The sequence below is a fragment of the Agrobacterium vaccinii genome, assembly GCF_021310995.1.
GTDB lineage: Bacteria > Pseudomonadota > Alphaproteobacteria > Rhizobiales > Rhizobiaceae > Agrobacterium > Agrobacterium vaccinii.
The window spans coordinates 1,185,001-1,300,343 of the sequence record NZ_CP054151.1; the positions used below are offsets into that span (position 1 = coordinate 1,185,001).

Consider the following 115,343-nt stretch of genomic DNA (forward strand, 5'->3'; position numbering starts at 1 on the left):
AGCCCCGTAGACGTAGAACAGGCATTGTCCTTGAGTAGGGCGGGACACGTGAAATCCTGTCTGAACATGGGGAGACCACTCTCCAAGCCTAAGTACTCGTGCATGACCGATAGCGAACAAGTACCGTGAGGGAAAGGTGAAAAGCACCCCGACGAGGGGAGTGAAATAGAACCTGAAACCGGATGCCTACAAGCAGTCGGAGCTCGAAAGAGTGACGGCGTACCTTTTGTATAATGGGTCAACGACTTAGTGTAGCAAGCAAGCTTAAGCCGGTAGGTGTAGGCGTAGCGAAAGCGAGTCTGAATAGGGCGTTTAGTTTGTTGCATTAGACCCGAAACCGAGTGATCTAGCCATGAGCAGGCTGAAGGTTGGGTAACACCAACTGGAGGGCCGAACCCATATCTGTTGCAATAGATTGGGATGACTTGTGGCTAGGGGTGAAAGGCCAATCAAACTCGGAAATAGCTGGTTCTCCGCGAAAACTATTTAGGTAGTGCGTCGATCGAATACCCTCGGGGGTAGAGCACTGGATGGGCTATGGGGACTCACCGTCTTACTGATCCTAACCAAACTCCGAATACCGAGGAGTACTAATCGGCAGACACACGGCGGGTGCTAACGTCCGTCGTGAAGAGGGCAACAACCCTGACCTCCAGCTAAGGTCCCCAAGTCATGGCTAAGTGGGAAAGGATGTGAGGATCCCAAAACAACCAGGATGTTGGCTTAGAAGCAGCCATCATTTAAAGAAAGCGTAACAGCTCACTGGTCTAAATAAGGGTCTTTGCGCCGAAAATGTAACGGGGCTAAAGCCATGCACCGAAGCTGAGGATAAGACAGTCGTAGTGGCTGTTTTGTGGTAGCGGAGCGTTCCGTAAGTCTGTGAAGGCGGACCCGTGAGGGCTGCTGGAGATATCGGAAGTGCGAATGTTGACATGAGTAACGATAAAGGGAGTGAGAGACTCCCTCGCCGAAAGACCAAGGGTTCCTGCTTAAAGTTAATCTGAGCAGGGTTAGCCGGCCCCTAAGACGAGGCGGACACGCGTAGTCGATGGGAACCACGTTAATATTCGTGGGCCTGGTGGTAGTGACGGATCTCGTGTGTTGTACATTCTTATTGGATTGAATGTGCGGCGAAGAGGTTCCAGGAAATAGCTCCACCGTATAGACCGTACCCGAAACCGACACAGGTGGTCAGGTAGAGTATACCAAGGCGCTTGAGAGAACTATGTTGAAGGAACTCGGCAAATTGCACGCGTAACTTCGGAAGAAGCGTGACCCCATGGTACGCAAGTATGATGGGGTGGCACAGACCAGGGGGTAGCGACTGTTTATCAAAAACACAGGGCTCTGCGAAGTAGCAATACGACGTATAGGGTCTGACGCCTGCCCGGTGCTGGAAGGTTAAAGGGAGGGGTGCAAGCTCTGAACTGAAGCCCCAGTAAACGGCGGCCGTAACTATAACGGTCCTAAGGTAGCGAAATTCCTTGTCGGGTAAGTTCCGACCTGCACGAATGGCGTAACGACTTCCCCGCTGTCTCCAACATAGACTCAGTGAAATTGAATTCCCCGTGAAGATGCGGGGTTCCTGCGGTCAGACGGAAAGACCCCGTGCACCTTTACTATAGCTTTACACTGGCATTCGCCAAGGCATGTGTAGGATAGGTGGTAGGCTTTGAAGCGGGGACGCCAGTTCTCGTGGAGCCATCCTTGAAATACCACCCTTATCTTCGTGGATGTCTAACCGCGGTCCGTTATCCGGATCCGGGACAGTGTATGGTGGGTAGTTTGACTGGGGCGGTCGCCTCCGAAAGAGTAACGGAGGCGCGCGATGGTTAGCTCAGACCGGTCGGAAATCGGTCGTCGAGTGCAATGGCATAAGCTAGCCTGACTGCGAGACTGACAAGTCGAGCAGAGACGAAAGTCGGTCATAGTGATCCGGTGGTCCCGTGTGGAAGGGCCATCGCTCAACGGATAAAAGGTACGCCGGGGATAACAGGCTGATGACCCCCAAGAGTCCATATCGACGGGGTTGTTTGGCACCTCGATGTCGACTCATCGCATCCTGGGGCTGGAGCAGGTCCCAAGGGTATGGCTGTTCGCCATTTAAAGCGGTACGTGAGTTGGGTTCAGAACGTCGTGAGACAGTTCGGTCCCTATCTGCCGTGGGTGTAGGAATATTGACAGGATCTGTCCCTAGTACGAGAGGACCGGGATGGACGTATCTCTGGTGGATCTGTTGTCCTGCCAAGGGCATAGCAGAGTAGCTATATACGGAATGGATAACCGCTGAAGGCATCTAAGCGGGAAACCAACCTGAAAACGAGTGTTCCCTATCAGAGCCGTGGAAGACGACCACGTTGATAGGACGGGTGTGGAAGTGCAGCAATGCATGAAGCTTACCGTTACTAATAGCTCGAGCGACTTCTTCGTTCCCATTGATTATGTTCATCTTCATCGAAGATGAAGATGATACTTCTGTCCTCACGCGCCAAAGGCGCTGCGGACGGACAAGTCACAGAAAGACGTGTAAATTAAATAGAGCCTTCAGCTCTCCAGCTTCTCGAAACAACAGTTTCCATGTGAAATCATGGATCTGTGATTGTTTTGGCCCAACACATCCTCATCTCGAGGGTGCCGTATGGCCAATTGGTGTCCCCTGTGAGCGTCAAGCGAACAGGACAAGGTACACCAATCAACAAGCAATCATATGATCCATGCAAAGCATGGATCATATGTTGCGTTTTGCCGACCTGGTGGTTATTGCGGGGCGGCTGCACCCGTTCCCATTCCGAACACGGCCGTGAAACGCCCCAGCGCCAATGGTACTCCGTCTTAAGACGCGGGAGAGTAGGTCGCTGCCAGGTCTGCAAAACGCAACACAAAACATCTTCTCAACGCAAAAACAAACGGCCAAAAGGCCAGTCAAAGGCCGCTCACTACGCGGCCTTTTGTGTTATAAAACGCAAAGACAATATCGGCGTACCACACTATGGTGCGCCCCTTACAGGAGACAAATCCTAACGGATTTGCTCCGGCAGTATGCATCACAGCCAAGCTGTGACGCAGTCGCGATAAATCCAATAGGGATTTACGCTTGGCGCGGGGTGGAGCAGCCCGGTAGCTCGTCAGGCTCATAACCTGAAGGCCGCAGGTTCAAATCCTGCCCCCGCAACCACTGAAATTTGTAAATTCTCCCATTCCAAATATTTGCGCTCAAGCTCCTCACCATACTGGTCGAGGAGCTTTTTGCGTTTGGCCTCAGTGTCAATCTCGCCAGACCCGATTCGCGCCATCAAATCGTTGCCTGCTGCGGCAAGGAACTGTTGCTCCATCAGATCGAGAACCTCCATGGATGCCATGATGGTGGCGATGTCGCCATGCACCTGCAGGCTCGCTCGCTGGTGGCCCGGTGTCTTGCCGATTACGACAGTCTGAATGAGATCCCGCACGATCGGCATGAGGCGCTGTTTGGCGTCTTCGTCGGCATTGGTACGGGCAAGGAACAGCAGCTTGCGGATTGCGACCTCGACATTATCAGGATTAAACTGCTGCTTCAGCTTGCTGATCTTCCCCTGAAAATCCTCCGTCGGCGCTTCGGTAGCGGCAAGCTCCAAGGCAAGTTGCTCACGCGTGACTTCCAGTCCATCCAGTTGGTCGTCGAGGATGGCAAGGCGCGGTCGGCCCTCGGCATGCCGGTCCTGGATCTGTTGCATCAGACCTGCCTGTGTCGATTTGATTTTTGCAAGTTCTGTAGCAATCTGATCTTTGCGGGAGGGGAAGCTCTTCAGCTTAGTGACCTCATGAGCGATCATCTTCTGCGAAATCCGGTCGAAGATATCGATGGAATAGAATGCGACCGGAATGCAATTGAGGACGCGCTCTTCGAGTTCTTGGCGCGTGATGGTTTTGCTGTTCCTACAGCATTCGCCGCCAAGCTCGTCGATCGGTAGACGCTTCTTGCGGTTGGTACAGCTATAGCGGTCCTTTCCGCTGATCGCATAGGGTCCGCCGCATTCCGCACATTCCAGCATGCGGCTCAGGAGATACTCTGGACGATGCGTCGCGTTCAGCCGGTTGGAGGAAGACGTATCGTAGTCTTCACGCGCCTTGGCCTGGAGCTTTTTGACCCTGTCCCACAGCTCGTCCGAAATGATCCGTAGATCAGGGCGTTCATGATACACCCACTGTTCCCTATCATTTGCGCGTGAGGTGCGCCGTTCAGTTGTCGGGTTCTTGCGGTAGTTCTGCTTGTTCCAGATCATCCTGCTGACGTAAAGAACATTGTTCAGGATTCCGGTCCCATCGGTGACGCTGCCACGGATTGTGGTATCACGCCAATATTTGGTGCGTGCCCCTGGAACTCCCTGGTCATTGAGTTTCTGTGCGATGTCGGCCGGCGACACGCCATCGGCATATTGCTTGAAGATTCAGCGCAAAATCTCTGCCTTGGCCGGGTCAATGACGTGCGGGTAACCTGGATCGATGGATCGCGATCTGATCAGACTTGCGAGTTAGTGATGGAAATCACGCCGCATCGATGTTGTCTGCGATGGGGCCACTGTTCAGCATTGCTCCGACCATAACCGTAAGATGATCTTCCAAACGTTCGTCGCGATTGGTCGTTTGCGTTTCTTGCTCCAGATTGGGTGCTCAGAGGAGGTGGATTGCGGTGCCTCAAAAGAGAAGAGGACGTTACTTCAATAAGGCTGACAGCTTCCGGACTATACGTAGGAGCGGCCTAAAATGCTCCGATGTTTGAATGTTTGAGGATTGTGCACCAAGTTTATATTGGATTTACACAGGGAAAGATATATTAAAATCCTGAAAATAATTTTGAATTGTAGCAAGAAAATAATTATATTGAATTAAATTCAAATATATAAACAATTATTAATGCATTAATTCCGTTATAATCATTTATTAAATTCATTTAATACATTGATTCGGAAATACTTGCGTTTTGTTGTTTCCAATTTCTGCAGTAAAATATGTGTATCCGGTCATTTAGACTGATCGGATGCCCGTAGCAACAACTGGAGACATAAAATGACCTCAACTCAGGAAATCAAGACTGCCGCCGCTTCTTCTGCCGCTTTTTATGCGGATATGGACATCCCGGCCACGGTATATGCAAAGCTGGAGGACACGGCGTCCCGCATCCATGAGCTTGGCCGCCGCACGACGGAACAGACCTTCCAGCTTGGCGATCACCTGGCGCAGGTGGCCGCGATCCTGCCTGAGGGTACGTTCAACAGGTGGGTCGACATCCGCTGTAACCTGAAAGCACGCAGCGCCCGCAATTACATGGCGGTGTTCCGCAACCTCGGGTTCTGCCGTGATGAACTGGTTGATCTTTCGGTTGGATCGACCGTGCTGTTCCACCTGTCATCAGCGACTGAGGATCAGATCGTCGAGGCGATCGCTTTCGCAAATGAGGCCGGCCGCCTAAAGGTTGCCGATGTGAAGACGATCATGGCCGGTACCCACGAGGACGAAGACGACGGGAAACGGAATGATCTGTTCTCGGTTGGCGGCTTGACCGGGCTGAAGGCTCTGATCGCGCTCAAGAGCCGCGAGGGTCTGAAAGTGTTCATCGACGATATCATGGCAATCTGCCGGGCAATCGAAGAGGCCCTGTCGCAAAAACGCGTCATCAAGGAGGCGCTTGCCAAGGAGGTTCAGGACCTTTCCCGTGTTGCCCGGCTCGAACTGACTAACCTGGCGCTGTTTGTCGAGACGGAAACTGAGTTGCGTTGCAACGCACGCGCCATGACGTTTCCGAAGTCGAGCGAATGGGCGCAGGTCCATGACATCCTCTATAAACTGGGAGGTGTTGAGCAGTGGCCGAAGTCGGGCGGTATGCGGGACTGGTTGCAGCTTGAAGTCGTGCCGGTCTTGCTCTGGGTGGTCTCCAAGGAACGCAAACCGAAGTGGCCGCTGGAAAGACCGACGGCTGCAGTTGCGACCGAACGTGCGGAGATCTCTGATCTTAGCGAGGGCGCTCCGGACGGGGTGGCCGAGGGTACCGAACCAACGGCGACCCGTGCGCAGGTCAATGTCGTGCCGCCACTCGCCGTCGAGATCGAGATCGATGCAAGCGAGGTCATTGATGTGAACGTATCAGAAGACGTGGATCCGCCAACTGCTGTGATGGCATGAACTCCACCATTGATGGCGGCGGCTTCCGGCTTCCAGACGACATTCGAGAGGGCCGCTTGTCGGCCCTTTCTTTTTGCCCGCATCTAGCGGCTGAATTGATTTGGCGCGGCGACCGCGAAACTCCTCACAGGCGGATTTGCAGATCGACGTGGCGAAGGCGCGATTGTCAATCGTGAGCCCGCTGTTAACCTTGTACCGGCTTTGTTCTTTTTTGTTGTTTTGGGACCTTGAGCCCGAGCGCCGGTCCTGCCAGGTTAAGGGCGTTCCAGATGACTGGGACAAAACGACCCAAGCCGATGCGCTAACATCGACAAGGGCCTGACCGTCAACCTTGGTTAGAAGGAATCGGGCTATGAGCACGAATACCGTTTCTGTCCCCTTTGGGGAAGTTCTTCGTTCTATGATCAACAACAGCGAGACTGCCCCATCCACCGGATCGCGTCAGCGGCCCCACGGCTATGGCCGGGACTCTATTGCCACCATGCATGCCGCTCCCGAACCTGCCGTGCTGCGCCGCCATCCGCACCTGGTTCGCTTTGCCGATGTCGCTGATGACCTCGATCTGCTGATTGATCGCGCCATCGCGGCGATCGCTGATGGCGAACCTGTCGAGGACGAGATCCTCGGCCACTACGTTCACATCGCCTCGCTCGTTCGCGCCGTATCGTTCCGGGAGGGCAAGCTTCTGGAACAGGCCGTCGAGCGCCTGGCCAAGACCAATCCCAACATCACCGTTCTGACCCAGTCCCTGAAACTGCCGCTCGTCAAGGCCGCCATGGAAGCTGTGTCCGGCAATGACTTGTCTTCACTCGACGGCATCAAGCTTGATTGCGAGGCACCGGCCAAGGGAACATACATGCCGGACCTTATCATTGTGAACCGCATCCGGCACACCGCCTACATTCTCGACCTCAAGAGATCGCTCGCCTCTTACGGCGACACTAGCCGTCTCGAAGAGTTGAAGATGAAGATGATGGCGTCGGCAATGGTTCTACCCGACTGGCTCTACAAGCATCACAAGCGTCTGATGGTCGACACCGTCGAAGTGGCGATCGTCGATGGTGCCAGCCGCCCAAGCAACCATGCCAATGGGGTATGGGCTTTGTCCGAGATCGACGACCTGCTGGAAATCGACGGTGTCGCCGCCTGCATGGCACAGTTGCATCTACGCTTCGGTCGCAAGGTCCAGCAACTTCTTTAGGCGGAGGCACGCAAGGCGATTGGTCTTCACGACCAGCCCGTATCTGTCATGCCAACCAGGGTGGCCTCTTCGTTTCCGGCCATCCGTTCTCGCATCGATCGCAGCGGTTCGACTGGGTCCCAAAGAGAAGATCAGGCTGTGCTCTTGCAGAATGAGGATCACGGTTCTGACGATGATGGCCACGATACCATCGACCCGCTCCATGGCGATCAGGATGATGATCACGAAGGCGGATCGAAACCGACCTACATCCGGATTGGCTTTGCGCACCGTCCTGTGGCGCACTGATCCCCTGACATCGTCAGCCGCTCCCTGACGGTTGTCGTCGGGCAGCGGGCAAGGTCGTCACGGCCGGGAAGCCGTGAGTTCCTACCATTCCTTCACCTGTCACTGGCGCCGGACCGATTGCTGTCTGGCCAAGGAGCCGTCATGCCTACCGCATCATCCTTAGTCATCCCGAACCCGCTCGTGCCGAGATGCTTGCAGATGATCCGGCTCTGCTCATCGGACTGGCACTGTGCCATCTGCGGCAGCAGGGCGGGATGGCTGGCACCCTGCCGGATACGATCATGAGCCGATTGCATGAACATGCCGCGCACGGTGATCCTACCTGCTGCCTGCTGGTGGACTGGCTCGTGCGACGCAACGGCGATGTTGCAGACTCGCACGGGCGAAATGCCGACAACGCGAATTCTAGCGAGGTCTGGCCTGAGCGCCATCTGATGAGTGAGCGCCGCCATGCAGGGCCAGGTAGGCCGAAACGCCGTAAGCCGTCGAGGGACGGGTCATTGGTTCCCCAAACGGCAATTATTGCCGCACTGAGGGAAGGTGGATCCGATGAATAAGCTGTCACGTCTGTTCGTTCGTCGCCTTGAACGCATTGCCCGGCGTGAGGCTCGCCGCAATGCGCATATCAATGGACTGCTTAATGTGAAGATCATTGAAATCGGCGGGCATGTGCTGCGTCGCTACGCACCGGCCTTTGATACCACGCGCCTTTCCGGTGATCCGGAAAGAGACCTTGCATGGCTGCGCCGGAATTTTGGCGGCTATCTCATGCCGCCTCCGCCCGCGTCCGACATTGTCGTCACCGAAACCAAGCCGCTGGCATCGATCCTGCCGTTTCTGCTGCCACGAAAGCAGGCGGCCAGCTACCAGCCAGCGTTGGATATGCACGCCGTGCCTATGCGGTCGGTCTCGTCGGACGTGCGGGCAGGCCACCGCTGGTCAGTAATATCGTTGCAGCCCTCGTGCTGTCACGTGCGATCAAAAACAGTCGCGTGCCGTTTTCCAGGATTGCGCGTGCTGCCTTCATGACAGCCCCGGTCGTATGGCTGCAAGCGCCGATCGCAGGCTTTGAACAGGCGATGCGGCGCCTGATCGAGACACAGGGCTTTATTCAAGGTGGTGCGCTCAACGGCATCGACGGAGACTATGTTTTGGATGACAGCGTATTCGACGGGAACGCGCAACCGGGCCGGGCTTATATCCAGTTCATTGGTAAAAGCGTCCATCGCCTCACCGGAGCGATGTTGCAGCGACGCCTGAATAACGCGTTGACACGGGATTATCCGGTTGTCGCAATTGCAGAACGTGCCGACCAGATCCCGACCGACATCAATATTGCCGCCGACATCGATCTTGTCGCAGGCTGGCTCGACTACCCCTTCATCAGCGCCATGATCGAAACGGTACATGGTGCCAGTGGGCTTGAGGCACTGCAGCAGTGGGTGAAGGCATCTGACGCGCATTATCTGACGATCGATGATGTCGTGCTTGCCTTCCGGCCGGGGCGCAGCGCAGGTGAGGCGATTGCTGTACTGGTTTCACTGACAGAACGCAATCGCATCGCTGCCCGGGACGGCGATGACGACGATGATGAGACGTCTTCAGAGGATGCAAAGAAGGCGTCGAAGTCGAAGGACTCCACCGGTTCGGACAAGGCCAATGAAAACGGTGGCAAGTGGAAGCGTGACAAGCCGTCGGGTGCTAAGGTTATCCAGCCGCAGCCACGGGGGTCATGCGAAGGCGATCGACCGGCGCTCGCTGTCGAGACGCTGTCCGGATACGGCAAGGCCAGTACCTGGGCGCTGGATCTCAAGGCCGATCTTGCCGACTATCTGGCAAGCACGCTCGCCTGGTCTGATATGAGTGCCAAGCTGCTGCTGTCAGGACCGCCCGGCACCGGCAAAACGACCTTTGCAAAGGCTCTGTGTAATTCCCTGCAGGTCCCGTTGGTCGTCACGTCCGTTTCCACATGGCTGCAGGGCACTGCTGTCCGGTTTAAATTTGTAGACACGGCGCACGGTGTTGATTCTATTCGTATTCAAGCGTTTGGCGACGATTTGGACACGAAAGAGGGGCAACACCGTGCGGCATCACAATAGCGTTTTTCATGATCTTTTGAAGCGCATTTCCTGGTCGACCTTCGAGCGGCTTGTGGATGAGCATGGCACCGACAAGCATACCCGGCGATTGTCCACCAAGAGCCAGTTGATCGCCCTGCTGTATGGGCAACTCGCCGGTGCTGTCAGCTTGCGCGAGATCGAAGGTGGTCTGGAAAGCCATTCGACACGCCTTTATCATCTCGGCGCACGCCCGGCCTCACGTTCGACACTGGCTGATGCCAATGCCAAACGCTCAAGTGCGGTCTTTACCGGTCTGTTTGCCGAGCTGGTCGCACGAGCCGGGCGCGGGTTGCGACGGTCCGTCGGCGAGGCGACCTATCTGATTGATGCCACGAGCCTTCGCCTTTCCGGTGCAGGATCGCAATGGGCGCGGTTCTCCCATCAGGCTTGCGGAGCCAAGGTCCACATCGTCTATGATGCGGGCGCAGAGCGACCGATCTATGCCGCCGTCACACCCGCCAATGTCAATGACATCACCGCCGCCAAGGCCATGCCGATCGAACCGGGCGCGACCTACGTCTTTGATCTGGGCTATTATGATTTCTCATGGTGGGCCAGAATGGATCAGGCCGGATGCCGCATCGTCACCCGCTTCAAGTCCCATACACCCTGACGGTGTTGCATGAGCAGCCGCTGGGGGACGCGGATGCAAACGGTGGTCGCATCCTGTCGGATCGCATTGGTCTGCTGCCTGCCCGTCAGGCCGGCAACCGCAAGAACCCGTTCAGCGACCCGGTTCGCGAGATCACGGTGCAAAGCGATACCGGCAAGGTCCTGCGGATCCTGTCGAACGATCTCGATGCCACTGCGCAAGAGATCGCCGATCTCTACAAGCGCCGCTGGGCTATCGAACTGTTCTTCAAATGGGTCAAGCAGACCTTGAAGATCAAGCATTTCCTGGGTGTCTCAGAAAACGCCGTGCGCATTCAGATCACCGTGGCCCTCATCGCTTTCCTGCTTCTGCGCATGGCGCAGGCAGACCAGAAGACCATCAAAAGCCCCTGGATCTTCGCCCGCCTCGTGCGGGCCAACCCCATGCATCGAAAAAGAACAGACAGTCTTCTCAAACCACCCAACAGCAGCAGATGCCACAATGACCAGTTGATGCTCCAATGGACGGAGGTTTAAACCGGACAGCAGTGGCTGCAGGGCGGGCATCTCAATGACGTCATCGACAAGATGGCAAAGACCTTTGCCGAGGCCCGTGCGTTAGCGCCGTCCATCCTGTTCATTGATGAGATTGACGGCATCGGGAAACGTCAACCAGCCGAACGGGAGTATGCTGACTACTGGAATGCGGTCGTCAACAAGGCGTTGGAATTGCTGGATGGTGCTGTGAAAAGCGAGGGTCTGATCATCGTCGGTGCCACCAACCGGCCTGAACAGATCGACTATGCAGATCCAGACCAGCTAGCCGAGGGAGTTTGACCAATATGGAAACGAACACCAACAGTGCCAGCAATCCCATACTGAAACGTCTGGCTACTCGGGCGATGGGGCTGACGGGCGCCGACATCGAGCGCATCGTTTGCCAGGCACGCCTCAAAGCCCGCCGTGAAAAGCGCCCGCTGCGGTTCGCGGATCTGGAGGCTTGGGATCCGGATGGATCGCCCTGCCGTCCCATACGATCTGCGCTGGCGTTTTGCTGTTCACGAGGCAGGCCATGCCATCATTCATCATATTCTGAAGCTTGGACCGATCCATGGCATTAACATCGATACGGCAAACGGGGGTTACAGCCAGCTTGGCTTCACTGCTTCCGGCAGCGATACGCTCGGTTATCTTGAAGATATGCTTACTATGTTGATGGCCGGGCTGCCGCCGAGCAGATCGTCGTCGGGGTCGGGTGGCAGTGATGACAGCGATCTCGCTGGGGCTACCAAACTCGCGCTTGCCTTGGAGCGGACGCCGGTTTTGCTACATTTCAACCGTCGTTGTATCATCATGACAGCGACCAGGCATCCGTTCTCGACGGGCATCCGGATCTTGCGGCGCGGGTCCATGCAAGGTTGGAGACGGCGCTCGCCAAAGCGCAAGAAATCCTGCAGCAGAACAAAGGCCGCCTTGATGCGCTGATTGAAAAACTGTTCCAAGCGCAATCGATCAGTGGAGAGGATTTTATCAAAATGATCAGAAATTATCCGATTATTAATATCATATTTTAGGCGGATTATACCAACCTTCAGTGACCATGACTCTCCTGGGAAGCCCCCGGGAGAGTCATGGTCACTGAAGGTTGGTATAACGGCCGCGTGCGCGATGAACGCTCAATGGAAGTTTGTTTTTTGGTCTCGATCATGCCCGAAGCGCCATTGCGGAATGAGCCGACGACTACAACAATTTTCGGCCGCACTCATCGCTCGGATACTAGACGCTGGCGACTATGCCGGGATCTTCGCCGCAACTGGCTCCAACGCTGCGCAATGTGGAAGCTTCGCGTTTCCCCCGGTTGCTCCCATCGCGCCATTTGGCGTATCAAAGACCGCCGAGGCTCCAATCGCAACCGGATGAAACTTCAGTGGCAGGTCAGTTCTGCCCAATGGTCTCTATAATCATTGAAATAGCCTAACCGGGTATAATAGCCAAGATTTGATCTTGTGTTTCAATTTTTTGGGTTTTGGCTTGATTGCAGCCACACTGGAGTGCACCCCATTTCACCGGACAAGTCGGCTAGATTGATTTAGCCCTGATGAACTGCCGAGGGGAAGCCCTCTTGAGCGCGGAATGGGGATGGATTTCGTTGTAGTCCTCGATCCATCCGTCGATGAGCCGGAGCGCTGTTTGGGCGTCCGGTAGAGCTGATATCCGAATATAGTCCCGCTTCAACGTTTTGACGAAGGCTTCCGACATGCCGTTCGACTGCGGGCTGGCGACCGGCGTGAAGCAGGGCGTCAGATTGAGTGCTTGCGCAAACAGCCTCGTGTCCCGCGCGGTATAAGCCGAGCCATTGTCAGAGAGATGCTCGATAGCATGCGGGGCTCGGGTTGCATGGAAGCGTTTCTCGACCGCCTCCAACATCATGTCGCGTACGTCTGAGCCGGAGATGCCTGCATTGGCAACCGCCGTCCAGGCGATGATCTCGCGGTCGAAGGCGTCGATAATGAAGGCGAGACGAATAACCTCGCCATTCCAGCAGGCGAACTCCAGACCGTCTGAGCACCAGCGCAGATTGGAGCGCATGACCATGACCTTGCCGTCATGGATGCGGCCCTTGCGAACAGCCGTATGCTTCTCCCGCAGCATGGCGTGGTTGCCCATGATGCGATGAACCCGTTTGGCGTTGAAGACAGGCTTATCGGCGGCTCGCCTTTCGCGATTGAGGAGCGCAGCGATCCGCCGATAGCCATAGGTTGGCCTTTGATCCACCAGCCTGCGAATGGCGGGCAGAAGGTCTGCATCCTCGACCTTGTGGTATGGCCCACGCGGCTTTGATTTGCCTTTCAGCCGCTCGATGAGGTTGGAACGGGAGACGCCCAGCGTGTCTGCGACGGCCTTCATCGCGAACCGTCCTTCGGCAACAAAATCGGCCGCGATATCCGTTTTTTTGAGTCCGCTTTGGAAAGGGCTTCGCGGAGGATTTCGACCTCCATTGTCTTACGGCCGAGCATGCGCTCCAGCTCCCGGACGCGATCCTCCAGTTTCTTCACTTCCGAATTCCCGACAACCGGCTCGTCAGAATCCACGGCTGCAGCACCCCCCTCGCTCAAAAGCCTGCGCCACCGATAAAGCAAATTGGGCGCGACGCCATGATGGCGAGCGGTCGAAGATACCGTCTCGCCGGGTTCAAAACTCTGCTCAATGATTGTCAGCTTTTGCTCGGTTGTCCACCGCCTGCGGCGAACATCACCCGTCAGCAATTCAACGTGTCGATAGTCGTTAGACATAAGCCTATACCCAAGCCTGTGCTTGAGCCTTTCTGCTTATGCCGACTGTCCGGTCAAAATGGGGGGCAGTTCAGGAACCAATTAGAACCCACTGCACATCCAGCAGCATTATTCTGCTGAATATGGTTTTGTCAGGAAATATCCTGCCGAGCTTCTAGAACCTCCAAAATTAAAGCCTCAACGGATTCTCTTTACAGAAGTTCGAAGGTCCTATCCCGAACCGACATCTGAGTGACCGGTAACGGCCACGAGACACTAATCGCGGGATCTAGTGGATGGATACCTGCCTCCGCGTTGGGCGCATGAGGTTTATCGTGCAGATAAATCAACTCGCAGTTTTCGGTCAATGTCTGAAAGCCATGGGCAAAGCCTGACGGAATTAAAAGCGAGCGCGCATTTTCTTTCGAGAGAATTTCTCCGTGCCATTTGAGATAGGTGGGAGAGGCAGGCCGAAGATCAATGGCGACGTCAAATATTTTCCCTTGTAGGCACGAAACGAACTTCGCTTCATCATGCGGAGCGCGCTGAAAATGCATGCCTCGGATCGTCGCCTTTGCCTGCGTCATCGTGTGGTTTATTTGCGCGATACTGCCGACCCCGAAATCAGAGATTTCCTCCATACAGAAGAAACGCGAGAAAAATCCACGTTCGTCGCCAAGGTGCTGGCGCTCTATGACGACAAGCTCGGTGAGCGGCGTGGGGATGCGTGTGAAGCGGGACATGGGTTCTCGTGCTCCAGAATGGAGCTCGTTTCTGCCGTACGGTGTTGTCAAAGGCAAGACGTAATTCGACTTGACCTGATGGCGAAATTGAGTTCAGGACATATCGCAACTGTCATGAGGCCGGTTATGAAGCAGCGCATTCTTTACACCAAACCATCCATCACCGAACGCGAGGTTGCCTATGCAACGGACGCTGCGGCAAACGGCTGGGGCGAACGCTGCTATGACTATATCGAAAAATTCGAGGCAGCCTTTGCTGCGCATGTCAACGTCAGACACGCCATATCGACATCTAGCTGCACGGGTGCACTCCACATGGGGCTGGCAGCTCTCGGTGTTGGTCCGGGCGATGACGTGATACTGGCAGATACAAACTGGATCGCATCAGCCGCCCCTATCATGCATCTAGGCGCAAAGCCTGTTTTTGTGGATGTTCTTTCGGAAAGCTGGTGTCTGGACCCGGCTAAAGTTGAAGCCGCCCTAACACCGAAGACAAAAGCCATTCTTGCCGTCCATATCTATGGCAATCTTTGCGACATGGGCACACTCATGGACATTGGACGCCGCCACGGAATTCCCGTTGTGGAGGATTCCGCCGAGGCACTTGGATCTGTCTTTCATGGCACGCCCGCAGGCTCCATCGGCGCATTCGGTGCGTTTTCGTTTCACGGCACAAAGACGATGACCACCGGCGAAGGCGGCATGTTCGTTACCAACGACACGGCACTCTACGACAGGGTCCTCACCCTCTCCAATCACGGGCGTGCACGCGGACAGCAGAAACAGTTCTGGCCCGACGAAGTCGGCTTCAAATACAAGATGTCCAATCTTCAGGCAGCGATCGGCTTAGCCCAAATAGAGCGGATTGATGAGCTGGTGGAGCGCAAGCGGGCAATCTTTTACGCTTACCGCGATGCCCTGTGCGGCCTGAACGCCATATCCATGAACCCTGAGCCTGAAGGCACCCGCAACGGCTTCTGGATGCCAACAGTCGTATTCGCAGAAGGCTCTGGCATTACCCGCGAAAGCCTGCAGGCCGCTTTCGCGGCCGAGAACATCGACGCCCGCGTGTTCTTCTGGCCCCTGAGTTCAACGCCATCTTTCTCGGAAGCGCCCTACAATACGATGGCCTATGATTTGCCGGGAAGGGCGATCAATCTGCCCAGTTACCATGACATGACGGATGAGGATATCAGCCGCGTTGTAGGTGTCATTCGTGGCGTACATGAAGGTGCTGCCGAGCAGAAGATGGTGGGAAGATGAAACTAGGGATTATCGGAAGCAGCGGCGGCGCGGCTCTCACTGTCGCAACCAAATGTGTTCAAGATGCAGGCCTTCCATTGGAACTGTTTGTTTTGACGGATCGCGAATGCGGACTTGAGACATGGGCTCACTCCAACCGACACGTTTCCAAAAGGATCGACTACCGCGATATAGACACCTTTTCTCAAGAGGCGAAATCGTTCTTTGAAGAACATGACTGCTCAAAGGTTCTGCTGTTTTACACGCGCAAAGTTGGATACCCCCTGATTTCTGATCTTGGCGTCTGGAATATACATCCAGCACTACTGCCATCATTTCGAGGACTGCATGGCGTAAAGGACGCCATATCCGGCGGTGTCACAATCTTCGGCGGAACGCTCCATGAAGTTGATGACCAACTTGATACGGGCAAGATTATCGCGCAAATCGCCAGCGCACGCTCACCAGATTTATCGATCAAAACGATAAACCGACTAAGCTACCTCCACAAAGTCCTGCTCTTTCTGATCTGGTATGAAATGTTGGCTGGCAAAGCAAATGCAACTGCCCAAACATGTATTTGGCAGGGCCAATTCATGTTGAGCAGCCCCGGACTAACAAATCCCGACCTGATTGCGGCCTACCAAGGGCTTTTGAACCTAACTCCATTGCCGGATGATCGCTGATGCGCGTGGTGATTTCCCAATCAATGTACTTTCCCTGGGTGGGTCTGCTCGAGCAAATTCGGCTTGCCGACGTTTTCGTGCACTATGACGATGTACAATATTCAAAGGGTTCATTCGTCAATAGAGTCCAAGTGAAGAGACCGAATGGTACGGCATGGATGTCTGTACCCACCGAAAATCTTCGCTTGGGACAGAAGATTGAAGAGGTGAAAATACTCCCTGCTGCTGCTTGGGTACCAAAACACAAATATGTTGTTCAAGAAAGTTTCAAGGGCTGCCCGCATGCTGAGGATGCAATCGAGTTGGCGTGCCGCGTCTGGGACCAATCTGCGGACAATATAAGCACGGTATCACGCCTCTCGATTATAGAGCTCGCGAGATATTTTGGCTTGGATAAGCAATGCGCCTTTTTGGATGCCCGTGATTTCGGCATAGGTGGTGAAAGCTCCAAGCGTGTCTTCGATATTGTCAAACACCTGAACGGGACAGAATATATTACCGGCCATGGCGCCCGAAACTACCTAGACCATGATCTCTTTGAACGTAATGGCATTTCTGTGCGCTACATGGATTACAAGAAAACACCCTACCCTCAACATCACGGAGAGTTCACTCCCTTCGTTACCGCTCTGGATCTGGTCGCCAATTGCGGAACGGATGGCAGTCACTTTATCTCTTCTCAGGCTATTCACTGGAGGGAGTTTCTAGGTGAGTGACAATGATCCGGGCGAACTAGAATATGCGCCTGACGACGTTAATGTTGTCTCGAAATTCGATGACTGGCTTGCCTCGAAGAAACGTAAAGGTCGGACATTAAAATGGCTTCGTAGAAGATCGATCAAGAAACATGGCTTTCGCGATGACCTCTATCGACTTTATCTTTATCGCCAATTTGGAATAACAGTGGGGAAATATACATATGGCTATGAACCATTGTGCAACGGCAAATCAACGGTCGCACAAATAGGGTCCTTCTGTTCAATCGCTCCGAATGTCGGCATTTCGGCTGGCAATCATCCTATCGGTTTGCCTTCTACCAGCCCCGCCTTTTACCAGCCGCGGTTTGGCATTGTTGAGACTGAGTGGCTCGATTCAAGCCAGTACCAGCAAAGGATCATTATCGAGCACGACGTCTGGATTGGACGTGACGTCACAATTCTGACTGGCGTGACTATCGGCATCGGAGCGGTCGTTGCCGCAGGTGCTGTCGTCACCAAAAATGTTCCGGCATTTGCAATCGTCGCAGGCGTTCCTGCCAAGATTATTCGCTATCGCCTGGATGAAACGGCTCAAGAGAAAATCTTGGCCAGTCAGTGGTGGCTGTGGCCCGATTCCGAGTTATCGAAGCGAGCGTACCTTTTCAAAGACCCAGATGCGTTCACATACAGCGAGTCGCTGTTGAAAACCATCGGTGGCGAAGTCTAGCCAGCGTCTTTTTTCAATACCTCGATCATCGTTCTCGCACTGTGACGACGTGAATACTGGAAACAAGCGAGAAATTTCTCGTAAAGAAGCCGTGTGTTACCTATGGTGGAAGCGACCCACGCTCCACCCAACTCACCGCGAATGAATCTCCTCCATAAAAGAAACAGAGTTGACCTTTTGGCTGGTAAGATTATCCGTTCAAAACCATGCGCAATCCTATATTGCTCCAGCGCAGCCATTGCTCTCTCGCTGACAAGGCCGTCTTTGGAGAGACCCGAGTAATATTTCATGGCATTGATATAAAATTCTCTTTTATCGATAGGCGGAAGTTTGCCGGTGTCTGACTGAGAGAGGACAAAAGCATATTCTCTCAATATGACGTTGGGCATAACGAACATATCACCCGATATCGGCCCAAATTTAAAAAACTCTCGTTGAGTATCATCTATATTTTTTAGAAAATTGGTGCTCTCGGAATTCATTTTTCCAAGTTTAAAAGCGCGGCCGTTGCTGCGGGATTCCCCTTGAACGATTAGCAGCGGATAATCCAACACGAAGTAGCTATCCAGCTCATCCATAAGGCGAAAGCTGAAAACATAGTCCGGCGATATGCTGGAAAACACCGTTCCGAACCGCTGTCGTATTTTTTCGATAACCAGTAAAGAAACGAAAGAATTCAACATTCTCGGAGAGTCTTTTTGCAGCATTCCCTTGGAAAATTGGGTCGCCTTATCAAGCGACATCACTTTCCTTACTGTCGGTTTCCGGCGTTGTTTCCGAATACTTCTATAGTTTGGAAACTCCATCGCTCCTTCATTCAAGAAGCAGACCGCATCAGCATTTTTCTCTGTTATAGCGTTGAACGTCAGCTCAAGAGCGTAAAGCCGCAAGGCCATGCGATCTGTGACAAATCCGATGAATTTTCCTTGGGCCTGAGCCAGCGCCCACTCCCAGTGATCCACCATAGGAAGTTCTTTGTTCGGCCTGACATAACGGCAGCGCGGATCCTTGAGATAGTTTTCAAGAACACTTTGATTGATTGCGGCATTAGCATCATCCGAGTTGTCCGAAATGATTAGCTCAAAATTCTCGAATGTTTGAGCAAGAATGCTTTCAACCGTGTCAACAACGTAATCAGGACGATTTCGCGTCGGGATGATTACCGAAAAGAACGGCTGTGCTTCCGGCGTGGCAATAGCCTTTGAAACTGCCTCGAGGTTAACCATTTGGGTACTCCTTCCCAAGTTTAAGCCTTCACCTGAATTCGTTTCCACGCGGAGAGACCGCAAGCGTCATCACCGAAAATGCGATGACGTGTCAACTGTTTTACCCCTGGAACCATAAGCCGAAATCGAGTGCCAATTCTGACTCATCTTGCATTCTCGGACGAAATGCTTGAAGAACCTGACATCGATAACACGCCTGATGGATTAGGCTTCTACGGTAGAACCGCACGATTATGAAAATTGTTATCCTCGCCGGAGGCTATGGAACTCGTATTTCTGAAGAAAGCCATCTGCGGCCAAAGCCGATGATCGAGATCGGCGGACGACCCATCCTGTGGCATATTATGAAGGTATATAGCCATTTCGGCTTTAATGACTTTGTTATATGCCTCGGATATCGCGGATACATGATTAAGGAATATTTCGCCAACTACATTCTCCACTCGGCGGATGTAACATTTGATATGCAAAAGGGTGAGACGACATATCATGCTCGCAAAGCTGAGCCCTGGCGCGTAACACTTGTAGAAACCGGGGAAGGGTCAATGACAGGCGGGCGTCTCAAGCGTGTGGCTGACCACCTTGGAAACACGTTTTGTCTTACTTATGGCGATGGTGTTGCTGACATTGATATTCAAGCGCTCACAGACTTTCATGCCAAGCATGGGCGCGATGCTACGGTGACTAGTGTTGTGCCGCCTGGCAGGTATGGGGCATTGCTAACCAACAACGGTCAGGTCGAAAGCTTTACTGAAAAACCAGCAGGTGATAATGCGCGGATCAACGGTGGCTTCTTTGTCTTGAATCGATCTGTTTTGGATAGAATCGTTGATGATTACACATCATTTGAGGGCGCACCACTCGAAGGGCTGGCAAGAGATGGTCAACTTATGGCTTTCAACCATGATGGCTTCTGGCGGCCAATGGATACTCTCCGTGATAAAAATCAACTCGAAGAGTTATGGCAAAGTGGTAAAGCCCCGTGGAAAGTTTGGTCATGAATCGACTGCCAGACACACACTTTTGGCAGGGAAAACGCGTTTTCTTGACGGGACATTCTGGGTTTAAGGGAAGCTGGGCTAGGATTTGGCTTACCCAACTTGGGGCTCAGGTTTTTGGATATGCATTAGCGCCCTCCACCTCTCCGTCTCTCCACGCGCTTCTTGGGGGGGCAGGGCTTGCCCACGAAACAATCGCAGACTTGCGTGATACGGATCGCATGAGTGCAGCGCTTCAAAATAGTAAGCCGGATATTATTTTGCATATGGCGGCTCAGCCGCTCGTTCGCATTAGCTATGTCGAGCCAATTGAGACATTTGACGTCAATTTCATGGGCACCGCTCGTTTATTAGAAGCCGCGCGTGCTCTTGAGGAACTTAAAGCAATCCTCGTTGTCACGACAGACAAAGTCTATAGTAACGACGAAAGCGGCCGTCACTTCGTTGAAACTGATCGTTTAGGTGGGCATGATCCTTATTCGGGATCTAAAGCTGCAGCCGAAATCCTCACCGCCACTTACCGCGATTCATTCTATCTATCGAAAGGTGTAGCCGTTGCAACTGCAAGGGGCGGAAACGTCTTGGGAGGTGGTGATTTTTCTGACGACAGGCTGGTGCCGGATATCGTTCGAGCGATTCTGACTGGCAAGCCTATGGACATCCGCAGTCCCCTTGCTACTCGTCCCTGGCAGCACGTTCTTGATTGTCTAAACGGCTACTTTCTATTCTGCGAAGATCTTTTTGACGCCAAACAGCTTCCAAATTCTTTGAATTTTGGTCCTTCACCTCAAGAAGCACAAATCTCAGTAGGACGAGTCGCCTCTGCTGTTCAGAAGGCGATGGGAGCGGAGCAAAACTGGCGTGACGCGTCTGCTAGTGGTAAGCCACGAGAGATGCAAACTCTCGGACTGGATCCAGGAGAGGCGCTGAAACACCTTTCGTGGCAATCAAGGCTCAGCCAGACTGCGGCAATCGAATGGACTTCGTTTTGGTATGATCAATGGCGTAAAGGCGGCGATGCACCTGCTCTGATCAAAGGCCAAATTTATGATTTTACGAAAGACGAATGATATCATGATTAATACCTGCCGCTTTTGCTCGACACCATTGACAACAATTGTTGCCGATCTAGGCGCAACGCCTTGGTCAAATTCTTTTTTATGCGATGAAATTGATATTTCGTCCGAACGCTCGTTTCCGCTCAAAGTTATGGTGTGCTCCGAATGTTTCCTTGTGCAGACAACCGAGACCGTTTCGCCGAGTAATATTTTTAACGCTGACTATGCCTATCTCTCTTCGTTTTCGACCAGTTGGCTTGAGCACGCGAAACGTTTTGCCCAAATGATGACGGACCGTTTTAATTTAGATAGTCAATCGACGGTTATTGAGGTGGCTTCCAACGATGGATATCTGCTGCAGTATTTTCGTGACCTCGGCATCAAGGTACTCGGCGTGGAACCAGCCGCAAATGCAGCCCGGATCGCTGAGAGCCGGGGGATCCGAACAAAAGTCGCTTTTTTTGGTAAAGAGACGGCCGACGCACTTCTTGAAAGCGGTATAGCTGCGGACGTCACTGCGGCCAACAACGTCCTCGCGCATGTTCCTGATATTGCCGACTTCGTGCATGGTTTCCAAACCATCCTCAAGCCAGAAGGTGTCGCAACCTTTGAATTTCCACATCTTTTGCGGATGATAGAAGGTGTGCAGTTTGATACCATTTATCACGAGCACTACTCGTATATCTCGCTACTCGCTGCAGAGCAGATTTTTAAGGCTTGCGGCATAAAGGTTTTCGATGTCGAGGAGCTTCCAACACATGGTGGCTCGTTACGTGTGTTTGCTGAACGAGAAGATGGTAAGCGCGATCCGACCGCCCGCCTATTTGAGATGCGTGACAAGGAAAAGCATTTCGGTTTGATGGAAATGAAAACCTACAGTGAATTCGGGAAGAAAGTGGCGTCAGTTTGCGATCAATTCCGGGATTTCCTTCATAAAGCTCGGAAAGACGGGAAAGTCGTCGCTGCCTATGGCGCAGCAGCGAAAGGTAATACTTTTTTGAACGTGTGTGACGTGACTCGCGATGACATCGCGTTTGTAGTGGACCGAAGTGACTTGAAGCAAGGCAAGTTTTTGCCGGGTACTCACATACCTGTCTATCCGGTCAGTGAACTGCGGATTGCCAGACCTGATTTCGTTGTGATACTGCCGTGGAACCTGACAACGGAGATCGTTGAATCCTGTAAATATATAAGTGACTGGGGTGGGCGCTTCGTTACTGCGATTCCTTACTTAAAAATACTAGAAAGTGGCGACAGGGTCTCCGACCGGTCAACCCTTTAGAGCGTTTCCCACGCACGTGATGATAGGCCATTTGGGCCGCCCATGGTCGCCTATAAATTTGAGGACGGTCGCGGGACACGCAGTGTTGCCTGCTACCTGAGCGGCTTTAACCGCATTCTTCAGGTCGACGGACAGGCGGCCTACACAAGCCTGATGAAGGAGCAGGTCAAGGCTGGCAGCCACGAGACCATCACACCAGCTGGATACTGGGCGCATGTCCAACGCAAATTTTACGAATTGCATGACGGTGGTATCAATCAGACCGCGACCGCGTCAGTAAAAGCAATGGCCAAGCTATGGCAAGTCGAGGACGAGATCCGCGGGGAAAATGCTGAAACCCGTGCGCTGGTGCGACAGCAAAAATCGATAGCCGTTGTCGCCGACCTTTTTAACTCTGCGAGAGGGGACTGGCGAAGGTGTCCGGCAAGTCCAAGACCGCAGAAGCAATCCGCTACGCAATAAACCGCCGCCAATCTCTTGAGCGCTTTTTGGACGAAGGTTGCATCGAGATCGGCTCCAACATCGTTGAGCGCGCAATCCGCCCCAAGACAACGTAAGCGGCAAGCTGAGGCCGTTCAAGCCCTGTAGCTCCACGGCATAAGGGTATGGATTTCGCTGCTATAGCGTTTCACCTTTTGACGGAACCATATCCTGCATTTCTGATGTAGTTTGCGCATTCGTCGGGTAGGATCGTTTCGACCAGCCCGCCAATATGCCGCCAGGTATTTTCGATGCTGCGCTTCTGTGCGTGGCGCATCCAGTGCTTTATCTTCGAGAAGGCCTGTTCGATTGGATTGAGGTCCGGCGAGTAGGGTGGCAGGAACCATAGCCGAGCACCGGCAGCCGTGATCGCCTGACGGACTGCCGCGGATTTGTGGCTGCCAAGATTGTCCATGACGACGATGTCGCCTGGCTTGAGAACCGGAACCAACTGCTGTTCGACATAGGCACGAAAGCACTGACCGTTGATCGGTCCGTCGAAGACACAAGGTGCTGCCAACCGATCCTTTCTCAATGCACCGAGGAATGTCAGCGTACGCCAGTGCCCATGCGGCGCAAACGCACGCAGTCGCTTGCCTTTGGGTCCCCAGCCCCTGATGGGTGTCATGTTGGTCTTGATCCAGGTCTCATCAATGAAGACCAGCCGTTCAGGATCGAGGTGATGCTGTAAGGTCTTCCATCGCTCTCTTCTACGGGCGACATCGGCACGCGCCTGTTCAAGGGCGAACAGCGTTTTTTTTAAAGCGCAGCCCCTCGCTGCGGATGAATTTCCAAATCGTATTGTGGGAGACGGCGATGCCTCGCAAGGCAAGTTCGGCCTTCAGTCCATGCAGTGTCAGGTGTGGATTCTGAGCGAGCCGTTCGGCAATGAAGCTGCGATGTGGCTCCAGGATGCGCTTGCGGTAACCACCCATCTTGCCTGGACGAACCGATCCGGTCGCACGATGGCGCTGAGACCATTTCACCACCGAAGACGCGGCCACATCAAAGCGCGCTGCAACGGCACGGACGCTTTCGCCGCTCGACACGGCTGCGACAACACGTTCACGAAGATCATTTGATATCGGTGCGGTCATCAGATGCTGGCCTCCATCCAGCCAACATCAGTGAATCACATCAGAACTGATTTGGGAATCAAACCCGATTTAGAAAGACGTGGAAACGCTCTAGATGCACCAACCCAATCGCGAAACAACGGAATCAAAAAAGGCCCCGAACTGAGTTCGGAGCCCTTTTTATGATCGAGGCCATTATGCCCGATCAATCACGTCTTTGACTTTTTCCTTCGCGTCGCCCTTGGCCTGCTGTGCATGACCCTTGGCTTCTTGGGCTGCGCCCTTAGCTTCCATCTCGTGGTTGTCGGTTGCGTCGCCTACTGCCTGGCGAGCTTCGCCGGCGATTTCGTTGGCCTTGCCTTTAACCTTGTCCATGGTGCTACCCATCGTCGTTCTCCTTATATGAGCTGTATTGCCCGATTGGTAAAACAACGGGTTAGGGCATGTTATGGTTCCTTGGAAAATTTGTTGGCCGCTTCCATTTTGCCAATCCCGATCTGGTTGAAGGTGGCACAGTCGAACGCCATCGCCCCATTGGCAAGCGCTTGATCGAAGCTTCAGGACGTTCTTGGTTTGGCCTTTCGTTTACCTGCAGATAATGGCGCGGCTTCCTCAAACGGCATATCGCGCTGCATTGCCTCGACCCGCCGTATTTTGGCGCTGCCGATGTGGCGGCGCATCATGATTTCGGCGAGGTCGGCGTCGCGGTCGGTGATGGCGTCGTAGATGCGCTTGTGTTCGACCACGGCACGTTGACGCAGAACGAGACTGTCGTTGCGGCTGCGGTAGAGGCGCAGCAGCGGGTAAAGCTCTTCGCAGAGCAGCTTTATCAGCAGATCATTCTGGCTGGATTGCGCTATCTGAAAATGAAAGTCCCTATCGACCGTGCCCAGCGCGTTGTGCTGGCCGGGCTCCAATCCAGCAAGGCCTGCTTCGTGATGCTCGATGGTTTCGCGCAGCTTGAGGAAATCCTCTGATGTCATCTTGAAGGCTGCTTCCCGCGCGGCAAGGCCTTCCAGCATTTCTCGAACGGAAAACAGCGAAGATAATCTTTCCGGTGTCGCTTCCGTGACGCGCGCGCCCTGGTTGGCGGTGCGTGTAATTAGGCGGCGCTCCTGCAGGCGGTGCATTGCTTCGCGAAGAGGGCCACGGCTGACGCCGAAACGTTGGGCCAGTGCGGGCTCGCTGATTTTCGAACCGAGTGGAATTTCGCCCATAAGAATGGCCTCGGTCAATTGATGGAAAAGCCGTTCCGCCAGTGTTCCTTCCACTTCCATAGCGCGGTCCTGAATGCCTGCGCCCAGCGTGTTGATGCGATCCATGCTCAATGCCAACCTCGTTTATCTCGCGCGATACTAGCGCATCGGCCCGAAGACCGGAATGGATTTTCGAAGGCGGATGCGTCGATTCAATGACTTAGAGTGTCATGACCGATCATTTTTCCCTGCAAGAAGTCGATGAATGGAAGGCCCCGCGAGAACGACGTAAATGGTGCGGAAGACGTGGCAGGTCACGACGAAGGCCACCTCGATGTTGGCTGCAAAGGCGATGATGCTCATCTCGGCAAAGCCACCGGGCGCAAACGCCAGGAACAGCGCGGCAAAGGGTTGGTCGATGAGGATGCTGGTGATCTCTGCTGCCCCAAGCGCCAGAGCGATGAGGATCGAGGTCCAGAAAACGCCCTGCATCAGTGCAAGTCGTGCCTCGTGGAACTTGATGCCGGCAAACCGCGCGCCGGTGATGCAGCCGATGACGACCTGCATGCCCGCCACCAGCCACGCGGGCGGTGCAATGGCGGTGAGGCCGGTGCCGTGGGCGATGGCGCTGAATAGAAGCGGCATGATCATGATGCCGCCGAATGATCGCAGCGGTCTTCCGGCCAGATATCCGAGGCACGCGCATAACAGCAAAATCAGCCAGTCGATCGCGCCGGCAATGGCGTGATCACCGATAGGTGCAGCACCTTTTACCAGATTGACATCGGTCATCAGCGTCAAAAGAAACGGCACGGCTGAGACGACGATGATGATGCGCACGGAATGCACAAGCACCAGCTTGCGGATGTCGGCGCCGAACTGCGCGCCCAGCAATGTCATTTCTCCCAGCCCACCGGGCATCGAAGCGAATATGGCTGTCGAGCGGTCGTAGCCGAGCAAGCGAAAGAAGTAGAAGCCGCAGGTCGTAACCAGCAGAAAAAACAGGATCAGTATCGGCACCAGCATCCACCAGCCGGTGATGGTCTGGACGACCAGCGGCGTAAAGGCGCTTCCGGCCATAACGCCGATCACCGGGCGCGCGCCATCGCGAAAGATGGAGGGCAGAACCCGGCTGCGGTCGTAAAAAGACAGAAGGGCCGCACCGAACATCGCCCCCAGCGTCCACGGCAGGGGAAGATGGAGCAGGCGGAACAGAATTCCGCCTGCTACCCCAGCTGCCAGCACCAGCCCGACAGTGAGGATTTTTACCCTGGGAGGCATCAGTTCGCAGCAAGCCCCAGTTCGCCGAGGATTTCCTTGGCGCTGTCGGTCTCTTTCTTTATGAAGGCCTGATAATCGGCCTCATTCATATACATATCCAGCCAGCCGCGATCTTTTAGGATTTGCTTCCAGCGTGGTGTATCCTTCATTTTTTCTACGAAAGCGGCAAGCGTCTTGGCCTGGGTATCATCAAGGCTCTTGTGCACAGAAATGCCGCGCCAGTTGGCGAACACGACGTCAACGCCCAGTTCCCGCAGGGTCGGCGCATCGACGCCCGGCAGGCGCTCCGGCGCGGCAACGGCCAGAATTTTCATCTTCCCGGCCTGCACCTGTGTGAGGAAGTCCTGCAAGCCGCCGCCGACAACGGTCGCCTGACCGTTCAGCGCCGAAACGACGACCTCACCGGTGTTTGGGTGCGGAATGAAGTTCACCTGTTTCGGCTGAAGACCGGCCTGCTTCGCCAAGCGTGCGAAGAAGATGTTTTCGGTCGATCCCGGCGATCCGCCGCCCCAGGCAACGCTGCCCGGATTGGCCGTGAACTTGTCCATCAGGTCCTTGAAGGAGGTGAGCTCGGAATCGGCGCGGGTTGCGATGACCTCGTATTCACCCGCCAAACGCGCCAGCGGACGCACATCCGCCAATGTCACCGGGGTCTTGTTGGTCAGCGGGAAGAACACCGTGCCTGCCCCCTGCACGACAACGGCGTTGCCATTGCCTTCCTTGCTGGTCACGAATTGCGAGATGGCGACAAAGCCGCCGCCGCCGGGAATGTTGGTGACCTTGACGGATGGCGCCAGCTTTTCATGGCGCACCGTATCTTCGATGGCGCGTGCCACCTGGTCCAGCCCGCTGCCCGGTCCGCCCGGCACGGTGACGTCCAGGGTTCGGATGTTTTGTGCCGCGACGGGTAGTGCCGGTAGGGCAAGCGTGGTGGCAAAAGCTGCCAGTAACAGTCTGCGTGATATCATCGAACGTTTCCTCCCATGTCGATGGTTTCTGAAGATTGTGTGGTGGAGCGCGCATTTTGGCGCTGGACGAGGCGTGTTGCCTCCTCCCGAAACTCGATTTCATTGGCCATCATGCCATTGAGATTGACGAGTTCATTGTAGTCATCAAGCCGCATCAGCCCCGTTTCGACTGAAGACAGCGAGCCTGCCGTGGCAAGCGATCGCAAGGTTGCATCGACCGCGTGGGCGGCGGCAAACAGAGAAATGGATGGCATGCTGATGGTGGCCACGCCCTGTGCCTTCAACTCCGTGATATCGGTAAAACGCTGCTTGGCGGCCTGAGACAGGGTCGCCGCAAATTCGCAGGGGATTTCTTCCATGCAGCGGGCAATTTCCTCCGGCCTGTCGACACCTTGCGGCTTAGCGAGGTCTGCACCCGCTTCAAGATAGAGCTTACAGCGCATGATCGCTTCATCCAGCCCGAAATCGCTGCGGCTGTCAGTGCGCGCAATGATGACCAGATCGGGATCGCGGCGGGCGGCGACGGCGGCGCGTATCTTGGCGATCATTTCCTCCACGGAGATCACGTCCTTGCCCGGCAGATATCCACAGCGGTTGGGAAAGCTCTGGTCGCCGATCATGATACCGGACACGCCCGCCGTTTCGAAACTGCGAACCATCTGTGTCACATTGTGCACATCGCCGAACCCTGTGTCGGCATCCACTGATACGGGCACATTGACCGCCGCGCAGATGCGACCGTAGTGGTCGGCATAATCGCGCATGTTGGATTGCCCCATATCGGCGCCGCCCAGCATGGTGCCGATGGCGGCAAAGCCACCGCCACCGATCAGCTTGAAGCCTGCACGTTCTGCAATTCTGGCAGACAGGGCATCGTAAACGCCGGGCATGACGTGGCCTGCGCGCTCAAGGATGAGTTTTCGATATTCGGCTCTCAGCGACATGGTCATTTCCGTTCTTTCAGGGCGCTTCGGCATTGCCGGGAGCCGGGTCGTTGGACCGGCGAAGACGCATAAGGGCTGGAATAAAGATGATGGAGGCCGCCAGTGCCAGCATGAGTGCCGAGGCCGGGTGGGTCAGAAACACCGTCCAGTCACCCTGGCTGATGGCCAGCGAACGGCGCATCTGCTGTTCGATCATCGGGCCCAGAATGAGACCGAGAATGCAGGGCACGATGGGCACATCCAGAACCCGGCAGAAGAAGCCGATGATGCCGATGATCCAAAGCAGGAAGATATCGATTGCATTGCCGTTGATGCTATAGGTGCCGAGTGATGCCAGCACCAGAATGCCGCCATAGAGCCAGGGCTTGGGGATCGACAGCAGCTTCACCCAGATGCCGACCATGGGCAGGTTGAGGATGAGCAGCAGCACATTGCCGATGTAAAGGCTGGCAATTAGACCCCAGACCAGATCGCTGTTGCTTTCAAACAGCAACGGGCCGGGACGCAGGCCATATTGCTGGAAGGCGGCGAGCAGAACTGCGGCTGTCGTGGAGGTCGGAAGCCCGAGCGCCAGCAACGGAGACAAGGCACCAGCCGCCGAGGCATTGTTGGCAGCTTCCGGCCCGGCAACACCTTCGATGGCACCCTTACCGAATTCTTCGGGGTTGCGGGACAGCTTCTTTTCCAGCGTGTAAGAGAGAATTGTCGGCAATTCGCTTCCGCCTGCGGGAATGGCACCGATCGGGAAACCGATGAGCGTGCCGCGCAGCCATGGTTTCCAGGACCGAGACCAGTCCTCGCGGCTCATCCAGATAGAGCCTTTCAGCGCATGGATCTTGTCGGCCACGCCGCCTTCACGCGCCGCCACGAACAGCGTTTCGCCGACAGCGAACAGACCGACTGCCACCACCACGGTGTCGATGCCATCGAGGAGTTCGATGATGCCGAAGGTAAAGCGTTCCTGTCCGGTCTGCGGATCGAGGCCGATACAGCCGAGGAACAGGCCGAAGCAGAGTGCCGCGATACCTTTGCCGATGGACCGCCCGATGACGGTCGTCACCGTCGCCAGCGACAGGATCATCAGTGCGAAATAATCGGGCGCCGTCAAAAGCAGGGCGACATTGACCAGCAGTGGCGCTGCGAATGTCAGGCCGATGGTCGCAATCGTTCCGGCAATGAACGAGCCGATGGCAGCGGTGGCCAGCGCTTGCGCACCGCGCCCCTTTCGGGCCATGGCGTTACCATCGAGCGCCGTCATCATCGCGCCTGCTTCACCGGGCGTGTTGAGCAGAATGGAGGCTGTCGAGCCGCCGTACTGAGCGCCGTAATAGATGCCCGCAAACATGATGAAGGCCGAGATGGGATCAAGCCCAAGTGTCAGCGGCATCAGAAGCGCCACTGTGGTCGCAGGGCCGATGCCGGGCAGCACGCCGATGGCGGTTCCCAGTGTGACGCCCAGAAGCGACCAACCGATATTGGCGGGTGTGAGAGCAACGGCAAAGCCGTTCATGAGATCAAAAAAAGTATCCATTTGAGCCGGACCTACTGGTTGGCAGGAAGGATCGGCGCGAGAATGCCGAGCGGAAGATCGAGGCCGAGCCCCCAGTTGAAGGCGAAGAGAATGATGCCGGACAGCACGAGGCCGAAAACAGCATTCAGAAGCAGCCTGCGATCACCGAAAGCCCAGGCGCCAGCCATGAAGACAAGCGTTGCCATGGGCACCCAACCGGCCTTTTTGATCAGCAGCGCCTCGATCAGCACGGCTGCCGAAATGACGATGACCGGCCAGACGTTTGTTTTCTCTTCGCTATTAGTCGCGTCGGCATCGACGCTGAGGCTTTCGAGGCACATCAAAATGGCAGAGACCATGAAGCCTCCACCGATGATCATCGGGAAGACAGCGGGGCCGACGGCGTCATAGCCAAACCCGCCCTGAATGCCGCGGGCATTAAGAAACACCGCAATCCCTATTGCGAATATGGTGATGCCGAATGTGGCCAGTGGCCAGTTTCTGACAGTCATAGCTCCTCCCATGCCGTCATATTAATGTCATCTCACTTAAGCCCAAGACTTATAAATCTGTCAACACTATTTGCAATAAAATCCGATTAACGATGAATAAATGCGCTAATACCGATAGAATGTTGACATAAAATCCATGCTGTGGAAAACATGCGGCAGTGTTTCAGGGAGGTTTCACATGCATCTTCGCCCAACCGTCATATCCGGTCGTATGAGTTCGGAGCTGCGACGTCAGCTGCGGGAAGACCGCAAGCCGCTGGTCGGCATCTCAGGCGCAACGCCGCATCATGCACAACTGACGGAAGCGGCAGGCTTTCGCCTGTTCTTCCAGTCCGGCTCACAGGCAGCGGCCCACATCATGGGCATGCCGGATGCGGGCCTGATGACGTTGACAGAAGCGGTCGATAATATCCGCCGTATCTGCCAGTCCATTACCATTCCTGTCATAACCGATTGCGAAACGGGCTTTGGTAATGCGGTCAACACAACACGCGCCGTGCACGAATTCATCACTGCTGGTGTGGCGGGTTTTTTCCTTGAGGATCAGACTTTTCCCAAGCGTTGCGGCTTCACCAAGGGTGTCGAGGTTGTGTCGATCTCGGAGGCCAGCGCCAAATATCGCGCCGCTTGTGCCAAGCGCGATGAACTGGACCCTGACGTTGTCGTCATCGCCAGAACCGATTCGCGCGCAGCCGTTGGCGGCAGCGTCGATGAGGTCCTGCGTCGCTGCGAGGCCTATCTGACTTGTGGCGTCGATATGCTGATGGTGATGGCGCTTCAGAGCCGCGAAGAAATGCAGCGCGTGCTGGAAGCCTTCCCAGAGGCGGACCTTTACATCAATGCAAGCTCCATCAAGCCTGCGCTGTCGGCAGCCGAGTATGAGGCAAGCGGTGCCGCTGTCTACAATATTTCCATCTCGAAAGTTTCCCAATTGATGATGGAAGCATTTTTGCGCGATTGCAAAGAGAGAAGCGCCGACGCTTTCAACGACTTCATGGAAACCCAAAAATCTTCGAAACTCGGCACCTTCTCCTATCTCGACCTCACCGGCTTCCCGGCGGTTCTGGACATCGAAAAGCGATTTTTGCCTGAAGAAAGTCTAGCCAAATATGCGGGGTCACTGGGGGAGTATGACCCGAGGGGATAAGCTGGTCGCTCTTGTGCCGCGCCGGTGGCCGTTCGTCTAGAACGGGCCGACCAGGCGTCGGTATTCTGCTTCGGCAGGGCCATAGGTGCCGCTCGCAAAGCTCTCCAGACCCTGTCGCTCCAGTATCTTGATCTGATTTCGTTCCGCCGAAATCAGATGTTGACCCTCCAGAACATGGAGTGCGGTGGTGACGCTTTGGCGCCGCACGGCCAGCACTTCTGAAATGAACGCGTGTGTGAGGCCGATGGCCTCGCCATTCGATCTGTCATGGCACATCAGCAGCCAGCGAGCGAGGCGCTGCTCGATGTTGTCAGTGGCGTTGGAAAGCGCTGTAAACGCCGTCTGAACGGACATCACCTGAGCAAATCTTAACAGCAGGGATCGAAGATTGAAGCTCTGCTCCATGGCATGGGACACATGGATGCTCTGGATTCTGTAGCCGTATCCGGCAACCTGCATGAATGTCGAATAGGGCGCGGTCGGATCGTGCATGATGAGCGAGGTCGGAAACATGCCTTCCGAACCAAAAATGCCGATCTCTGCCTTCCGACCTCCGCTGACTTGCGCAACGACGGACGCTATTCCTCGGTCGAGAAAATAACAGTAGTTGGCAATCTTGCCGGATGACGAGAGCTCATACAGCCTCGGCAGTTCCAGCGCTTCCAGATGGGGGGCAAGACGGGAGAAATCGACCGGGTCCAACGCCGAGAGGAGTTTATTATGAACCGTCGATTGTTGAAGATTGCTCATATTCTTAACCTCAGTGAGGGCAAGAGCAATGATCATCTCCTAGCCGTTCGCGCCATGAAGTTGCGAACGATGAGTCGCTTTAAGCCATTGGCGTGGCGGATGTATGGCGGCCTTGGAGATCACTATGCAAGGCCTCCAGACTCCATGTCCGAAATGGGACAATTCGGCATGACTTTTAATAGAAATCGCTTGATATCACAGATTACAACTTCGATCTGTGAAGTTATAGCCACGGCAATTTTTAGTAACCTTAAGTCTCAAAAACTGTGTTGTGGATATACTGTTTCCGGCTCGTTCCCGTTGTATTCTCTTATCGGCCGCAAAACATTAGAAATAACTAATTAAATACTTGCGCCTGCTACGTTGCAATGAAAACCGCACCTTACGCAACGGCAGACGCTGATACTCAGTCCGAAATCGGACGAACACAAAAGGCTGGGTGTTTGAAACCCATGCGAGCATTGCTCAACTGTGGTACGTGAACACCGTTACGTCAGGCAGACGACTCAGTTGCCAACGGATGCTGCGGTATCCCGAAAATATCGTAGAGCGTCGCGAGGAGATGAATAGCTGCCGAGGAATTGCAGGAGTAATAAATCGTCTGCGCATCTCGCCGTGTACTGACGAGATTGGCATCACGAAGTTTTCCCAGATGCTGTGACAAGGCAGACTGGCTGAGGTTCACCATCTCGGCCAGCTGACCGACGGGCACCTCCCGCTGGCTTATAATATCGAGAATATGCAGGCGCTTTGCATTGGCCATCGCTGCCAAAATGCCCGCAGAATCCAGTACCGCACGGTCATCGGAGAACGTAGTTTTCATAGGCAATTCCCGTCACGGGAGGACGTCGTTCAAATTGAAAAGAAGCGATACGAGAACCAGTGCGCATGCGAATCACTTCGCTTTCGCATGTGACCGCTTATCCAGCGGTGAAACGAAGAGTGTCACCTTCCGAGCTCGTATGCAATACAAGTAATCACATATATGTCCGATATCGGACATTGTGCGAGCCATAAGCGACATGCCCTTGGCGCGGTCGTCAGTCTAGCGACACAAGCTTACGCAGCGAAGCAATGACATGGTCTGGCTGATACGGTTTAGGGATGAAATGTTCTCCGATACCGAGCGTCTGGTCGCGCAAATGGTGATGACGGGATGTCATGATGATCTTGATCGGTGGCCATCGATCCCTCACAAACGCTGCAAGTTTCAGGCCGTCTACATCACCGGGAATATCGATGTCGGTAAACAGGACGCTAATGGCAGGGTTGATTGCCAACACGACGATCGCTTCCGTTGCGTTTGCAGCCTCAAAGACCTCGAAGCCCTCTGCTTCCAAATCCGCAACGATAGCAGATCGAATGAGTGCCTCGTTCTCAACGACGAGTACGGCAATCCGGTCCTGGGGCACGAAGGTCTCGCTTCGGTAGGAGGCAATTCACGAATGGTGGTGTACACCACTTTAATGTCCTTTATCGGACATTAAAGATCCGACCTCGAATAGGTTCCACCTTATCTTTCCGCCAGGCCTATGGTTTTCGCCAATGAGACGCAATCCGTGCCACGACGGCACAACGCCGGTATGGTGCTGAATGGCGCGCGATGCAGTTATTTGGAGGGGCATTTGTGAGAAGGTGTGTGCACAGACGACCAACGTCTGCCGCGCTAGGGCACTTGAGCACAATAGCGCAATCGATCACCAGCCCTATATGGCGATCATTCAGAACCCCGTGACTCGCCTCTGGCAGACGCGATTCTGCAATGAGACCGGAGCTGGCCCGTTCACCTAGTCTGTCACCGTAGGATGAGTCGCGCTGACGTTGATGAAACAACACGCGGCGCGGGTTCTGACGGAGTTGGTATCTCCAACACCACAACGCAAACGCCATCGGCTCGGCACTCATTGCGAGGCCAAGGCCGACGGAATTAATGACGCACAATTACAAGCAGGATTCAAATCTGAATCCCACTTGTGATTCGACGGTCTTCTCGCACTTGCCAAGGGGCGCGTGCGGTCATGACGAAGTGCTGATCGAGTGCTTAGGTCGTAGAAGCAGGCTTGGCCTGTGGAGCAGGCCGCTGCTTCTTCGGTGCTACGATGCCCAGCTCGCGGTTCAGCTTCTTCTGAGCGAGTTTACGGACTCTGCGGATGCCTTCAGCCTTTTCGCGGGCGCGCTTGACTGATGGCTTCTCATAGCTTTCACGGAGACGCATTTCACGGAACACGCCTTCCTGTTGAAGGCGCTTCTTCAGTACGCGTAGCGCCTGATCGACATTGTTATCACGGACGAGGACTTGCAAGCTTTAGCTCCTGGGTAACATTCTGGCAATTATGCACAGTCCATACCCTGCGATTGGGGCTTTTGGCAAGTGTATCGTCACATACTGAGCATAACATTGCGTAATGAACGTGCGATTGGAGGGTAAATAGGGTGAGAGCGGAGGCCACACTAGGGTGCTGGTGGCTTCGGGGGCTCCGGAACCAGCTTGAAAACCAGGGGCGCACTGATACGCCTCGGCGTTTGCGGCATGTCCTTGGTGAAGGGAAGAAAGGGTACGGCCTTGGCGGGAATCTCCAATGCAGCCGCGTCAAGGGCGTCATCCCCGGACCCCTCCATAAGACGCACATCGGAGACCGACCCGTTGGACTTGATGGTAAAGTCAATTTTTAAGGCGTAGTCCCCCACAATTCCGCGCTTGCGAGCTGCATTCGCGATTGGAATCGAAGCGCGTCTCAGTCGCGTACTCACATATCTGTTCCACTCAGTCGCGTTTTGCGGCAGCGGTGCGGACGGCGCTTCCGCGGAAGTCGCTGAAATATCTGCAGTAAATGGTAAGGCGAGCGCCAGCATCATAACTAAACCGACTCTAGACAGCTTCATCTCGATCCTATCAGCAGTTGTATACGATCCCACCACACTACATCGCATAGCCCGCTCGGCACAACATTTGTCGAGCCCTGATTGCGGTTCAAAGATCAGCCGGCTGCCATCGTCTTTGCCTCCACACCAATCGTAATTGCCAGCATCAGCGCGACGACACTTGCGGTGATGAACGCCAGAATGAAAGCGCCCGTCGCCCTGACCGCGCCCATGTGCATATCCCTGATAAACCATCGTATCTGCGCCTGCGCGTACCACGCTATGGCAATCGTCAGCGTCATCGCACCAATCATCATCCCCTGTGCGTGGGGCATGAACATGAAGTCAAATCCCAGGCCCACGACAAATGCAAAGGGTGCCGCGACATAACACTGACTGAAAAAGGGTGGCCGCAGTGAATTCCGGGTGATTCTCGCCGACCGCTGTCGCAGCGCGGTAACAGACATGCAAAGCGGAAAAATCCCGAACACCACGCCGCGGGCGATGAGCAGGTTGGAACCAGACCCCAGTTCCTTGGCGGCAGCGGCTGTATCATAGGCAGAGGGAAAAGCGGATGAGATGCCCTGTGACAGGAGCAGTGTGATCAGCAGAAACAGGGGAGGGCTCAAGGTATCGTCGTACTGATCTTCAAGCCGGTCGGCGAGCTCCGTATCAGCATAGCGCATCATGCTCAGCGGCCTGACGACAGATCGCCACATGGTGAGCGGGTAAAACAGCAGCCATGTGACCAGCTCGTAAAGCAGCTCTTCAAGCGACTTCAGAAGTTTCATAAAATCCAAATCCGCCTCCTGTCACCGCTGCCGGTCTTTTAAGTAGCTCGTCTGTTAGAGATTGCGAATACGGAAATGCGGTCCATGATTCAAATATCCATCGGAGCGTGCGGTAATGCATCTACTCGATGCTCGGCATCGTAATGGACTGCATACGCTACCTGTGCCGTCCGCCGATTTCTCCAACACAGTTTGAATATCGTCTTAATATCCGGAGTTGACGGGATATCGATGAAGCATGCAAGGCTGTAATATTCTTTGCTACTAATTTTCTGATGTGTCACTTGACGCGAGCACCCTCAATGGTTACAGAAAATAAAACAACAACCTTTGAGGGTATTGATATGGATCCCATGCTCGGAATGATTTACTTGCTCCCGTTTTCATGGGCCCCGAACGGTTATAGCGTCTGCCAGGGGCAGACTGTCCAGGTCATGCAGTATCAGGGGCTCTATTCGCTTATTGGGGAAACTTATGGTGGTAGTCTTGTCAACAGTAATTTCATGCTGCCGGATTTGCGCGGCAGAGTGCCGCTGGGGGCGGGCGTGAGCCCTACTCTTGGAACTTTCCCCTTCGCAAGTTCCCAGGGCGAAACCGCGCATACGCTTACTCAGGCCCAAATGCCTGTTCACAGCCATCAAGCCAGCTTCGCTCCTGTCTTAACAGAGCAGAATGTAACAATTCCAGACGTTCCAAGTACTCTCAATGTTGCCGTTGATGTGGATGTTTACGGTGCTGTCGGCGATGCAAATTTACCAAGCAGCACGAACAATATGTTGTCCGGCGTTGCCAGTACAAACAACAGAATGTACGCCTCCCCCAAGACTGCCGATCTCGTGAAGTTGAGCAACGTCAACACGAAGGTCACCGGCGATGCAGGTTCACCCGGCGCTACGGTAAAAATCAACGCTCTCACAGGCGGTGCCGTGACCATAGCTGCGGCGGGCCAGAGCGAGTCGGTTTCCCTGATGCAACCGTATCTCGCCATGAACTTCGTCATCGCTATGGTCGGCATTTATCCGGATCGACCATGACGCTGGACATTGCAACGATAAGGGCTTCATTGCTTCAACCCTATGTCGGGGAACTGTTCCAGATGGTGCATTCCACCGATCTCGCCATCCCCGTGCAGTTGAAACGATGCAGTGAATTTCCCGAAGGAAAGATGCAGGGTACACCTCGAACGCCATTTTCACTGGAGTTCGAGGCTAAAGATGAAACTGTGCCGCCATTTCAATGGGGGGACTTCTCGTTTTTTCATCCCGATGTTCCCGCCATTGGACCGGTTTACGTTTCGCGTATCCTGAACCCTACAGCCCCGACCAGGGCTCTGTTTCAAGTTGTATTTGGCTAAAACAATGGAGCAGCCAACATGGCAGCACTGAACGGCTCATTTCCGTTGCCCGGCAATCTGGCTTTGCGGTTTGTCCAGGCTCAGGATCAGCCATTTCTGTTGCAATTGCTTATCGAGGCCAGGCCGTGGCTGTCCTGGGTTGATGGCAAGCCGGATTTTTTACGCATGTTGCACAAGCAACAATTCGATACTCTGCGCGAAGGGCTGGGCAACGCCTACCCTGAGCATATGGACATGGTTATTGAAGATAATTGCAACCGCGTTGGAAGACTTGTCGTTTCGCTGGGCTACAGCAACTGGCGCCTGTCGGAGTTGCAAGTCATGACCGCAGCCCGAGGTAAAGGCATTGGGACCAAAGTGGTGCGAGGGCTTCAGGCCGCCGCTGAAAATATGGACATTCCGATCACTCTTTCCACGCCCATGTTTGGCACAAGCGCCAGACACATCTACGAACGCCTTGGCTTTCAGCTAACAGGCACTGAACCTCCACACTACCACATGCGATGGTTACCCCGCCCACAGGTTGTATCGAAGATGCAACAGTAGAAAAAACTAATGCAATTTTTTCGAAACCAAAATACCACCTGTACTAGAAATCAGCAAATTACGTGATAGTAATTTTTGAGATATGGGGCAGTGGGATAACGACTCGTGGTTGCGGTTCCGCGTGTATTTTGGGGAAGTTTCTTGCAGAAGAAAACGTCTAACGATGCGTTTCATAAGGTCGCGTCTGCTCTTTCGTTTCCGACGCGAAAATCGGCTAAATTTCTTCTGTCTTTGGCCATTGTCTTTGGTGTCGCGGGCCAGGCGAAAGCTCTGAGTTGTCAGGATGTGAACTCGGACTGGAGCAGTGGCGTAACAGTAGCGAATGGCTCTACTAGTATATATACAGAATATGAATTTAACGCTGGTGACAAATTAAGCTGGACGGTCACGTTTACAGGGACTGGTTCGGAAAATAACTATGCAGCCGCTGCAATTGATGTGTATGATTACGGCATCGTTCTAAATGCTAGTAATGCATCTGGAAATGATACTGTCTCTTCAAGCTTCGTATTACCATCTGATTCGGGGGCCGAAGTCAGTCTGACTGGACCGGTCAATACTGGCGCTACCCTCATACTGACGTGTGCAACGGCTTCATCCGACGCAACACTGTCAGCACTTGCGCTCGACAACGGCAGCTTAGATCCTGGCTTTTCGTCTGCGACAACCAGCTACACGGTCTCAGTCGCCAATTCAGTAAGCTCTATCGCCATCACCCCAACGGCCAATGATGGGAACTCAACCATAACAGTAAAGGGCGTAGCGGTCACATCCGGTGCCGCATCATCCTCCATCCCCCTCAACGTGGGTACCAACGCAATCCCTGTTGTGGTGACGCCGGAATATGGCAGTTCAAAAACCTACACAGTCACGGTTACGCGCGAAGCGGGCCCCGTTATGTCATCCATATCTCCCGACAGCGGTTCCACCAATGGTGCAACATCCGTCTCGATCACTGGCACCAATCTCGCCACCATCAATAGCGTCAAATTCGGAACGGAAGCTGCCACAAATTTCACCGTCAACAGCGCAACATCCATCAGCGCAACCACGCCAGCTCATGTGTCTGGTGCTGTCGATGTCGTTCTGTCGGATGGAATGAACACGGCGACGCTCTCAAGCGGATTCACGTATAATGCCGCAACTTTCACCTTCTCGCCACCCGCAGGAGCCCTGACAGCAGGTACTGTGGGAACAGCCTATAACGCGACCATCGCGGCCTCGGGCGGTACGGCGTCCTACACATACGAGGTCACATCAGGTGAACTTCCCGTAGGCCTCGACCTCAACTCCTCGACCGGCGTCATTTCCGGCACCCCGACAGCAGCTGAAAGCGCGACCTTCACCATTACCGCAAAGGATGCAAACGCCGCGACAAGCCCGGCGGTCTACACGCTGGTGATTGGGGTTCAAGCTCCTGTGGCTAACGCCGTTTCAGAGACGGTGGCTGCCAACTCGTCGGCCAATGCCATCACCCTCAACATAACAGGTGGCGCAGCCGCTTTGGTCGCCGTCGATACGCAAGCCAGCCACGGCACGGCAACGGCATCCGGCACTACCATCACCTACACGCCGACGGCAGGCTATTCCGGCACTGACAGCTTCACCTACACGGCGACGAATGCGACGGGCACGTCGTCACCGGCGACCGTCTCCATCACCGTGTCCGCCCCGACCTCGTTCACCTTCTCGCCACCGGCAGGAGCTCTGACCGGAGGCACGGTAGGCACAGCCTATAACGTGACCATCGCGGCATCGGGCGGTACAGCGTCTTACACATACGAGGTCACATCAGGTGAACTTCCCGCAGGCCTCGACCTCAACTCCTCAACTGGCGTCATTTCCGGCACCCCGACCACAGCTGAAAACGCGAGCTTCACCATCACCGCAAAGGATGCAAACACTGCACAAGACTTGGCGGCCTATACGCTGGTGATTGGGGTTCAAGCTCCTGTGGCGAACGCCGTCTCGAAAACAGTGGCTGCCAACTCGTCGGCCAATGCCATCACTCTCAACATAACAGGTGGCGCAGCCGCTTCGGTCGCCGTTGATACGCAAGCCAGCCATGGCACGGCAACGGCATCCGGCACCGCCATCACCTACACGCCGACGGCAGGCTATTCCGGCACTGACAGCTTTACCTACACGGCGACGAATGCGACGGGCACGTCGTCACCGGCGACCGTCTCCATCACCGTGTCGGCCCCGACCTCGTTCACCTTCTCTCCACCCCGGGGCGCCCTGACAGCAGGCACTGTGGGCACAGCCTATAACGTGACCATCGCGGCATCTGGCGGTACAGCGTCCTACACATACGAGGTCACATTAGGTGAGCTACCAGCAGGCCTCGACCTCAACTCCTCGACCGGCGTCATTTCCGGCACCCCGATAGCGGCTGAAAACGCGAGCTTCACCATCACCGCAAAGGATGCAAACACTGCACAAGACTCGGCGGCCTATACGCTGGTGATTGGGGTTCAAGCTCCTGTGGCTAACGCCGTTTCAGAGACGGTGGCTGCCAACTCATCGGCCAACGCCATCACCCTCAACATAACAGGTGGCGCAGCCGCATCGGTTACCGTCGATACGCAAGCCAGCCACGGCACGGCAACGGCATCCGGCACCGCCATCACCTACACGCCGACGGCAGGCTATTCCGGCACTGACAGCTTTGCCTACACGGCGACGAATGCGACGGGCACGTCGTCACCGGCGACCGTCTCGATCACAGTATCTCCTCCGACCTCCTTTACCTTCTCTCCACCCCGGGGCGCCCTGACAGCAGGCACTGTGGGCACGGCCTATAACGTGACCATCGCGGCCTCGGGCGGTACGGCGTCCTACACATACGAGGTCACATTAGGTGAGCTACCAGCAGGCCTCGATCTCAACTCCTCGACCGGCGTCATTTCCGGCACCCCGACAGCAGCTGAAAACGCGAGCTTCACCATCACCGCAAAGGATGCAAACGCCGCGACAAGCCCGGCGGTCTACACGCTGGTGATTGGGGTTCAAGCTCCTATGGCAAACGCCGTTTCAGAGACGGTGGCGGCCAACTCGTCCGCCAATACCATCACCCTCGACATAACAGGTGGTGCTGCCGCTTTGGTCGCCGTTGATACGCAAGCCAGCCACGGCACGGCAACGGCATCCGGCACTACCATCACCTACACGCCGACGGCAGGCTATTCCGGTACTGACAGCTTCACCTACACAGCGACGAATGCGACGGGCACGTCGTCACCGGCGACCGTCTCCATCACCGTGTCGGCCCCGACCTCGTTCACCTTCTCTCCACCCCGGGGCGCCCTGACAGCAGGCACTGTGGGCACGGCCTATAACGAGACAATCGCGGCATCTGGCGGTACAGCGTCCTACACATACGAGGTCACATCAGGTGAACTTCCCGCAGGCCTCGACCTCAACTCCTCAACCGGCGTCATATCCGGCACCCCGACAGTGGCTGAAAGCGCGACCTTCACCATTACCGCAAAGGATGCAAACACTGCACAAGACTCTGCGGCCTATACGCTGAGCGTCGTCATCGCTACGGCAGAAGATCTCGTTCTGTCTCCCTCTGAAGGTAATCTGACGGATGCGATGGCTGGAGAAACATACAATCAACAGATCACGGTCTCAGGCGGAACCGCCCCTTTCGCCTTCAATGTCATTTCGGGCACCTTGCCGGATGGGCTCACATTGAGCACATCCGGCTTATTGTCCGGTACATTGGCTGACAACACGCAGAACGACTATGTTTTCGAGGTCCAGGTCAGGGACGCGCAAAACATGATCGGAAAAGCTCGATACAATCTGACGGTAAAGGAGCAATCCGTTCAGGTTGTAAGCCAGACGATCACTGTCGAGGCGGGTTCCTCTCCCCCAGATACGCGTCTCGACAAGAATGCGACCGGCGGTCCCTTCGATAGTGGAGAGCTTGTTTCCGTCGTGCCGTCGAATGCGGGCAGGGCTGTTCTCACCATGGGTGACTATGCACAATCCGGTCCGGTTTCTCCGGTTGGCTGGTATCTGAAGTTTACTCCGACGCCGGGCTTTTCCGGGCCTGTCGTGATCACCTTCAGCCTCACGAGCGGCCTTGGCAGCAGCACGGGAACCGTGACCTATAACCTTGGTTACAATCCAGCCGAGGTCGCAACCGAGATCGATGGCCTCGTCAGGGATTTTGTGAGATCGCGACAAAGCATGATCTCATCAGCCATCAACGTGCCGGGTCTTCTGGAAAGACGGAACGCAGAGAACGCGAACGAGCCGGTGACGACGAGGATATCTCCCTCTTCCAATGGTATGACAATCGGCTTTTCAACCAGCTTTGCCCAAATTGAGGCCTATCGAAACGGTGCTGGCGATGCTTCCGGGCAATCCCTCGGCGGAATATCGTCGTCGCCATTCAATGTCTGGCTGAGCGGTGCATTTCTGATGCACAATCGCGATGATGACGACGATCGCAGGTGGGGTAGTTTTGGCATGCTCTCGGCGGGCGCTGATTACCTGATCACCGACAAGGCACTCGTCGGTCTATCGTTCCACCTGGATAGAATGACCGATCCGACCGATGCGGATGCAAAACTTACGGGCAATGGCTGGCTGGTAGGGCCCTATAGCTCACTGGAGATTGGCAAGGGCGTGTATTGGGATACCAGTATTCTCTACGGCGGTTCGGCCAACGACATCGACACCGCCTTCTGGGACGGGACCTTCGACACCAAGCGCTGGATGGCTGATACGGCGATCAAGGGGCAATGGCGTTTGGATGAGGTAACTGTGCTGACGCCCAAGTTACGCGCTGTCTATCTCTCCGAACAAGTCGACGATTACACTGTGTCCAATGCCGCAGGCGATGAGTTGACCCTCGATGGCTTCACTTCCGAGCAACTGCGAGTGAGCCTTGGCGCCGAAGTGGCGCGAAAGTTCACGCTGAGCAATGATACCACGCTGACCCCGAAGATTGGCCTCACAGGCGGGTTCGCTGGCCTTGACGGGTCCGGTGCTTTTGGCACGGTGTCGACGGGAATATCATTGGCAACTCCCGACGATTGGAACCTCGATTTTAGCCTGCTTTTCAATGTGGAAGGCGATGGCGACAGATATGGAGGGGCACGCGCAAGGATGAGTAAGCGATTCTGATCTGAGGTTCTCACCGGGAAAAAGGGTTTCGGCGGTTGCCGGTGCCTGTCCTGCTTTCCAAGCGTTGAGCACACCGAAGCATTCACGCGGCGCGTAGCGTCCGTGATGTGCAGTCGTTCAGACCCGGAGGACACACGCAAATGCGGTGATGTCTCTGGTATGGTGGTCTTCGTGTCCGCATTTGCGTGGCCACTGGTTGTTCCGTTCGTCCGTTTCCTCAGCATAAGCCGAGGGGAGGGTTTGCTGAGGCGTTATGGCTCCCATACAAACCCTCCATCCGTCTCGCCACGCAACCAGACATCTTGGCTTGCCGGAGCTCTCGATGGGTCCGGGGCCGTCGGCTGGGGTCGTGGCACCGATGTCTCGGTTTCGACCGCACGTTCCGGCCAAACCCCAAACACCACTTCCAGCCGCCACGATGTCTCGCGATACACCCTGACGATGGAAGCGAGGCAATTGTAGGCACAGCTTCGGGGACCATTGAGAAAGCTTTTGTCGATTTTTTGCGTTTTTTTGATAAATCTTTGATTTTGAATGGATTTTTTTCAAGTAACAGTCAGAGACGGCATCGCCTGATCTATCGGCTTCTAACGCGGGAAGGCTCGAAGATTCTTCAATGCGTTGATTTTATTTATTTTTTTGATTTTCGAGTGAAACTCATGGATGACGTGGAGAAGGAGCCGCGGTTTACCAAAAGCTCACGCAGGTTCTGCAAGCCGACGACCGGGGCGCACCGCACCCCGGTCGTATCAAAGAATTACAGCTTCACCCAGCCGCCATTCTGCTTTGACGAGGCGATGCAGGCCTCTACGAAGGCGACGCCTTTGACGCCGTCGTCGATGGTGGGGTAGGTGACCGCCTTGTCCAGCGCCGTGCCGTTACGCCGTGCATCGATGGCGTTTGCGGCTTCGGTGTAGATTGTCGCAAAGGCTTCGAGGTAGCCTTCCGGGTGGCCGGAGGGGATGCGGCTGACGCGGGCGGCAGATGCACCGGCACCTGCTCCACCGCGGGTGATCAGCTGCTTGGGCTCGCCAAGTTTGGTGAACCACAGGTAGTTCGGATCGGCCTGCGTCCATTCGATGCCAGCCTTGCTGCCATAGATGCGGACCTTTAGACCGTTTTCATTGCCTACGGCAACCTGGCTGCACCACAACAAGCCCTTGGCAGGCGCTTTGCCATCGCTGGCCTTGAAGCGCAGCATGACGTGGGCGTTATCATCAAGACGACGCCCTTCCACGAAGGTGTGGACGTCTGCGGCGAGTTCTTCGGTTTCGAGGCCGGAGATGAAGCAGCCGAGATTGTAAGCGTGGGTGCCGATATCGCCGGTGGAGCCGCCTGCGCCGGATTGCGCCGGGTCGGTGCGCCACACCGCCTGCTTGGCACCCGTCTGTTCAACGGGTTCCGCCAGCCAGTCCTGCGGATATTCCATCTGCACCAGCCTGATGTCACCCAGCGCGCCGCTTTCCACCAGTTCCCGCGCATGGCGCACCATCGGATAGCCTGTGTAATTATGCGTCAGCACGAACAGCGCATCGGACGTGTCCGCCACCGCTTTCAGCTTTTTCGCATCGTCCAGATTGGAGGTCAGCGGCTTGTCGCAGATGACATGGATGCCGCGTTCCAGAAACGCCTTTGCTGCCGGGTAGTGCACATGGTTTGGCGTGACGATGGCGACGGCCTCGATGCCATCTTCGCGGCCTGCTTCCTTTTCGGCCATCTCCTCGAAGGAGCCGTAGCAGCGGTCCTCGTCCAGTCCCAGTTCCAGACCGGATGCCTTGGATTTTTCAGGGGTGGATGACAAAGCGCCTGCCACCAACTCAAAGCGGTTGTCCAGCCGTGCCGCCATGCGGTGCACGCCGCCGATGAAGGCGCCTGCGCCGCCACCCACCATGCCAAGGCGAATGCGTTTGCTCGCCTTGTCGGTCGTCTTTCCTTCAATAGCCATGAAATGTCCTCGAAATGATTTATAGGCCCAGCATGCGGCGGTTGGCGGCATCGTCCGTGCCGCTTGAAGCGAAGTCGTCGAAGGCCTTTTCGGTCACGCGAATGATATGCGCCTTGACGAATTCAGAGCCCTCAGCCGCGCCGTCCTCCGGGTGCTTCAGCGCGCATTCCCACTCCACCACGGCCCAGCCATCAAAATCATTGGCGGCCATTTTCGAGAACACGGCGCCGAAATCCACCTGCCCGTCGCCCAGAGACCGGAAGCGACCAGCGCGGTTGACCCAGCCCTGATAGCCGCCATAAACACCCTGACGACCGGTGGGGTTGAACTCCGCATCCTTGACGTGGAACATCTTGATACGGTCTTTGTAGATGTCGATATTGTCGAGATAATCAAGGCATTGCAGCACGTAATGCGAGGGATCGTAGAGCATATTGGCGCGTTTGTGGTTCTTCACCCGCTCCAGGAACATCTCGAAGGTCACGCCGTCATGCAGGTCTTCGCCGGGGTGAATTTCGTAGCAGACGTCGACACCCTGCTCATCGGCATAATCGAGGATCGGCGTCCAGCGCTTGGCCAGTTCATCGAAAGCGGCTTCCACCAGACCGGCAGGGCGCTGCGGCCATGGGTAGATAAAGGGCCATGCCAGCGCACCTGAGAAGGTGGCATGGGCATCGATGCCGAGATTGCGCGATGCCTTCAGCGCCAGCTTGACCTGCTCGACGGCCCATTCCTGACGCGCCTTGGGGTTGCCGCGCACTTCGGGTGCTGCAAAACCATCAAAGGCTTCATCGTAAGCAGGATGCACGGCCACTAGCTGGCCTTGCAAGTGAGTGGAAAGCTCCGTCACCTCGACGCCGTTACTCCGGGCCACACCGGCGAACTCGTCGCAGTAGTCCTTGGATTCGGCTGCTTTTTTCAGGTCGATCAACTGTCCGGCCCATGTGGGCACCTGCACACCGAGATACCCTTTATCAGCCGCCCATTTGGTGATGCCGTCCCACGTGTTGAACGGCGCAGCATCGCCCGCAAACTGACCGAGGAAAAGCCCCGGCCCCTTGATCGTCTTCATGAATTGATCCTCCTGCATCGATACAGATAAGTGGTTTGAGCCTCCACTCACCACCGCCGCTCAAGCTAACCGCTGAATATTTTCGTGCAACCCTCAATCAACCGCCAGGCATGATAATTTGCATCTTCACTTCGCCCGCGGGAGCAGATGCGGCGAGATCGAAGGCCTTGATGCTGTCTTCGAAATCGAAGGTGCGGGTGATGAGTGCGGAGACGTCGATGGCACCGGATGCGAGCATATCGACGCAGCGGCCAAAGACGTTGGCGTAACGGAAAACATGCTCGACCCGCGCTTCACGAATTTGCGCTGCCACCACGTCATAGGCCACAAGCTTGGTCGGCATGCCGACGAACACCACCATCCCGGCAGGTCGCAGCGGCTCGAACACGCGGGTAATGGCCGCTTCCGCACCGGAGCATTCGAAAATGACATCCGCACCCCAGCCGCCGGTGGATTTCAGCACCTGTTCGGCAAGATCATGCTCGCGGACATTGACGGTTTCGACCGGGCCTAGACCACGGGCCATATCCAGCTTCACCGGATCGACATCCGACACGATCACGCGTGCACAACCGGCAGCAAGGGCGGCCAACACGGTAACGAGACCGATGGGACCGGTACCGATGACGACGGCGATATCACCCGGCTTGACCTTGGCCTGAGTAGCCGCCTGTACGCCGACTGCCAGCGGCTCCACCATCGCGCCCGCTGCAAAGGAGACATTGTCGGGCAGTTTGAACGTATAGGCAGCCGGGTGAACGACCGATGCGCGCAACACGCCGTGGATGGGCGGCGTTGCCCAGAAGCGCACCGCAGGATCGAGATTGTAATGGCCGATGCGGCTTGCGCGGCTGATCGGGTCGGGAATGCCCGGCTCCATGCACACGCGGTCCCCCACCGACAGGTTGGTTACGGCGGAGCCAATCTCGGTTACGGTACCAGAGGCCTCATGTCCCAGAATCATCGGCTCGCGCACCACGAAATTGCCGATGGCACCGTGGGTATAATAGTGCACGTCGCTGCCGCAGATACCGACGGTATGGATGGCAATGCGCACATCATGCGGCCCAACCTGCTCTTCCAGCGGAAACGGACGCAGCGAAAGCTTGCCGATTTCCTCCAGAACGAGTGCGCGTTCTTCGCCGGGTTTCACCTGTGATTGCATTGCATTCTCCTCGACTCTCAACAGCATCTGCTTAGATAACAAAATCGCGAAGACGGCGAAGAAGCAAGGTTTAAAAGCAACTTTTAGAGAGTGAGCATGTTTGCGTTCCAGACACCCACCGGAGGAGACCGACACATGTTACTGACCAGACGCGCCATCATGGCGGCCACAGCAGCCACTGCCGCAGCATCCGCCCTTTCCGCGCCGTCCATCGCACGCGCCGCCCTGCCATTGAAACAACCGGCCTTGCCATTTGCGGAAGATGCCCTTGCTCCGCACATTTCGGCCAAAACCGTTGGTCTGCACTACGGCAAGCACCACAAGGCCTATTTCGACAAGCTCAACACGCTGGCCAAGGGCACACCATACGCCGATATGGAGCTGGAAGAGATCGTCAAGGCTTCCGCTGGCAAGACTGCCGACAAGAAGATTTTCAACAACGCCGCCCAAGCGTGGAACCATGTGGTCTATTGGGATCAATTCGTGCCCGGGGGCCCGAAAAGACCGGATGGCAAGGCCGCAGAGGAGCTCAGCGCGGCATTCGGTGATTACGACGCCTTCATCGCCAAGGCCGTCGCCACGTCAGACGAAGTCTTCGGCACAGGCTGGGTGTGGCTGACGCGCGATGATCAGGGCAAGCTGGCACTTGTGGGCTATGAGGATGCCAACAACCCGGTTGCCGTCGGTCGCGCGGCTTATCTCGGCATCGATATCTGGGAACACGCCTATTACGTGGATTATGAAAACCGCAAGCCAGAACACATCAAGGTCGTGCTGGAAAACCTCGTAAACTGGCGGGTCGTGGGCGACAAGATCGCTAAGGCGTAACACCCTCGAAAAACGTCTATAGCGCACAGCGCCCCGGTTTCGCTGGGGCGCTGACGTAAACTTGAGGCGTCAGCCGCTTTTTCCTTTCTGCCGATTTCGCGCCCGCGCCGACCGGGAAAACACAGTGTTTTCGACCAAAAAGCAGTGGTTAAATACTGTTGCAGGAAACATATGATTCTAATCCCTGCGCCTAAATTAGTATCAAAATCGCCTGAAGTTGAACATTTGGTCAAAAAACCACCTGAATCGTTTCGGTTGGCCGCTTGAGTATGTGCAAAGTTTCTTATAACCAAGTTGCATCGGTAGTCGCAGAATAAGCGAGCCGGATACAAAAATTGGGAGCTCTTTGATGAGATACAAACTTGGCCTAATCGCTGCAGCCTTGCTTTCGGCGACGTGCTTTGCACCTGCCGCTGCAAGCGCAAAAACCTTCGTATATTGCTCTGAAGGTTCGCCGGAAGGTTTCGACCCCGGTCTCTACACCGCCGGCACCACATTCGATGCCTCGGCCCACACCGTTTACAGCCGCCTTCTGGAATTCGAACCCGGCACCACCAAGCCTGTTGCTGGCCTTGCTGAAAGCTGGGAAGTTTCGGAAAACGGCACCGTCTACACCTTCAAGCTCCGCAAGGGCGTGAAGTTCCAGACCACAGAATTCTTCACGCCAACGCGTGACCTCAACGCTGACGACGTCGTGTTCTCCATCGAGCGCCAGATCAAGACCGACAACCCATGGCACCAGTATGTTCCAGGCACGTCCTGGGAATATGCCGAAGGCATGGGCTTCCCCAAGCTGATCAAGTCGGTTGAAAAAGTCGACGACATGACGGTCAAGTTCACCCTGAACCGCCCGGAAGCACCGTTCCTCGCCAACATCGCGATGCCGTTCGCTTCGATCATGTCGAAGGAATACACCGACAAGCTGGCCGCTGAAGGCAAGCAGGCGCAGTTGAACCAGATGCCAGTCGGCACCGGTCCCTTCGCTTTCGTCGGTTACCAGCAGGATGCCGTCATCCGCTTCAAGGCCAACAAGGACTATTGGGGCGGCGCGCCAAAGATCGACGATCTGGTTTTCGCCATCACCACAGATGCCGCCGTTCGTTTCCAGAAGCTGAAGGCTGGCGAATGCCACCTGATGCCTTACCCGAACGCTGCCGACGTGAAGTCCATGAAGGAAGACAAGACCCTGACGGTTATGGAGCAGGAAGGCCTCAACGTTGCCTATCTCGCCTACAACACCACGCAGGCTCCTTTCGATAAGCCGGAAGTCCGCAAGGCGCTGAACAAGGCCATCAACAAGAAGGCCATCGTTGACGCCGTGTTCCAGGGCATGGCCACGCCTGCCAAGAACCCGCTGCCGCCAACCATGTGGTCCTACAACGACAAGGTTGAAGACGACACCTACGATCTGGAAGCAGCCAAGAAGATGCTGACAGACGCAGGCGTCAAGGACCTGTCCATGAAGGTCTGGGCGATGCCGGTTTCGCGTCCGTACATGCTCAACGCCCGCCGCGCTGCCGAAGTCATCCAGGATGATTTCGCCAAGATCGGCGTCAAGGTCGAGATCGTTTCCTACGAATGGGCCGAATATCTCGACCGTTCGAAGGCAAAGGACCGTGACGGTGCCGTGTTCCTCGGCTGGACCGGCGACAATGGCGATCCGGACAACTTCCTCGACACGCTGCTCGGCTGTGATGCCGTTGGCGGCAACAACCGTGCTCAGTGGTGCGACAAGGACTTCGACGCTCTCGTGAAGAAGGCCAAGATCACTACCGATCAGGCAGAACGCACCAAGCTCTACGAAGAAGCTCAGGTCGTGTTCAAGAAGCAGGCACCTTGGGCCACCATCGACCACTCCCTGTCCGTCGTTCCGATGCGCAAGGAAGTCACTGGTTTCGTCCAGAGCCCGCTGGGTGACTTCACGTTCGAAAACGTGGATATTGCCGAGTAACAACCCGACGCATAGAAAAATGCCGCGTGTCTTGTCTCAAGGCGCGCGGCACTTGCGTTTTGAACAACAAAAGTAAGAAGCAGGCCGCAAAGGTCGCTACCCGCGCATAGGTTCCGGCCGGAACAGATCGAAGGTTTCTCATGATTGGCTTTCTCGTGCGGCGCATTGCCGTGCTCATCCCGACATTCATCGGGGTTTCCATTATCGCGTTTCTGTTCATTCGGCTTTTGCCGGGCGATCCGGTCGCACTTCTGTCGGGCGAACGTGTCATGTCGCCCGAGCGTCATGCGCAGATCAGCGCGGCACTCGGCATGGACCGTCCCATGATCATCCAGTATCTGGATTACCTCAAAGGTATCCTGATGGGTGATTTCGGCACGTCCATCGTGTCCAAGACGCCTATTCTCACGCAGTTCAAGGCACTGTTCCCGGCCACCGTGGAACTGTCCTTCTGCGCCATGATCATCGCCATCGCCATCGGCATTCCGGCAGGCGTCATCGCGGCCATCAAGCGCGGATCGATCTTCGATCAGGGCGTCATGGGCGTGGCACTTGTTGGCTACTCCATGCCGATCTTCTGGTGGGGTCTGCTGCTGATCATCCTGTTTTCCGGTATCCTGCAATGGACACCGGTCTCGGGACGCATCTCGCTGATGTTCTATTTCCCGCCTGTCACCGGCTTTATGCTGATCGACTCGCTGCTGTCTGGACAGAAGGGCGCATTTGCGTCGGCGCTCAGCCATCTGGCGCTGCCATCCATCGTGCTGGCCACGATTCCGCTGGCGGTCATCGCCCGTCAGACGCGCTCTGCCATGCTGGAAGTGCTGTCGGAAGACTATGTGCGCACCGCCCGCGCCAAGGGTCTTTCACCGTTCAGAGTGATTGGCATCCACGCGCTGCGCAATGCCATGATCCCCGTCATCACCACCATCGGCCTTCAGGTCGGCGTCATGCTGGCCGGTGCGATTCTTACCGAAACGATCTTCTCCTGGCCCGGCATCGGCAAATGGATGGTCGATAGCGTCTTCCGCCGTGACTACCCTGTCATTCAGGGCGGTCTCCTGCTGATTGCGGGCATCATCATGGTCGTCAACCTCATCGTTGACCTCATGTATGGCCTCATCAATCCGCGCATCCGGCATTAAAGAAGAGGATCGTTTCATGGCCGATACCGCCATCATCAAAAAAGCCGAGCCGGTTTCCTCTTCCGCCATGCGCAAGCAGATGCTGAAGGAATTCTGGTTCTATTTCTCCGAAAACAAGGGCGCCGTGATCGGCCTCTATGTTTTCGTCGCCCTTGTGATCGTCGCAATTCTGGCGCCCGTCATCGCACCGCATTCGCCGTTCCAGCAGTACCGCGATTTCGTTCTGCTGCCGCCCGCGTGGATGGAAGGCGGTAATCTTTCCTACCTTCTGGGCACCGATCCCGTCGGTCGCGATATTCTGTCGCGTCTGATCTACGGTGCGCAATATTCGCTGTTCATCGGCGTTTTCGTCACCACACTGTCGCTCTCCACCGGCGTTATCATCGGCGTTCTCGCCGGTTATTATCGCGGCTGGCTCGATACGGTCATCATGCGCCTGATGGATATCATTCTGGCCTTCCCGTCGCTGCTGCTCGCGCTCGTTCTGGTCGCGATCCTCGGCCCGGGACTGACCAACGGCATGATCGCGATTGCGCTCGTTCTTCAGCCGCATTTCGTGCGCCTGACCCGTGCTGCCGTGATGGCGGAAAAGTCCAAGGACTACGTGACCGCTTCGCGTCTGGCCGGTGCCGGACCGCTGCGTCTAATGTTCCGCACCATTCTGCCCAACTGCACGGCACCGCTCATCGTGCAGGCAACGCTGTCGTTTTCGAATGCCATTCTCGATGCCGCAGCACTCGGCTTCCTCGGCATGGGCGCACAGCCGCCTGCACCGGAATGGGGCACCATGCTTGCCGAAGCGCGTGAGTTCATTTTGCGCGCATGGTGGGTCGTTACTTTCCCCGGCATTGCCATCCTCGTGACCGTTCTCGCCATCAATCTGGTGGGTGATGGTCTGCGCGATGCGCTTGACCCGAAACTGAAGAGGTCCTGACATGGCACTTCTGCAAATCGATAATCTCGTCGTCGAGTTCGAAACCGCCACCGGCTGGTTCCGCGCCGTCGATGGCATCTCCGTCTCCGTCGAAAAGGGCGAAGTTCTCGCCATCGTCGGTGAATCCGGTTCCGGCAAATCGGTCTCGATGCTGGCCGTCATGGGGCTTCTGCCCTGGACGGCGAAGATCACTGCCGACCGCATGCTGTTCGAAGGTCGCGACATCCAGACACTGACCGCTGCCGAACGCCGCAAGCTCATCGGCAAGGATGTCGCCATGATCTTCCAGGAACCGGTGGCGAGCCTAAACCCGTGCTTCACGGTCGGTTTCCAGCTGGAAGAAGTTCTGCGCATCCACATGGGCATGGATAAGAAAACCCGCCACGCCCGCGCCATCGAACTCTTCAAGCTGGTCGGTCTTCCCGACCCGGAAGAACGGCTCAAGCACTTCCCGCACCAGATGTCCGGTGGCCAGTGCCAGCGCGTGATGATCGCCATTGCCATCGCCTGCAATCCGAAGCTCCTGATTGCCGACGAGCCCACGACCGCGCTCGACGTGACGATCCAGAAGCAGATCCTCGATCTCTTGATGAAGCTTCAGGCCGAAAACGGCATGGGCCTCATCATGATCACCCACGACATGGGTGTGGTGGCGGAAACGGCAGACCGCGTGGTGGTGCAGTACAAGGGTCGCAAGATGGAGGAAGCCGACGTGCTTTCGCTGTTCGAGAACCCGCAGAGCAACTACACCAGGGCGCTTCTGGCAGCACTGCCTGAAAACGCGACGGGTGATCGCCTGACCACCGTGTCGCAGTTCTTCGATGGCACACCGACACCGGCCCCATCAGTTGCGGGAGAAACAGCATGACCGGCAACAACACCATGCTCGAAATCCGCAATATGAAGCGGGATTACCATATGGCAGGCGGCTTCATGAAGCCTTCCAAGACCATTCACGCCGTCAAGGGCGTGTCCTTTGCGCTGGAAACCGGCAAGACGCTGGCCATCGTCGGCGAAAGCGGCTGCGGTAAGTCCACGCTGGCGCGCATGTTGACCTTCATCGATGAGCCGACTTCCGGCGAGTTGCTGATCGACGGCCAGAAGGTCGATACCCGTCCCGGCCATCTGACGGCTGAAATGCGCCAGAAGGTGCAGATCGTGTTCCAGAACCCCTACGGCTCTCTCAACCCGCGCCAGAAGATCGGCGACGTGCTGGGCGAGCCGCTGCTCATCAACACCAAGATGTCGGCTGCGGAGCGTCGCGAGAAGGCAAACGAGATGCTGGTGCGCGTGGGTCTGGGGCCTGAACACTATAATCGCTACCCGCACATGTTCTCTGGCGGCCAGCGCCAGCGTATCGCCATTGCGCGTGCGTTGATGCTGAACCCGAAGCTCCTAGTGCTGGACGAGCCTGTCTCGGCGCTCGACCTTTCGGTTCAGGCGCAGGTGCTCAACCTGCTGTCCGACCTTCAGGACGAGTTCGGCCTGACCTACGTCTTCATCTCCCACGATCTGTCGGTGGTGAAGTATCTCGCCGATGAGGTGATGGTGATGTATTTCGGCGAAGCCGTGGAATACGGCACGCGTGAAGAGGTGTTCAACAACCCCCAGCACGCCTACACCCGCACCCTGTTCGCCGCCACCCCTAAAGCCGACGTGGATTCGATCCGCGCCCGCATGGCAGCGAAGAACATGGCCAAGGCTGGTTGAGGGATAGGAGGAGCCCGGTTATGGCCGGGCTCTGATGTTGGGGTGGTTGTGGGTTATGCCTGCTGTCCGCCGACTAGCAACATTAGCTGCCGTCAGCCTCTGGCTCGTCCCTGATATCTGCCACGTCGTATCCGCAGAAGCGTGATTAGATCCTCGGGACAAGCCCGAGGATGGCGGAGGTAGTGGATGTTTTGGACCTTAGTCAGGCGATGCACCATCACCCTCCCGAAATCTCACGCAAGCCCTAGATCACCGGATAAAGCGACCAGAAGAACAACTCGTGTTCCTGATCCTTGTCGTGCTGTTCCGACTCGTCCCTGGTTTTCGTTTCCGTGGTGAAGCCGCGCTCGCGGTTGAGCTTGTCTTCCTGGGCCTTGCGACCAAGTCCGAACAGGTCGAAGGATAGCATATTGAAGCCAGCAACCATTTTTGTCCCTCTTCGTCACAGTGTTTAACGAGAGGTAAAGTTTTGCGCGTTGCCACGTTTTCGTCAAGATTGCCGATGGAATTAGTCTGTTACTCCTGTGGATGAGTTGAAGGATTTCATTCTTGAAAAGCGCTAATATGCGAAGATTCATTCCGACTTCGCGAAATGCCGCTCAAAAGCTCCATTACGAGCGGTAGGATTGAACGGCGGCGCGCAGGGCCTGATCGAGATCGGCGGCTTGGCCTGCGGCTTCAAGCGCGCGGGAAAAAGCGGTCAGATTGGCGAGCACAGATTCCTCATTGGCGCGCTGTCCGGTGTGGTTGAGGCGAACCAGCCGCTCCGTGCCGGGACCGACGCCCGCGGTGATATCCGCACCGGCTATCGTGCGGCGTGAGAGGAAAGTTTCGCGGTCGATATCCGGCGGCAGAACGGCTGTTGTGACAAGGGCGGATGCGGATGGCTCCTGTGCCCAGAGTTCTGCCCCCAATGCTACGAGCCCGGCGCGTGTGGCACGCTTTGCCAGATCATGTCTCCGCAGCACGTTGTCCATGCCCTCAGCCTCGATCCGGTCGAGGGCGGATTGGAGCGCGAAGAATTCGAGCGGGGCGGGGGTGCCGGGAATGGTGCCACGGCCAGTGTCGAGCCATTGCTCCCTCTGATCCATCAGCGACAGGATGGAGGTTCGGGGGGCTGTCGAGTGGTCCAACAGGGTCCATGCCTTGGAGCTAACCGAGATTGCCGAAAGCCCTGCCGGTCCCGAGAGTGATTTCTGCGGGCCGATCACGGCGATGTCGATCCCCAGACCGTCGACATCGAGCGGATGTCCGCCGATGGAGGCCACAGCATCGACGATGGTGAGGATGCCACGGTCCTTTGCGAGGGCAACGATCTCTTCCAGCGGGTTGAGAATGCCGCTCGCGGATTCGGCGTGCACGAGGGCAAGTGCTGCTATGTCGGGGTTGGCGTCCAGTTGCGCTTGCACTGCCTTCGCGTTGATCTGGTGACCTGGCTCTGCAGACAGATTGGTGACATCGGCACCGCCGCGTTGCAGCCAGTGGCCGAACCACGTGCCGTATGGGCTCGTGACGATGTTGAGGGCGGAAAGGCCGGGACGTGCAAGGCTGGTTGCCACCGCTTCCAGCGCGACCACCGCCTCTGCCTGTATCAGCAGGACATCGTTTTTCGTGCCCATCGCATGCGCCAATCGGTCTGCCAGCATCGCGTAGCGTTCTGCGGGAAAGGGCGGAATGTCGAGCAGATGGCTCCAGTCACGGTTGGGCATGGTTTAGGTCCTTATCAAGCAGCAAGGCAGGAACAGCGCCGACGAGGCGGCGGGCAGTCTGCGATTGCGGGTTGGAAACGATGCGTTGCGTCTCTCCATATTCCACGATCTGCCCTGCCTCCATGATGAAGACGCGGTGGCAGACGGCGCGGATAACGGCAATGTCGTGGGAGACGAAAAGGCAGGCAAGGCCGGTTTCGCGCTGAAGGGAAACGAGGAGCGAGAGGATTTGGGCCCGGACCGAGACATCGAGCGCCGACACCGCCTCATCCATAACGATCAGCGACGGGCGGGTGGCGAGAGCACGGGCGATGGCGACACGCTGCCGCTGCCCGCCGGAAAGCTCCAGCACGGGCCGGGCCGCGACATCGGCTGGCAGACCGACACGTTCCAGCAGCCGTGCAACCTCTGCCGCCCGCGCCTTTGCCGCAACGATCTCGTGGATGCGCAGTGGTTCTCCGATAACGGTGGCAACCGTGGACCGAGGGTTGAAGGCGGCGTTGGTGTCCTGAAACACCATCTGCATATGCCGCCTTGCATGGCGCAAACTGCTGCCGGATAGGGCGAGCCAGTTCTCGCCGCGAAACGTTACGCTGCCCGCATCCGGTTCGATCAGGCGCATGATAAGGCGTGCGAGCGTGGATTTGCCACAGCCCGAGGGCCCGGCAAGCCCCAGCGTTTCGCCCTGCTCCAGCGTGAAGGACACATCGCGCACGGCATGGGTTTCGCGTTTGCGATCGCGGTAGGTTTTGCATATGCCGTCAACCGACAGGAGAGTAGCCATCAGCACATACTCTCGATCAGCGGTGGCGTGGTGATGTCGATATGCGCGGCGAGCAGGCTTTTCGTGTAGGCATGCTGCGGGGTGGAGAGCATACTTGCTGCTCTACCCGTCTCGACCAGACGACCGGATTTCAGCACGGCAATGTCATCCGCAAGCGACGAGGCCAGCGCGATGTCATGGGTGATGAAGAGCAGCGTCATGCCGTTTTGCTGCACCAACCTGTCCAGCAACCGGGCGATGGCAGCCTGCGTGATGGTATCGAGCGCACTGGTGGCTTCGTCCGCAATCAGAATTTTAGGCCTGGCGGCGATGGCGGCGGCAATGGCCACGCGCTGGCGCTGCCCGCCGGACATCTGATGCGGATAGGCGTCCAGTAGGGATGAGGGATGGGGAAGCTGCACCTCGTTCAACAGATCGCGGGCGTGGGCAAGGCCCTGTTTCCACGACAGGCCCAGATGCCGAACGGCCCCTTCGGCCACCTGTTCGCCGATGGTCAGTACGGGGTTGAGACTGGCGCCGGGGTCCTGAAACACATAGCCGATATCGCGTCCGGCTAATGGCACCGGAGTGCCGGTTGCAAGATGCCAGACGACGTCGCCCGAGGATTGAGCGCCCGGCGGCAGGAGATGCGCCAGTGTTCTGGCCAGCGTGCTTTTGCCCGATCCGCTCTCGCCGATGATGGCCAGACGGCGGTTGACGGCTATCGATAGCGAGACATTCTGTAGGGCAGGACTGGTTGCGCCCGCATAGGTGACGCTGAGATCATGGATATCGCAGACCGGGTTCTGGTTCATGGCGTCTGCACCTGTCTGGCGAGCGCCTTGTTGATGCCTTCCGCAAAGAGATAGACGCCGAGCACCGTGACCAGCAGGCCAAGGCCGGGAATGATGGAGAGATAGGCGGCGGAGCGGAGCACATTGCGGCCTTGCGCAATCATCGAGCCCCAGGTGACGACGTTGGGATCGCCAAGGCCGAGAAAGGACAGCGCGGCCTCGGTTAAAATGGCAGCGGCGACGATGATGGCAGCGAGCGCCAGTACCGGGGCCAGCGCATTGGGCAGGATTTGCCGCAGGGCGATTTCCAGCGGATGCATGCCGATGGCGCGTGCCGATGCCACGTAATCGCGCTCGCGGATGGAAAGCACCTGCGCCCGTGTCAGCCGGGCTGGGTCCGCCCATGCGCTGAGTGCGATGGCCAGCACGACGATGGGTGTGGACGCGCCGATGGTGCTGACGAAGGCCAGTGCCAGCAGAAAGCTGGGCACGATCTGAAATGCATCCGTGACCCGCATCAGCGCCTCATCCACAAGCCCACCGGCAAAGCCCGCAAGCGTGCCGACGACAGCACCGATGATGAGGGCTGCGGCAGCGGCGCTGATGCCGACGGTGAGCGAAATGCGCGCGCCGTGAAACAGCCCGGCCAGCACGTCGCGCCCCAGACTATCGGTGCCGAGCGGCAGCGCCGGATCGACAAAGGGTACAATCAGCGGCGCGCCGACGATGGACAGTGGGTCCCTGGGAAACAGAAAGGGCGCGGCGATGGCGGCGCTGGCGATGAGGAGCAGGATGAAGAGGCCAATCAGGCCTTCCGCGCTGCGTGGTATCTGTCGCAGAAGGCTCATGCCGTGCCCTCCTGCGCGCCGATGCGCGGATCGAGCACGGCGTAGAGGAGGTCGACCACCAGATTGATCAGAATGACGAAGACGGCGCTGGTCAGGATAATGCCCATCAACAGCGGCGTATCGCGCCCGCTGACGGCTTCCTGCGCCAGCCTGCCGAAGCCCGGAACGGCAAAGACGCTTTCGATGACGACGCTGCCGCCCAGCATGGCTGCGGATTGAAGGCCAAGCACCGTAACCAGCGACAGCGCTGCGTTTCGGGCGACGTGGCGCAGGACGATGCGGCGGTACGACAGGCCTTTGGAGCGTGCGAAATCGACGAATTCCAGCCGCCAAATCTCGGCCATGGCGCTTCGCATAACCCGCAGAAACAGCGCCAGATAAATGAAGCCGAGGCTGGCCACGGGCAAGACGAGATGCCGGGCGATATCCAGCGCTCTTTCCAGCCCCTGTTCGCCGGACGCGATGGTTTCGATGCCCGATGTTGGCAGCCAGCGCAGCTTGACGGAAAAGGCGATGACCAACACCAGCCCCAGCCAGAAACCCGGCATGGCGTAAAGCGCCAGCGACAGCGTGGACAGCGCCCGATCCTGCACGCTGCCGGGCTTTGCACCCGCAATGATGCCGAGCGTGGAGCCGAGCGCAAAGGACAGTGCCGTGGCGCTTCCCATCAGCAGCAAAGTGTTGGGTAGGCGCTCGAGGATCAGCGACAGGACCGGGCGGTCGAAGGCGACGGACCAGCCCAGATCGAGCCGCGCCACTGACGAGACGTAAAGCCACAGGCGGGCCAGCATGGATTGGTCGAGGCTGTATTGGCTGCGCAATGTCTCACGCAGAGCGGCATCGCCGCCGCCAATGGAGACGAGATAGGCATCGACAGCATCGCCCGAGGCGTTTTCGAGCAGCAGGAAGGTCAGCAGCAGAATGATTGTCAGCACCGGAATGGCGCTGAGCAACCGACGGCCTATGATCCTGCCCGCACCCTTCACCGCTATGCCTGCAACGCCGTGTCCGCCCAGTTGGAAACGGCCCAGCGCGGATTGCTGGCAACGTTGTTGACGGTATCGCGGGCAACGGTGATGAAGCCCCATTCCGCAACATTGATGAGCGGCAGGTCCTGCGTCACCTGTTTCTGGAACTGCTTGTAAAGCTCCGTGCGGGCTTTTTCATCGATGGTTTCGGCGGCCTTGTCGATCAGTGCATCCAGCTCTTTGTTTTCATAACCACCCTGGTTAGAGAAGCCGACACCCGCAGGCGTGCCAGACTTGACAAGAATGGTGGTGGAAATCGCCGGGTCGCCTCTGAAGACCGGCGGTGCGACGGCCAGATCGAAGGCGTGGTCGGTATAGACGGCCTTCTGGTGAGCGGCGGCGTCGTTATTGACCAGTTCCGCGTCGATGCCGATCTCTGCCAGAGCCTGACGCAGATAGGCGCCGAACTGCTTGGTCTCGTTGAAATAGGGTGCGGGCAAAAGCTTCAGAGAGAAGCGGGTGCCGTTGGCGGCGCGCTTGTAACCCGCCTCATCCAGCAGCGCATTGGCCTTGGCGATATCGAAATCATAGGTCTCGACATCCGGTGTGTAGAATTGCGGCGCGTTTTTCGGCACGGGGCCGGTGGAAGCAGTGGCATAGCCTAAAAAGACGGTGTCAACGACGAGCTTCTTGTCGATAGCATGGGCGATGGCCTGACGGACCTTCAGGTCTGCCAGTTCCTTTCGGCGATGGTTGATCTCGACCACCAGCTGATAGGTCAGCGCCTCGTAACCATCAGCGATGACTTTGATACCCGGCTCCTTGGCAATGCGCGCGAGGTCCGACAGGGGCACAGCGGAAAAGGCTGCGAGCTGGATTTCTTCGGCTTCCAGCGCAGACGCTGCACCCGCCCGGTCCGGCAGGACGCGGTAGATGATTTCTTCGAGCTTCGGTGCGCCTTTGACCCAATAGGTCTCGTTGCGCGTCAGCCGGTAATATTCGCCCGGCTTGTATTCCGCAAAGACGAATGGACCCGTGCCAACGGGCTTTGTATTGGCCGGGTTGGTGGCGATATCGGTGCCTTCGTACAGGTGCTTGGGAATGACGCTGGTGACGACCGGCAGGGCGTTGCGCAGAAGCTGGAACGGTGTCGGCTTGGAAAAACGGAAGATGGCGGTATGTTCGTCCGGCGTATCGACCGCTTCGAGATTGGCGAAGACGAGACGTCCAAGGTTTTGCAGCGGCTTCCACACAGAAAGTGCCGAAAACGCGACATCTGCCGAGGTGAATGGCTTGCCATCATGCCACGTCACGCCTTCACGCAGTTTGAACGTGGCGCTGAGGCCATCGGCAGAGCCTTCCCATTCCGTCGCCAGACGTGGCTCCAGCCCATCCTTGCCTTTGAAAGATGCTTCGGCCAGGGGCTCCACGATCTTGCTGGAAATGTAGAAGACGCCGTTGGAGGCAACGATGGCCGGATTGAGATTTTTCGGTTCCGAATCCGCCGCTACGACGAGGCGACCGCTGCCGCCCGCTGCCCACGCAAAGCCGGGGCGAACAAGCGTTGTCGAGGCTGCCAGAAGGGCTGCGGTCTTGATGAGGGAGCGTCGGGAAAGCGACAGGGTCGGCATGGATAACTCCAGAAATGGAACAGGCGCAGGCAACACCACAGGATGCAGTGTAAAGCCTCGGCAAGCCCAGTGTCCACGACAATTAAGGCCGGTGACAGCAATGATTTTACCTCCGCAGAGCAGTGGCGGGATCATTGTTGCGAAGCATCTGATGCATTTGGAATTGTGTACCCACAACCAGATAGTGCCCTTGAGAAGCTGCTCCTCGGGAGTGCTTCTGTTTATCGTTTCAGGACACCTGCGGATTTAGCGAAAAGCAAATATTAGTGAACTCTAACGTTTAGACTTCTAAATTAAAGGTGATGCTTATATACTATTCGTCCCAGTGGGTTAGGAGAGCTTATGTCCAGCAAGCCCACAAGGAGGAGGAGAAACCAATGAGAAAAATAACATCTTCTTTGTTCGTCACAGCTTGTCTTGCCCTGCCGTTTCAGGCGCATTCACTCGATGTGAGCGTGGGCGGGGTCAGCGCCAGTGTTGGCGGTAATGATCGCGGCGGTGTGAGTGCCAGCGCCTCTGTAGGAGGGAGCGGTGGTATCAATGCCGGTGCGGATGTCGGCGGACGAAGCGGTGGCGGGCTTGGTGCCGATGTCAACGCCTCCGTGGGCGGAAGAAGTGGCGTCAACGCCAATACCAGCGCCAGTGTCGGCGGCAAAAGCGGCATCAATGCCAATGTCAACGCATCCGCTGGTAAGGTCAACGCCAATGCCAAGGTGGGTGTGGGTACGACCACCGGTGTCGGCGTGAATGTCGGTGTCGGTATCGGCAACCCCGGGGTTCCCGGTGGACCGATCAGCCCCGGCACGACACCTCCCGGTGCTGTCAGGGATGCCATCATCTCCTACAACAACATGTCGCGCACTCAGCAGGTCAGACTGGCCAAACGCTGCGTGGACATTTTGGGCGGTGGCTATGATGCGGCCCTGACGCAGCTGTGCCGGATGATCCACACGGCATCGCGTTGATAGGAAGCAGCAACGGAAAGGGGTGGGTTCAGGCCCACCCCTAACTGAAATGTAGAATACTCGCTGCCGCAAAACGTCGACTTTTGCGACAATAGTTTTTGAAAAAGTGGCGATCCCGATTTTTTGCAAAAATTTTTATTTATGCGAAAGCTTCTGAGCGACCAGCGCACATTAACTCGATGATTTTTTCGAGGCGGGTAACCACGTCGTGGGTTTCCAAGAGTTGTTGCTTCTCTTCGAGACTGGTCGACAGCAAAGGTGCGACTGTATCAGCCAGCAGGCCTGCATCGCCGATCGAGGGCAGGCCAAAACGGGCTTTTGATCCTGGCGGAAGTGCAGAAAAATCGACATTGGCGTAAGTCTTATAGGCATTGAGAACTGCGTTCGAAAGAGCGGCGGCCTCCTTCGACTGGCCGCTCAATTCTTTAATCGGATTAACCTCTGCCGCCAAGAACTCGCCATCGATAAGGCGGGCGATGCCCGTTCGCTCAAGCCCACAGACGGTGACCTTGAGAGTTCCGTCTACCTGTGTCTGGCGATCGACCACGTTTGCTATGACGCCCACCGGATGGAGTGCATCAAGAGTGGTGGGAAGATCGTCGGAGCTGTGCCTCTGGGAGACAACGACAACGCGTCGATCACCGACAAGAGCGTATTCCACCGCTTGACGAGTTTTGTCGCGCGCCACGAAAATCCGCGAGATCATGTGTGGAAACAGGACCATGTCCCGCATAGGAACAACGGGAATCACCGCCTTGGCTGGATAAGGCGTGTTGGCCTGGGCCGAGGTCGTGGACGACTGAGTCGCTTGGATCCTTGCGGCCAATACATTCCAGTCTCGATAGCCAAGAATTTTAGCAACGAGCTCCTGGCTCTCACTGTTGGTGAAGGTAACTGATTTGGCGTGAAGCGCTTCACGTAGCGTTTTCGCCATAGTTTTGGCATCGCGGAAATCGCGCATAAGATGATCCTTTGCATAAACGAACGGAGAGCATCAGGGGCTTGCGTTGCTGAGCCGTTCGTTCGGGCAAAGAGAGCCATAAGTGGCTCGATACATTCACCGTACCCTGCGGGGCGCAAGCAGCAGGTTGTATCTACCTAGCACCGATTGTGCGCGGAAGCTCTTTCATTGTCAATATTAGGTTGTGTGAGCGATATACGATACCGTTACGCTAAGAATCTCTGCTCTACGCCTTACGTCTAGCCGCCGTTCTTGCGGCCCAGCGACATGATGCGCTCGCGCAGCACTTTGGCAAGATTGCGGGTGTTGCGATACATGTGGACTTGTGCTGCGACCTGACGCACATCGCGGTCGTTGTTCTGGGCAAGGCCGATGACGAGTGTGCCCATCTCCGATTTTTCACCCCAGAACCCGTCCAAAGCGCCATCTTCATCAGCGCCGCAACTGTCCGTGCGCAGAATATTGGCGTCATCCAGATGCCATTCGGTCAGGCGCTGCAACAGCAGACGGTCAATGGCGTGGCGCTGGTGATTTTCATTGAAGGCGAGCTTCCAGACGTACGCCTCGCCCATGGTCATGAAAACAACGGCCGAGGCGACGGCGGCACCATCGAGATTGAGCGTGTGAATACGGACGGCATCGATCTCGGCCAGATTGGTGATGGCTTCGCGCGCAAAGGCGGCGCGGTATCTGTCGCTGACGAGGGCCGAACGGCGGCGGCCTTTCGAGCCACTCGCTTCCAGCGCCAGAAATTCTTCCGTGCGCAACCTGATGTCCTGCGGTTGTCTGGCGATGTCATGCGAAAAGTTGCCCATCGCCTCCAGCTGTTGCCAATGACCATGCAGGGTCTGCAACTGCTGTGCAGACATGGTGCTTTGCAGATATAGGCTCGCATCCACGTCGCTTTCCAGCATCATGCGGCTGTGTGGTTCTGCGGTGGCAAGCGGCAGGTTTCGGCTGAGCGCTATGGCTTTGACCATGCGCACGAACGCGCCATCCAGCCGCAATTGCGGCAGCACCAGAATCTCGGGCAGGCGAAGTTCGGGCTGGGATAGGGCGTCCAGCAGATTATCGATGGTTTCGGCAGCGCCTTCCGAATCCACCAGCGGCGTGCCGAGCGGTCCGAAAGGATTGGCCCAGGCCCGCAGAATGGAAGGCCCCACGGAAAAACCGGGCTTTTCAACTGTAAACGGCATGAGGAAACGCATGCGACTGCGCGCGCCGTTTTCATCGCGCATCAGTGCAAACCGAACGGATTTCTCATCCACGCGCGGCATGGCCGGGGCCAGAAGTTTTCCCGTGAAGAAGATGTTCGGCTCCATGACCCGGTTTGACAGGAAATCCAATTCTTCCTGAAGGTCATAGCCTAACTGTGCCGGATAGATACAGAACTCGCGACCGGCACGACCGACGCGGATGCTGCTGTCTGCGGCGGGACGTTCCGACACGGCCTTGGCGAGCAGCATCGCGAAACGGCTGTCTCGCATATCTGGATCATTCGGATCGCTTGCCATGCCTGCCTATACCGTCTCTGTCACCCATGTCGTGACAATGTAGTTGTCAAAAGCAGCCCGTTGAAGAGGCACGGCGATTTATACGACAACCGATGAACACCAGACTTTTTCTTCGGTGAAATTTCAAACCGTTTCAATAATACATCGAAACATTAACAATGTTGAGAGCATCGATGCAGTAAATTAACCGTGTACGATAAACCGTTTAAGCGTCACTTTGGTTCAAGGCAATATTAGCGTATTTTTACGCTTTGGATAAAGTCCCAGCACCAATGCACAACCCAGGATGATGATGCCCGCGCCGAGAAGCTGAAGGGCAGAAAGCGGCTCATCCAGCACCACGGCACCCACGATGACGGCGATGATGGTGACGACGAATTCGACGCTGATGGTCTTCGTCGCTCCGATCAGCGAGACCAGCCGGAAATAGGTGATGTAGGTCAAGGCACTCATGAAGATCGCCAGACCGAAGAGATAGGCGACATCCACCAGACCGGGCGTTTTGGGCAAAGGCACGACCAAAAGAAATGGCAATGTCAGAATGCCGCCCGCCAAAAATGCGCCGATGGTGATTTCCCACGCGCCGGAGCCTTTGAGGTTCCGGCTGGCGTAATTGCTGCCGAAGGCCGCGCAGATGCAGCCCATTAATGAGGCCACGCAGCCGATGATGAAGGCGGTGGTAACGGGGACCGCCGGAAAGCCCACCAGAATGACGATGCCGCCGAAACCGAGGATCATGCCAAGCAGGCTTTGCGGCGATATTTTCTCCAGACCCCAGACCTGCCCGATCAACATGGAAAACAACGGAATGCTGGCCACCAGAATAGCGGCCATCGCGGTGCCGATGATGGGTGTCGCGTAGGACAAGCCTATCAATTGCCCTGCGACCGTTGTGGCACCCACCACGGCAAAGGCACGCCATCCGGCACTGAAATCGAGCTTTCGCCCGGTGGCACGGGCGATGATGAGCAGTGTAAAGCTGGCAATGAAACATCGCAGTGTGACCGCGCCCACCCAGCCAAAAGCCGCAACGGCATGCAGAACGAGCAGAAACGAAAGCCCCCACGCAACTGCGAGGAAGAGATAGGCGGCCAGTTCTGCGGGTTTCATGGTGTTTAAGTCCAACAAGGAGATGCGAGGCGAACGGTTAGAAGAGAGTGCATCCCGCGTCAAACGAATTGTGGACCGCAGAGCCCAACAAGGGTCAGCCGCACGCATGCGACAGGACCCTGTCAGCGCTTAGCGAGCAAACGCAGCGCGGACGCGCTTCACGATCTTCTCGAACAGCACATCCAGCTTCTTGATCTCCCGTCGCATGCGACGCTTCGTGTTGGAGACGAGAGGCTTGTTCTTCCAAGGCGTGTTCTGCCTCTGTGTGATGTAGAGATCACGGGCAGGGTGTTCGCAATGGGCGAGGTGAGGTTTGCGCCATGTATAATGCAGAACCGCGGCCTGGAAATAATGTTCTCTTGGAAAGTCGGTGGACACCAGTTCGGTGAAATTCCACTTTTTCTCGATCTCGACCCAGCTGTCACCCAGGGCAACATTGAGCGCGTCCTGATCGGGATAGCCGGTCGACGTGTGGTCGAGATAGGCAAGGCATTTTGCGCCCAGTTCGTCGCTGCGCCATTTTTCGAGGTCGATCAGCAACGTTCCGGAATTGAGATAGCGCGCGTTTTCATCACGGTTCAGACGCAGGTTACGGCGTCTGATGTTATCGGGCCGACCGGCATCGGGCACGGCACCGACGGCAGAGCCGTTCATCGGCATGTCGAACAGCGGGCGAAGGCTTTGCAACACCACCATGTCGCTGTCTAGGTAAACCATCCGGCCCGTGTCGCTGATCAGATCGGGCAGAAGCAGGCGGCAATACATGGCGCGCGACCAAGAGACCGTGCGGCGGTAGGAGGAAAGCTTGCCCTTCACCTCATCTTCGATCTTGATGAAAACGACCTCACGGCCCATGGCGCAGGCGCGGATGTTTTCCCGGTCCTTCTCGCGAAGGTCGAAGTCACAGATGATGATTTTTGCCTCTGGAACGTCGCCGTTCATGACAATGGAGTTTACCAGTACGCCTGCAAGCTCGGCGTAATTTCGGTCTGTCGCGCAGGCAATAATCATCTTTGGCTCTGTGGCTGAAGGTATCGTCAGAGTGGTTTTCGACCAGACTTACGCCTGATCGAAAATGCCGTGGCAATGCTTGTATTTCTTGCCGGAGCCGCAGGGGCAGGCTTCGTTGCGGCCGATTTTGCCCCAGGTGGCGGGGTTGTTCGGATCGCGCTGTTCCGGTGGAACGAAGGCTACGGGGGCGTCCTCATGGTTGGCGAACTCGTCTTCGCCGGTGACCGGATCGATATGATGGGCGGTCATTTCGGGAAGTTCTGGCTCGGGCTGGTCACGCACCAGTTCGACACGCATCAGCTGCGCCGTGACGGCTTCGCGCAGGTTGGCGAGCAGGGCCTGGAAGAGCTCGAAAGCTTCGGCCTTGTATTCCTGCAACGGATCGCGCTGTGCATAACCACGGAAACCGACGACGGAGCGCAGGTGATCAAGGTTGACGATATGCTCGCGCCACAGGTGGTCGATGGTCTGGAGGATGACCGAGCGCTCGACATAGGTCATGACCTCGGGGCCAAAACGTTCGGCCTTGTCGGCGACGACCTTTTCAGCCGCTTCGGTGACACGCTGAAGAATGTCGTCTTCGGCGATGCCTTCTTCCTTGGCCCATTCGTCGATGGGCAGATCGAGGTTGAGCGACTGCTCGATGGCAGCCTTAAGCCCGACGATATCCCACTGTTCGGCATAGGCGTTTTCAGGAACGTGCTTGGCAACCAGCGCCTCGATGACCTCGTGGCGCATATCGGCAACGGTTTCGCCTATATTGCTGGCTTCCATCAGTTCCAGACGCTGGTCGAAGATGACCTTGCGCTGGTCGTTGAGGACGTCGTCATATTTCAGAAGGTTCTTACGGGTCTCGAAGTTACGGGCTTCAACCTTCTTCTGGGCACGCTCGAGCGCCTTGTTGATCCATGGATGCACAATCGCTTCGCCTTCCTTGAGGCCAAGCTTCTGCAGCATGGAATCCATGCGGTCGGAACCGAAGATGCGCATCAGGTCATCCTGAAGCGACAGGTAGAACTTGGAGCGGCCAGGGTCACCCTGACGACCGGAACGACCACGTAGCTGGTTGTCGATACGGCGGCTTTCGTGGCGTTCTGTCGCGATGACGAAAAGGCCACCGGCGGCGAGCGCCTTTTCCTTGAGAACCTTGATTTCTTCGCGAACGGACTTTTCCTTCGCCGCGCGCTCTTCTTCGGACTCGATGCCCTCAAGCTCGCGCTCCAGACGCATGTCGACGTTACCGCCGAGCTGGATGTCGGTACCGCGACCGGCCATGTTGGTGGCGATGGTGACGGCGCCGGGAACACCGGCCTGCGAGACGATATAGGCTTCTTGCTCGTGATAGCGGGCGTTCAGGACCTGGAAATTCTCAAAGCCGGTCTGGCGCAGCATGGTGGCCAAAAGTTCGGACTTTTCGATCGAGGTCGTGCCGACGAGAACCGGCTGGTTGCGCTCGTGCGCCGCCTTGATCTCTTCGATGATCGCCTTGAACTTCTCTTCGCCGGACCGGTAGACTTCGTCGTCTTCGTCGATACGCTGGATCGGCAGGTTCGTCGGGACTTCAATGACGTCGAGGCCGTAGATGTTGTTGAACTCTTCGGCTTCGGTCGAGGCCGTACCGGTCATGCCGGACAGCTTCTTGTACATGCGGAAGTAGTTCTGGAAGGTAACGGAAGACAGCGTCTGGTTTTCCGGCTGGATCTGCACCTTTTCCTTGGCTTCGAGAGCCTGGTGCTGACCTTCCGAGTAACGACGACCCGGCATCATGCGACCGGTGAATTCGTCGATGATGACGATTTCATCGTTACGGACGATGTAGTCCTTGTCGCGCTGGAACAGCTTGTGGGCCTTCAGCGCATTGTTGATGTGGTGAACGATGGAGACGTTCTCGATGTCGTAGAGCGATTCGCCTTTGAGAAGACCGGCGTCGCGCAACAGGTTTTCGAGCTTTTCGGTGCCTTCTTCGGAGAAGTTGGCCGAACGCTGCTTTTCATCGATCTCGTAATCTTCCGGTGACAGCATCGGAATGAAGGCGTCGATGGTGTTGTAGAGATCGGAGCGATCATCCAGCGGGCCGGAGATGATAAGCGGCGTGCGCGCTTCATCGACCAGAATGGAGTCGACTTCGTCGACGATGGCATAGTGGTGGCTGCGCTGCACCATCTGCGCCTTGTCGTACTTCATGTTATCGCGAAGATAATCGAAGCCCAGCTCGTTGTTGGTGGCGTAGGTGATGTCGCAGGCATAGGCCTCGCGGCGTTGGTCGTCATCGAGACCGTGGATGATGACGCCGGTGGTCAGGCCGAGGAAGCTGTAAAGGCGTGCCATGGTGGCGGCGTCGCGCTGGGCCAGATAGTCGTTGACGGTCACGACGTGAACGCCCTTGCCTTCGAGCGCGTTGAGATAAACCGCCAGTGTCGCCACCAGCGTCTTACCTTCACCCGTCTTCATTTCGGAAATATCGCCAGAATGAAGAATCATGCCGCCTGTCAACTGAACGTCGAAGGGGCGCATGCCGAGCACGCGGCGGGACGCTTCACGCGCAACGGCGAATGCCGGAACGAGAAGGCTGTCCAAGGTTTTGCCATCGGAAAGCTGCTGGCGGAACTCCACCGTCTTTGCCTTCAGCGCCTCGTCGGAGAGTGCTTTCATCTCCTCTTCGAGTGCGCCTATGGCACTGATATTGCTACGATAGGAGCGCACACGGCGCTCATTTGCCGAGCCGAACAACTTGCGGGCGATTCCGCCGAGACTGACCATCTTAGTGGCCCTTTCTGAAATTCCGTTTGCCACGTCTTCGGGGTCTGCCATCGCAATAAAGCACAAATGACAGACTTGACCCTGAAACGTATCTGGACGCGAGGTTACGCGACAGATAAGAGGGGGGGCAAATGATGTCAACGGTTCTGCCCGTTACAGAATGGCCACATTCCGGTGTTTGGAAGTTTTTTCAGCCGGAAAACCACGTCTGGAGCCGGCATTGTCTCCGAAAGGTTTAATATGTTGCGCTATAATAGAATTGCGGCTGCTGTGATCGTGGCCACCCTTGGTCTTCAGTTTCCCGCTTTCGCGCAGGAAGATGCCGTTGTTGCCAAGGTCGGCGATCTGGAAATCCGCCAGTCCGAACTCGACCTGGCCATGAGCAACCTCGACCCGCAGCTGGCCCAGCTTCCCGATGAGCAGAAGAAAGTTGCCGCCCTGTCCGGCGCTATCGACGTCAAGTTGCTGGTGAAGGATGCGACTGCCGAAGGTCTTGAGAAGACCGAGGACTTCAAGAAGCGCCTCGCTTTCATCACCGACCGCGAACTGCATAACGCCTATTTCCGCAAGCATGTGGTTGACGCTGTGACTGACGCAGAAGTCAAGGCGCGTTACGAAAAGGAAGTCGCCGCCCTGCCGCAGGAAGAGGAAGTCAAGGCTTCGCACATTCTGGTTGCCACCGAAGAAGAAGCCAAGGACGTGATCAAGCAGCTGGATGCCGGCAAGGATTTCGCAGCGCTGGCCAAGGAAAAGTCCACCGACTCCAACAAGGATGACGGCGGCGATCTGGGTTGGTTCGGCAAGGGCCGCATGGTTCCTGAATTTGAAGAAGCTGCCTTCAAGCTTGAGAAGGGCGCCTACACCAAGGAGCCTGTGAAGTCGCAGTTCGGCTTCCACGTCATCAAGCTCGACGACAAGCGCGTTGCACCGCCACCGGCATTCGACCAGGTCGAAGCTCAGGTTCGCCAGCTCGTCATGCGCGACAAGTATGTTGCGCTGATCGAGAAGGCCAAGGCCGAGCAGAAGATCGACATTCCCGATGAGGCGATGCGCAAGGCTTACGATGAAGCCAGCAAGCAGCAGGCAGCAGAGCCGCCTGCACCTGCGCAGCAGTAATTCTCCGCAATTTACGGGGCGGCGCCAAGCCGCCCCGTTTTCGTTTTATCTTTTCCGAAAAATGCAGGTTCTCCGCCAATGTCCACTGCCGTTTCTCCGCTCGCTCCTAAATCATATCCAGACATGCCCGCACTTCGCGGTGTGCGAATGGCAACGGCTGCCGCTGGCATCAAGTACAAGAACCGCACCGACGTTCTTTTGATGGTGTTCGACAAGCCTGCAAGCGTTGCAGGCGTTTTCACAAAGTCGAAATGCCCATCCGCCCCGGTTGATTTCTGCCGGGCCAACCTTGCAGGCGGCGTTGCGCGCGCAGTCGTCGTCAATTCCGGCAACGCCAACGCGTTTACCGGGAAAAAGGGCAAGGCAGCGACGGAGCTGACCGGCAAGTCTGCCGCCGAAGCTGTGGGCTGTGCGACAAGCGAAGTCTTCCTCGCCTCCACCGGCGTCATAGGCGAGCCGCTGGACGCGACAAAGTTCGCAGGCGTTCTGGGCCAGATGAACACCGACGCCACTGATAATTTCTGGCAGGAAGCGGCCAAGGCGATCATGACCACGGATACCTATCCGAAGGTCGCGACGCGCAGCGCTGAAATCGATGGCGTCACAGTCACGATCAACGGTATTGCCAAGGGCGCGGGCATGATCGCACCCGACATGGCGACGATGCTGTCTTTCGTCGTGACTGACGCCGATATTTCGCCACAAGCCTTGCAGGCACTGCTGTCTGCCGGTGTCGGCCCGACCTTCAATTCTGTAACAGTCGATAGCGATACCTCCACCTCCGACACGCTGATGCTGTTTGCTACCGGTGCCGCCAGTGCAGACGGACAGGCGCGCGTGGAAAGCGCTGACGATGCGAGACTGGGTTCCTTCCGTGACGCGCTGAACGCGCTGTTGAAGGATCTGGCGTTGCAGGTTGTTCGCGATGGCGAAGGTGCGCGCAAGATGGTGGAAATCACCGTGACCGGCGCTGAAAACGATGCCGCCGCCAAGAAGATTGCCCTTTCCATTGCCAACTCACCTTTGGTCAAGACGGCTGTTGCGGGCGAAGACGCCAATTGGGGCCGTGTCGTCATGGCCGTGGGCAAGGCTGGTGAAATGGCCGACCGTGACCGTCTGGCCATCTGGTTCGGAGGCGTGCGCGTGGCCGTCAATGGCGAGCGCGACCCGGATTATTCGGAAGCCGATGCCAGCGCTGCGATGAAGCAGCAGGATATTCCCGTGAAGGTCGATATCGGTCTGGGCGAGGGAACGGCGACGGTCTGGACCTGCGACCTGACCAAGGAGTATGTCGAGATCAACGGCGACTACCGGAGCTGATCGGTGAGTTCTTTCGATAATAAGCGCAATCTCACCGTCAATCTTCCCCTCGTGCGGCGTCTGGAAGCGGTCAGCTTCCGGGCTTGGCCTGCATCTTCGGTCGTCTATGATGGCAGCTGGCAGGTGCGGTTGACGGGTTCTCACCCGTCCAAGCGGATCAACTGTGTGGTCCCTCTCGACCCCTCGGATTACGGCCAGTGCGATCTGCGTCTGGAAAAGGCGCGCAAACGCTTCGAGGATTTCGGGCGCCCGCTGATCGTTCGGGAAACGACCCTGATGCCACCGCAACTGGAAGAACACCTTATCGGCGATGGCTGGAATGTGTTCGAAGAGGTCGAGGTGATGACCGCGGATATCACCGACGCGGAGCTGCCGGAAACCGTTGCTCATATTCCAAGCCACGACATTGGCCGCTTCGTAGAGGCCAGCCTGAAGATATCAGGCGAAGACCCGGCTCTGCGCTCGGCGATTGCCGAGATCGTCAGCTCCATCAAGCCGACACTCGGCCTCTTTACCAAGGAAGAGGTGGAAGGCGAGCCGCAGGCGACCGTGATCTGCGTGCAGGACAACGATCTGGCGGGCATCTTGTCGCTGGATGTCGCGCAGGAACTGCGCCGACAGGGCACGGCCACGCAAATTTTGACCTCGGCGCTGCGTTGGGCCCGCATCAGCGGTGCCAAGACCGCTTGGTTGCAGGTGGTCTCGACCAATCGCCCTGCCATTGCACTCTACGAAAAATTCGGCTTCACGACGGCCTATACCTATCGTTACTGGCGCAAGGACGCAGCCTGATGGTGGAAACCGGCAGAAAAATTCTTCTGGTGGCCGCCTGCGCGCTTGTCGATACGGATGGCCGCATTCTTCTGGCGCAAAGACCGGAAGGAAAGTCTCTGGCGGGGCTGTGGGAGTTTCCCGGCGGTAAGGTGGAAAGCGGCGAAACGCCGGAGGAAACCCTGATCCGCGAGCTCGAGGAAGAGCTTGGCATCAAGACCAAGGTCGCCTGCCTTGCGCCGCTGACCTTTGCCAGCCACACCTATGAGACATTTCATCTTCTGATGCCGCTTTACGTCTGCCGACGTTATGAAGGCATACCGCATGGTGCCGAAGGGCAAGCCATCAAGTGGGTAAAGCCGCAGGCACTACGTGAATACCCCATGCCGCCCGCTGACGAACCTCTCATTCCCTATCTTCAGGACCTTTTGTAAACATTCCCGTGAATTAGCGGGTTCATAACGCATCGAATGCCTCAAAACGGGTCAATATTAACCTTTCGTTTAGCACCCTCTGCCAAATTCATAGGCTGAACAATTGGTAAATGGCGCGTAGCGAGGCCGAGATTATGAACGAGGATTTCTGGAAGACAGTCGAGGATCGTCAGTCCTATTCGGAGAAATCGCGCAGAATCGGTGTCCTGAATGTTGCCCTGCTGTTTGGCATGGTGGCGATTGCCCTGTCGCTGATCGTCACGCCGATGCTGGCAGGCAAAACACCGCCCGCACGCTTCGCCCAGACCCCTGATAGCTTCGATATGATCAGCACCGGCTCGATCAAACGCGTCGAACCGTCCAACAAGTCCTACAGCATTCGTCGCAGCGTGACCCAGCCGATGCCCGGCTCTGTCTGCATCGTCGATGGATATTCCAACGGTCGGGATTGCTGAGTTTGTCATCCCGCGCTTGATGCGGGAATGAGGGAAAGCATATGTAGAAACGCCGCAGACGATGTCTGCGGCGTTTCTTTTTTCATCAATACTGGACCGGTGCCGGCTCTTCAGGTGGCGTCTCCACCTCCGGTCGTTTCGTTCGCATCAAGGTGAGGACGAAGACGAAGAAGGCGGGGACGAAGAAGACGGCCAGGATGGTGGCCGAGATCATGCCGCCCAGCACGCCGGTGCCGATGGCGTTCTGGCTGGCGGCGCTGGGGCCGGTGGCGATGGCAAGTGGGACCACGCCGAGCGTGAATGCCAGCGACGTCATGATGATCGGGCGAAAGCGGACCTTTGCGGCAAGAACGGCGGATTCCAGCAGGGATTTCCCCTCCGCGTAGTAGTCCTTGGCAAATTCCACGATGAGAATCGCGTTCTTGGCCGATAGTCCGATGATCGCGATCAACCCCACCTTGAAGTAGATGTCATTGGGCATATCCCGCAGCAGAACTGCAAGTACCGAGCCGAAGATGCCGAGCGGCACGACCAGCATGACCGCCAGCGGGATGGACCAGCTTTCGTAAAGACCGGCTAGCAGCAGGAACACGAAGAGAATGCTCATTCCGAACAGGAACGGTGCCTGCGAGCCGGACTTGATTTCTTCCAGTGCCTGCCCGGTCCACTCGTAGCCGATGCCGCCGGGAAGTTCGGACGCCAGACGTTCCATTTCTGTGATGGCAGCACCTGTAGAATTGCCGGGCGATGGGGCACCGGAGATACGGATGGTCGGATAGCCGTTGTAACCGACGACTTGCGGCGAGCCCTTCTGCCACTGCGCAATGGCAAAGGAGCTCAAGGGCACCATGCCGCCACTGGCATTGCGCACGTTGAGTTTCAGCAGGTCTTCGACCTGAAGGCGGTCACGATCCTGCGCCTGCACGACGACGCGCTGCATGCGGCCCGCATTCGGGAAGTCGTTGATATAGGACGATCCGAGATTGGCGGTGATCGTGTTGTTGATATCCGCGAAGGTGATGCCGAATGTATTGGCTTTTTCACGGTCGATCACCAGCATGATCTGCGCAGCATCAGGCAGGCCTTCGATGCGCATGCCAGCCAGAACGGGGCTTTTGCTCGCCTTTTGCATCAACTCGCCAGCCGCAGCCGAAAGGGCTGCCTGGCCGATGCCGTTGCGGTCCTGAAGACGGAACGAGAAGCCGCCGGATGTGCCGAAGCCTTCGATGGGCGGTGGAGACAGCGCGAAAGTCTGCGCGTCCTTCAGCCCGAACAGCTTCATGTTGGCACGGTTGGCTATATCCTGCGCCGAGTTGTCGGCTCCACGTTCGCTCCAATCCTTCAGGGTGATGAAGGCGAGCGCCGCGTTCGCCCCGTTGCCGGAGAAGCTGAAGCCCTGAATGGCGACGACATCCTTGACCGAAGGTTCTTCCGCGAAGATTTTCTCGATCTGCTCGATAGAGGCCACTGTGCGGTTTGCACTGGCTTCCGGCGGGCCCTGAATATCGACGATCAGGAAGCCCTGATCCTCATCCGGCACGAAGGCGCTGGGAAGGCTGACGAAGAGGTAACCGAGACCGGCGACGAGCGCGAGATAGATGACCATCATGCGTCCGGCACGACGGGCACCCCCGGTCGCGGCCTTGGTATAGCCGTTGGTCATGCCATCGAATTTGCGGTTGAACCAGCCGCCGAGCCCGCGCTTTTCATGATGGCCCTGCTTGATGGGCTTCAGGAAGGTGGCACACAGGGCAGGCGTGAGCGACAGAGCCAGGAACGCCGAGAACAGAATGGACACGACCATCGTCAGACTGAACTGACGGTAGATGATGCCGGTCGATCCCGGGAAAAACGCCATGGGAATGAAGACGCAGGCCAGAACCAGCGTGATGCCGAGAATGGCACCGGTGATCTGCTTCATCGCTTTTTGCGTCGCCGCTTTCGGCGACAGGCCTTCCTCGGCCATGATGCGCTCGACGTTTTCCACCACGACGATGGCGTCATCCACCAGAATGCCGATGGCGAGCACCATGGCGAACATTGTCAGCACGTTGATGGAAAACCCGGTGGCATACATGACCGCGCAGGTCCCGAGCAGCGCCACGGGCACGACGAGCGTGGGAATGACCGTGTAGCGGAAGTTTTGCAGGAACACGAACATGACGACGAAGACCAGAACGATGGCTTCGATCAGCGTGTGCAGCACCTTCTCGATGGAGGCGGAGACGAAGGGGCTGGTGTCGTAAGGCACGGCATAGGCGACGCCGGTGGGGAAGAAGCGCGACAGTTCCTCGAGCTTTGCCGAGACGGCTTTCGACGTTGCGACGGCATTACCGGTGGAGGACAGCTGAATGCCGACGGCAGCACTGGCCTGACCGTTCAGGCGGCTGGAGAAGTTGTAGGTTTCGGCACCGAGTTCGATGCGGGCAACGTCTTTCAGGCGCACGCTGCTGCCATCCGGGTTGGCGCGCAGCACGATGTTACCGAATTCCGCAGGGTCGGTCAGTTGTCCCTTGACCAGCACGGTGGCCGTCAAATCCTGACTGACGGGATTGGGGGCAGCACCGATCTGGCCAGCCGCGACCTGCGCGTTCTGGGCGGTAATCGCGCTGTTGATATCGCCTGCCGTAAGGTTGAGGCCCACCAGCTTGTCTGCATCGATCCAGACGCGCATGGCGCGCTGGGACGAGAAGAGCTGGGCGCGACCGACACCATCGATACGCCGCAGCTCACCCAGGACGTTGCGGTTGAGGTAATCGCCCAACGCCACCTCATCCATGGTGCCATCGGTGGAGGTCAACGTAATAAACATCAGGAAGCCGGAGGCAGCCTCTTCCACCGTCACGCCCTGGGCAGCAACGGCAGAGGGAAGGCGCGCTTCGACGCGGCGGATGGCGTTCTGCACATCCACGGAGGCCTGATTGATGTTGGTGCCTGCTTCGAAGGTGGCGTTGATCGAGACCTGACCCGACGTATCGGAGGTGGACTCGAAATACATCAGCCCCTCAACGCCGTTCAACTCGTCTTCGATGAGCCGGGTGACACCTTGATAGATGTCCTGCGGTGAAGCGCCGGGATAGGTGGTCGAAATCGTCAGCTGCGGAGGCGCGACCTTGGGATACTGCGCAATCGGCAGAAACGGCAGGGCGATGACGCCCGCAATGGATATGAACAGCGCGAAAACCCAGGCGAGGATCGGCCGTCTGATAAAGAGCTGTGCCATGAAGGGACCTTACTGCTTGGGTGCTTGCGCCGGTGTATCGGCTGTTTTTTCCGGCTGCCATGGCTCCGGCTTGATCTTGCCGCCGGGCTGAACCTTCTGGGCGCCATCAACGACGATTTTCTCGCCAGCCTTCAGGCCGCTCTCCACCACCCATTCCGAACCCATCGCCTGACCGAGTTCGATCGGGCGGGCTTCCGCTGTATCGTCCTTGGCGACGTAGACCAGCGGCTTGCCGTCCGCAGTGCGCACGATGGAGCGCTGCGGCACGGTGATGGCGTTTTCACGCACGGCCTGCTCGATCCTGACGCGCACATACATGCCGGGCAGAAGATCGCGGCGGGCATTGGGGAACTCCGCACGCAGGGTGACCTGTCCCGTGGTCGCATCGACGCTGGCGCTGGCAAACAGCAGACGCCCGGCATCCGGGTAGACGGAGCCGTCGTCGAAGACCAGCTGAACATTGGCCTGATCGGGCGCGGAGCTTGCCAGCTTGCCATCGGCAACGGCACGCCGCAGCGCCATCATGTCCTGCGCAGACTGTGTAAAGTCGGCGTAGCTGGGGTCGATCTGCTGGATCAAGGCAAGGTTCTGCGTACCATCGGCTGTGACCAATGCACCTTCTGTGACCAGAGCGCCGCCGATGATGCCGGTGATGGGTGCGCGAACCTCGGTGTATTCAAGATTGATGCGGGCTTCATCGAGCGCAGCCTGCTGAAGTGCGACATCGGCATCGGCCTGCGCCAGATTGACGGCTGCCGTATCGTAATCGATGCCGGTCGATACGTTGCGCTCGCGCAGGTTCTTCTGACGCTCCAACTGCTGGCGGGCGTTGCTTTGGGTGGCGACGGCGCGCTGCAGCGATGCCTGTGCGCTTTCCACCCGAACCTTGAAGAGGCGCGGATCGATGCGGTAGAGGACGTCGTCCTTCTTGACCAGCGTTCCCTGCTCGAACACACGCTCCAGCAGAATGCCCGAAACGCGGGCACGCACTTCGGCCACACGGGTGGCAGCGATACGACCGGGGAGTTCGGCAACGACCGGGACCGATCTGGATTTCAGCTCCAGCACACCGACCGCAGGCGGTGGCATCTGCGCGCCTTCCTGCGCGTGAACAATCGTCGTTGACGCCAGCACGAAAGCGGCAGTCATCAGGGTTAGCAGTCGCGGCAGCGTGGTTCTGCTGTGCATCTCAGGTCCTCGTCATATCACCCGCAGGCGATCGTCATGTTTCGTCGGGAAAGGTGGTGTAGATAGCGCGAATACCATCGAGAATGGCCAGTCTGTCCTCTGGCTCCCATTGGTGAAAATTGAAATATTCCGTGCAGCAAAAGCCGGTCAGCGCCAGATAGGCGAGCAACGCTGCCGTGGGCCTCTTGCCTTTGTTCATTGCGACCAGATCCTTGCGGGTCCAGTCGGTCATTCTGTTGTGAATCTTGTCTTCGCTGGACATGGCGGCACTGATGGCAAGGCAGACGGCCTTGTCGGTATCGTCAGGTGCCTTTTCAGCCACGGAGATGCGAGCGAACAGTTCCGGGTGTTCGAGGTGGCTGTTGCCGCTGACGGCAGCCTGCACGCGCTCTTCCTCGGCGGCAAGGCGTCGTTCGATCAGCGCTTCCAGCAGGGCGGATTTGGACTTGTGATCGTAAACCACGCGCGATTTGCTGACGCCCGCTTCCTGCGCCACGGCATCGATGGAAAATCCGGTCGCACCAGCACGCACGACGACCCTTTCGGCGGCGTCGAGAATATCGTCTGCGCTGATTTTGCGTGTTCGTGCCATATGCCTAAATCCTAAAGTGATTTTTAAATACGAACGTTCGTGTTTTTAAGCAAGCGTAGAGAGATCACGATAATTTGTATATTTGGATCAGTGTGTTGCGGCGAATTTCCCCGGTTGCATTGCGCTCCTTGCTTCGCGCATGCGCTCGGTCGAACGCCTTATAACCTCGGAGATTTCTCGCAATTGCCTGCTGAGAGGCGTGGAGTTTCGCCAGATCATGCCGATGCTGCGAACCGGGGCAGGCGCGTCGAAATGCGAGACGGAAACATGGGCGGAGCGGGTTTCCATCGACACGGCCATTTCCGGGATCAGGGTGATGCCGATACCAGCGCTGACCATCTGCACAAGCGTGGAGAGTGAGCTGCCTTCCATGACTTCGCGCGGCTGCGAGGACCCGACATGGCAAAAGGACAGAGCTTGATCACGGAAGCAATGGCCTTCTTCCAGAAGCAGAAGCCGCATCTTCGGCAGCGCGGTCCGCTCCGGCACGGGCTTGCCCTCATCTTCGCGGCCCCTGACGAGGACGAATTCCTCATCGAACAATTTCAGTTCGGTCAAGGACGGTTCGGATATCGGCAGGGCGACGATGGCGAGATCGAGATCGCCCTGCTTTAGCTCTTCCAGCAGCCGGGCCGTCTGGGTTTCGCGTATCTGGATTTCGATGCCCTCGAAGGTTCTGTTGAGGTCATTGATGATGGTGGGCAACAGGTAGGGCGCTACGGTGGGGATGACGCCGATGCGAAGGCGCGACAGGAAGGCGTTTTTGGAGGCACGCGCCAGTTCTGCCAATTCATCGACGGCACGCAGGATTTCACGCACACGCACAGCAAACGTCTCACCGAATGCCGTGAGCTTGACGTCCCGCGCGCTGCGCTCGAACAGCTCGTGACCCACGTCCGCCTCCATCTCCTTGATCTGCATGGAAAGCGCGGGCTGGGAAATGGCGCAGGCATCGGCGGCCAGCCGAAAGCGGCGGTGACGCGCAAGCGCTTCGAAATAGCGCATCTGCTTCAGTGTCAGATTTTTCATAAGCTGAGATTATCGCATCGATCAGTAAATCCAACTTAAATTTATCGCCATCAGTCGTTAAAAGGTCTTGAGGCGAGGTTACATTTTCGCTGAGATCGTGGAAACGCGATCGAGGTCGACTGAAATCCTGCAATTTTAACAGCAAGAGCCTTTTCAAACGCCCACTCAAAAGTGACATGGAGACCATTATGGACCAGAAAACCGATAGCGCGGGCCAATGTCCCGTAACCCACGGCCAGACACCCAAAGCCGTTCGTGCAAACCGGGACTGGTGGCCGAACCAGCTCAACATTCAGATCCTGCACAATGGCTCGTCCCTTTCGGACCCGCTGGGCAAGGATTTCGATTACGCGGAAGCGTTCAAGAAGCTCGATCTGGATGCGGTGAAGCGCGACCTGCATGCTCTCATGACCGATTCCCAGGAGTGGTGGCCAGCAGACTTCGGTCACTATGGCGGTCTCTTCATCCGCATGGCATGGCACAGCGCGGGCACGTACCGCATTACAGACGGCCGCGGTGGCGCCGGTGCCGGTCAGCAGCGTTTTGCGCCGCTCAACAGCTGGCCTGACAACGCCAACCTCGACAAGGCCCGCCGCCTTCTGTGGCCGATCAAGCAGAAATACGGCAACAGCATTTCCTGGGCCGATCTGATGATCCTGACCGGCAACGTCGCGCTTGAATCCATGGGCTTCAAGACCTTCGGTTTCGCGGGTGGTCGCGCCGATGTGTGGGAGCCGGAAGAACTGTTCTGGGGCCCGGAAGGCACGTGGCTGGGCGATGAGCGCTACAGCGGTGAGCGTGAATTGGCAGAGCCGCTGGGCGCTGTGCAGATGGGTCTGATCTACGTTAACCCCGAGGGACCGAACGGCAACCCGGACCCGCTGGCGTCTGCCCGCGACATTCGCTCGACCTTTGCCCGCATGGCGATGGACGATGAAGAAACGGTGGCCCTGATCGCAGGCGGCCATACCTTCGGCAAGACCCACGGCGCGGGCGATCCGTCGCTGATTGGTGCGGAGCCGGAAGGCGGTGAGCTGGAAGCGCAGGGTCTGGGCTGGAAGAACTCCTTCGGCACCGGCATCGGCAAGGATACCACGACCGGTGGCCCTGAGGTGACGTGGACGCAGACACCGACGCAGTGGAGCAACTTCTTCTTCGAAAACCTCTTCGCTTTCGAATGGGAACTGACGACGAGCCCCGCCGGTGCAAAGCAATGGGTAGCCAAGAATGCCGAGCCATCGATTCCTGATGCCTATGATCCAACGACCAAGCATCTTCCAACAATGCTGACGTCCGATCTGGCTCTGCGTTTTGACCCGGCCTACGAGAAGATTTCGCGCCGCTTCCTCGAAAACCCGGATCAGTTCGCTGACGCCTTTGCCCGCGCCTGGTTCAAGCTGACCCACCGCGACATGGGCCCCAAGGCACGCTACCTCGGACCGGAAGTGCCATCGGAAGACCTGATCTGGCAGGACGTCGTTCCCGCTGTCGACCATCCGCTGGTGGACGATGCCGATATCGCGCATCTCAAGGCAAAGGTTCTCGCGACCGGTCTCAGCGTCAAGGAACTGGTTGCGACGGCCTGGGCCTCCGCTTCGTCGTTCCGTGGTTCGGACAAGCGTGGCGGTGCAAACGGTGCGCGTATCCGTCTGGAGCCGCAGAAGAACTGGGAAGTCAACGAGCCTCAGCAGCTTGCAAAGGTGCTCAGCGTTCTGGAGGGCGTCCAGCGCGACTTCAACGCGGCCCAGACCGGCGGCAAGAAGATTTCGCTAGCCGACCTGATCGTTCTGGCCGGTGCGGCCGGTATCGAGAAGGCTGCCAAGGCAGGCGGAAACGACATCACCGTGCCGTTCACGCCGGGCCGTACCGATGCATCGCAGGAACAGACGGATGCTGCGTCCTTCGCAGCGCTCGAGCCGCGTGCGGATGGTTTCCGCAATTATGTCAGCAAAACGCGCCATCAGTTCATGAAGCCGGAAGAAGCACTCGTGGACCGGGCCCAGCTTCTGACGCTGACGGGACCGCAGATGGCTGTTCTCGTGGGTGGTCTGCGTGTGCTCGATATCGGTGAGCCTGCCAGCGGCGTGTTCACCGACCGCGTGGGCGTGCTCAGCAACGACTTCTTCGTCAACCTGCTGGATATGGACCTCGAATGGTCGCCGGTGGCTGGCCAGACGGGCGTTTACCAGGCACGCAGCCGCAAGACCGGCGAAACCAAGTGGACCGGCACACGCGTCGATCTGATTTTCGGCTCGCACTCCCAGCTTCGCGCCCTGTCGGAAGTCTATGCGTCCTCGGATGCGAAGCAGAAGTTCGTCAAGGGCTTCGTGGTTGCCTGGAACAAGGTGATGAACGCAGATCGTTTCGATCTGGTCTGATACGGCGCTGATCACAGCGATTCGCTCAGAGTGTGCCGTTGCTGGAAGGCAGCGGCACGATACCCCCTCAGATTTAACCGTAGATAGCACCGGGCGTGGCGACTGCCACGTCCGGTGGCTATGTCTTTAATTTTCCTCAACCATTTTCAGATTTTTTTACGATTTCGCTAACCGTGATCACAAACATTAGATATCCATTATCATGCTTTGGTGCTGTCGCGGTCTCGGCTGAATGCTCGATCTGACGTCCGGTTCTTCAGCCTGCACTTTGGGAAAAAATCTCATCACGCATATCGTGAATTGCTGATATAAGGTTTGAGCAGGATCCGATGTTTGACGGAAGTCAGCCCGGGCGGTTCTATCGAGGGAACAAGTCTATGCCTATCGTGCGGTTCATTCTCAGCGCCATGTTGGCACTCACATGGCTGTCTTCTGCTCATGCGGACAGTTTGCCACAGCCAGCGGGCAAACCCATTCTGTCGATCTCCGGCAACATCGCCAACACCAACGGCAAGGGTGTCGCGACATTCGACCGCGACATGCTGGAGGCGATCGGCCTTGTCACGGTCGAAACGCATTCGCCATGGTATGACGGGCTGACGCGATTCGAAGGCGTGCCGTTGAAAAAACTGTTGGAGTTCGTGGGTGCCAAGGGTACGACAGTGACGGCAGTTGCGCTCAACGATTATGTCAGTACGCTGCCCATGTCCGACATCGACAAATTCAAGGTCATATTGGCCATGAAGCGGGACGGAAATTATATGGAGGTCCGTGAAAAAGGCCCACTCTTCGTGATATATCCCTATGATACTTCTGCAGAGCTTCAAACACAAACATATTACACCCGCTCCGCGTGGCAGGTTGCAAAGCTTAAAGTCGAATAAAGGTGCCGATTGCGCAAAGTATTGGCGGTTATCATTTGCTGCTTCGTTCTGGCGACGGGCTATATAGCCTATGTCATTGCGCAGCGGCAAACCGCGCTACAGAAATTTGCCAGATATAATGACTCATGGGCGGTGAGCCAGACCGTTTCGGAATATCTGCGCCTCCAGAACAATCTCTATGGCTTCCTTATGGACTCGGATCTCGTCACGCGTGACAATCTGCGTCTGCGCATGGATTTGATGCTGGGCAGGCTGGAGCTTCTCAACCAGGGCAATCTGGGAGCTTTCATTGCCGAGCGCCCCGAGTGGAAGGAACTGGTCGCGTCGCTGAACACCGTTCTGCATGATCTCGATGGCCAGATCGACACGCTACAGCCCGCCGCCGTCAAGCCGATACTGGAAACGATGCGGGAGCTGGATGGGCCGCTGACGACCCTTGCGTCCTCCTCCGTTGCCTATGATGTCGCCGTTGTCGATAACGCGCATTCCGAAGTGCGCGCGTTGCACATGATTTTTACCGGGCTGGCTGGCGGTCTGATCGTCTGCGGTGTCGCGCTCATTCTTCTGCTGAACCGTCACAACAATCTTCTCGACCGCGCTCACAAGGACATGCGCGGCCTCACAGACGATCTGCGCGCAGCGACGCTGGAGCTGAAGGAAAACAACGCGCGGCTGGAGCACGACGCCTATCACGACGCGCTGACCGAACTGCCCAACCGATCCTTGTTCCGCAAGGAACTGAACGACAGGCTGGCATCGGCAGACAAGCGCACGGCCACCATTCTTTTGCTGGACCTCGATGGCTTCAAGGACATCAACGATACGTTGGGCCACGACGTGGGTGATGCACTGTTGCAGGCGGTCGGCACGCGGTTGTCGTCGCTGTTGGGCAAGGGGGATATGGTCTGCCGTCTGGGTGGCGATGAGTTCGCTGTCATCACCAGCGGTCTAGACGAAGATGAAGCGATTGGCTTTGCCGACACGCTGATAGCGCAGATCAGTCACCCCTATAATCTGGGCGAGCTTGAAATCAAGATCGGCACCTGCGTGGGCATTGCCGTATCGAGCGATGTGACCAATGCCGATGAGCTGTTCAAACGCGCCGATCTCGCGCTTTACGAGTCCAAGCGGATGGGGCCTGGCCGCGTCAGCGTGTTCAAAGTCCACATGCAGCAGCAACTGACCGAGAAACGCTCTTTCGAGGCGGATTTGCAGACGGCTGTGCAGAACAACGAGATGGAAGTTTACTACCAGCCGCAAATGCTGACCAACAGCCGTGAAATATGTGGCTTCGAGGCTCTGCTGCGCTGGACGCACCCCGTGCGCGGTAGCGTGCCGCCATCCGCCTTCATTCCCGTGGCTGAGCGGACCGGTCTTATTCATTCGCTGGGCAAGTGGGCGATGGATACGGCCTGTCAAGAAGCCAAATCCTGGAAGGGTGATCTGAAGGTGGCGATCAACCTCTCCCCGGTTCAGTTTCACAGCACGAGCCTGATCAACAATGTGGTTGATGCTCTGGACAAGAGTGGGCTAGATGCCAGCAGGCTGGAACTGGAAATCACCGAATCCGTGCTGCTGAACAGGAGTGAACAGACGCTCGACACGCTTCAGAAGCTGAAGGATGTCGGCATCCAGATCGCCATGGACGATTTCGGCACCGGCTATTCGTCGCTGGGCAATCTGCGCGGCGTACCCTTCGACAAGATCAAGATCGACCAGTCCTTCATGCGTGATGTTGCGACCGATACGGATGCGCTGGCGATTGTCGAGTTTGTCGTCGGCATGGCCAAGAGCCTGCGCATGACGACGATTGCGGAAGGCATCGAGACGCAGGAACAATTCGATTGCATGACCCGTCTTGGCTGCGACCAGATGCAGGGCTATCTGATTGGAAGACCGTCACCTGCCGACAGGCTGAATGTCTTTCGCCGCGCGATTTGAACCATCGATAACAGTCTTATATCAGGGCGCTGCCCAAAAGGAATTTTGAAAATGGAACGGCTTGACGTGCATGGGGTGAAACTGGATCTGGCAACAACAGAGGTTTCTCCCGTCATCTGGAAAGCGCTGGAGGATGGCAGCTACGAGGCGAAAGAAGCCCGCAGCATTCTCAAAGCCATCAAGCCGGGCGATCGCGTGTTGGAACTGGGCTCCGGCATCGGCATCATCACGTCCATCATTGCCGGCATCGAGGACGTGTCGGTCTGGGCCTTCGAGGCCAACCCGGGAACCGCAGCGCTGGCCGAGCGGGTCATCAAGGCCAACTGCCCTGACAATGTGGTGTTTTCGCAGGGCCTGCTGACGGCCCACGCGCCACATGTGCATCCGTTTTACGTGCGCAAGGACCTGTGGATGTCATCCATGGATGAAAATCAGGGGCCTTACGAGCACCGGATCGAAATACCCTCAGAGAATATCGACGCGTTCATTGCCCAACATCGCATCAATGCGCTGGTGATGGATATCGAAGGGGCCGAGCACGACCTGTTGCAGAATGCCAAGCTGGAGGGCGTGGAGCGTATTTTCGTGGAGTTGCACGACCACCTCTACCATCTGGCAGGCATCCGCGACATTACACAGGCGCTGGCGCTGAAGGGGTATTCCTATGATCCGCGCGGCTCACGCGGACCCTGTGTGCTGTTTTCGAAAGACAACACGCCGAGAGAATACGATCCCGACGTGGATTGAGGCTCGTCTCTCAAGCGTTCGCGCCCTCATATTCCAGCGATGCGCCGATGAGCTCGCGGGCGTAAGGGTGCGTTGCGCCATTACCGGCAATCGCGCTTCGTGGCAAAATTTCGGTGACCTCGCCGCGCAGCATGACCGCGAAACGATCACACATATGGTCCACCACCGCCAGATCATGGGTTACCATGATGTAGGTGAAGCCGCGCTCTTCTCGCAGGCGCTGGAGCAGGTTGAGGATTTCCGCCTGCACGGAGACGTCGAGCGCCGACGTCGGCTCGTCCAGCAACAGCAGCGATGGTTCGAGGATAAGCGCGCGGGCAATGGCAACACGCTGGCGCTGACCGCCGGAAAGTTGATGCGGAAAGCGGTCCAGAAACGATACCGGCAAGCCGACATCGGTGATGACCTTGCGCATCCGCTCTTCCTTGTTGTCGAGCTTGTGGATGGTGAGGGGCTCGTTCAGAACGGTGTGCACCGACTGACGTGGGTGCAGCGAGCCATAAGGGTCCTGAAACACCATTTGCAGGGTGCGACAACGGTCTATCAGCGGTATGTCGCGGACCGATTTTCCGTCGATCAGGACCTCGCCCTTCCAGAAATCCGTGAGCATGGAGACGCAACGCAGCACGGTGGATTTGCCCGAGCCTGATTCACCCACCAAGCCGAAGCATTCGCCTGGTTTGACCGAAAAGGACACCGAGGGCAGGACTTTGACGGCGGCTGGGCCATCACCGAAGGTGATCGATAGATCTCTGATTTCGACGGACACTGACATCAGACTTTTTCCTCCAGCCATTCCGGGCGACGGTCCAGCACCGCAAGCGGCGAACGGCTGCCGCCGATGCGGGGCTGAGCTGCCAGAAGGCCGCGTGTGTAGGGATGTTGCGCGCTATCGAGATCGCGGGCCGACAGGGTTTCGACCACCTGACCGGCATACATGATGAGAACGCGGTCACAGAAATTGCGCACCAGATTGAGATCGTGGCTGATCATGATGAGGCCGATGCCGCGGTCGCGAACCAGCCCGTCGAGAATATTGAGAACCTGCAAACGCACCGTGACATCCAGCGCCGAGGTCGGTTCGTCGGCGATCACCAGATCGGGGTCTGCCAAGAGCATCATCGCAATCATGACACGCTGGCCCATGCCGCCGGAAATCTCGTGCGGATATTGTGCATAGACCCGTTCGGGATCACGAATTTTGACCGCTTCCAGCATGACCAGCGCCTTGATCTTGGCTTCTGCTTTCGTGCATCTGAAATGCCGCAGATAGGTTTCGGCCACCTGATCACCGACGCGCCTGATTGGGTTGAGCGAAAACTTCGGGTCCTGAAGGATCATCGACATGCGTCTGCCGCGGATTTTCAGCATCTCTTTTTCAGATAGTGACAAAAGATCGACATTGTCGAAACGAAGCGTATCGGCGGTGATTGTCGCACCCGGCAGGAGGCGCAGGAGCGCGCGTCCGACGGTGGACTTGCCGGAGCCGCTTTCGCCGACGATGCCCAGTCTCTCCCGGCCCAAGGTGAAGGACACGCCGCGCACGGCTTCCGTTGGGGAGCCGCCATAGCGAATGCGGAGATTTTCGACGTCCAGAATGGTCCGTTCCATGGCTTATCTCCGGTTCATCTGCTTGGGATCGAGCGCATCACGCAATCCATCGCCCAGAAGGTTGAAGGCAAGGCTGACAGAGAGGATCGAGACGCCGGGGAACGTGACCAGCCACCAGTTATCCAGCATGTAACGGCGGCCCGTGGCGATCATCGCGCCCCATTCCGGCAAGGGTGGCTGTGCGCCAAGGCCGAGAAAGCCGAGACCGGCGGCTGTCAGGATGACGGTTGCCATGTTGAGCGTCAGGCGGATGAGGACCGACGGTAGGCACATGGGCATGATCGACTTGACGATGATGCGCATGGGCGATGCGCCTTGAAGTCTTGCGGCGGCGATATAATCGGCGTTGCGGAATGTCATCGCTTCGGCGCGGGCAAGGCGGGCAATCGGCGGCCATGAGGTCAGCGCAATCGCGATGATGGCGTTGTTAAGGCTTGGGCCCAGTGCGGCAACGAAGGCCAGGGACAGGATCAGGCTGGGGAACGACAGGAAGATATCGGTGATGCGCATCATGACCGTATCGAACTTGCCGCCGAGATAGCCCGACGCCGTGCCGATGATGAGCCCGATGGGGCCGACCACGATGGAGACGAGAAAGATGATGGTGAGCGTGATGCGCGCACCGAAGATGAGGCGGCTGAAAATGTCACGGCCCAGTTCGTCCGTACCGAACAGATGGCCATCGCCGGGTGCTTTCAGCACATTCGTCAAGTCCTGCACGTAAGGGTCATGCGTGGCGATCAGCGGTGCGAAGATGGCGGCGAGGATCAGGATGGCAAGGACGATGAGGCCGAAGGTCGAGGTAGGGCTGCGCAACAGGAAGAGAACAATGTTCTTCAGCGCGTTTACGGAGGCGGGGAGCCTGATTTTTTCTGCTTGCGCGGTCATCAGCGTGTCCTCGGGTCGAAGAAGCGATAAAGAATATCGGACAGGAGATTGAGGCCGATGAAGATGACGCCGACGATGAGAACGCAGGTCATCACGGCATTCATGTCACCGGTGATCAGGTTGCTGGTGAGGTACTGGCCAAAGCCCGGCCACGCAAACACTGTTTCGATCAGCACTGCACCTTCCAGAAGCGAGCCGTAGGCAAGCGCCACGATGGTGACGAGTTGCACGCGAATATTGGCAAAGGCATGCCGCCAAATGGTTTGGCGGCTGGAAAGCCCCTTCACCCGCGCCGTCGTTACATATTCCTGGCCCAACTGGTCGAGCATGAAGCTGCGGGTCATGCGCGTGATGTAGGCGGAAGAGGAATATCCCAGTAGCGAGGCGGGTAGGATGAGGTGATTGACGGCGGACCAGAAGACATCCATGTCACCCGCCAGAAGGCTGTCGATCAGCAGGAAGCCTGTACGCTCATCGACAAGTCCGATGTAGAACTGGTCCATGCGACCGCTGCCGCCGACAAGGTCGAGCTTCGCGTAAAAGACGATCAGCGCGATCATGCCGGTCCAGAAGATGGGCATGGAATGACCGAACAGGCTGACGACGCGTACCAGATGGTCGGGCCAGCGATCCTTGTTGACGGCGGCAAAGACGCCCATAGGCACGCCAAGGCCTGCGCCGATCATGATGGCGAAGGTGGCAAGCTCGATGGTAGCGGGCATGACATGCAGGATATCCTGAATGACAGGTTGGCCGGTTCTGATGGATGTGCCGAAATTACCGGTGAAGACATCGCCGAGATAATAGAAGAATTGCTGCCAGATCGGCTTGTCGAGACCCAGCGAGCGGAAAACCTGCTCATAGGTTTCGCGGGTCGCATCTTCACCGACGATGGCGCGGACAGGGTCCGCAGGCATCAGACGTCCGATGAAGAAGGTGAGCAAAAGCAGGCCGAGCAACGTGATGGCAATGGTGCCGATTTGCCCGACCGCGCCGGCAAGGCGCGGGCTCCGAATGGTCATTGTTCCTCCCTCTGCCAGTCCTCCGGAAGCGAACGCTTCATGTCTGACAAGTTTCGCAAAACCTGTCACATGTCATCCTATCTGTCAAGCGCGGCTCATAGGGTTGCGACATGGGTTGGAAGGACGTTGCTGCGCAGGGTATTGCGGCTTTGTATTCTCCATTCCCGGTAGAAGAAAGATGCCGCGCGGCGTTGCCCTGTGTGTGTTAGCGACCGGACATCATGGGCGTTGGTGAAGCGTTTTCAGGCGCGTTACTGGCGTCAGGTCTTGTCTTCGACATGGGCGGTCTTGGACCGCAGAAGAACCTTGTAGCGTTCCAGACTTCCACGCAGATGGATGCGCATCTGTTCGCGCGCGCCTTCCGCATCGCCTTCGATGATCGCGTCCACGATACGGGCATGCTCTTCCTGCAAGTGCAGATTATAGTCTTTCGGGCGCGAGCCGGGCTCGGCACCCTGCAATTCGCCACGGGGGATGATGCCGGACCGGATAAGGCGCAAAAACTCTGGAAAACGTCGGTTCTGCGTGGCTTCGGCAATCTTGAAGTGAAGGTCGAAATCGCTGTCGCGTGTCGGGTTTCCCTGCGAAAGACAGTCGCCGATACGGTTATGCGCATCCAGAATGGCTTCGATCTGCGTAGCGGAGCGGCGCGATGCGGCAAGACCCGCTGACTCGACCTCAAACACGGTCCGCAATTCCAGAAGCTCGATGACGGAGGAGATGCGCTCGGTGGTCAAATCCTTGAAGGGCTCGTCCTTTTCCTGGCGAACCTGCAAGGCAAACACGCCAGCGCCCTTGCGCGCTTCGACCAGACCATCGGCACGCAGGATGGCGATGGCTTCACGCACGACGGTTCGGCTGACGGAATATTCCCGTGTCAGCGCACTCTCGCTCGGCAGCCTGTCGCCGGGCAGAAACACGCCGCCCACCAGATCACGCCGTAAGGCGGTGCTGATCTTGGACGCGAGGGAAGTCCCTCGCTCAGTCGTGCTTGCTGCGTCCATTGTGTGCCTCACCTGCCTGTTACCTGTCTGGTATGTTAGCGACTCAGCGCCACAATGCAAGTTTTCTTGTCTACCTCAATTTCCAATGGCACGGTATGAGGGTTTACAGCGCGGGCAGGCGGCGACTACCCTGACTGTGCGCTGAAAAATCCGTGACCTGCCAAATCGTTACATCCACGGTGCGCTCTCGCGATGATACCTCCCGGTTGGGCCCGGGTCGATCCTGATCGCGGATGATACCGGAGCTGTGTGGATTGCCGGTATCGTCGAACATATTGCTTGGGCCTGCGGAATTTAAACTTGGTCGAATTTTCGAAGCGGTCACCGTTGCAGCGTGAAGCTGCCGCGGCAACGCCTGCTCTCAAATGGGTTATCACGGCAACTGCTCTGATCAGCGGCGTCGTCAACCTTCTGGCGCTGACATCGCCGCTCTTCATGTTGCAGGTCTATGATCGGGTTCTGGCCAGCGGCAGCGTGCCGACTTTGGTCGGACTTGCGGTGCTGGCCGCAGCGATGTTCACGGTGCAAGCGGCGCTGGAAATCATCCGTGCCCGCGTGCTGCTGCGGGTGGGCGAGCAGTTCGACAACAGATTGTCGGGCCGTGTCCATGGTGCCGTGGTGCGCCTGCCATTGCTGACACGCATGCCGGGCGACGGGTTGCAGCCGCTGCGGGACCTCGACAATGTCAGGAGCTTCCTGTCCGGCCAAGGCCCCAACGCCTTTTTCGACCTGCCATGGATGCCACTTTATCTCGGCATCTGCTTTCTCTTCCACTTTTGGATCGGCATGACGGCGCTGGTCGGGGCCGTGGTTCTGGTTGCGCTGACGCTTCTGACCAATGCGCTCTCCAACCGGCCCGTGCGGGAAACCATGACGCACAACATGCGCCGCAATGCCCTGCTGGAAGGGGCGCGCCGCAATGCCGAGGTGGTGCAGGCCATGGGTATGGAACGGCGCATCGCAGCGCGCTGGAGCAAGGCCAATGGTGATTATCTGACTGCCAATCGCGCGGCGGGGGACATTTCCAACGGGCTTGGGGGCGTGTCGAAGACACTGCGCGTCATGCTGCAATCGGCCATTCTGGGGGTGGGCGCCTATCTCGTCATCGGTCAGGAGGCGACCGGCGGCATCATGATTGCCAGTTCGATCATGATGGGGCGGGCGCTGGCGCCTGTCGATCTGGCCATTGCCAACTGGCGTCCGTTTCTGATGGCGCGGCAAAGCTGGAGCCGTTTGCAGGAATTGCTGGCCAATGTGCCGCAGGACGCGGACCTGACGGCACTGCCGCCGCCGGTGAAGGAATTACGCGCAGAAAACCTTGCCATCGTTGCGCCCGGCGAAAAGCGGGCAACGGTTATCGGCGTGAATTTTTCGCTGCGGGCGGGCAGCGCGCTGGGCATCATCGGTGCCTCCGGCTCGGGCAAATCCACGCTCGCTCGCGCGCTCGTCAATGCCTGGGCACCGGCATCGGGTAAAGTGCGGATCGATGGCGCAAGTCTCGACCAGTGGGACCGGGAAATGCTGGGTCGCCATATCGGCTATCTGCCGCAGGGTGTGGAATTGTTCGATGGCACGATTGCCGAAAACATCGCTCGTTTCGATGACAATGCCGAAGACAAAGCCATTGTCGATGCCGCAAAGGCCGCTGGCGCCCATGATCTCATCCTGCGCTTCGAGAAGGGATATGAAACCCAAATCGGTGAGGCGGGATCGTCACTTTCGGCGGGGCAGCGCCAGCGCATCGGGCTTGCGCGCGCGCTCTACCGGCTACCGTTTCTGGTGGTGCTGGATGAGCCCAATGCCAATCTGGATGCCGAGGGTGAGGCCGCCGTCGTCAATGCTATCGGTGCCGTTCGCAATCGCGGTGGCATCGCGGTCGTCATCGCCCACCGTCCCAGCGCGATTGGCGTGGTCGATCTGGTACTGGTCATGGATGGCGGCCAGCAGAAAGCGTTTGGACCGCGTGACGAGGTTCTTGCCAGGGTGCTGAAAAGCGCAAGCCCACCTGAACCCACGCCACCGAAGGGGTTTCCCGTCACGGCCTATGGCGTCAAGCCGCTGCGCGCAACAGCGCAAGAGACCATCGAAACACGGGAGCGCGACGATGCCAAATCCTAGGGGTTACGACGTCAGCCGCTCCATTCGCCGTCACCTTTTGGCCGGTGCGTTTGCTGGTGTCGTACTGGTGGGTGGGGCAGGTGCATGGGCAGCGGGCACTTCGCTATCCGGCGCCGTCGTTGCGTCTGGCCATTTCGTCGTGGATTCCTACGTCAAGAAAGTCCAGCACCCGACCGGCGGCGTCGTCGGTGAAATTCTGGTGAAGGATGGGGATATCGTCAAGGCCGGGGACGTCGTCATGCGGCTAGATGCGACGCAGACCCGCGCCAACCTCGCCATCGTCACCAAGCGGCTGGATGAGCTGACTGCGCGGCTGGCGCGGCTGGAAGCCGAGCGGGACGACCTGCCGCAGATCGACTTTCCCGATGAGCTCGCAAAGCGGAGCGATGACCCGGATGTCGCCGCCGCCATTCACAGCGAAACGCGGCTGTTCGAGTTTCGCAGACAGTCTCGTGAAGGCAAGAAGGCGCAATTGCTCGAGCGTGTGGCGCAGTTTCAGCACGAGATCGACGGGTTGAAGGCGCAGGAAGTGGCCTATACGGATGGCATCGCGGTTTTGAATACGGAGATCAACTCGCTCACCAATCTGAAGCAGCAGGGCATCGTTTCCGACCAACGTCTGAATGGCTTGAGGACGCAGATGGCGACATTTGGCGGCGAGCGGGGCGAAAAGATCGCCTATCAGGCGCAGGCGGCGGGGCGCATTTCCGAGACGAGGCTGCAAATTCTACAGGTTGATCAGGACCTGAAATCCGAGGTCGGGCGCGAACTGAGCGACGTGCAGGCGCAGATGGGCGAATATGTCGAGCGGCGGATTTCTGCGCAAGACAGTCTAAAACGCATCGATATCATCGCACCGCAATCCGGCATCGTCCATCAGCTTGCGGTCCATACCGTGGGCGGGGTCATCAGTCCGGCGGAGGCCATCATGTCCATCGTGCCGGAAGATGATCAATTGACGCTGGAGGTGCAGATCGCGCCGAAGGATATAGATCAGATCAGCCTCGGACATGAAGCAATGTTGCGATTGTCTGCTTTCAACCAGCGAACGACGCCGCAGGTGACGGCGCATGTGACGCGCATCGCAGCCGATCTCGCGACCAACGAGAGGACTGGTGCTAGCTATTACACCGTCCGGCTCATGGTTACGAAGGCTGAACTGGACAAGTTGAAAGGCTTGAGGATCGTTCCCGGCATGCCAGCCGAGGCGATGATCAAAACGGAGGATCGAACGGCGCTGTCCTATCTGGTCAAACCGTTGACAGACCAGATCAACCGCGCCTTTCGAGAGGAGTGAGGAACGTCCTCATGCTGCGCTGGGTGTTGCTGCGCTCGATATGTTTTCAGCCTTGTTTCCACCGCGCAGTTTGTCGAGCAGAAGGTAGATAACCGGCGTGGTGTAGAGCGTCAGCAACTGGCTGACGAGGAGCCCGCCGACGATGGCGTAGCCGAGAGGCTGGCGCAGTTCCGAGCCTGAGCCGTGGCCGATAGCGAGCGGCAGCCCGCCGAGAAGTGCGGCCATTGTCGTCATGAGAATGGGACGAAAGCGCATATGGGCTGCTTTCATAATGGCGTCTTCGCTGCTCAGTCCCTCTTCACGCTCTGCCTGAATGGCGAAGTCCACCAGCATGATACCGTTTTTCTTGACGATGCCGATCAGCAGGATCACCCCGATCATGGCAACTAGCCCGAAATCGAAGCCTGCGATCTGGAGAGCAAGAAGCGCGCCGAGGCCAGCCGAGGGCAGGGTGGACAGAATGGTGAGTGGATGGATGAGGCTTTCGTAGAGGACGCCGAGGATGATGTAGACCACAACAAGTGACGCGAGGATGAGCAGAGGCACCGTGCCGAGCGAATCCTTGAAAGCCTTGGCGCTGCCGGAGAAACTGGTTTGCAGTGAAGCTGGTGGCTGCATCTGCGCAACGGCGTTTTCAATGGATGCCGTGGCCTGGCCCAATGCGACGTCGGGTGCCAGATTGAACGAGACGGTAACGGCAGGTGACTGGCCCTGATGCGAGATGGACACCGGCGAAACGCCGTCCGTCGACCACTTCGCAACATTGGAGAGCGGCACCAGCGTACCATTGCTGGCGCGCACGGAAAGCCGTTCAAGGGTGGCGATATCCCGTTGCAGACTGGGCAGGATTTCGAGGATGACCCGGAACGTGTCCGTCTGTGTGGAGTAGGATGCGACCTGCCGCTGGCCGAAGGCGTCGTAGAGCGTATCGTCGATGGCAGATGGCAGCACGCCGAAGAGCGTGGCGGCTGCGCGGTCGATCTTGATGGACAGATTGGGCGCTTCGGCCTGCTGGTCGCTGCCGACATCGCGCAACTGGGACAGGCCCTGCAACTGGCTGGTGATCTTTCCGGCCCAGTCACCCAGTTCCTCGATATTGGCGTCCTGAAGGGTGAATTGATATTGCGTCTTGGCAGGGCGGGCACCGATATTGATGTCCTGCGCCGATTGCATGAAAAGCTTGATTCCCTGCTGCACATTGAGCGCTGAACTCAGCCGGTCGATCACCTGCTTGGCGCTGGCATCGCGTTCTTCCAACGGTTTCAGGGTGATGTTGACGTGACCCTGATTGAGCGCATTGCCGCCATTGCCGCCGCCAATATCCATGAAGACGCTATAGACCGCAGGGTCCTTCATGATGATCGCGCTGACGCGTTCCTGCAACTTCGCCATTTCGGTGAAGGAAATGTCGGGCGATGCCTGCGAGAGACCGGCGATAAAGCCGGTATCCTGTTCGGGAAAGAAGCCCTTTGGCGCGATGACGAAGAGATAGCCCGTGGCCGCAATGGTGGCGAGAAACACCGTCAGCGTGATGTATCTATGGCGTATCACGGGTTTCAGGCTGCGAATGTAGAGCGTAGTGAGGCCCTCGAAAAAGGCTTCACCGGCCTTGTAGAAACGGCCACGCTTGCCCTCATCGACGGGGCGGATGAAGCGCGAAGCAAGCATGGGCGTCAACGTTAACGAGACGACGGCGGAGATGATGATGGCGAGGGTGAGCGTCACGGCAAATTCGCGGAACAGACGTCCGACAATGCCACCCATCAACAGAATGGGGATCAGCACGGCGATCAAAGACAGGCTGATGGAGACAATGGTAAAGCCGATTTCGCCCGCACCCTGGCGCGCGGCGGCCAGCGGTTCCATGCCGTCTTCGATATGGCGGGTGATGTTTTCCAGCATGACGATGGCATCGTCCACCACGAAGCCGACGGCAACGACGAGCGCCATCAGGGACAGATTGTCGAGGCTGAAACCCAGCAGCCACATGGGCGCGAGCGCACCGACCAGCGCGATGGGCAGGGTGAGAACGGGAATGATGGTGGCGCGCAGATTGCGCAGGAATAGGAAGATGACGACGACCACGAGCCCGATGGTCAGCACCAGCGTGAACTGAACGTCCTCCACAGATGCGCGGATCGTCGAGGTGCGGTCTGTGACGAGTTCGAGTTTGACGGACTTGGGCAGCGATGCCTGTAAGGCGGGCAGTTGGTCCTTGACCGCGTTGACCACCGCGATGACGTTTGCGCCGGGTTGGCGGAAAACGTCGAGCGCTATGCCGCGTTCACCGTTGGTCCAGTGGGCCATCTTGTTGTCTTCGGCACCGTTGACCGCCTGCCCGATATCGCGAATGCGCACCGGACCGCCATTTCGATAGGCGATGACGGCGTCGTTCCATTCGGCGGCGGTGCCGATCTGGTCGTTGGTGTAGATCGGGAAGGTGCGGGTGGCGTCGTCTATGTTGCCCTTGGGCGCACTGAGACTGAGATTGCCGATGGCGGTTCTGACGTCTTCCATGGTGACATCGGCCTGCGCCAACCGGCCCGGATCGACCGCGATGCGGATTGCCGGCTTTTGCTTTCCACCGATGTTGACGAAGGCAACGCCGGAGACCTGGCCTATCTTGGAGGCCACATTGCGTTCGATATATTCATCCAGTTCCGGCAGGGTCAGGGTGTCGGAACTGGCAGAGAGCTGCATAACGGGCGCATCGGCAGGGTTGACCTTGCGAACGGTCGGAAGCGAGGTCATGTCCTTGGGCAACTGACCAGCGGCTTCGCTAATGGCGGTCTGAACATCGCTTGCCGCCGTCTGGATGTCCTGATCCAGCCCGAACTGCACGGTGATCGAGGTGGTGCCGAGCGAGCTGTTAGAGGTCATTTCCGTGATGCCGCTGACCCGCGAAAGCGCTTCTTCAATCGGCTGGGCAACGCTGGAGGCCATGGTGTCGGGCGATGCGCCGGGAAGATTGGCAGCGATTTGCACCGTGGGAAAATCGATCTGCGGCAGTGCCGATACCGGCATGAAGGGGTAGCAGATCGCCCCGAGCAGAAAAATACCTGCCATGATCAGGCTGGTGGCAATCGGATGCAAAATGAAGAAATCGAAGAAACCTGCCTTGGTCTTGTCTGGTGCTTGCTGCGGCGTTTCGGTCATGGCTTGGCCTGTTCCGCTAGCTCGCCGGTCGGCGATCCCGTCCATGGGGTGACGGTCACCTGATCGCTATCACCGATGCGCGATTGGCCATCCATGACGACCTGATCACCATCGCCGATACCCTCCGTCACCAGAGCGCGCGCGTCCGTGACATAAGCCGTCTTGACGGTTTTCTTCGCAACCTTTCCCTTGGGGTCGACAACATAGGCGTAGAGCCCGTCACGGCCTCGCGCCAGCGCCTTGTCGGGAACGACCACGCCATCCTTTTTGTCGACGGTCAGGATCGTTGCCACTGGAAGGCCGGGCCACAATTTGCCGTCCTTGTTGTCGAAGGTAGCGCGCAGGTGAATGGAGCCGGTGGAGGCATCCACTGCGTTGTCCATGGTCGTGAGGTTGCCCGTGGCCAGCGTCTGGCTGCCGTCCGTGCTGACCAGCTTCACCTGCGCGATGCCGCGCTTCATCGCTTCGCGGATATCGCCGAACCGGTCGCCGGGTGCGACGAAGGACACTGCAATGGGGTCCATCTGCGTGATGGTGACGATGCCATCGGTGGAATTGGCGCTGATGATGCTGCCGACATCGGTCTGCTTGAAGCCGGTGCGGCCCGAAATCGGCGCGGTGACGGTAGCGAAGCTGAGTTGCGTTTCGGCATTTTTGATCTGCGCATCGTCATACTGCACCGCTGCCGCATATTGCTCGCTGGCTGCGTTTTTCTGCTCCAGCGTCGAGGCTGAGGCGACACCCTTTTCGGCAAGGGCTGCATAACGCTGGGCATCCGTGCGTGCGCTGTTGAGCTGCGCTTCGTCCTGCGCCTTCTTGGCCTTGGCGGAGGTGAGCGACGAGACCAGTTCGCGGTCATCGATCGTCAGCAGCACGGCTCCCTTTTCCACGAATTGGCCTTCGGTGAAGGCGATATCCAAAACCTGACCATCGATGCGCGGGCGCACATTGACGGACTGCAAGGGCGCGACCGTTCCAATGCCGTTGATGACGCGGTCGAGCGTTTCAGTGGTTGCCTTTATGGCGGTGACGGGAACTGCGGGGGTGTCATCGGCATGCGATGGGTTGGGGAGGAAGGCCGCGATTCCAGCCAGAAGAGAAACCCATTTGCCCGTGCCTGACAGGGCACGCAATTGAACCAAAGGTTTTTTCATGCATGCCACTCCGTGAAAGCGCTCGATAAACGCTGCGGCATGGCATTTGGTTCAGCGGGGAGTGTGCCGGATAGCCCGAATTCTGCTTTATGACCAATAATTTAGAAACGCTTCAACCCTCAGATGCTCAATTTGATGAAGGCATGATGAAGCTGCAATTCTGGGCGGTGGGCGCGCTTTGGGTGCGGCTCAGAGCACGCCCCATGCGCGGAAACGACCGCGCCCCGTCATCTCACGCAACTCGAGCTGGTTGGCGAGACCCACCGCGCCCTGCGGCGTAGTGCCCAGCGCTTTGACAATCATCGAGGTGGAAACGACCGGGCGGGCCAGAACGAGCGCGATAAGATCGGGCAGGCGCGAATTGGAGCGACGTCCGACGAGCTTTCGCTCCATGCGGCTGCGGGCGTTCAACAGGCGGTCATGTTCCTTCATGCCAAGTGTCGCTGCTTCATGGATGGCATCCAGAAAGGCGATGAGCCGTTCTGGCAGGCTGGCGGCATTGCGCCGCTCTCTGGCAATGGCGCGCAGACCGGTGTTGAGTGTGATGAGATGCGCCTGCGTCAGTCCGTCTTCCCGCAGCAAAGCCGCCGCGAGTTGACGCCCCAGCCATGGGCTGCGTTGCAGCACTTCCAGCCGCTGCCAGGCATCAAGAGCGATGACGGCACGCAAAGTTGCCGGAAGCCCTGCCGTGGATTTGAGAATAGTTCGCCACTCATCCAGCCGCTCGTCTTCGTTCCAGTCGGGATCACGCGTCAGAGGCTCTGGTGTTGCGTGAGATGGCGGGCGCTCGTCTCTCGCGATGATTTCCAGTGTTGCGGTGCTGCGCGCAATGAGCCTGTCGATGGCGGAGAGCTCGTCGCTGAGGAGGGTGTCCTCGGCTTCTTCGTCCAGATATGCGATCTGTTGTGGAACCGGGGTTGTCTCGGCCACCGGCTCTTCACCGCGCAGACGCGACACGCCCGGCGGGCTGAGAGCCCATTTCGGTTCATGGGTGAAAATCTGCCGTCGCGCCCGCAATATGCGGTTGGCGATGGTCAGCTCATGGGTCGGGGCGCGGATGTCCATATGGGAATCGTGGAGAACGAGGTCTTCAATATGGACGAGCTCGCCATCCACCCACATGGAGGCCGCTGCGTCCTGAAAATCCTGTCGTTCCAGAAAACCTTCCCTAAAGGGCGAGCGTGAGATGCGTTCATCCAGCCGCGCCAGTGCATCCGTTGCGCGGGCGCAGGGCGACATCAAGGTAGCGAACGGCAATCGGTTCACATCGTAAAGCATGGGATTTGATAGAATGCGGGCGATATGAAAACAATCTGGGAATTGACTTTCATAGGCTTTATGCCCGTCTTTATAAGTTGGGCAGTGTGACCTTCACTTCGAAACCGTCATCGCGACCGGTGGCGGGGGAAGCGAGGTGCAGCGTTCCATTCATCTGCTGAACGAGGTGGTGGACGATGGCTAGCCCCAACCCGGAGCCGGTGGCCTCGGTTGCGCCCCGCATGAAACGGGTGGTCAGCTTCGGCAACAGCGCCTTGCCGATGATGGCGCTGTGATTGACGACGCGGAACGTATTGTCCGTGCCGATGTGGATATCGACGGTGCTGCCGGACGGGCTGTGTACCAGCGCATTTTCCAGCAGATTGCGCACCACGATTCCGAAAGCATCGGCGTTGATCATGCCACGAAGCTGGCCCTCGGCGGGCAGATGGAGCTGAATGCGTTTTGCGCCGAGTTCCGAGCGACCGATGTCCTCCAGCACGAGTTCGACGATCGGCAGGAGATCCGTCTCGGTATCGGCGGTCCCGATGCCCGCTTCGGCGCGGGACATCTGCAACAGCTTTTCTGCCAGTTGCGCAAGATGCGACAGCGACCGCTCGATCTGGCCAACGCGGGGGGCAAATTCGGGAGGAATATCGGCCTGCAAGCGCTGCGCCTGTGCCAGCGCACCGGCGATGGGTGTGCGAAGCTCATGGGCGCTGTTGGATGCAAAGGCGCGCTCCGATTCCAGCGCCGCCCGCAATCGCTCCAGCAACAGATTGACCGAGCGGGCGATGGGATGCAGTTCGGCGGGCAAATGCGCGTCATCGACCGGCACCATGTTGCCGCTGTCCTTGCGGCCGATTTCGTCGCGAAGCGTCTGTACCGGTGCGAGCGTTCGCCTGACGACGAGAACAACCGCGATGATGCTGGCAGGAATGAGAAGCAGCAGCGGCAGGATGAGCGCCGTGCCAGCCTCAACGATGGCTTCGCGACGATTGGCGAAGGCATCCGCCATCTGAAGAACCAGGCTGCCATCTTCCGTTGCGACAGTATAGATGCGCTGGGTCGCGGTGTCGGCAAAGCCGGGTGTCAGCGGCACGTCGAAGGGTTCGTAGGCGCTGTCGCGGGAGCGCAGCAGAACCTCGCCCTCGCTGTCGCGCACCTGATAGGTCAGGTATTCCTCGCCGACGGTCGGCTGAACCAGCGCGCGTTCTGCTTCGGGCGTTCGTTCCTTGAGATCATCGGCGATCAGCGGCAGCAGTCTTTCAGCGGTTTCCTGCACGCTGCTGTCGAAGATTTCGGCGAATTCATCCTGCATGACCATGATGCCCAGCGACGATGCGACGAGCCATGAGAGGGCCACGACGCTCGTCAGCGCTATCACCATGCGGCGGGTCATGCTGTCGCTGCGCTTCATCTGTCTACCTGATCGTGTAACCAAGGCCACGCACTGTCTCCACCCTGTCGGAGCCGATTTTCTTGCGCAACCTGCTGACATAGACCTCGACCGTGTTGCTTTCGATCTCGGCGCCGAATTCGTAAAGCGTCTCGTGCAGTTGCGCCTTGGACACCACGGCACCGGGCCGCTCCACCAGCTTTTCCAGCACCGCCCACTCTCTGGCGCTCAGCGTCAGCGCCGTGCCGTTGACGACGATGTTGCGGGCCACCTGGTTGATCTCGATGCCCGGCAACTTGACCACCGGCGCAGACCGCCCCTCGTATCGACGCGAAACCGCCAGCATGCGCGCGGTGAGTTCGCCCAGATTGAACGGCTTCACGAGGTAGTCGTCGGCACCGGCATTCAGGCCCTCGATGCGGTCGGAGACCTGATCATGGGCGGTGAGAATGATGACCGGTACCGGATCGTTTCGCTGCCGCAACTGCCGCAGGATCGTCAGGCCCTCGCCATCCGGCAGGCGAAGATCGAGCAGGATCAGGCCATAGCCGACGGTCTCGGTTGCTGCAATGGAATCTGCCACGGTTTTGAACCAGTCCACGGCGTGCCCGGCGGCTGCCACGTGGTCGCGCAGCGCTTCACCCAGAACATGGTCGTCTTCGACAAGCAGAACACGCAAGCATACCTCGCTTTCAGACCAGAATATCCATGGCCCTGATAGTGGGTATGCTGCGTGATTTGCCCCGTCAAGCGTCCTGTTTCTAAGCCGAGGGTCTGCGTTTGCAGGCACTGAACACATCCAGCGAGGGATCGTAGACCGAAGTCGATATGTTCATCATGCCCAGAATGCTGTGGAAGAAGTTGTCGTGCGAGCGTCCGCCCGCCTGTGCTTCCTTCATCATGCAGGCGGCATCCAGACCCATGGACTTGGCAAAATCGTCATCGAACCAGACAAGGAATGGAACATGGGTCTGTTCGGCAGGGGCGAGAAGATAGGGCGCGCCATGCAGGTAAATGCCGTTCTCGCCGAGCGACTCACCATGGTCTGATGCGTAGATCATGCCGGTTGCCAGCTTGTTGGAGCGTGCCTTCAGCTTGTCGATGACGCTCGCGAGGAAATGGTCTGTATAGAGGATGGTGTTGTCGTAGGCGTTGACGATTTCATTGTCTTTGCAGTCGGGCAATTCGGCGGTCTGACAATCCGGCGTGAACTTCCTGAACTCGTCCGTATAGCGAAGGTGGTAGGTCGGGCCGTGGCTTCCCAGTTGGTGGAGAACGATGACGCTGTCCTTGGTGATGCCATCCAACCAGCTGTCCAACCGATCGAGGAAGATGTCGTCACGGCATTCACCGGTGGGGCAGAATTTCGGATCGAGCGACGCCGTCAGATCGAAATAGGGTATGCGGTCGGCAACGTTCTTGCTGCCGGTGTTGTTGTCCCACCAGCGCGCGTCGACGCCTGCATGAACCAGCACATCGAGCACGTTCTCGTTGGAAAGCGCCTTGCTGTGGGTGTATTCCGAACGCGGAAAGCGGGAGAACATGCAGGGAATAGAGATGGCGGTTGAGGTGCCGCAGCTAACCGTGCTTGGGAAGTAAACGACGTTGCGCTTTTTAAGCTCAGGATTTGTTTCGCGGGCATATCCATTGAGCGAGAAGTTGACGGCACGTCCGGTCTCACCAGCCACGATGACGGTGATGCGCGGTTTGGTAACGCTGCCCAGCGCTGGCATAACCTTGGCGTCCTGACCCGTCGGTGAAACGGTGAGCTTTGCTTCCTTATCCGCTAGCGAGAAATAATGGACCGTCGAGGAGATCGGCGTCATCGGGTTGAGGCTCTTGACGATATCCTTGTGCTGGCGGACGGCGGTGGTGAAGGTTTTGGAGTTTGCCGCAGCAACGGCAACCACGACGGCAAGGCAGCAGATGATACTGAGCGAATTCCACAGGACCTTGCTGAAAAACGGCCTGTGATCGATCTTCACGATGGCGAGCAGAAGAAGGGGGATGCCAGCAAAGAGCGCCAGATGCAGCGCAAAGGCTGGCGTCATCAGGTTGCCCGCTTCGGCCTGCGTCGTCTCGAAAGCATTGCGCACCATATCACTATCGATAACCGCGCCGAACCGATCCATGAACCATGACGACACGGCTGAAATAACGATCAGCACCGCGAAGATGGGCTTGGTTAGATACTTGACTGAAAAGAAGATGAAGACCGCAGAAAAGGCTGCAATCATCGCGACATAGAGGCCGAAAATGGCCACTGGATAGGCGGAAAGATAGGTGTGAACCTTGGCCCAGAAGGTGTGATTGGTAAAAAACAACAGGTAGAGTGCGGTGATGACGCTGAGTGTTACGCTGCCGACCACTGGGCGTCTGACATCGCTGCGCCCGCTTTTTATTCCCTGAACCGAAAGTGCCATATGTCTTATCTTTCCACTGCCTGTGCCGTGGGATGCGCAAGGCACTGAGTGCTGGCATCATCGGCGAATGAGCACGGGATGTGTCATCTACCTGACATGAAACTGAACGAACCTGTCAGGTGCAGGGTCGGTGCATGCTGCGCTGCGGAAAATCGGCCTGTTAAGGATTGTTAAAATCTACCCTTCAAAACGCGCCGTTTTCCTTTGGCGGCATATCTGTAAAGTCATTTCTGCGTGATCTTCCCGTCACGTTTTTGCATTGCACACACGGCCAAACTTCTCAGGTCACGTCCCGCCGCTATGAATGGAATTCAGATGGCTCCGTTGGTTCTGTCAAAAAAGCTGCTTTTGCTCGTCCCGTTGCTGTTTCCGGTCGCAGCGTCGGCGTTCGATGAAGTGCCGCGCAAGGATCAGATCGCGCTGATGGCCGAAGCCAAGAAAACCGATATGACAGGCGTTGCACGAAAGACGAAATTGGTCGATGCGCGTCCGGCATCGCTGGGTGAAATCGTCATTACCTTCATCAAGGGTCAGGGCGTGGAAACCCGCTCCAAGCCTGCCGAAGACGGCGACTGGGTCGTTCGCAACCGCTGCGAGGAAACCGGAAACGAAGAAATTCTGGTCAAGGCGCGCAATTTTCCGACGCGCTATGGCGAGCCCCTTACGGAGCCCGATGCTGCCGGGTATCGCACTTTCGAACCCAAGGGCAGCAATATGCGCTACTTCATCGTGACCGATGAGATCGGCCCGTTCAATTTCCGCGCCCCGTGGGGCGAAACGATGATCGCGTTACCCGGCGACGCCATCGTGCAGGTAGAAGACGATGAGAGCGACACTTACCGTGTCGCTGCGGAAGCGTTTCAGTGCACATACGAGATCATCGAGCCCGCAAAGATGGTGGTGGACGTGTCGCTTCGTTGATGCGGCTTATGGCAGGAATTCCAGCAGCCTGCGCTCATCGGCCCTGAGCCCGGTTATCGTTTTCAGATCGCTACCCAGAATTTTCTCCAGACGCCTGACCGACTTTTCTTCCGTTGCAAGGTCCAGCACGGCGGGGTGGACATAGCTTTTACGGCAGATGGCCGGTGTGTTGGAAAGCTCTTCGGAAGCGGCCACGCACATGCCCTTGATGGTTGGGCGCTCGGCGCTGCCAAGGGCGCGGACGGCATGTCCGAAGGCGGCAAGCGTCCCGCCCCAGGTGCGGAATGTCTTGGCGGAAATGCCTTCGCCAGCGCTTTGCGAGATATAGGCGTTGAGCGCGCTTGAATCGACGGGATGGACCATGCCGCTTTCATCCTGCCAGACGAACAGCTGCCTGCCGGGAAGATCGGCGATGTTTTCGAGAATACGCTGCAGGCGCGGATGCTTGAGCTTGCGCTGAACCTTCTGTCCGCCCTTGGCTGCAAAACGCAGTTCGATGGTTTCTCCAAACGACACGTGTTTTTTCAACAACGTCGTTGCGCCATAGGTGCCATTGGTTTCGAGATAGGTCTTGTTGCCGACCCGCAGATAGGCTGCATCCAGCAACAGGACGAGCGCCGCAAGAGTGACATCGGCGCTACGTGCATTTTTCGAAAGATCGGCGGTTGCGCGTCGACGGATTGCGGGTAACGCTTCTCCAAACGTTTTGAGCTGATAGAACTTGTTTTCGCCACGCAGCGCATGCCAGTCCGGGTGGTATCGGTATTGCTTGCGACCCCGCGCGTCGTAGCCGGTGGCTTGCAAGTGGCCTGACGGATCGATGCAAATCCACACGCGCTCATAGGCGGGCGGCACGCCGAGAGATTTCAGGCGGGTGATCTCGATCTTGTCGGAGAGAAGACCGCCATCCGGCAGGCGGTAGGAAAAGCCCTTGCCGCGTCTTTCACGGGAAATACCTGGCTCCTGATCGCTGACATAGGTCAAGCCGACTTTTTTCAGGATGCGAATTGGAAGCTCGTTCATGGGACTGTTTTGCTCCTCACCATTGTGAGGAATAATGCGCCTGCCCCTGCGTCAGTTCCCGCCAGCGGACAGAAGGGAAGCGACCTTGGTCGCTTCCCTCGTTTTCGTGTCTCAGGAGTCGGGTGCGAGCTTGAGAATCTGCGACTTGCCACCGCCGCGTTCTTCGGTCACGGCGTAGATGGCGCCGTCGCTGCCGATCTTCACATCGCGAATGCGGGCTTCCAGCGGGAAGCGTCCCTCGGAGACGACCTTGTCGTTTTCGATCTTCAGCACGACGATGCCCTGGCTGACCAGCCCACCGATAATCAGCGAGCCCTTCCACTCGGGAATGGCGTCCGAATCGTAATAGGCCATGCCGGACGGGCCAACGACCGGGTCCCAATAGTAGACTGGCTGTTCCATACCGTCCTTGGCCGTCGCACCCTCACCGACAGCGCCGCCGCTATATTCGATGCCGTAGGTAATGACGGGCCAGCCGTAGTTGAGGCCAGCCTTGGGCAGGTTCAACTCATCGCCGCCCTTTGGGCCATGCTCGACCGTCCAGAGACGACCCTGTCCATCGATGGCTGCGGACTGGATGTTGCGGTGGCCGTAGCTCCAGATTTCCGGCAGTGCGTTCTGCTGACCGATGAAGGGGTTGCCTTCGAAAGCCTTGCCGGATGTGTCGATACGGAAGACCTTGCCGAGACCGCTGGCCAGATCCTGCGACTGGACGCGCGGTTCCTTGTCGGAGCGTTCGCCCACGGTGACGTAAAGCTCGTTGTTCGGTCCGAAGGCGAGGCGAGAACCGAAATGCTTGTCGCCATCATAGGTCGGCATCTGGCGGAAGATGACTTTGGTATCCTCCAGCACGGCCTTGTCGCCGCTCTCTACCAGCTTGGCTGATGCGACCGACGTGCCGTTGCCACCTTCACGGGGCTCGGAGAAGGAAAAATAGATCATTTTCGAGGTGTCGAAATCGGGGGCGAGTGCGATGTCGAGCAGACCGCCCTGTCCGGCAGAGGCGACCTCGGGGACACCTTCAAGTGCCGGGCCTGGCTTGCCATCCTTGACGATGTGCATCGCGCCTTCCTTGGCGGCGACGATCATGCGGCCGTCTGGCAGGATTTCCATGGACCAGAGGTGGGGCAGGTCATCTGCGACGACGGTCTTCTGCAGCGATGGCATCTTATCCGGCTGGGCCGCGCGGGTCTGGCCTTCGAATGCGGGCTTCTGGTCCGGCGCATTGGCCTGCTTGGTTTCTGCGGGCGGTTGCGATTGAGCGTGGACTACCGGGGCGATGAGAAACATCGAAAGAACTGTCGTCGTCAGCAGATGGATAGCGCGTGGCATAGGTCTCCCTTCCATGGATGAGTTGCGAGCAGCAAACATGTAGGTAAGATTTTCGTTTCGTCGCCCGGTCTCAACAAAACTTGATTCCAAAGTGTAAATGACCGTCCGCTTATATTTTGCGGGCGAGAACTGGTGAGGAACATAACGGGCCTGAAATTGTTTTGTGTCGTCGAAATACGCAGGAGGACACTATGCAAGTCATAGACAACAGGGAAATAGAGGCGACAGAGATAAAGCCTATCCAGAGCGTGGTCGAGTTTTGCCGCCGCTACCGCCTTGATAAGACAGAAGAATCACGGTTGCGCACACTGTTTGGCGATTTCGCATCGCGCCACGAACTTTTGATGAACGCGCAACGTAAGGCGACCTTCCGCTAACACGGTCGTCAGGCCCGTTTTTCCGCCAAGATCATAAAGACGTCATAACGCGTCGATTTTCCAAGAAGCTGATGAGAGGGTTTGCGAATGCCGGGCATAGGCTCGGCACGCAAGGGCCACTTCAAGACGACCCGCTTCGTCGCATGGGCCAGAGCGATCTCCATCAACTCGGCCTGATCCAGATCAGCACCCACTAATTCCCGCAGAACCCGCATTTCTTTTTTGACCAGCGCCGTGTTTTGGCGTGGTGGATGCATGGGGTCTATGACCACCACTTCCGGCGACAGCGTGGGGATGAGCGTGCGGGAATCACCATGCAGCAGGTTCATACGCGAGACGATCTCCCGGTAGATGCCACCTTCTGCGTCTGCCCGTGCCATGGCATCGGCCAGTAGCGCATGCATGCCAGGTGATCGCTCGATCAGCGTCACCTCTGCGCCGAGGGAAGCCAGCAGAAATGCGTCCCGTCCAAGGCCCGCCGTGGCATCCACGATTTTAGGGGTTTTGCCGTTTTTCAAGCCTGCGGCCTTTGCCAGCGCCTGGCCGCGTCCTTCGCCCGACCGCAGACGATGGCCCACGGCGCCGCCTACGAAATCGATGGTGAAAGTCTCGTCGCGTTGTTTGTCAGTCATGGTCATCTCAGAAGGGGCAGGGCACGGTGAATGTGACATCATGGCCATCGGGGTGGCGGAAGCCGAGTTCCTGCGCGTGCAACAATAGGCGGGAAGAGGCAGCAAGCGCCTCACCGTCAGCGTAGAAGTCATCGCCCAGAATGGGATGGCCGAGTGCCTGCATGTGAACGCGCAACTGGTGGGTCCGGCCTGTCAGCGGGTGAAGCCGCAGGCGGGTGGCGGGCAGCGGCAGGCGCTCGATGACGTGCCACTCCGTCTGCGCGGACTTGCCGCCTTCATGGTCCACGCGGTGGCGCGGCTTGTTGTCGGGATCGATGGCAAGCGGCAGATCGATATGGCCATTGTCTTCGGAAGTGTGGCCCCAGACCACGGCGGTATAGGATTTGCGGGTGGTGCGGTTTTCGAATTGCGAAGCAATCGCGGCATGCGCCTTGCGATTCAGCGACATCAGCACGACGCCGGATGTGTCCTTGTCCAGCCGGTTGATCATCAACGCTTTGGGAAACGTCTTCTGGACGCGCGTGGCCAGACTGTCGAACAAAGCGGGGTCGCGGCCTGGAACCGACAGCAATCCGCTCGGCTTGTCGAGAACGAGGAAATCATCGTCCCGATGCACGATGGACACATAGGGTTCCATCGGGGGATTGTAGACCGGATTATCAAGCGTAGATGTCATGCCGCCTCATAGCATGGTTTGTGGCCGTGGCGAGTGCCCTGCTCATCGTTCTGGAAGCGGAACGGTAACACGCCCGCTGGTAAGGTTCATCACCATTCTGGCGACATCGTCAGCGCTGGCAACGGGAATGGAGAGGTTCAGCCGCGCACCATCTGCCGTGAACGCTTCCTTCTCTATGGTCAGGTCGGGCACGCCAGCCAGTCTCGATTTCACCAGCGCCAGATCGGAAAAGCCGCATTCGATTTCGGTGGACAGCGTGGGGATGACAAGGGTTTTCTCACCGTTGCGAAGGCAGGTCGCAGCCGTGCCGCCATAGGCCCGCATCAACCCGCCGCTGCCCAGCAGAATGCCGCCGAACCACCTGATAACGACCACGGCAACGGCATCCAGCGACTGCCCGTCTATGGCTTGAAGGATCGGCTTGCCTGCGGTGCCGGATGGTTCGCCATCATCGCTGAACCGATAGACCTGCCCGATCCGCCACGCCCAGCAATTGTGGTTTGCCGTCACATCCGACTGAGCTTCTATAAAACGCTTCGCTGCCTCTTCATCCGCGATCGGGCTGGCGACGGCGATGAAGCGGCTTTTCTTGATGTCTTGCGAATAGGTTTCGAGGCGATTGAGCGTGAACATGGACCGTCAATAGCGCATGTACCGCAGCGGGCAAATCGTTATAAGGCGGATGTAGTCAAACCGCGTTGGAAATTGTGTCATGCATGGCAGGCAAGTGGCGATCATTGGGGGCGGACCCGCAGGGCTGATGGCGGCGGAAGTGCTGTCGGCGGCAGGCATTGCGGTAACCGTCTATGAAGCGATGCCGACGGTGGCGCGCAAGTTTTTGATGGCGGGTAAATCCGGTCTCAACATCACCCACGCCGAGGCCTATGCCGACTTCGTCACCCGTTTCGGACAGGCGGGCACGAGACTTCGCACGGCGCTGGATGATTTTACGCCGGCCATGCTGCGTGACTGGGCGCTGTCACTCGGGCAGGAAACATTTACCGGCACGTCGGGTCGGGTCTTTCCGGTATCGATGAAGGCATCGCCGCTGCTGCGTGCCTGGCTGACGCGGCTGGAAGCGCAGGGCGTGCAGATCAAAACCCGGCATCGCTGGATCGGCTTCGATGGCGATGCGCTGGCCTTTGAGACGCCAGCAGGGCCGGTGACGATCAACAGCGACGCGGTGCTTCTGGCGCTGGGTGGTGCAAGCTGGCCAAAGCTGGGGTCGAATGCGCAGTGGGTGCCCTGGCTGCGGCAGCGCGGTGTCGCGGTCAACGACTTCCAGCCTGCCAACTGCGGCTTCGATGTGAGCTGGAGCGATTATTTCCGGGAGCGGTTCGCCGGTGTTCCGGTGAAATCCGTTGCCATCACATCACCTGCCGGACGTTTCGAAGGTGAATTCGTGGTGACCCGCCACGGCGTCGAGGGCAGTCTTGTCTATGCCCATTCGGCAGTGTTGCGAGACGCTTTCGACGGGTCGCACAAGCCAGATATGATTGTTGATCTGATGCCGGGGCGAAAGGCGGAGCGGTTGGTGAAGGATCTGGAACGGCATTCGCGCAAGGACAGTCTTTCCAACCGGCTGCGCAAGGCGGCTGGCCTGTCGCCTGTCAAAGTCGCACTGCTGAGGGAATGCCGCCCAGACCTGACCGCCCTTTCGCCCGCTGAACTGGCCGCGCTCATCAAGGCCGCGCCGATTGCTCTCGACGCGCCAAGGCCGATTGCCGAGGCGATTTCCAGCGCTGGCGGCATCGACTGGAAAGAGATCGACTCACATTACATGCTGACCTCCAGCCCGAATGTTTTTGTCGCAGGCGAGATGGTGGATTGGGAGGCGCCAACCGGCGGATATCTCTTAACCGCTTGTTTTGCGATGGGAAAAGCCGCTGCAAAAGGCATTATTGCACAGCTTGATCATGCGCGATAACCATATCGTGCAGGTGCCTATTGCGTCCGGCCTAAAAAAACGCTTGATAAGTTTCTTCGAATAAAGTGGGTAAGTTTCTGGCCAGTGATTTGGCCGGAGCTCTGGGTGGATGAAAGCCTCGGCTTTCGTTGGTGATGATGATGACTGATATTTCTGTATTCGGCACATGGCCGATTGGTGGCGGTGTGGCCGGTGCGCTGGTGCGCGCTTTCGACTGGTCGAAAACCTCGCTCGGTCCCATTGCATCATGGCCGGCCAATCTTCGCCACAAGGTCAATTCCGTCGTCAATTCGCCCATACCGCAGGTGCTGATGTGGGGCGAAGACCACGTCATGATCTATAATGACGGCTACATCGAAATTGCCGGGAATTATCACCCCGCCGCACTGGGCAGCACCGTGCCTGCCATATGGCCCGAAATCTGGGACTGGAACCAGAAGATATTGGAAGCCGGGTTTCAGGGAGCCGTGCAGTCGTACCGCGACCAGACGATGGTGCTGAACCGAAACGGCAGGCCGGAAGAGGTCGTGTTCGACCTGTTCTACACTCCCATTCACAATGAGGATGGCACTGTCGGCGGCGTGCTGTGCACCGTGCTGGAAAACACAGACAAGGTCCGCGCCGTCTCCGATCTGGCCTCCAGCCGCGAAGAACTGAGCCGTCTCACGGACGCTTTGCCCATTCTCGTTGGCTTCATCGACCGGGACCACGTATACCGTTTCGCCAATCAGGGTTATCTCGACTGGTTCAACCAGCGGCCTGAAGATGTGCTGGGGCGCAAGGCTGCGGATGTGGTTGGCGCGCACTTCTATCAGGAACGTCTGCCGTTTATCGAACGCGCGCTTGCTGGCGAAACCGTTATCAACGATACGACGATTCTGTGCCCGGATGGAACGTCGTCGCGGGCAGCAGAAATTCGCTATGTGCCGCGCTACACCTCCAAGGGCGAGATCGATGGTAGTTATGTTCTGATCATAGACATCGACTCCCGCAAGCGCGTGGAAATGGAACTGACCGTCAGCAACAACCGCTTCCGCGCCGCCGTGGATGCGGTTCACGGCGTGTTGTGGACCAACAGTCCCGATGGCAAGATGCTGGGCGTGCAGAACGGCTGGGCCGGGCTGACCGGTCAGACGCCGGAAGAATACCAGGATTATGGCTGGGCCGATGCCGTCCACCCGGATGACCGTGAGGGGTCGCTGACAAGCTGGAACGAAGCCGTCGCCGCCAAGTCCACCTATATCTGGGAACACCGCGTTCGCCGCTGCGATGGCGTTTACCGCACCTTTGCCGTGCGCAGCGTTCCCATTCTGGATGCGAGTTTTCAGATCATCGAGTGGGTTGGCGTTCACACCGATATAACCGATCAGCGTGCCGCAGAATCCGCGTTGCAGGAACACTCGGCCAATCTGGAGCGTGAAATTCGCCATCGCAGACGTGCTGAGGACCAGCTTCGGCAGTTGAACGAGGGTCTGGAAGCGCGTGTTGCTTCTGAAATCGCCGAGCGTCGGCAGGCCGAGCGCGCCTTGCAGCAGGCGCAGAAGATGGAATCCATCGGCCAGTTGACCGGTGGCGTGGCGCACGATTTCAACAATCTGTTGCAGGTGGTTGCGGGCAATCTTCAGCTTCTGGTCAAGGATGTCGCGGGCAATGAACGCGCCGAGCGGCGGGTGGGCAATGCGCTTGCCGGTGTCAGCCGTGGCGCGAAACTGGCCAGCCAGTTGCTGGCCTTCGGTCGCCGTCAGGCGCTGGAGCCGCGCGTCATCAATGTCGGTCGTTTCGTGGCGGGGATGGACGATCTGCTGCGCCGTTCCATCGGGGAGGCTGTCGAGGTAGAGGTCATCACGGCGGGCGGTCTTTGGAACACATTCGCTGATCCGGCGCAGGTGGAAAACGCGCTGCTGAACCTTGCCATCAACGCGCGCGATGCCATGGATGGCTCCGGCAAGCTGACCATCGAAGTCGGCAACGCCTCGCTCGATCAGGATTACGCACGCACCCATGCCGAGGTTGAGGCCGGGCAATATGTCATGTTGGCTGTGACCGACACCGGTTCCGGCATGGCCCCTGATATCGTCGACAAGGTTTTCGAGCCGTTCTTCTCGACCAAACCGGAAGGCAAGGGTACGGGTCTTGGCCTTTCCATGGTCTATGGCTTCGTCAAACAGTCTGGTGGGCACGTCAAGATTTACAGCGAGATAGGGCAGGGAACGACGGTCAAGGTCTATCTGCCGCGCTCGCTCTCGGATGAAGATCGCGAAGTCGTGGTGCAGGACGGCCCTGTTGTCGGCGGTAACGAGACGGTTCTCGTGGTCGAGGATGACGATGAGGTCAGAAGCATCGTTGTCGAAACCCTGACGGATCTGGGATACCGGGTGCTGACCGCGCGGGACGCGCAGGCTGGTCTCACCGTTGCGGAAAGCGGCATTCCCATCGACGTCATCTTTACCGACGTCGTGATGCCGGGTCCGTTGAAGAGCAGTGAAATGGCACGGCGCGCCAAGGAGCGACTGCCCAACCTCGCCATTCTGTTCACCTCCGGCTATACGGAAAACTCCATCGTCCACGGTGGCAAGCTGGATGCGGGCGTAGAACTGTTGTCCAAGCCCTATACGCGCGAAGCCCTGGCGAGACGTCTGCGCCACGTCATTGCCAACCAGAGGCAGCGAGCAGAATCGAGCAAGGACCGCGAAGCCAATCAGGATGCGATCGCCAAATTGCGCTCGCGGCCTGCCGTGCGGGTGTTGCTGGTGGAAGACGATGACCTGATCCGAATGAACACCACCGATATTCTGCTCGAGGGCGGGCATATCGTGGTCGAGGCGGCAAACGCCACACAGGCCATCGATCTCATCGACCGCGAAAATATCGATGTGCTGGTGACGGATGTCGGCCTGCCGGACATGAGCGGCGCCGATCTCGCGGTGCTGATCAAGCAACGCAAACCGCAGATCGGCGTGGTTTTCGCCACCGGCGACAACTTCCTGCCCAGCAATGCGCCAGCCGGTTCGGTACTGCTTTGCAAGCCATACAATGAGAGCGACGTGCGCTCTGCTATCGGGCAGACGATGGGCGCGTGATCATCTCGCGCATGGCGCGGCGCGGTTCCTGACGTGTCAGTAGCCGCGCGTCATATCCACGGTCGCTGGCAGTCTGCCCGTTTCCCGCCACGCTCTGATGTTTCCGGCCACGATGCCGACCGATGTCTTGCGGTTGGTTGGGGCGGAGATGTGGGGAAGCACGGTGACCTTCGGGTGGGTCCAGAAGGGGGAGGCGCGATCCAGCGGCTCCTGTTCGAAGACATCCAGAACCGCATGCGCGATATGGCCGCTATCCAGAGCGTCCAGCAAATCGTCGGCCACGATCACGGCTCCGCGCGCGAAATTAATGATGGAAGCCCTTGATTTCATGGTGCCGAGACGGTGCCTGTTCAACAGGCCTTTCGTATCGGCAGTGAGTGGAACCAGGCAAACGAGGATATCGCTGCGGTTCAATAGCGCCGTCAGCCCTTCCTCGCCAGCTAGGCTCTCCACGCCCTCGATCTCTTTGGGCGAGCGGCTCCAGCCGATGGTGTTGAAGCCAGCATCAAGCAGCCGTTGCGACGCGACCGCACCCAAGGTGCCGAGCCCGAGAATGCCGACAGTAAGTTCGCGGGGGTGTCTATATTCGATCTCTTTCCACACTGTGCGCCGCTGGTTGTCCCTGTAGGCTGGCATGTCGCGGTGTAGATAATAGGTCCATGCCAACACGGCTTCCGCCATGACGCGCGAAAGTTCCGGGTCAGTCAGGCGCACGATGGGTGGTGCCGATGTGCCGAGTTCAGCAACGAGACGCTCGACTCCAGCCCAGAGGCTGTGAATCCATTTGAGGCCGGTTAGCTTTGCAATATCGGCAGGATCAGGATTGGCGACGATGGCGATTTCCGCCTGAGCACGTTGCTCTTCGCTCATCGATTTGATCGACATGACGGTCTCGCCCGGCAGTGCTGCCGACAACATCTCCAGCCACTCCGCCTCATTTTCTGGCGTGGTGCGGGCAACGAAAGCGATGGGGGAGGCCATTGGGAAATCCTGCGCTGGTGTCTATACCGCGACATCAATGCGGAAAAGCCGGTGTCAAATCCAGCGATATTGGCAGAAAGCGCTCAAAAAAATGCCCGCTGGATGCGGGCATTTTCGTTTTGATGATCAGGCCGGTTCTGTCACCGGCTTTTTGGCGTCGCCATAATAGGCCGAGAACTGCTCGTGATAATGTTCCGAGCCACCCGGGTCTGCGTAGCGCTGCAACTCGGTCATATCGGTCTTGTTCAGCACGATGCCCAGTGTCTTGTTGGCGATCTGCGGCTCGTGGCTCATCAGGTTCTGGACCATCTGGATCGGCGTCTTGCCCCATTCCGTCACGAACACGAAACCATCCACCTGCGATGCGAAAGCCTTGGCATCGATGACCGGTACCACGGGTGCAAGGTCGACGATGATGTAGTCGCAGGCTTCGCGCGCCTGTTCCATGAACTTGCGCATGCCGGAGGAGGCAAGCAGCTCGCTGGAATGGGCAAACTGGTTGCTGGTCGAGACCGGCAAAATGCCCATCTTGGTGCGGCTATCGACCTTGACGGCCTTCGTCCATGGCACTTCATCGAGCACGACTTCCACCAGACCGGCGGATTGGCGTGTGGTCAGCATGCGGCTGAGGCCGGGATTGCGGATGTCGGCATCCACCACCAGTGTCCGCTTGCCGGTCGTGGCGATCAAGCCAGCCAGGTTGAGGGCAACGACGGACTTGCCTTCGTTGGGAAGGCAGGACACCACGCCGATCACCCGGCATTGCTTTTCCTGAATGACCACATCAGCCGTCAGTTTGACGTTGCGCAGCGTCTCGGTGAAGCTGGAACGAGGGCTGTCCACCGCAAGCCGCAGCATTTTCTGGAACGAGACCTGCCCGTTATCCTCGATATCGCTATCGGGAATTTCCGGCGTCGCAGCGCCTGTTTCGGACTTTCCAGTATCGACGCCCTTCTCCCCGATGAAGGGCAGGTAGCCGAGGAAACGCATGCGCAGATTATCGCGCACATCGTTTCCGGTGTGGAAATACCGGTCACGGAACTCCAGAACGGCGGCTACGCCACCACCCAGCATCAGACCAAGCACGATGGAAAGTGCCATCGTCATGGTCTTCTTCGGGCTAGACGGTGAGGTCGGTAGACCTGCCTCGGAAATCACGCGGGCCTTGGCAATCGGGAACGACTGCTTTTGTGCGGCTTCTTCGAAGCGACCGAGATAGGATTCGTAGAGCGTCTTCAGCGCCGCTGCCTGCTGCTCAAGCTCGCGCAGTTTGACCAGCGTCATGTTGGCTTCGGAGTTACGTCCGGCTACGCGATCGATATTGTCCCGCAGAGACTGAACGCGAGACTGCGTCACGTCATAATCATTCTTGAAGCTGCCGGTGAGCTGCTGCAATTCCTGGAAAATCTGACGGGAGAGATCGCCCTTTTCACTTTCAAGTGCAATGGCCTGTGGATGGTCCTTGCCGAACTGCTGCACCACACCGCGTTCCCGGTCGGAAATGGCGATGTAGCGTTTGCGCAGATCCTGAATCACGGTGTTATCCGTATCGCGCGCCGAGACAATAGCGTTGTTTACGGCATTGTCCGGGCCCTGATCGATGATGGATTTGTACTGCGTGTAGCGGGCCGACGCCGTGGCGGCATCTGCCTGGGCGGCAATGAGTTGGCCGTTGAGATCGGACAGTTGGCTTTCCGACATCAGCTCGCCACGCGACGAGACGATGTTGTTGGCAGCCTTGTACTTCTCCACCGCAAGCGAGGCGGCCTGCGAGCGCTGGTTAAGGTCTGTCAGACGTTCCTGAAGCCAGACGGATGCACGTTCCGTCGCATCGAAGTTGGCGTTGAGCTGTTCGGTCAGGTAAGAATTGGCATAGGTCTTGGCGATTTGAGCTGCCAGTTGCCGGTCGATAGAGCGGATGGAAATGGCAATGACGGAGCTTCGTCCCACGCGCTCAACCGTCAGCGCCTGTTGAATGACCGCGGCGGCCTTCTCACGACGTCCATTGCGCATCGCATTTTCAGAAGCAGGTGGGTCGCTCGGGGTCAGAAGATCAACCAGACCCTTCACAGACGCCTTGACGAGATCGGCAGGCGACATGGGCGGGTTGACGATGGTTTCGTTCTCGTCCAGCCGCGCCTTGTCAACGACAGTGACGGCCATTTCCTTGGATTTCAGGATTTCGACGGCGCTGGCAATGCGGTTATCGATGACCTGCGCCGCGGGCACCGGCGATTCTTCTTCGGCGTAACGTGACAGGCTGTCATCGAGCAGCACCTGCGTCATCGCCGTATAGACCGGCGTTGCCATGACGAGATAAGCCCCGGCAAGTACCATCGTTGCGATGACG

At 57.5% G+C, this 115,343-nt stretch carries 98 protein-coding genes, 1 tRNA gene, 2 rRNA genes and 5 pseudogenes (2 of these 106 only partly in view); 49 read left to right on the forward strand and 57 right to left on the reverse strand.

From position 1 onward, the window contains the following. The 4 genes from HRR99_RS20605 to HRR99_RS20620 form a co-directional block, all read left to right on the forward strand. Positions 1-2,430, forward strand: a 23S ribosomal RNA gene (locus tag HRR99_RS20605) (it extends 377 nt beyond the left edge of the window). A 319-nt stretch (positions 2,431-2,749) separates the two neighbouring features. Continuing rightward, a 5S ribosomal RNA gene (gene rrf / locus HRR99_RS20610) occupies positions 2,750-2,864 on the forward strand. Positions 2,865-3,098: 234 nt separating this feature from the next. Further along, positions 3,099-3,175 (forward strand) — tRNA-Met (locus HRR99_RS20615). 148 nt (positions 3,176-3,323) lie between these two features. Further along, on the forward strand, positions 3,324-3,950 hold the full coding sequence (locus HRR99_RS20620) for a hypothetical protein (RefSeq protein WP_233124681.1): 627 nt from the start codon (positions 3,324-3,326) through the stop codon (positions 3,948-3,950). 174 nt (positions 3,951-4,124) lie between these two features. Here HRR99_RS20620 and HRR99_RS23295 read toward each other — a convergent pair. Continuing rightward, positions 4,125-4,427: pseudogene (locus tag HRR99_RS23295) on the reverse strand (recombinase family protein); the annotation flags it as partial. Positions 4,428-5,046: 619 nt separating this feature from the next. On the opposite strand from HRR99_RS23295, the gene HRR99_RS20625 reads away from it, so the two are divergent. From HRR99_RS20625 to HRR99_RS20635, 3 genes are all read left to right on the forward strand, one after another. Beyond that, positions 5,047-6,159, forward strand: coding sequence for a hypothetical protein (locus HRR99_RS20625; protein WP_233124682.1), 1,113 nt, complete (start codon positions 5,047-5,049; stop codon positions 6,157-6,159). A gap of 352 nt (positions 6,160-6,511) precedes the next feature. Next, positions 6,512-7,360, forward strand: coding sequence for a hypothetical protein (locus HRR99_RS20630; protein WP_233124683.1), 849 nt, complete (start codon positions 6,512-6,514; stop codon positions 7,358-7,360). Positions 7,361-7,498: 138 nt separating this feature from the next. Further along, positions 7,499-7,648 (forward strand): hypothetical protein, encoded by a 150-nt coding sequence (locus HRR99_RS20635; protein ID WP_233124684.1) that lies wholly within the window; start codon positions 7,499-7,501, stop codon positions 7,646-7,648. Positions 7,649-7,740: 92 nt separating this feature from the next. Here HRR99_RS20635 and HRR99_RS20640 read toward each other — a convergent pair whose 3' ends face one another. After that, the gene (locus HRR99_RS20640; RefSeq protein WP_233124685.1) at positions 7,741-8,079 is read right to left on the reverse strand and encodes a hypothetical protein; all 339 of its coding nucleotides are present in this window, start codon (positions 8,077-8,079) and stop codon (positions 7,741-7,743) included. Positions 8,080-8,188: 109 nt separating this feature from the next. On the opposite strand from HRR99_RS20640, the gene HRR99_RS20645 reads away from it, so the two are divergent. From HRR99_RS20645 to HRR99_RS20670, 6 genes and pseudogenes are all read left to right on the forward strand, one after another. Next, the gene (locus HRR99_RS20645; protein WP_233124686.1) at positions 8,189-8,677 is read left to right on the forward strand and encodes a hypothetical protein; all 489 of its coding nucleotides are present in this window, start codon (positions 8,189-8,191) and stop codon (positions 8,675-8,677) included. After that, positions 8,674-9,747, forward strand: coding sequence for an AAA family ATPase (locus HRR99_RS20650; protein WP_233124687.1), 1,074 nt, complete (start codon positions 8,674-8,676; stop codon positions 9,745-9,747). The genes HRR99_RS20645 and HRR99_RS20650 overlap by 4 nt, the downstream gene beginning before the upstream one ends. Beyond that, positions 9,731-10,896: pseudogene (locus HRR99_RS20655) on the forward strand (IS4 family transposase). The gene HRR99_RS20650 and the pseudogene HRR99_RS20655 overlap by 17 nt, the downstream one beginning before the upstream one ends. Before the next feature lie 51 nt (positions 10,897-10,947). Beyond that, positions 10,948-11,196, forward strand: a complete 249-nt coding sequence (locus HRR99_RS20660; protein ID WP_233124688.1) for an ATP-binding protein — start codon at positions 10,948-10,950, stop codon at positions 11,194-11,196. A 174-nt stretch (positions 11,197-11,370) separates the two neighbouring features. Continuing rightward, entirely contained in the window at positions 11,371-11,844 is a 474-nt protein-coding gene (locus HRR99_RS20665) for a hypothetical protein (RefSeq protein WP_233124689.1), read from the forward strand. A gap of 131 nt (positions 11,845-11,975) precedes the next feature. Further along, a pseudogene (locus HRR99_RS20670) lies at positions 11,976-12,279 on the forward strand (integrase core domain-containing protein); the annotation flags it as partial. A gap of 159 nt (positions 12,280-12,438) precedes the next feature. Here the strand turns inward: HRR99_RS20670 and HRR99_RS20675 are convergent. Continuing rightward, a protein-coding gene (locus HRR99_RS20675; protein ID WP_233124690.1) for an IS3 family transposase occupies positions 12,439-13,652 on the reverse strand; the annotation gives its coding sequence in 2 pieces (ribosomal slippage) (positions 12,439-13,316 and positions 13,316-13,652; 1,215 coding nt in all). Positions 13,653-13,843: 191 nt separating this feature from the next. Further along, the gene (locus tag HRR99_RS20680; protein WP_233124691.1) at positions 13,844-14,374 is read right to left on the reverse strand and encodes a dTDP-4-dehydrorhamnose 3,5-epimerase family protein; all 531 of its coding nucleotides are present in this window, start codon (positions 14,372-14,374) and stop codon (positions 13,844-13,846) included. Positions 14,375-14,500: 126 nt separating this feature from the next. On the opposite strand from HRR99_RS20680, the gene HRR99_RS20685 reads away from it, so the two are divergent. The 4 genes from HRR99_RS20685 to HRR99_RS20700 are packed head-to-tail and all read left to right on the forward strand — an operon-like array spanning position 14,501 to position 17,727. Then, positions 14,501-15,637 (forward strand): DegT/DnrJ/EryC1/StrS family aminotransferase, encoded by a 1,137-nt coding sequence (locus HRR99_RS20685; RefSeq protein WP_233124692.1) that lies wholly within the window; start codon positions 14,501-14,503, stop codon positions 15,635-15,637. Next, positions 15,634-16,302, forward strand: a complete 669-nt coding sequence (locus HRR99_RS20690) for a formyltransferase family protein (RefSeq protein WP_233124693.1) — start codon at positions 15,634-15,636, stop codon at positions 16,300-16,302. Before HRR99_RS20685 ends, HRR99_RS20690 begins: the two co-directional genes overlap by 4 nt. Next, on the forward strand, positions 16,302-17,018 hold the full coding sequence (locus HRR99_RS20695) for a WbqC family protein (protein WP_233124694.1): 717 nt from the start codon (positions 16,302-16,304) through the stop codon (positions 17,016-17,018). The genes HRR99_RS20690 and HRR99_RS20695 overlap by 1 nt, the downstream gene beginning before the upstream one ends. Beyond that, positions 17,011-17,727, forward strand: a complete 717-nt coding sequence (locus HRR99_RS20700; protein ID WP_233124695.1) for a CatB-related O-acetyltransferase — start codon at positions 17,011-17,013, stop codon at positions 17,725-17,727. The genes HRR99_RS20695 and HRR99_RS20700 overlap by 8 nt, the downstream gene beginning before the upstream one ends. Here the strand turns inward: HRR99_RS20700 and HRR99_RS20705 are convergent. Next, entirely contained in the window at positions 17,724-18,953 is a 1,230-nt protein-coding gene (locus tag HRR99_RS20705) for a glycosyltransferase family 2 protein (RefSeq protein WP_233124696.1), read from the reverse strand. The genes HRR99_RS20700 and HRR99_RS20705 overlap by 4 nt on opposite strands. Before the next feature lie 233 nt (positions 18,954-19,186). Here HRR99_RS20705 and rfbF point away from each other — a divergent pair, with 233 nt between their 5' ends. From rfbF to HRR99_RS20725, 4 genes and pseudogenes are all read left to right on the forward strand, one after another. Beyond that, entirely contained in the window at positions 19,187-19,954 is a 768-nt protein-coding gene (gene rfbF / locus HRR99_RS20710; protein ID WP_233124697.1) for a glucose-1-phosphate cytidylyltransferase, read from the forward strand. Beyond that, positions 19,951-21,021 carry a CDP-glucose 4,6-dehydratase gene (gene rfbG / locus HRR99_RS20715; protein ID WP_233124698.1) on the forward strand — a complete coding sequence of 357 codons (1,071 nt, stop codon included), beginning with the start codon at positions 19,951-19,953 and terminating at the stop codon, positions 21,019-21,021. The genes rfbF and rfbG overlap by 4 nt, the downstream gene beginning before the upstream one ends. Before the next feature lie 4 nt (positions 21,022-21,025). Then, positions 21,026-22,291, forward strand: coding sequence for a class I SAM-dependent methyltransferase (locus HRR99_RS20720; protein ID WP_233124699.1), 1,266 nt, complete (start codon positions 21,026-21,028; stop codon positions 22,289-22,291). Between the two features lie 42 nt (positions 22,292-22,333). Beyond that, positions 22,334-22,848, forward strand: a pseudogene (locus HRR99_RS20725) (IS66 family transposase). 71 nt (positions 22,849-22,919) lie between these two features. Here the strand turns inward: HRR99_RS20725 and HRR99_RS20730 are convergent. The 8 genes from HRR99_RS20730 to HRR99_RS20765 all read right to left on the reverse strand — a co-directional run bounded on the left by HRR99_RS20730 (position 22,920) and on the right by HRR99_RS20765 (position 30,258). After that, positions 22,920-23,868 (reverse strand): IS630 family transposase gene (locus HRR99_RS20730; RefSeq protein WP_233124701.1). Its coding sequence is split into 2 segments (ribosomal slippage): positions 22,920-23,531 and positions 23,533-23,868, totalling 948 coding nucleotides; the frame shifts between segments, so codons are not numbered across the junction. 174 nt (positions 23,869-24,042) lie between these two features. Continuing rightward, positions 24,043-24,234, reverse strand: a complete 192-nt coding sequence (locus HRR99_RS20735; protein ID WP_233124702.1) for a CsbD family protein — start codon at positions 24,232-24,234, stop codon at positions 24,043-24,045. Between the two features lie 170 nt (positions 24,235-24,404). Continuing rightward, positions 24,405-25,169 (reverse strand): GntR family transcriptional regulator, encoded by a 765-nt coding sequence (locus HRR99_RS20740; protein ID WP_233124991.1) that lies wholly within the window; start codon positions 25,167-25,169, stop codon positions 24,405-24,407. 102 nt (positions 25,170-25,271) lie between these two features. After that, positions 25,272-26,324, reverse strand: coding sequence for an AbrB family transcriptional regulator (locus HRR99_RS20745; RefSeq protein WP_233124703.1), 1,053 nt, complete (start codon positions 26,322-26,324; stop codon positions 25,272-25,274). Then, complete coding sequence (locus HRR99_RS20750) at positions 26,324-27,292, reverse strand: Bug family tripartite tricarboxylate transporter substrate binding protein (protein WP_233124704.1); 969 nt, start codon at positions 27,290-27,292, stop codon at positions 26,324-26,326. Before HRR99_RS20750 ends, HRR99_RS20745 begins: the two co-directional genes overlap by 1 nt. Continuing rightward, complete coding sequence (locus HRR99_RS20755; RefSeq protein WP_233124705.1) at positions 27,289-28,236, reverse strand: isocitrate lyase/PEP mutase family protein; 948 nt, start codon at positions 28,234-28,236, stop codon at positions 27,289-27,291. The genes HRR99_RS20750 and HRR99_RS20755 overlap by 4 nt, the downstream gene beginning before the upstream one ends. Positions 28,237-28,252: 16 nt before the next feature. Continuing rightward, entirely contained in the window at positions 28,253-29,767 is a 1,515-nt protein-coding gene (locus tag HRR99_RS20760; protein ID WP_111841671.1) for a tripartite tricarboxylate transporter permease, read from the reverse strand. Positions 29,768-29,778: 11 nt separating this feature from the next. Further along, positions 29,779-30,258 carry a tripartite tricarboxylate transporter TctB family protein gene (locus tag HRR99_RS20765; RefSeq protein WP_233124706.1) on the reverse strand — a complete coding sequence of 160 codons (480 nt, stop codon included), beginning with the start codon at positions 30,256-30,258 and terminating at the stop codon, positions 29,779-29,781. 178 nt (positions 30,259-30,436) lie between these two features. Here HRR99_RS20765 and HRR99_RS20770 point away from each other — a divergent pair, with 178 nt between their 5' ends. Next, positions 30,437-31,405 (forward strand): isocitrate lyase/PEP mutase family protein, encoded by a 969-nt coding sequence (locus HRR99_RS20770; RefSeq protein WP_233124707.1) that lies wholly within the window; start codon positions 30,437-30,439, stop codon positions 31,403-31,405. Between the two features lie 36 nt (positions 31,406-31,441). On the opposite strand, the gene HRR99_RS20775 is transcribed toward HRR99_RS20770, so the two are convergent. The 6 genes from HRR99_RS20775 to HRR99_RS20795 all read right to left on the reverse strand — a co-directional run bounded on the left by HRR99_RS20775 (position 31,442) and on the right by HRR99_RS20795 (position 35,808). Continuing rightward, positions 31,442-32,155 carry a Crp/Fnr family transcriptional regulator gene (locus HRR99_RS20775; RefSeq protein ID WP_233124708.1) on the reverse strand — a complete coding sequence of 238 codons (714 nt, stop codon included), beginning with the start codon at positions 32,153-32,155 and terminating at the stop codon, positions 31,442-31,444. Between the two features lie 493 nt (positions 32,156-32,648). Then, on the reverse strand, positions 32,649-32,978 hold the full coding sequence (locus HRR99_RS20780) for an ArsR/SmtB family transcription factor (protein ID WP_233124709.1): 330 nt from the start codon (positions 32,976-32,978) through the stop codon (positions 32,649-32,651). Between the two features lie 217 nt (positions 32,979-33,195). Then, complete coding sequence (locus HRR99_RS20785; RefSeq protein ID WP_233124710.1) at positions 33,196-33,567, reverse strand: response regulator; 372 nt, start codon at positions 33,565-33,567, stop codon at positions 33,196-33,198. Positions 33,568-34,196: 629 nt separating this feature from the next. Continuing rightward, positions 34,197-34,457, reverse strand: coding sequence for a 30S ribosomal protein S21 (gene rpsU / locus HRR99_RS20790; RefSeq protein ID WP_111841677.1), 261 nt, complete (start codon positions 34,455-34,457; stop codon positions 34,197-34,199). 149 nt (positions 34,458-34,606) lie between these two features. Next, positions 34,607-35,086 (reverse strand): energy transducer TonB, encoded by a 480-nt coding sequence (locus HRR99_RS23300; protein WP_422387353.1) that lies wholly within the window; start codon positions 35,084-35,086, stop codon positions 34,607-34,609. A gap of 47 nt (positions 35,087-35,133) precedes the next feature. After that, a complete protein-coding gene (locus HRR99_RS20795; protein WP_233124711.1) occupies positions 35,134-35,808 on the reverse strand; it encodes a permease in 675 nt (224 codons plus the stop codon). A gap of 302 nt (positions 35,809-36,110) precedes the next feature. Here HRR99_RS20795 and HRR99_RS20800 point away from each other — a divergent pair, with 302 nt between their 5' ends. From HRR99_RS20800 to HRR99_RS20815, 5 genes and pseudogenes are all read left to right on the forward strand, one after another. Further along, a complete protein-coding gene (locus HRR99_RS20800; protein WP_233124712.1) occupies positions 36,111-36,842 on the forward strand; it encodes a phage tail protein in 732 nt (243 codons plus the stop codon). Then, on the forward strand, positions 36,839-37,162 hold the full coding sequence (locus HRR99_RS20805) for a DUF6916 family protein (RefSeq protein WP_233124713.1): 324 nt from the start codon (positions 36,839-36,841) through the stop codon (positions 37,160-37,162). Before HRR99_RS20800 ends, HRR99_RS20805 begins: the two co-directional genes overlap by 4 nt. Before the next feature lie 18 nt (positions 37,163-37,180). Continuing rightward, on the forward strand, positions 37,181-37,708 hold the full coding sequence (locus HRR99_RS20810) for a GNAT family N-acetyltransferase (RefSeq protein WP_233124714.1): 528 nt from the start codon (positions 37,181-37,183) through the stop codon (positions 37,706-37,708). A 438-nt stretch (positions 37,709-38,146) separates the two neighbouring features. After that, positions 38,147-38,581 (forward strand): annotated as a pseudogene (locus HRR99_RS23305) (cadherin-like beta sandwich domain-containing protein); the annotation flags it as partial. 24 nt (positions 38,582-38,605) lie between these two features. Continuing rightward, positions 38,606-42,853, forward strand: a complete 4,248-nt coding sequence (locus tag HRR99_RS20815; RefSeq protein WP_233124715.1) for a beta strand repeat-containing protein — start codon at positions 38,606-38,608, stop codon at positions 42,851-42,853. 757 nt (positions 42,854-43,610) lie between these two features. On the opposite strand, the gene HRR99_RS20820 is transcribed toward HRR99_RS20815, so the two are convergent. From HRR99_RS20820 to HRR99_RS20830, 3 genes are all read right to left on the reverse strand, one after another. After that, positions 43,611-44,798, reverse strand: a complete 1,188-nt coding sequence (locus tag HRR99_RS20820) for a Gfo/Idh/MocA family protein (RefSeq protein WP_233124716.1) — start codon at positions 44,796-44,798, stop codon at positions 43,611-43,613. Positions 44,799-44,817: 19 nt separating this feature from the next. Beyond that, positions 44,818-45,870, reverse strand: coding sequence for a sugar phosphate isomerase/epimerase family protein (locus HRR99_RS20825; RefSeq protein ID WP_233124717.1), 1,053 nt, complete (start codon positions 45,868-45,870; stop codon positions 44,818-44,820). Positions 45,871-45,967: 97 nt separating this feature from the next. After that, positions 45,968-47,035: an NAD(P)-dependent alcohol dehydrogenase gene (locus tag HRR99_RS20830; RefSeq protein WP_233124718.1), complete on the reverse strand. Its 1,068-nt coding sequence runs from the start codon at positions 47,033-47,035 to the stop codon at positions 45,968-45,970. 135 nt (positions 47,036-47,170) lie between these two features. Here HRR99_RS20830 and HRR99_RS20835 point away from each other — a divergent pair, with 135 nt between their 5' ends. The 6 genes from HRR99_RS20835 (at position 47,171) to HRR99_RS20860 (ending at position 53,603) form a co-directional block, all read left to right on the forward strand. Then, the gene (locus tag HRR99_RS20835; RefSeq protein ID WP_233124719.1) at positions 47,171-47,863 is read left to right on the forward strand and encodes a superoxide dismutase; all 693 of its coding nucleotides are present in this window, start codon (positions 47,171-47,173) and stop codon (positions 47,861-47,863) included. A 349-nt stretch (positions 47,864-48,212) separates the two neighbouring features. Further along, positions 48,213-49,814: an ABC transporter substrate-binding protein gene (locus HRR99_RS20840; protein WP_112499325.1), complete on the forward strand. Its 1,602-nt coding sequence runs from the start codon at positions 48,213-48,215 to the stop codon at positions 49,812-49,814. A gap of 140 nt (positions 49,815-49,954) precedes the next feature. After that, complete coding sequence (locus HRR99_RS20845) at positions 49,955-50,959, forward strand: ABC transporter permease subunit (RefSeq protein WP_111841689.1); 1,005 nt, start codon at positions 49,955-49,957, stop codon at positions 50,957-50,959. Positions 50,960-51,026: 67 nt separating this feature from the next. Beyond that, a complete protein-coding gene (locus HRR99_RS20850) occupies positions 51,027-51,893 on the forward strand; it encodes an ABC transporter permease subunit (RefSeq protein WP_422387372.1) in 867 nt (288 codons plus the stop codon). Between the two features lies 1 nt (position 51,894). After that, positions 51,895-52,761, forward strand: coding sequence for an ABC transporter ATP-binding protein (locus tag HRR99_RS20855; RefSeq protein ID WP_233124720.1), 867 nt, complete (start codon positions 51,895-51,897; stop codon positions 52,759-52,761). After that, the gene (locus HRR99_RS20860; protein WP_111841691.1) at positions 52,758-53,603 is read left to right on the forward strand and encodes a dipeptide ABC transporter ATP-binding protein; all 846 of its coding nucleotides are present in this window, start codon (positions 52,758-52,760) and stop codon (positions 53,601-53,603) included. The genes HRR99_RS20855 and HRR99_RS20860 overlap by 4 nt, the downstream gene beginning before the upstream one ends. A 244-nt stretch (positions 53,604-53,847) precedes the next feature. Here the strand turns inward: HRR99_RS20860 and HRR99_RS20865 are convergent, their stop codons facing one another. The 7 genes from HRR99_RS20865 to HRR99_RS20895 all read right to left on the reverse strand — a co-directional run bounded on the left by HRR99_RS20865 (position 53,848) and on the right by HRR99_RS20895 (position 60,316). Beyond that, positions 53,848-54,030, reverse strand: coding sequence for a hypothetical protein (locus tag HRR99_RS20865; protein ID WP_233124721.1), 183 nt, complete (start codon positions 54,028-54,030; stop codon positions 53,848-53,850). Positions 54,031-54,214: 184 nt separating this feature from the next. Continuing rightward, positions 54,215-55,312 (reverse strand): pyridoxal-phosphate-dependent aminotransferase family protein, encoded by a 1,098-nt coding sequence (locus tag HRR99_RS20870; RefSeq protein ID WP_233124722.1) that lies wholly within the window; start codon positions 55,310-55,312, stop codon positions 54,215-54,217. Next, positions 55,299-56,099 (reverse strand): ABC transporter ATP-binding protein, encoded by an 801-nt coding sequence (locus tag HRR99_RS20875; RefSeq protein WP_233124993.1) that lies wholly within the window; start codon positions 56,097-56,099, stop codon positions 55,299-55,301. The genes HRR99_RS20870 and HRR99_RS20875 overlap by 14 nt, the downstream gene beginning before the upstream one ends. Beyond that, positions 56,096-56,890 (reverse strand): ABC transporter ATP-binding protein, encoded by a 795-nt coding sequence (locus HRR99_RS20880; RefSeq protein ID WP_233124723.1) that lies wholly within the window; start codon positions 56,888-56,890, stop codon positions 56,096-56,098. Before HRR99_RS20880 ends, HRR99_RS20875 begins: the two co-directional genes overlap by 4 nt. Next, the gene (locus HRR99_RS20885; protein WP_233124724.1) at positions 56,887-57,717 is read right to left on the reverse strand and encodes an ABC transporter permease; all 831 of its coding nucleotides are present in this window, start codon (positions 57,715-57,717) and stop codon (positions 56,887-56,889) included. Before HRR99_RS20885 ends, HRR99_RS20880 begins: the two co-directional genes overlap by 4 nt. Beyond that, positions 57,714-58,670, reverse strand: a complete 957-nt coding sequence (locus HRR99_RS20890) for an ABC transporter permease (protein WP_422387354.1) — start codon at positions 58,668-58,670, stop codon at positions 57,714-57,716. Before HRR99_RS20890 ends, HRR99_RS20885 begins: the two co-directional genes overlap by 4 nt. Positions 58,671-58,705: 35 nt before the next feature. Next, positions 58,706-60,316 (reverse strand): ABC transporter substrate-binding protein, encoded by a 1,611-nt coding sequence (locus tag HRR99_RS20895; RefSeq protein WP_233124726.1) that lies wholly within the window; start codon positions 60,314-60,316, stop codon positions 58,706-58,708. Positions 60,317-60,693: 377 nt separating this feature from the next. On the opposite strand from HRR99_RS20895, the gene HRR99_RS20900 reads away from it, so the two are divergent. Further along, positions 60,694-61,281, forward strand: a complete 588-nt coding sequence (locus tag HRR99_RS20900; protein ID WP_112499315.1) for a hypothetical protein — start codon at positions 60,694-60,696, stop codon at positions 61,279-61,281. A 139-nt stretch (positions 61,282-61,420) separates the two neighbouring features. On the opposite strand, the gene HRR99_RS20905 is transcribed toward HRR99_RS20900, so the two are convergent. The 5 genes from HRR99_RS20905 to secA all read right to left on the reverse strand — a co-directional run bounded on the left by HRR99_RS20905 (position 61,421) and on the right by secA (position 68,637). Then, on the reverse strand, positions 61,421-62,242 hold the full coding sequence (locus HRR99_RS20905) for an LON peptidase substrate-binding domain-containing protein (protein ID WP_233124727.1): 822 nt from the start codon (positions 62,240-62,242) through the stop codon (positions 61,421-61,423). A 239-nt stretch (positions 62,243-62,481) separates the two neighbouring features. Beyond that, a complete protein-coding gene (locus tag HRR99_RS20910) occupies positions 62,482-63,756 on the reverse strand; it encodes a GNAT family N-acetyltransferase (RefSeq protein WP_422387355.1) in 1,275 nt (424 codons plus the stop codon). 222 nt (positions 63,757-63,978) lie between these two features. After that, positions 63,979-64,866 carry a DMT family transporter gene (locus tag HRR99_RS20915; RefSeq protein ID WP_233124728.1) on the reverse strand — a complete coding sequence of 296 codons (888 nt, stop codon included), beginning with the start codon at positions 64,864-64,866 and terminating at the stop codon, positions 63,979-63,981. Between the two features lie 129 nt (positions 64,867-64,995). Further along, positions 64,996-65,877, reverse strand: coding sequence for a glycosyltransferase family 8 protein (locus tag HRR99_RS20920; protein WP_111841703.1), 882 nt, complete (start codon positions 65,875-65,877; stop codon positions 64,996-64,998). 48 nt (positions 65,878-65,925) lie between these two features. After that, positions 65,926-68,637, reverse strand: a complete 2,712-nt coding sequence (gene secA / locus HRR99_RS20925; RefSeq protein WP_233124729.1) for a preprotein translocase subunit SecA — start codon at positions 68,635-68,637, stop codon at positions 65,926-65,928. 240 nt (positions 68,638-68,877) lie between these two features. Between secA and HRR99_RS20930 the strand changes: the two genes are divergently transcribed. From HRR99_RS20930 to HRR99_RS20950, 5 genes are all read left to right on the forward strand, one after another. Beyond that, the gene (locus HRR99_RS20930) at positions 68,878-69,753 is read left to right on the forward strand and encodes a peptidylprolyl isomerase (protein WP_111841705.1); all 876 of its coding nucleotides are present in this window, start codon (positions 68,878-68,880) and stop codon (positions 69,751-69,753) included. 78 nt (positions 69,754-69,831) lie between these two features. Further along, on the forward strand, positions 69,832-71,073 hold the full coding sequence (gene argJ / locus HRR99_RS20935) for a bifunctional glutamate N-acetyltransferase/amino-acid acetyltransferase ArgJ (protein ID WP_233124730.1): 1,242 nt from the start codon (positions 69,832-69,834) through the stop codon (positions 71,071-71,073). Between the two features lie 3 nt (positions 71,074-71,076). Next, entirely contained in the window at positions 71,077-71,865 is a 789-nt protein-coding gene (locus HRR99_RS20940; RefSeq protein WP_233124731.1) for a GNAT family N-acetyltransferase, read from the forward strand. Continuing rightward, positions 71,865-72,278, forward strand: coding sequence for an 8-oxo-dGTP diphosphatase MutT (gene mutT, locus HRR99_RS20945; RefSeq protein WP_112499307.1), 414 nt, complete (start codon positions 71,865-71,867; stop codon positions 72,276-72,278). Before HRR99_RS20940 ends, mutT begins: the two co-directional genes overlap by 1 nt. Positions 72,279-72,412: 134 nt before the next feature. Next, the gene (locus HRR99_RS20950) at positions 72,413-72,733 is read left to right on the forward strand and encodes a hypothetical protein (protein WP_112499334.1); all 321 of its coding nucleotides are present in this window, start codon (positions 72,413-72,415) and stop codon (positions 72,731-72,733) included. 85 nt (positions 72,734-72,818) lie between these two features. On the opposite strand, the gene HRR99_RS20955 is transcribed toward HRR99_RS20950, so the two are convergent. The 4 genes from HRR99_RS20955 to HRR99_RS20970 form a co-directional block, all read right to left on the reverse strand. Continuing rightward, positions 72,819-75,956: a multidrug efflux RND transporter permease subunit gene (locus HRR99_RS20955; protein WP_233124732.1), complete on the reverse strand. Its 3,138-nt coding sequence runs from the start codon at positions 75,954-75,956 to the stop codon at positions 72,819-72,821. Positions 75,957-75,965: 9 nt separating this feature from the next. Further along, positions 75,966-77,144, reverse strand: a complete 1,179-nt coding sequence (locus HRR99_RS20960) for an efflux RND transporter periplasmic adaptor subunit (protein WP_422387356.1) — start codon at positions 77,142-77,144, stop codon at positions 75,966-75,968. 34 nt (positions 77,145-77,178) lie between these two features. Beyond that, entirely contained in the window at positions 77,179-77,736 is a 558-nt protein-coding gene (locus HRR99_RS20965; RefSeq protein ID WP_233124733.1) for a TetR/AcrR family transcriptional regulator, read from the reverse strand. Positions 77,737-77,823: 87 nt separating this feature from the next. Then, positions 77,824-78,765 carry a hydrogen peroxide-inducible genes activator gene (locus HRR99_RS20970; protein ID WP_233124734.1) on the reverse strand — a complete coding sequence of 314 codons (942 nt, stop codon included), beginning with the start codon at positions 78,763-78,765 and terminating at the stop codon, positions 77,824-77,826. Positions 78,766-78,953: 188 nt separating this feature from the next. Here HRR99_RS20970 and katG point away from each other — a divergent pair, with 188 nt between their 5' ends. The 4 genes from katG (at position 78,954) to HRR99_RS20990 (ending at position 84,715) form a co-directional block, all read left to right on the forward strand. Continuing rightward, entirely contained in the window at positions 78,954-81,143 is a 2,190-nt protein-coding gene (gene katG / locus HRR99_RS20975; RefSeq protein WP_233124735.1) for a catalase/peroxidase HPI, read from the forward strand. A gap of 377 nt (positions 81,144-81,520) precedes the next feature. Beyond that, the gene (locus HRR99_RS20980) at positions 81,521-82,027 is read left to right on the forward strand and encodes a putative pterin-binding protein (RefSeq protein WP_233124736.1); all 507 of its coding nucleotides are present in this window, start codon (positions 81,521-81,523) and stop codon (positions 82,025-82,027) included. Between the two features lie 9 nt (positions 82,028-82,036). After that, complete coding sequence (locus tag HRR99_RS20985) at positions 82,037-83,968, forward strand: putative bifunctional diguanylate cyclase/phosphodiesterase (RefSeq protein ID WP_233124737.1); 1,932 nt, start codon at positions 82,037-82,039, stop codon at positions 83,966-83,968. A gap of 51 nt (positions 83,969-84,019) precedes the next feature. Next, the gene (locus HRR99_RS20990) at positions 84,020-84,715 is read left to right on the forward strand and encodes an FkbM family methyltransferase (RefSeq protein ID WP_233124738.1); all 696 of its coding nucleotides are present in this window, start codon (positions 84,020-84,022) and stop codon (positions 84,713-84,715) included. Positions 84,716-84,725: 10 nt separating this feature from the next. Here the strand turns inward: HRR99_RS20990 and HRR99_RS20995 are convergent, their stop codons facing one another. The 6 genes from HRR99_RS20995 to HRR99_RS21020 all read right to left on the reverse strand — a co-directional run bounded on the left by HRR99_RS20995 (position 84,726) and on the right by HRR99_RS21020 (position 89,514). After that, the gene (locus HRR99_RS20995; RefSeq protein ID WP_233124739.1) at positions 84,726-85,490 is read right to left on the reverse strand and encodes an ABC transporter ATP-binding protein; all 765 of its coding nucleotides are present in this window, start codon (positions 85,488-85,490) and stop codon (positions 84,726-84,728) included. Next, the gene (locus tag HRR99_RS21000) at positions 85,490-86,326 is read right to left on the reverse strand and encodes an ABC transporter ATP-binding protein (RefSeq protein WP_111841717.1); all 837 of its coding nucleotides are present in this window, start codon (positions 86,324-86,326) and stop codon (positions 85,490-85,492) included. The genes HRR99_RS20995 and HRR99_RS21000 overlap by 1 nt, the downstream gene beginning before the upstream one ends. 3 nt (positions 86,327-86,329) lie before the next feature. Continuing rightward, on the reverse strand, positions 86,330-87,214 hold the full coding sequence (locus HRR99_RS21005) for an ABC transporter permease (protein ID WP_233124740.1): 885 nt from the start codon (positions 87,212-87,214) through the stop codon (positions 86,330-86,332). Beyond that, positions 87,214-88,236 (reverse strand): ABC transporter permease, encoded by a 1,023-nt coding sequence (locus HRR99_RS21010; RefSeq protein WP_112499296.1) that lies wholly within the window; start codon positions 88,234-88,236, stop codon positions 87,214-87,216. The genes HRR99_RS21005 and HRR99_RS21010 overlap by 1 nt, the downstream gene beginning before the upstream one ends. Before the next feature lie 260 nt (positions 88,237-88,496). After that, a complete protein-coding gene (locus HRR99_RS21015; RefSeq protein ID WP_233124741.1) occupies positions 88,497-89,240 on the reverse strand; it encodes a FadR/GntR family transcriptional regulator in 744 nt (247 codons plus the stop codon). Positions 89,241-89,343: 103 nt separating this feature from the next. Further along, a complete protein-coding gene (locus HRR99_RS21020; RefSeq protein WP_233124742.1) occupies positions 89,344-89,514 on the reverse strand; it encodes a hypothetical protein in 171 nt (56 codons plus the stop codon). Positions 89,515-89,540: 26 nt separating this feature from the next. On the opposite strand from HRR99_RS21020, the gene HRR99_RS21025 reads away from it, so the two are divergent. Both HRR99_RS21025 and HRR99_RS21030 read left to right on the forward strand, forming a co-directional pair. Continuing rightward, positions 89,541-91,358: a type I secretion system permease/ATPase gene (locus HRR99_RS21025; RefSeq protein ID WP_233124743.1), complete on the forward strand. Its 1,818-nt coding sequence runs from the start codon at positions 89,541-89,543 to the stop codon at positions 91,356-91,358. Further along, positions 91,345-92,655 (forward strand): HlyD family type I secretion periplasmic adaptor subunit, encoded by a 1,311-nt coding sequence (locus HRR99_RS21030; protein ID WP_233124744.1) that lies wholly within the window; start codon positions 91,345-91,347, stop codon positions 92,653-92,655. The genes HRR99_RS21025 and HRR99_RS21030 overlap by 14 nt, the downstream gene beginning before the upstream one ends. 9 nt (positions 92,656-92,664) lie before the next feature. On the opposite strand, the gene HRR99_RS21035 is transcribed toward HRR99_RS21030, so the two are convergent. The 6 genes from HRR99_RS21035 to HRR99_RS21060 all read right to left on the reverse strand — a co-directional run bounded on the left by HRR99_RS21035 (position 92,665) and on the right by HRR99_RS21060 (position 102,044). Further along, a complete protein-coding gene (locus tag HRR99_RS21035) occupies positions 92,665-95,811 on the reverse strand; it encodes an efflux RND transporter permease subunit (protein ID WP_233124745.1) in 3,147 nt (1,048 codons plus the stop codon). Beyond that, positions 95,808-96,965 (reverse strand): efflux RND transporter periplasmic adaptor subunit, encoded by a 1,158-nt coding sequence (locus tag HRR99_RS21040; protein ID WP_233124746.1) that lies wholly within the window; start codon positions 96,963-96,965, stop codon positions 95,808-95,810. Before HRR99_RS21040 ends, HRR99_RS21035 begins: the two co-directional genes overlap by 4 nt. A 189-nt stretch (positions 96,966-97,154) precedes the next feature. Next, the gene (locus tag HRR99_RS21045) at positions 97,155-98,243 is read right to left on the reverse strand and encodes an RHE_PE00001 family protein (protein ID WP_233124747.1); all 1,089 of its coding nucleotides are present in this window, start codon (positions 98,241-98,243) and stop codon (positions 97,155-97,157) included. Positions 98,244-98,313: 70 nt separating this feature from the next. Continuing rightward, positions 98,314-99,642 carry a sensor histidine kinase gene (locus HRR99_RS21050; protein ID WP_233124996.1) on the reverse strand — a complete coding sequence of 443 codons (1,329 nt, stop codon included), beginning with the start codon at positions 99,640-99,642 and terminating at the stop codon, positions 98,314-98,316. Between the two features lie 4 nt (positions 99,643-99,646). Beyond that, positions 99,647-100,300: a response regulator gene (locus HRR99_RS21055; protein ID WP_111841727.1), complete on the reverse strand. Its 654-nt coding sequence runs from the start codon at positions 100,298-100,300 to the stop codon at positions 99,647-99,649. 82 nt (positions 100,301-100,382) lie between these two features. After that, positions 100,383-102,044: a phosphoethanolamine transferase gene (locus HRR99_RS21060; protein WP_233124748.1), complete on the reverse strand. Its 1,662-nt coding sequence runs from the start codon at positions 102,042-102,044 to the stop codon at positions 100,383-100,385. Positions 102,045-102,359: 315 nt separating this feature from the next. Between HRR99_RS21060 and HRR99_RS21065 the strand changes: the two genes are divergently transcribed. After that, positions 102,360-102,965 (forward strand): hypothetical protein, encoded by a 606-nt coding sequence (locus HRR99_RS21065; protein WP_233124749.1) that lies wholly within the window; start codon positions 102,360-102,362, stop codon positions 102,963-102,965. A gap of 6 nt (positions 102,966-102,971) precedes the next feature. Here HRR99_RS21065 and HRR99_RS21070 read toward each other — a convergent pair whose 3' ends face one another. Both HRR99_RS21070 and HRR99_RS21075 read right to left on the reverse strand, forming a co-directional pair. Then, positions 102,972-103,988, reverse strand: a complete 1,017-nt coding sequence (locus HRR99_RS21070) for a DNA topoisomerase IB (protein WP_233124750.1) — start codon at positions 103,986-103,988, stop codon at positions 102,972-102,974. 111 nt (positions 103,989-104,099) lie between these two features. Further along, complete coding sequence (locus HRR99_RS21075) at positions 104,100-105,320, reverse strand: PQQ-dependent sugar dehydrogenase (protein WP_233124751.1); 1,221 nt, start codon at positions 105,318-105,320, stop codon at positions 104,100-104,102. Positions 105,321-105,511: 191 nt separating this feature from the next. On the opposite strand from HRR99_RS21075, the gene HRR99_RS21080 reads away from it, so the two are divergent. Continuing rightward, positions 105,512-105,697, forward strand: a complete 186-nt coding sequence (locus tag HRR99_RS21080; protein ID WP_111841732.1) for a hypothetical protein — start codon at positions 105,512-105,514, stop codon at positions 105,695-105,697. A gap of 8 nt (positions 105,698-105,705) precedes the next feature. Here HRR99_RS21080 and HRR99_RS21085 read toward each other — a convergent pair whose 3' ends face one another. The 3 genes from HRR99_RS21085 to HRR99_RS21095 are packed head-to-tail and all read right to left on the reverse strand — an operon-like array spanning position 105,706 to position 107,638. Continuing rightward, a complete protein-coding gene (locus tag HRR99_RS21085; RefSeq protein WP_233124752.1) occupies positions 105,706-106,329 on the reverse strand; it encodes a class I SAM-dependent methyltransferase in 624 nt (207 codons plus the stop codon). Between the two features lie 7 nt (positions 106,330-106,336). Then, on the reverse strand, positions 106,337-107,005 hold the full coding sequence (locus HRR99_RS21090) for a pseudouridine synthase (RefSeq protein WP_233124753.1): 669 nt from the start codon (positions 107,003-107,005) through the stop codon (positions 106,337-106,339). Between the two features lie 42 nt (positions 107,006-107,047). Then, positions 107,048-107,638: an IMPACT family protein gene (locus HRR99_RS21095; RefSeq protein WP_233124754.1), complete on the reverse strand. Its 591-nt coding sequence runs from the start codon at positions 107,636-107,638 to the stop codon at positions 107,048-107,050. 79 nt (positions 107,639-107,717) lie between these two features. Between HRR99_RS21095 and HRR99_RS21100 the strand changes: the two genes are divergently transcribed. Together HRR99_RS21100 and HRR99_RS21105 are read left to right on the forward strand one after the other, a co-directional pair. Beyond that, positions 107,718-108,932: a TIGR03862 family flavoprotein gene (locus HRR99_RS21100; protein ID WP_233124755.1), complete on the forward strand. Its 1,215-nt coding sequence runs from the start codon at positions 107,718-107,720 to the stop codon at positions 108,930-108,932. A 140-nt stretch (positions 108,933-109,072) separates the two neighbouring features. Then, positions 109,073-112,012, forward strand: coding sequence for a PAS domain-containing protein (locus HRR99_RS21105; RefSeq protein ID WP_233124756.1), 2,940 nt, complete (start codon positions 109,073-109,075; stop codon positions 112,010-112,012). A 36-nt stretch (positions 112,013-112,048) separates the two neighbouring features. Here the strand turns inward: HRR99_RS21105 and HRR99_RS21110 are convergent, their stop codons facing one another. Beyond that, positions 112,049-112,993 carry a 2-hydroxyacid dehydrogenase gene (locus HRR99_RS21110; protein WP_233124757.1) on the reverse strand — a complete coding sequence of 315 codons (945 nt, stop codon included), beginning with the start codon at positions 112,991-112,993 and terminating at the stop codon, positions 112,049-112,051. Positions 112,994-113,119: 126 nt separating this feature from the next. Continuing rightward, positions 113,120-115,343: the 3' portion of a polysaccharide biosynthesis tyrosine autokinase gene (locus HRR99_RS21115; RefSeq protein ID WP_111841738.1), read on the reverse strand. It continues 125 nt past the right edge of the window; only the last 2,224 of its 2,349 coding nucleotides appear in the window; its start codon lies off the right edge, out of view — the gene reads right to left on this strand; the stop codon is at positions 113,120-113,122.

Bases quoted from the DNA above. Each gene is read 5' to 3' on its own strand.
- HRR99_RS20625 (WP_233124682.1), top strand. From the start codon at position 5,047: ATGACCTCAACTCAGGAAATCAAGACTGCCGCCGCTTCTTCTGCCGCT.
- HRR99_RS20630 (WP_233124683.1), top strand. From the start codon at position 6,512: ATGAGCACGAATACCGTTTCTGTCCCCTTTGGGGAAGTTCTTCGTTCT.
- HRR99_RS20640 (WP_233124685.1), bottom strand. From the start codon at position 8,079: ATGGCGCTCAGGCCAGACCTCGCTAGAATTCGCGTTGTCGGCATTTCG.
- HRR99_RS20650 (WP_233124687.1), top strand. From the start codon at position 8,674: ATGACAGCCCCGGTCGTATGGCTGCAAGCGCCGATCGCAGGCTTTGAA.
- HRR99_RS20660 (WP_233124688.1), top strand. From the start codon at position 10,948: ATGGCAAAGACCTTTGCCGAGGCCCGTGCGTTAGCGCCGTCCATCCTG.
- HRR99_RS20665 (WP_233124689.1), top strand. From the start codon at position 11,371: ATGGATCGCCCTGCCGTCCCATACGATCTGCGCTGGCGTTTTGCTGTT.
- HRR99_RS20680 (WP_233124691.1), bottom strand. From the start codon at position 14,374: ATGTCCCGCTTCACACGCATCCCCACGCCGCTCACCGAGCTTGTCGTC.
- HRR99_RS20685 (WP_233124692.1), top strand. From the start codon at position 14,501: ATGAAGCAGCGCATTCTTTACACCAAACCATCCATCACCGAACGCGAG.
- HRR99_RS20690 (WP_233124693.1), top strand. From the start codon at position 15,634: ATGAAACTAGGGATTATCGGAAGCAGCGGCGGCGCGGCTCTCACTGTC.
- HRR99_RS20695 (WP_233124694.1), top strand. From the start codon at position 16,302: ATGCGCGTGGTGATTTCCCAATCAATGTACTTTCCCTGGGTGGGTCTG.
- HRR99_RS20705 (WP_233124696.1), bottom strand. From the start codon at position 18,953: ATGGTTAACCTCGAGGCAGTTTCAAAGGCTATTGCCACGCCGGAAGCA.
- rfbF (WP_233124697.1), top strand. From the start codon at position 19,187: ATGAAAATTGTTATCCTCGCCGGAGGCTATGGAACTCGTATTTCTGAA.
- rfbG (WP_233124698.1), top strand. From the start codon at position 19,951: ATGAATCGACTGCCAGACACACACTTTTGGCAGGGAAAACGCGTTTTC.
- HRR99_RS20720 (WP_233124699.1), top strand. From the start codon at position 21,026: ATGATTAATACCTGCCGCTTTTGCTCGACACCATTGACAACAATTGTT.
- HRR99_RS20735 (WP_233124702.1), bottom strand. From the start codon at position 24,234: ATGGGTAGCACCATGGACAAGGTTAAAGGCAAGGCCAACGAAATCGCC.
- HRR99_RS20740 (WP_233124991.1), bottom strand. From the start codon at position 25,169: ATGGATCGCATCAACACGCTGGGCGCAGGCATTCAGGACCGCGCTATG.
- HRR99_RS20745 (WP_233124703.1), bottom strand. From the start codon at position 26,324: ATGCCTCCCAGGGTAAAAATCCTCACTGTCGGGCTGGTGCTGGCAGCT.
- HRR99_RS20750 (WP_233124704.1), bottom strand. From the start codon at position 27,292: ATGATATCACGCAGACTGTTACTGGCAGCTTTTGCCACCACGCTTGCC.
- HRR99_RS20755 (WP_233124705.1), bottom strand. From the start codon at position 28,236: ATGTCGCTGAGAGCCGAATATCGAAAACTCATCCTTGAGCGCGCAGGC.
- HRR99_RS20760 (WP_111841671.1), bottom strand. From the start codon at position 29,767: ATGGATACTTTTTTTGATCTCATGAACGGCTTTGCCGTTGCTCTCACA.
- HRR99_RS20765 (WP_233124706.1), bottom strand. From the start codon at position 30,258: ATGACTGTCAGAAACTGGCCACTGGCCACATTCGGCATCACCATATTC.
- HRR99_RS20770 (WP_233124707.1), top strand. From the start codon at position 30,437: ATGCATCTTCGCCCAACCGTCATATCCGGTCGTATGAGTTCGGAGCTG.
- HRR99_RS20775 (WP_233124708.1), bottom strand. From the start codon at position 32,155: ATGAGCAATCTTCAACAATCGACGGTTCATAATAAACTCCTCTCGGCG.
- HRR99_RS20780 (WP_233124709.1), bottom strand. From the start codon at position 32,978: ATGAAAACTACGTTCTCCGATGACCGTGCGGTACTGGATTCTGCGGGC.
- HRR99_RS23300 (WP_422387353.1), bottom strand. From the start codon at position 35,086: ATGCGATGTAGTGTGGTGGGATCGTATACAACTGCTGATAGGATCGAG.
- HRR99_RS20795 (WP_233124711.1), bottom strand. From the start codon at position 35,808: ATGAAACTTCTGAAGTCGCTTGAAGAGCTGCTTTACGAGCTGGTCACA.
- HRR99_RS20800 (WP_233124712.1), top strand. From the start codon at position 36,111: ATGGTTACAGAAAATAAAACAACAACCTTTGAGGGTATTGATATGGAT.
- HRR99_RS20805 (WP_233124713.1), top strand. From the start codon at position 36,839: ATGACGCTGGACATTGCAACGATAAGGGCTTCATTGCTTCAACCCTAT.
- HRR99_RS20810 (WP_233124714.1), top strand. From the start codon at position 37,181: ATGGCAGCACTGAACGGCTCATTTCCGTTGCCCGGCAATCTGGCTTTG.
- HRR99_RS20815 (WP_233124715.1), top strand. From the start codon at position 38,606: ATGTCATCCATATCTCCCGACAGCGGTTCCACCAATGGTGCAACATCC.
- HRR99_RS20820 (WP_233124716.1), bottom strand. From the start codon at position 44,798: ATGGCTATTGAAGGAAAGACGACCGACAAGGCGAGCAAACGCATTCGC.
- HRR99_RS20825 (WP_233124717.1), bottom strand. From the start codon at position 45,870: ATGAAGACGATCAAGGGGCCGGGGCTTTTCCTCGGTCAGTTTGCGGGC.
- HRR99_RS20830 (WP_233124718.1), bottom strand. From the start codon at position 47,035: ATGCAATCACAGGTGAAACCCGGCGAAGAACGCGCACTCGTTCTGGAG.
- HRR99_RS20835 (WP_233124719.1), top strand. From the start codon at position 47,171: ATGTTACTGACCAGACGCGCCATCATGGCGGCCACAGCAGCCACTGCC.
- HRR99_RS20840 (WP_112499325.1), top strand. From the start codon at position 48,213: ATGAGATACAAACTTGGCCTAATCGCTGCAGCCTTGCTTTCGGCGACG.
- HRR99_RS20845 (WP_111841689.1), top strand. From the start codon at position 49,955: ATGATTGGCTTTCTCGTGCGGCGCATTGCCGTGCTCATCCCGACATTC.
- HRR99_RS20850 (WP_422387372.1), top strand. From the start codon at position 51,027: ATGCGCAAGCAGATGCTGAAGGAATTCTGGTTCTATTTCTCCGAAAAC.
- HRR99_RS20855 (WP_233124720.1), top strand. From the start codon at position 51,895: ATGGCACTTCTGCAAATCGATAATCTCGTCGTCGAGTTCGAAACCGCC.
- HRR99_RS20860 (WP_111841691.1), top strand. From the start codon at position 52,758: ATGACCGGCAACAACACCATGCTCGAAATCCGCAATATGAAGCGGGAT.
- HRR99_RS20865 (WP_233124721.1), bottom strand. From the start codon at position 54,030: ATGGTTGCTGGCTTCAATATGCTATCCTTCGACCTGTTCGGACTTGGT.
- HRR99_RS20870 (WP_233124722.1), bottom strand. From the start codon at position 55,312: ATGCCCAACCGTGACTGGAGCCATCTGCTCGACATTCCGCCCTTTCCC.
- HRR99_RS20880 (WP_233124723.1), bottom strand. From the start codon at position 56,890: ATGAACCAGAACCCGGTCTGCGATATCCATGATCTCAGCGTCACCTAT.
- HRR99_RS20885 (WP_233124724.1), bottom strand. From the start codon at position 57,717: ATGAGCCTTCTGCGACAGATACCACGCAGCGCGGAAGGCCTGATTGGC.
- HRR99_RS20895 (WP_233124726.1), bottom strand. From the start codon at position 60,316: ATGCCGACCCTGTCGCTTTCCCGACGCTCCCTCATCAAGACCGCAGCC.
- HRR99_RS20900 (WP_112499315.1), top strand. From the start codon at position 60,694: ATGAGAAAAATAACATCTTCTTTGTTCGTCACAGCTTGTCTTGCCCTG.
- HRR99_RS20905 (WP_233124727.1), bottom strand. From the start codon at position 62,242: ATGCGCGATTTCCGCGATGCCAAAACTATGGCGAAAACGCTACGTGAA.
- HRR99_RS20910 (WP_422387355.1), bottom strand. From the start codon at position 63,756: ATGGCAAGCGATCCGAATGATCCAGATATGCGAGACAGCCGTTTCGCG.
- HRR99_RS20915 (WP_233124728.1), bottom strand. From the start codon at position 64,866: ATGAAACCCGCAGAACTGGCCGCCTATCTCTTCCTCGCAGTTGCGTGG.
- HRR99_RS20920 (WP_111841703.1), bottom strand. From the start codon at position 65,877: ATGATTATTGCCTGCGCGACAGACCGAAATTACGCCGAGCTTGCAGGC.
- secA (WP_233124729.1), bottom strand. From the start codon at position 68,637: ATGGTCAGTCTCGGCGGAATCGCCCGCAAGTTGTTCGGCTCGGCAAAT.
- HRR99_RS20930 (WP_111841705.1), top strand. From the start codon at position 68,878: ATGTTGCGCTATAATAGAATTGCGGCTGCTGTGATCGTGGCCACCCTT.
- argJ (WP_233124730.1), top strand. From the start codon at position 69,832: ATGTCCACTGCCGTTTCTCCGCTCGCTCCTAAATCATATCCAGACATG.
- mutT (WP_112499307.1), top strand. From the start codon at position 71,865: ATGGTGGAAACCGGCAGAAAAATTCTTCTGGTGGCCGCCTGCGCGCTT.
- HRR99_RS20950 (WP_112499334.1), top strand. From the start codon at position 72,413: ATGAACGAGGATTTCTGGAAGACAGTCGAGGATCGTCAGTCCTATTCG.
- HRR99_RS20955 (WP_233124732.1), bottom strand. From the start codon at position 75,956: ATGGCACAGCTCTTTATCAGACGGCCGATCCTCGCCTGGGTTTTCGCG.
- HRR99_RS20960 (WP_422387356.1), bottom strand. From the start codon at position 77,144: ATGCACAGCAGAACCACGCTGCCGCGACTGCTAACCCTGATGACTGCC.
- HRR99_RS20965 (WP_233124733.1), bottom strand. From the start codon at position 77,736: ATGGCACGAACACGCAAAATCAGCGCAGACGATATTCTCGACGCCGCC.
- HRR99_RS20970 (WP_233124734.1), bottom strand. From the start codon at position 78,765: ATGAAAAATCTGACACTGAAGCAGATGCGCTATTTCGAAGCGCTTGCG.
- katG (WP_233124735.1), top strand. From the start codon at position 78,954: ATGGACCAGAAAACCGATAGCGCGGGCCAATGTCCCGTAACCCACGGC.
- HRR99_RS20980 (WP_233124736.1), top strand. From the start codon at position 81,521: ATGCCTATCGTGCGGTTCATTCTCAGCGCCATGTTGGCACTCACATGG.
- HRR99_RS20990 (WP_233124738.1), top strand. From the start codon at position 84,020: ATGGAACGGCTTGACGTGCATGGGGTGAAACTGGATCTGGCAACAACA.
- HRR99_RS20995 (WP_233124739.1), bottom strand. From the start codon at position 85,490: ATGTCAGTGTCCGTCGAAATCAGAGATCTATCGATCACCTTCGGTGAT.
- HRR99_RS21000 (WP_111841717.1), bottom strand. From the start codon at position 86,326: ATGGAACGGACCATTCTGGACGTCGAAAATCTCCGCATTCGCTATGGC.
- HRR99_RS21005 (WP_233124740.1), bottom strand. From the start codon at position 87,214: ATGACCGCGCAAGCAGAAAAAATCAGGCTCCCCGCCTCCGTAAACGCG.
- HRR99_RS21010 (WP_112499296.1), bottom strand. From the start codon at position 88,236: ATGACCATTCGGAGCCCGCGCCTTGCCGGCGCGGTCGGGCAAATCGGC.
- HRR99_RS21015 (WP_233124741.1), bottom strand. From the start codon at position 89,240: ATGGACGCAGCAAGCACGACTGAGCGAGGGACTTCCCTCGCGTCCAAG.
- HRR99_RS21020 (WP_233124742.1), bottom strand. From the start codon at position 89,514: ATGTTCGACGATACCGGCAATCCACACAGCTCCGGTATCATCCGCGAT.
- HRR99_RS21030 (WP_233124744.1), top strand. From the start codon at position 91,345: ATGCCAAATCCTAGGGGTTACGACGTCAGCCGCTCCATTCGCCGTCAC.
- HRR99_RS21035 (WP_233124745.1), bottom strand. From the start codon at position 95,811: ATGACCGAAACGCCGCAGCAAGCACCAGACAAGACCAAGGCAGGTTTC.
- HRR99_RS21040 (WP_233124746.1), bottom strand. From the start codon at position 96,965: ATGAAAAAACCTTTGGTTCAATTGCGTGCCCTGTCAGGCACGGGCAAA.
- HRR99_RS21045 (WP_233124747.1), bottom strand. From the start codon at position 98,243: ATGCTTTACGATGTGAACCGATTGCCGTTCGCTACCTTGATGTCGCCC.
- HRR99_RS21050 (WP_233124996.1), bottom strand. From the start codon at position 99,642: ATGAAGCGCAGCGACAGCATGACCCGCCGCATGGTGATAGCGCTGACG.
- HRR99_RS21060 (WP_233124748.1), bottom strand. From the start codon at position 102,044: ATGGCACTTTCGGTTCAGGGAATAAAAAGCGGGCGCAGCGATGTCAGA.
- HRR99_RS21065 (WP_233124749.1), top strand. From the start codon at position 102,360: ATGGCTCCGTTGGTTCTGTCAAAAAAGCTGCTTTTGCTCGTCCCGTTG.
- HRR99_RS21070 (WP_233124750.1), bottom strand. From the start codon at position 103,988: ATGAACGAGCTTCCAATTCGCATCCTGAAAAAAGTCGGCTTGACCTAT.
- HRR99_RS21075 (WP_233124751.1), bottom strand. From the start codon at position 105,320: ATGCCACGCGCTATCCATCTGCTGACGACGACAGTTCTTTCGATGTTT.
- HRR99_RS21080 (WP_111841732.1), top strand. From the start codon at position 105,512: ATGCAAGTCATAGACAACAGGGAAATAGAGGCGACAGAGATAAAGCCT.
- HRR99_RS21085 (WP_233124752.1), bottom strand. From the start codon at position 106,329: ATGACTGACAAACAACGCGACGAGACTTTCACCATCGATTTCGTAGGC.
- HRR99_RS21090 (WP_233124753.1), bottom strand. From the start codon at position 107,005: ATGACATCTACGCTTGATAATCCGGTCTACAATCCCCCGATGGAACCC.
- HRR99_RS21095 (WP_233124754.1), bottom strand. From the start codon at position 107,638: ATGTTCACGCTCAATCGCCTCGAAACCTATTCGCAAGACATCAAGAAA.
- HRR99_RS21100 (WP_233124755.1), top strand. From the start codon at position 107,718: ATGCATGGCAGGCAAGTGGCGATCATTGGGGGCGGACCCGCAGGGCTG.
- HRR99_RS21105 (WP_233124756.1), top strand. From the start codon at position 109,073: ATGACTGATATTTCTGTATTCGGCACATGGCCGATTGGTGGCGGTGTG.
- HRR99_RS21110 (WP_233124757.1), bottom strand. From the start codon at position 112,993: ATGGCCTCCCCCATCGCTTTCGTTGCCCGCACCACGCCAGAAAATGAG.